This is a genomic window from Paraburkholderia sp. HP33-1 (assembly GCF_021390595.1).
Lineage (GTDB): Bacteria > Pseudomonadota > Gammaproteobacteria > Burkholderiales > Burkholderiaceae > Paraburkholderia.
The window spans coordinates 2572901-2684707 of record NZ_JAJEJR010000001.1 but is presented as its reverse complement, the minus strand read 5'-3'; the positions used below and the strand labels follow the sequence as shown (position 1 = coordinate 2684707).

109 protein-coding genes, 6 tRNA genes, 1 pseudogene and 1 riboswitch (2 of these 117 only partly in view) are annotated in these 111807 nt (G+C 64.0%); of the genes and pseudogenes, 67 read left to right on the top strand and 49 right to left on the bottom strand.

Translation table 11 applies throughout. From position 1 onward, the window contains the following. The 4 genes from L0U81_RS12250 to nadC all read left to right on the top strand — a co-directional run. Window positions 1-1213 carry the 3' portion of a mechanosensitive ion channel family protein gene (locus L0U81_RS12250; RefSeq protein ID WP_233802983.1) on the top strand. It extends 152 nt beyond the left edge of the window, so 1213 of the gene's 1365 nt are visible here — the last part of the coding sequence; its start codon lies off the left edge, out of view; it ends in the stop codon at window positions 1211-1213. 182 nt (window positions 1214-1395) lie between these two features. Next, window positions 1396-2592, top strand: a complete 1197-nt coding sequence (locus tag L0U81_RS12245) for a DesA family fatty acid desaturase (protein WP_233802981.1) — start codon at window positions 1396-1398, stop codon at window positions 2590-2592. A gap of 130 nt (window positions 2593-2722) precedes the next feature. Continuing rightward, window positions 2723-3862 (top strand): quinolinate synthase NadA, encoded by a 1140-nt coding sequence (nadA, locus tag L0U81_RS12240; RefSeq protein WP_233804312.1) that lies wholly within the window; start codon window positions 2723-2725, stop codon window positions 3860-3862. Further along, window positions 3862-4785 (top strand): carboxylating nicotinate-nucleotide diphosphorylase, encoded by a 924-nt coding sequence (gene nadC, locus L0U81_RS12235; RefSeq protein ID WP_233802979.1) that lies wholly within the window; start codon window positions 3862-3864, stop codon window positions 4783-4785. The genes nadA and nadC overlap by 1 nt, the downstream gene beginning before the upstream one ends. A gap of 111 nt (window positions 4786-4896) precedes the next feature. On the opposite strand, the gene nadB is transcribed toward nadC, so the two are convergent. The 4 genes from nadB to radC form a co-directional block, all read right to left on the bottom strand. Further along, window positions 4897-6495: an L-aspartate oxidase gene (gene nadB, locus L0U81_RS12230; RefSeq protein WP_233802977.1), complete on the bottom strand. Its 1599-nt coding sequence runs from the start codon at window positions 6493-6495 to the stop codon at window positions 4897-4899. A 227-nt stretch (window positions 6496-6722) separates the two neighbouring features. Beyond that, window positions 6723-6890 (bottom strand): 50S ribosomal protein L33, encoded by a 168-nt coding sequence (gene rpmG, locus L0U81_RS12225; protein ID WP_008919555.1) that lies wholly within the window; start codon window positions 6888-6890, stop codon window positions 6723-6725. A 10-nt stretch (window positions 6891-6900) separates the two neighbouring features. Next, window positions 6901-7134 (bottom strand): 50S ribosomal protein L28, encoded by a 234-nt coding sequence (rpmB, locus tag L0U81_RS12220; protein ID WP_007180631.1) that lies wholly within the window; start codon window positions 7132-7134, stop codon window positions 6901-6903. A 198-nt stretch (window positions 7135-7332) separates the two neighbouring features. Next, the gene (gene radC, locus L0U81_RS12215; protein ID WP_233802975.1) at window positions 7333-8214 is read right to left on the bottom strand and encodes a RadC family protein; all 882 of its coding nucleotides are present in this window, start codon (window positions 8212-8214) and stop codon (window positions 7333-7335) included. 209 nt (window positions 8215-8423) lie between these two features. On the opposite strand from radC, the gene L0U81_RS12210 reads away from it, so the two are divergent. From L0U81_RS12210 to L0U81_RS12180, 7 genes are all read left to right on the top strand, one after another. Further along, a complete protein-coding gene (locus tag L0U81_RS12210; RefSeq protein ID WP_233802973.1) occupies window positions 8424-8879 on the top strand; it encodes an FKBP-type peptidyl-prolyl cis-trans isomerase in 456 nt (151 codons plus the stop codon). A 2-nt stretch (window positions 8880-8881) separates the two neighbouring features. After that, window positions 8882-9841, top strand: coding sequence for a 4-hydroxy-3-methylbut-2-enyl diphosphate reductase (gene ispH, locus L0U81_RS12205; RefSeq protein WP_233802971.1), 960 nt, complete (start codon window positions 8882-8884; stop codon window positions 9839-9841). A gap of 545 nt (window positions 9842-10386) precedes the next feature. Beyond that, window positions 10387-11589, top strand: coding sequence for a branched-chain amino acid ABC transporter substrate-binding protein (locus L0U81_RS12200; protein ID WP_233802969.1), 1203 nt, complete (start codon window positions 10387-10389; stop codon window positions 11587-11589). Between the two features lie 228 nt (window positions 11590-11817). Then, a complete protein-coding gene (locus L0U81_RS12195; protein WP_233802967.1) occupies window positions 11818-12768 on the top strand; it encodes a branched-chain amino acid ABC transporter permease in 951 nt (316 codons plus the stop codon). A 26-nt stretch (window positions 12769-12794) separates the two neighbouring features. Further along, window positions 12795-13964 (top strand): ABC transporter permease subunit, encoded by a 1170-nt coding sequence (locus L0U81_RS12190; protein ID WP_233802965.1) that lies wholly within the window; start codon window positions 12795-12797, stop codon window positions 13962-13964. Window positions 13965-13984: 20 nt separating this feature from the next. Continuing rightward, the gene (locus tag L0U81_RS12185; RefSeq protein ID WP_233802963.1) at window positions 13985-14776 is read left to right on the top strand and encodes an ABC transporter ATP-binding protein; all 792 of its coding nucleotides are present in this window, start codon (window positions 13985-13987) and stop codon (window positions 14774-14776) included. A 17-nt stretch (window positions 14777-14793) separates the two neighbouring features. After that, window positions 14794-15498: an ABC transporter ATP-binding protein gene (locus tag L0U81_RS12180; protein WP_442793404.1), complete on the top strand. Its 705-nt coding sequence runs from the start codon at window positions 14794-14796 to the stop codon at window positions 15496-15498. A gap of 120 nt (window positions 15499-15618) precedes the next feature. Here the strand turns inward: L0U81_RS12180 and L0U81_RS12175 are convergent, their stop codons facing one another. From L0U81_RS12175 to L0U81_RS12160, 4 genes are all read right to left on the bottom strand, one after another. Then, window positions 15619-15912 carry a GYD domain-containing protein gene (locus tag L0U81_RS12175; protein WP_233802959.1) on the bottom strand — a complete coding sequence of 98 codons (294 nt, stop codon included), beginning with the start codon at window positions 15910-15912 and terminating at the stop codon, window positions 15619-15621. A gap of 258 nt (window positions 15913-16170) precedes the next feature. Beyond that, a complete protein-coding gene (locus L0U81_RS12170; RefSeq protein ID WP_233802957.1) occupies window positions 16171-16644 on the bottom strand; it encodes a GNAT family acetyltransferase in 474 nt (157 codons plus the stop codon). Between the two features lie 19 nt (window positions 16645-16663). Beyond that, entirely contained in the window at window positions 16664-17848 is a 1185-nt protein-coding gene (locus L0U81_RS12165; protein WP_233802954.1) for an acetylornithine transaminase, read from the bottom strand. A gap of 394 nt (window positions 17849-18242) precedes the next feature. Continuing rightward, window positions 18243-19274 carry a CDP-6-deoxy-delta-3,4-glucoseen reductase gene (locus L0U81_RS12160; protein WP_233802952.1) on the bottom strand — a complete coding sequence of 344 codons (1032 nt, stop codon included), beginning with the start codon at window positions 19272-19274 and terminating at the stop codon, window positions 18243-18245. Window positions 19275-19368: 94 nt separating this feature from the next. Here L0U81_RS12160 and L0U81_RS12155 point away from each other — a divergent pair, with 94 nt between their 5' ends. Next, entirely contained in the window at window positions 19369-20409 is a 1041-nt protein-coding gene (locus L0U81_RS12155; protein WP_233802950.1) for an NAD-dependent epimerase/dehydratase family protein, read from the top strand. A gap of 21 nt (window positions 20410-20430) precedes the next feature. On the opposite strand, the gene L0U81_RS12150 is transcribed toward L0U81_RS12155, so the two are convergent. Beyond that, window positions 20431-20619 carry a hypothetical protein gene (locus L0U81_RS12150; RefSeq protein ID WP_233802948.1) on the bottom strand — a complete coding sequence of 63 codons (189 nt, stop codon included), beginning with the start codon at window positions 20617-20619 and terminating at the stop codon, window positions 20431-20433. 157 nt (window positions 20620-20776) lie between these two features. Further along, complete coding sequence (locus tag L0U81_RS12145; protein ID WP_233802946.1) at window positions 20777-21487, bottom strand: pseudouridine synthase; 711 nt, start codon at window positions 21485-21487, stop codon at window positions 20777-20779. Window positions 21488-21581: 94 nt separating this feature from the next. On the opposite strand from L0U81_RS12145, the pseudogene L0U81_RS12140 reads away from it, so the two are divergent. The 5 genes and pseudogenes from L0U81_RS12140 to L0U81_RS12125 all read left to right on the top strand — a co-directional run. Beyond that, window positions 21582-21734: pseudogene (locus tag L0U81_RS12140) on the top strand (MFS transporter); the annotation flags it as partial. Between the two features lie 187 nt (window positions 21735-21921). After that, window positions 21922-22968 carry a MurR/RpiR family transcriptional regulator gene (locus tag L0U81_RS12135; RefSeq protein WP_233802944.1) on the top strand — a complete coding sequence of 349 codons (1047 nt, stop codon included), beginning with the start codon at window positions 21922-21924 and terminating at the stop codon, window positions 22966-22968. 8 nt (window positions 22969-22976) lie between these two features. Beyond that, entirely contained in the window at window positions 22977-23966 is a 990-nt protein-coding gene (locus L0U81_RS12130) for an isoaspartyl peptidase/L-asparaginase family protein (protein WP_233802942.1), read from the top strand. A 73-nt stretch (window positions 23967-24039) separates the two neighbouring features. Further along, window positions 24040-24165, top strand: a complete 126-nt coding sequence (locus L0U81_RS33525; protein WP_267956997.1) for a hypothetical protein — start codon at window positions 24040-24042, stop codon at window positions 24163-24165. A gap of 8 nt (window positions 24166-24173) precedes the next feature. Beyond that, window positions 24174-25265, top strand: coding sequence for a DmpA family aminopeptidase (locus tag L0U81_RS12125; RefSeq protein ID WP_233802940.1), 1092 nt, complete (start codon window positions 24174-24176; stop codon window positions 25263-25265). 108 nt (window positions 25266-25373) lie between these two features. Here L0U81_RS12125 and L0U81_RS12115 read toward each other — a convergent pair whose 3' ends face one another. Next, a complete protein-coding gene (locus tag L0U81_RS12115) occupies window positions 25374-26213 on the bottom strand; it encodes an alpha/beta fold hydrolase (RefSeq protein ID WP_233802938.1) in 840 nt (279 codons plus the stop codon). A gap of 233 nt (window positions 26214-26446) precedes the next feature. Between L0U81_RS12115 and L0U81_RS12110 the strand changes: the two genes are divergently transcribed. The 4 genes from L0U81_RS12110 to L0U81_RS12095 all read left to right on the top strand — a co-directional run bounded on the left by L0U81_RS12110 (window position 26447) and on the right by L0U81_RS12095 (window position 32716). After that, window positions 26447-27832, top strand: coding sequence for an amino acid permease (locus L0U81_RS12110; RefSeq protein ID WP_233802936.1), 1386 nt, complete (start codon window positions 26447-26449; stop codon window positions 27830-27832). 165 nt (window positions 27833-27997) lie between these two features. After that, complete coding sequence (locus L0U81_RS12105; protein ID WP_233802934.1) at window positions 27998-28807, top strand: hypothetical protein; 810 nt, start codon at window positions 27998-28000, stop codon at window positions 28805-28807. Between the two features lie 825 nt (window positions 28808-29632). Next, the gene (locus L0U81_RS12100) at window positions 29633-32227 is read left to right on the top strand and encodes a glycoside hydrolase family 19 protein (protein WP_233802933.1); all 2595 of its coding nucleotides are present in this window, start codon (window positions 29633-29635) and stop codon (window positions 32225-32227) included. A gap of 3 nt (window positions 32228-32230) precedes the next feature. After that, window positions 32231-32716, top strand: coding sequence for a hypothetical protein (locus L0U81_RS12095; protein WP_233802931.1), 486 nt, complete (start codon window positions 32231-32233; stop codon window positions 32714-32716). Between the two features lie 194 nt (window positions 32717-32910). Here L0U81_RS12095 and L0U81_RS12090 read toward each other — a convergent pair. After that, window positions 32911-32995 (bottom strand) — tRNA-Leu (locus L0U81_RS12090). A gap of 123 nt (window positions 32996-33118) precedes the next feature. Beyond that, entirely contained in the window at window positions 33119-34504 is a 1386-nt protein-coding gene (gene hemN / locus L0U81_RS12085) for an oxygen-independent coproporphyrinogen III oxidase (RefSeq protein WP_233802929.1), read from the bottom strand. Between the two features lie 275 nt (window positions 34505-34779). On the opposite strand from hemN, the gene L0U81_RS12080 reads away from it, so the two are divergent. The 3 genes from L0U81_RS12080 (at window position 34780) to L0U81_RS12070 (ending at window position 36660) form a co-directional block, all read left to right on the top strand. Next, window positions 34780-35055, top strand: a complete 276-nt coding sequence (locus L0U81_RS12080) for a YkgJ family cysteine cluster protein (RefSeq protein WP_233804310.1) — start codon at window positions 34780-34782, stop codon at window positions 35053-35055. A gap of 84 nt (window positions 35056-35139) precedes the next feature. Beyond that, entirely contained in the window at window positions 35140-35733 is a 594-nt protein-coding gene (locus L0U81_RS12075; RefSeq protein ID WP_233802927.1) for a DUF1439 domain-containing protein, read from the top strand. A 90-nt stretch (window positions 35734-35823) separates the two neighbouring features. Next, complete coding sequence (locus tag L0U81_RS12070; protein ID WP_233802925.1) at window positions 35824-36660, top strand: undecaprenyl-diphosphate phosphatase; 837 nt, start codon at window positions 35824-35826, stop codon at window positions 36658-36660. 69 nt (window positions 36661-36729) lie between these two features. Here the strand turns inward: L0U81_RS12070 and trmB are convergent, their stop codons facing one another. Then, a complete protein-coding gene (trmB, locus tag L0U81_RS12065; protein ID WP_233802923.1) occupies window positions 36730-37503 on the bottom strand; it encodes a tRNA (guanosine(46)-N7)-methyltransferase TrmB in 774 nt (257 codons plus the stop codon). Between the two features lie 126 nt (window positions 37504-37629). Next, window positions 37630-37703: transfer RNA gene (locus L0U81_RS12060), tRNA-Gly, on the bottom strand. 238 nt (window positions 37704-37941) lie between these two features. Between L0U81_RS12060 and L0U81_RS12055 the strand changes: the two genes are divergently transcribed. Beyond that, on the top strand, window positions 37942-39642 hold the full coding sequence (locus L0U81_RS12055) for a methyl-accepting chemotaxis protein (protein ID WP_233802920.1): 1701 nt from the start codon (window positions 37942-37944) through the stop codon (window positions 39640-39642). An 88-nt stretch (window positions 39643-39730) separates the two neighbouring features. Here the strand turns inward: L0U81_RS12055 and L0U81_RS12050 are convergent, their stop codons facing one another. The 3 genes from L0U81_RS12050 to L0U81_RS12040 form a co-directional block, all read right to left on the bottom strand. Further along, the gene (locus tag L0U81_RS12050) at window positions 39731-40294 is read right to left on the bottom strand and encodes a YggT family protein (protein ID WP_018421532.1); all 564 of its coding nucleotides are present in this window, start codon (window positions 40292-40294) and stop codon (window positions 39731-39733) included. A 157-nt stretch (window positions 40295-40451) separates the two neighbouring features. After that, entirely contained in the window at window positions 40452-40772 is a 321-nt protein-coding gene (locus L0U81_RS12045; protein WP_233802918.1) for an EthD family reductase, read from the bottom strand. Between the two features lie 95 nt (window positions 40773-40867). Continuing rightward, a complete protein-coding gene (locus L0U81_RS12040; protein WP_233802916.1) occupies window positions 40868-41803 on the bottom strand; it encodes a Rossmann-like and DUF2520 domain-containing protein in 936 nt (311 codons plus the stop codon). A 275-nt stretch (window positions 41804-42078) separates the two neighbouring features. On the opposite strand from L0U81_RS12040, the gene L0U81_RS12035 reads away from it, so the two are divergent. From L0U81_RS12035 to L0U81_RS12025, 3 genes are all read left to right on the top strand, one after another. Then, window positions 42079-42240, top strand: coding sequence for a hypothetical protein (locus L0U81_RS12035; RefSeq protein ID WP_013090236.1), 162 nt, complete (start codon window positions 42079-42081; stop codon window positions 42238-42240). A 386-nt stretch (window positions 42241-42626) separates the two neighbouring features. Then, on the top strand, window positions 42627-42932 hold the full coding sequence (locus L0U81_RS12030) for a hypothetical protein (RefSeq protein ID WP_233802914.1): 306 nt from the start codon (window positions 42627-42629) through the stop codon (window positions 42930-42932). Between the two features lie 195 nt (window positions 42933-43127). Next, the gene (locus L0U81_RS12025; RefSeq protein WP_233802912.1) at window positions 43128-44093 is read left to right on the top strand and encodes a threo-3-hydroxy-L-aspartate ammonia-lyase; all 966 of its coding nucleotides are present in this window, start codon (window positions 43128-43130) and stop codon (window positions 44091-44093) included. Window positions 44094-44165: 72 nt separating this feature from the next. Here L0U81_RS12025 and L0U81_RS12020 read toward each other — a convergent pair whose 3' ends face one another. Beyond that, on the bottom strand, window positions 44166-44846 hold the full coding sequence (locus tag L0U81_RS12020; protein WP_233802910.1) for a LysE family translocator: 681 nt from the start codon (window positions 44844-44846) through the stop codon (window positions 44166-44168). 46 nt (window positions 44847-44892) lie between these two features. After that, the gene (locus L0U81_RS12015; RefSeq protein ID WP_233802894.1) at window positions 44893-46467 is read right to left on the bottom strand and encodes a UbiD family decarboxylase; all 1575 of its coding nucleotides are present in this window, start codon (window positions 46465-46467) and stop codon (window positions 44893-44895) included. 616 nt (window positions 46468-47083) lie between these two features. Between L0U81_RS12015 and L0U81_RS12010 the strand changes: the two genes are divergently transcribed. Beyond that, window positions 47084-48286 (top strand): transglycosylase SLT domain-containing protein, encoded by a 1203-nt coding sequence (locus L0U81_RS12010; RefSeq protein WP_233802892.1) that lies wholly within the window; start codon window positions 47084-47086, stop codon window positions 48284-48286. 97 nt (window positions 48287-48383) lie between these two features. On the opposite strand, the gene L0U81_RS12005 is transcribed toward L0U81_RS12010, so the two are convergent. From L0U81_RS12005 to ribBA, 4 genes are all read right to left on the bottom strand, one after another. After that, window positions 48384-49580, bottom strand: a complete 1197-nt coding sequence (locus L0U81_RS12005; RefSeq protein WP_233802891.1) for a pyridoxal phosphate-dependent aminotransferase — start codon at window positions 49578-49580, stop codon at window positions 48384-48386. A 175-nt stretch (window positions 49581-49755) separates the two neighbouring features. Next, window positions 49756-50190, bottom strand: coding sequence for a transcription antitermination factor NusB (nusB, locus tag L0U81_RS12000; RefSeq protein WP_233802890.1), 435 nt, complete (start codon window positions 50188-50190; stop codon window positions 49756-49758). Next, window positions 50187-50699 carry a 6,7-dimethyl-8-ribityllumazine synthase gene (gene ribH, locus L0U81_RS11995; protein WP_233802888.1) on the bottom strand — a complete coding sequence of 171 codons (513 nt, stop codon included), beginning with the start codon at window positions 50697-50699 and terminating at the stop codon, window positions 50187-50189. Before ribH ends, nusB begins: the two co-directional genes overlap by 4 nt. A 48-nt stretch (window positions 50700-50747) precedes the next feature. Beyond that, window positions 50748-51881: a bifunctional 3,4-dihydroxy-2-butanone-4-phosphate synthase/GTP cyclohydrolase II gene (gene ribBA / locus L0U81_RS11990; RefSeq protein WP_233802886.1), complete on the bottom strand. Its 1134-nt coding sequence runs from the start codon at window positions 51879-51881 to the stop codon at window positions 50748-50750. A gap of 387 nt (window positions 51882-52268) precedes the next feature. Between ribBA and L0U81_RS11985 the strand changes: the two genes are divergently transcribed. From L0U81_RS11985 to L0U81_RS11965, 5 genes are all read left to right on the top strand, one after another. Next, on the top strand, window positions 52269-53405 hold the full coding sequence (locus tag L0U81_RS11985; protein WP_233804308.1) for a muconate/chloromuconate family cycloisomerase: 1137 nt from the start codon (window positions 52269-52271) through the stop codon (window positions 53403-53405). 27 nt (window positions 53406-53432) lie between these two features. Then, window positions 53433-53723 carry a muconolactone Delta-isomerase gene (gene catC, locus L0U81_RS11980; protein ID WP_233802884.1) on the top strand — a complete coding sequence of 97 codons (291 nt, stop codon included), beginning with the start codon at window positions 53433-53435 and terminating at the stop codon, window positions 53721-53723. A 75-nt stretch (window positions 53724-53798) separates the two neighbouring features. After that, window positions 53799-54734 carry a catechol 1,2-dioxygenase gene (gene catA / locus L0U81_RS11975; protein WP_233802882.1) on the top strand — a complete coding sequence of 312 codons (936 nt, stop codon included), beginning with the start codon at window positions 53799-53801 and terminating at the stop codon, window positions 54732-54734. Window positions 54735-54832: 98 nt separating this feature from the next. Further along, complete coding sequence (locus L0U81_RS11970) at window positions 54833-56089, top strand: GTPase (protein ID WP_233802880.1); 1257 nt, start codon at window positions 54833-54835, stop codon at window positions 56087-56089. Next, complete coding sequence (locus L0U81_RS11965) at window positions 56086-57666, top strand: GTPase (RefSeq protein ID WP_233802878.1); 1581 nt, start codon at window positions 56086-56088, stop codon at window positions 57664-57666. Before L0U81_RS11970 ends, L0U81_RS11965 begins: the two co-directional genes overlap by 4 nt. Window positions 57667-57687: 21 nt before the next feature. Here the strand turns inward: L0U81_RS11965 and L0U81_RS11960 are convergent, their stop codons facing one another. From L0U81_RS11960 to L0U81_RS11940, 5 genes are all read right to left on the bottom strand, one after another. Continuing rightward, on the bottom strand, window positions 57688-60027 hold the full coding sequence (locus L0U81_RS11960) for a tetratricopeptide repeat protein (RefSeq protein ID WP_233802876.1): 2340 nt from the start codon (window positions 60025-60027) through the stop codon (window positions 57688-57690). Window positions 60028-60087: 60 nt separating this feature from the next. Then, window positions 60088-60723 (bottom strand): riboflavin synthase, encoded by a 636-nt coding sequence (locus L0U81_RS11955; protein WP_233802874.1) that lies wholly within the window; start codon window positions 60721-60723, stop codon window positions 60088-60090. Window positions 60724-60738: 15 nt separating this feature from the next. Next, complete coding sequence (ribD, locus tag L0U81_RS11950; RefSeq protein WP_233802872.1) at window positions 60739-61890, bottom strand: bifunctional diaminohydroxyphosphoribosylaminopyrimidine deaminase/5-amino-6-(5-phosphoribosylamino)uracil reductase RibD; 1152 nt, start codon at window positions 61888-61890, stop codon at window positions 60739-60741. Window positions 61891-61941: 51 nt separating this feature from the next. Continuing rightward, on the bottom strand, window positions 61942-63225 hold the full coding sequence (hemL, locus tag L0U81_RS11945) for a glutamate-1-semialdehyde 2,1-aminomutase (RefSeq protein WP_233802870.1): 1284 nt from the start codon (window positions 63223-63225) through the stop codon (window positions 61942-61944). A gap of 175 nt (window positions 63226-63400) precedes the next feature. Beyond that, window positions 63401-63943 (bottom strand): hypothetical protein, encoded by a 543-nt coding sequence (locus tag L0U81_RS11940; protein WP_442793403.1) that lies wholly within the window; start codon window positions 63941-63943, stop codon window positions 63401-63403. 132 nt (window positions 63944-64075) lie between these two features. Between L0U81_RS11940 and L0U81_RS11935 the strand changes: the two genes are divergently transcribed. From L0U81_RS11935 to L0U81_RS11925, 3 genes are all read left to right on the top strand, one after another. Then, window positions 64076-65296, top strand: coding sequence for a Bcr/CflA family multidrug efflux MFS transporter (locus tag L0U81_RS11935; RefSeq protein WP_233802867.1), 1221 nt, complete (start codon window positions 64076-64078; stop codon window positions 65294-65296). Between the two features lie 177 nt (window positions 65297-65473). Further along, a complete protein-coding gene (locus L0U81_RS11930; protein ID WP_233804304.1) occupies window positions 65474-65704 on the top strand; it encodes a hypothetical protein in 231 nt (76 codons plus the stop codon). An 82-nt stretch (window positions 65705-65786) separates the two neighbouring features. Continuing rightward, window positions 65787-66191 (top strand): RidA family protein, encoded by a 405-nt coding sequence (locus tag L0U81_RS11925; RefSeq protein WP_233802865.1) that lies wholly within the window; start codon window positions 65787-65789, stop codon window positions 66189-66191. Window positions 66192-66313: 122 nt separating this feature from the next. Here the strand turns inward: L0U81_RS11925 and L0U81_RS11920 are convergent. The 4 genes from L0U81_RS11920 to rph all read right to left on the bottom strand — a co-directional run bounded on the left by L0U81_RS11920 (window position 66314) and on the right by rph (window position 69081). Then, window positions 66314-66403: transfer RNA gene (locus L0U81_RS11920), tRNA-Ser, on the bottom strand. Between the two features lie 55 nt (window positions 66404-66458). Next, window positions 66459-67688 (bottom strand): radical SAM family heme chaperone HemW, encoded by a 1230-nt coding sequence (hemW, locus tag L0U81_RS11915; RefSeq protein WP_233802863.1) that lies wholly within the window; start codon window positions 67686-67688, stop codon window positions 66459-66461. After that, window positions 67685-68347 (bottom strand): RdgB/HAM1 family non-canonical purine NTP pyrophosphatase, encoded by a 663-nt coding sequence (rdgB, locus tag L0U81_RS11910; protein ID WP_442793402.1) that lies wholly within the window; start codon window positions 68345-68347, stop codon window positions 67685-67687. Before rdgB ends, hemW begins: the two co-directional genes overlap by 4 nt. Beyond that, complete coding sequence (rph, locus tag L0U81_RS11905; RefSeq protein WP_233802861.1) at window positions 68344-69081, bottom strand: ribonuclease PH; 738 nt, start codon at window positions 69079-69081, stop codon at window positions 68344-68346. The genes rdgB and rph overlap by 4 nt, the downstream gene beginning before the upstream one ends. 326 nt (window positions 69082-69407) lie before the next feature. On the opposite strand from rph, the gene L0U81_RS11900 reads away from it, so the two are divergent. The 5 genes from L0U81_RS11900 to L0U81_RS11880 all read left to right on the top strand — a co-directional run bounded on the left by L0U81_RS11900 (window position 69408) and on the right by L0U81_RS11880 (window position 74365). After that, window positions 69408-70331, top strand: a complete 924-nt coding sequence (locus L0U81_RS11900) for a YicC/YloC family endoribonuclease (RefSeq protein ID WP_233802859.1) — start codon at window positions 69408-69410, stop codon at window positions 70329-70331. A 19-nt stretch (window positions 70332-70350) separates the two neighbouring features. Beyond that, the gene (gene gmk / locus L0U81_RS11895; protein ID WP_233802857.1) at window positions 70351-71034 is read left to right on the top strand and encodes a guanylate kinase; all 684 of its coding nucleotides are present in this window, start codon (window positions 70351-70353) and stop codon (window positions 71032-71034) included. A gap of 60 nt (window positions 71035-71094) precedes the next feature. Continuing rightward, window positions 71095-71298 (top strand): DNA-directed RNA polymerase subunit omega, encoded by a 204-nt coding sequence (rpoZ, locus tag L0U81_RS11890; RefSeq protein WP_008921215.1) that lies wholly within the window; start codon window positions 71095-71097, stop codon window positions 71296-71298. 99 nt (window positions 71299-71397) lie between these two features. Continuing rightward, window positions 71398-73758, top strand: coding sequence for a RelA/SpoT family protein (locus L0U81_RS11885; RefSeq protein ID WP_233802855.1), 2361 nt, complete (start codon window positions 71398-71400; stop codon window positions 73756-73758). 121 nt (window positions 73759-73879) lie between these two features. Continuing rightward, window positions 73880-74365, top strand: coding sequence for a phage protein NinX family protein (locus tag L0U81_RS11880; protein WP_233802854.1), 486 nt, complete (start codon window positions 73880-73882; stop codon window positions 74363-74365). A gap of 74 nt (window positions 74366-74439) precedes the next feature. Here the strand turns inward: L0U81_RS11880 and L0U81_RS11875 are convergent. Both L0U81_RS11875 and L0U81_RS11870 read right to left on the bottom strand, forming a co-directional pair. Beyond that, a tRNA-Arg gene (locus tag L0U81_RS11875) sits at window positions 74440-74516 on the bottom strand. Window positions 74517-74590: 74 nt separating this feature from the next. Continuing rightward, window positions 74591-74667 (bottom strand) — tRNA-Arg (locus L0U81_RS11870). Window positions 74668-74790: 123 nt separating this feature from the next. On the opposite strand from L0U81_RS11870, the gene greB reads away from it, so the two are divergent. Next, a complete protein-coding gene (gene greB, locus L0U81_RS11865) occupies window positions 74791-75360 on the top strand; it encodes a transcription elongation factor GreB (RefSeq protein ID WP_233802852.1) in 570 nt (189 codons plus the stop codon). Window positions 75361-75488: 128 nt separating this feature from the next. Here greB and L0U81_RS11860 read toward each other — a convergent pair whose 3' ends face one another. Beyond that, window positions 75489-76652, bottom strand: a complete 1164-nt coding sequence (locus L0U81_RS11860; protein WP_233802850.1) for a porin — start codon at window positions 76650-76652, stop codon at window positions 75489-75491. A gap of 527 nt (window positions 76653-77179) precedes the next feature. Then, complete coding sequence (locus L0U81_RS11855; protein WP_233804301.1) at window positions 77180-77428, bottom strand: hypothetical protein; 249 nt, start codon at window positions 77426-77428, stop codon at window positions 77180-77182. Window positions 77429-77829: 401 nt separating this feature from the next. Between L0U81_RS11855 and L0U81_RS11850 the strand changes: the two genes are divergently transcribed. Together L0U81_RS11850 and L0U81_RS11845 are read left to right on the top strand one after the other, a co-directional pair. Then, window positions 77830-78033, top strand: coding sequence for a cold-shock protein (locus tag L0U81_RS11850; RefSeq protein ID WP_233802848.1), 204 nt, complete (start codon window positions 77830-77832; stop codon window positions 78031-78033). Between the two features lie 336 nt (window positions 78034-78369). After that, window positions 78370-79518 (top strand): exonuclease domain-containing protein, encoded by a 1149-nt coding sequence (locus tag L0U81_RS11845; RefSeq protein WP_233802846.1) that lies wholly within the window; start codon window positions 78370-78372, stop codon window positions 79516-79518. A 39-nt stretch (window positions 79519-79557) separates the two neighbouring features. Here L0U81_RS11845 and L0U81_RS11840 read toward each other — a convergent pair whose 3' ends face one another. Both L0U81_RS11840 and L0U81_RS11835 read right to left on the bottom strand, forming a co-directional pair. Continuing rightward, a complete protein-coding gene (locus L0U81_RS11840) occupies window positions 79558-80154 on the bottom strand; it encodes a chorismate mutase (protein ID WP_233802844.1) in 597 nt (198 codons plus the stop codon). Between the two features lie 286 nt (window positions 80155-80440). Next, window positions 80441-80590 (bottom strand): hypothetical protein, encoded by a 150-nt coding sequence (locus L0U81_RS11835; RefSeq protein WP_008921206.1) that lies wholly within the window; start codon window positions 80588-80590, stop codon window positions 80441-80443. Window positions 80591-81257: 667 nt separating this feature from the next. Here L0U81_RS11835 and L0U81_RS11830 point away from each other — a divergent pair. Both L0U81_RS11830 and L0U81_RS11825 read left to right on the top strand, forming a co-directional pair. Continuing rightward, the gene (locus L0U81_RS11830; RefSeq protein ID WP_233802842.1) at window positions 81258-81458 is read left to right on the top strand and encodes a hypothetical protein; all 201 of its coding nucleotides are present in this window, start codon (window positions 81258-81260) and stop codon (window positions 81456-81458) included. A gap of 12 nt (window positions 81459-81470) precedes the next feature. Continuing rightward, window positions 81471-81716, top strand: a complete 246-nt coding sequence (locus tag L0U81_RS11825) for a hypothetical protein (RefSeq protein WP_233802840.1) — start codon at window positions 81471-81473, stop codon at window positions 81714-81716. Window positions 81717-81985: 269 nt separating this feature from the next. On the opposite strand, the gene L0U81_RS11820 is transcribed toward L0U81_RS11825, so the two are convergent. The 5 genes from L0U81_RS11820 to pepN form a co-directional block, all read right to left on the bottom strand. Then, window positions 81986-82061: transfer RNA gene (locus tag L0U81_RS11820), tRNA-Thr, on the bottom strand. A 74-nt stretch (window positions 82062-82135) separates the two neighbouring features. Next, complete coding sequence (locus tag L0U81_RS11815) at window positions 82136-83152, bottom strand: class 1 fructose-bisphosphatase (protein ID WP_167046742.1); 1017 nt, start codon at window positions 83150-83152, stop codon at window positions 82136-82138. An 85-nt stretch (window positions 83153-83237) separates the two neighbouring features. Further along, entirely contained in the window at window positions 83238-83690 is a 453-nt protein-coding gene (locus L0U81_RS11810; RefSeq protein ID WP_233802838.1) for a HigA family addiction module antitoxin, read from the bottom strand. 16 nt (window positions 83691-83706) lie between these two features. Further along, on the bottom strand, window positions 83707-83988 hold the full coding sequence (locus tag L0U81_RS11805; protein WP_233802836.1) for a type II toxin-antitoxin system RelE/ParE family toxin: 282 nt from the start codon (window positions 83986-83988) through the stop codon (window positions 83707-83709). 192 nt (window positions 83989-84180) lie between these two features. Further along, on the bottom strand, window positions 84181-86877 hold the full coding sequence (pepN, locus tag L0U81_RS11800; protein WP_233802834.1) for an aminopeptidase N: 2697 nt from the start codon (window positions 86875-86877) through the stop codon (window positions 84181-84183). 194 nt (window positions 86878-87071) lie between these two features. Between pepN and L0U81_RS11795 the strand changes: the two genes are divergently transcribed. Then, a complete protein-coding gene (locus L0U81_RS11795) occupies window positions 87072-87761 on the top strand; it encodes a DUF4136 domain-containing protein (RefSeq protein ID WP_233802832.1) in 690 nt (229 codons plus the stop codon). A gap of 1 nt (window position 87762) precedes the next feature. On the opposite strand, the gene L0U81_RS11790 is transcribed toward L0U81_RS11795, so the two are convergent. Then, window positions 87763-88335: a TMEM165/GDT1 family protein gene (locus L0U81_RS11790; RefSeq protein ID WP_233802829.1), complete on the bottom strand. Its 573-nt coding sequence runs from the start codon at window positions 88333-88335 to the stop codon at window positions 87763-87765. A gap of 10 nt (window positions 88336-88345) precedes the next feature. Next, window positions 88346-88559: riboswitch (yybP-ykoY riboswitch) on the bottom strand. 475 nt (window positions 88560-89034) lie between these two features. Between L0U81_RS11790 and L0U81_RS11785 the strand changes: the two genes are divergently transcribed. The 19 genes from L0U81_RS11785 (at window position 89035) to L0U81_RS11695 (ending at window position 107746) form a co-directional block, all read left to right on the top strand. Beyond that, complete coding sequence (locus tag L0U81_RS11785; RefSeq protein WP_233802827.1) at window positions 89035-89760, top strand: beta-ketoacyl synthase chain length factor; 726 nt, start codon at window positions 89035-89037, stop codon at window positions 89758-89760. Continuing rightward, on the top strand, window positions 89744-90538 hold the full coding sequence (locus tag L0U81_RS11780) for a lysophospholipid acyltransferase family protein (RefSeq protein ID WP_233802825.1): 795 nt from the start codon (window positions 89744-89746) through the stop codon (window positions 90536-90538). Before L0U81_RS11785 ends, L0U81_RS11780 begins: the two co-directional genes overlap by 17 nt. Beyond that, a complete protein-coding gene (locus L0U81_RS11775; RefSeq protein WP_233802823.1) occupies window positions 90513-90803 on the top strand; it encodes a phosphopantetheine-binding protein in 291 nt (96 codons plus the stop codon). The genes L0U81_RS11780 and L0U81_RS11775 overlap by 26 nt, the downstream gene beginning before the upstream one ends. A gap of 2 nt (window positions 90804-90805) precedes the next feature. Beyond that, a complete protein-coding gene (locus L0U81_RS11770) occupies window positions 90806-91057 on the top strand; it encodes an acyl carrier protein (RefSeq protein ID WP_233802819.1) in 252 nt (83 codons plus the stop codon). A 26-nt stretch (window positions 91058-91083) separates the two neighbouring features. Next, window positions 91084-91728 carry a hypothetical protein gene (locus tag L0U81_RS11765; RefSeq protein ID WP_233802817.1) on the top strand — a complete coding sequence of 215 codons (645 nt, stop codon included), beginning with the start codon at window positions 91084-91086 and terminating at the stop codon, window positions 91726-91728. Beyond that, a complete protein-coding gene (locus tag L0U81_RS11760) occupies window positions 91725-93425 on the top strand; it encodes an AMP-binding protein (protein ID WP_233802815.1) in 1701 nt (566 codons plus the stop codon). Before L0U81_RS11765 ends, L0U81_RS11760 begins: the two co-directional genes overlap by 4 nt. After that, window positions 93425-95155, top strand: a complete 1731-nt coding sequence (locus tag L0U81_RS11755; RefSeq protein WP_233802813.1) for a glycosyltransferase family 2 protein — start codon at window positions 93425-93427, stop codon at window positions 95153-95155. Before L0U81_RS11760 ends, L0U81_RS11755 begins: the two co-directional genes overlap by 1 nt. Beyond that, window positions 95142-96767, top strand: coding sequence for an HAL/PAL/TAL family ammonia-lyase (locus L0U81_RS11750; RefSeq protein ID WP_233802811.1), 1626 nt, complete (start codon window positions 95142-95144; stop codon window positions 96765-96767). Before L0U81_RS11755 ends, L0U81_RS11750 begins: the two co-directional genes overlap by 14 nt. Beyond that, window positions 96764-97204 carry an acyl-CoA thioesterase gene (locus L0U81_RS11745; protein ID WP_233802809.1) on the top strand — a complete coding sequence of 147 codons (441 nt, stop codon included), beginning with the start codon at window positions 96764-96766 and terminating at the stop codon, window positions 97202-97204. The genes L0U81_RS11750 and L0U81_RS11745 overlap by 4 nt, the downstream gene beginning before the upstream one ends. Then, entirely contained in the window at window positions 97192-97881 is a 690-nt protein-coding gene (locus tag L0U81_RS11740; protein ID WP_233802807.1) for a LolA family protein, read from the top strand. The genes L0U81_RS11745 and L0U81_RS11740 overlap by 13 nt, the downstream gene beginning before the upstream one ends. After that, window positions 97881-100328: an MMPL family transporter gene (locus L0U81_RS11735; RefSeq protein WP_233802805.1), complete on the top strand. Its 2448-nt coding sequence runs from the start codon at window positions 97881-97883 to the stop codon at window positions 100326-100328. The genes L0U81_RS11740 and L0U81_RS11735 overlap by 1 nt, the downstream gene beginning before the upstream one ends. Continuing rightward, the gene (locus L0U81_RS11730) at window positions 100325-101509 is read left to right on the top strand and encodes a beta-ketoacyl-[acyl-carrier-protein] synthase family protein (protein WP_233802802.1); all 1185 of its coding nucleotides are present in this window, start codon (window positions 100325-100327) and stop codon (window positions 101507-101509) included. The genes L0U81_RS11735 and L0U81_RS11730 overlap by 4 nt, the downstream gene beginning before the upstream one ends. Beyond that, window positions 101509-102003, top strand: a complete 495-nt coding sequence (locus L0U81_RS11725) for a hotdog family protein (protein WP_233802800.1) — start codon at window positions 101509-101511, stop codon at window positions 102001-102003. Before L0U81_RS11730 ends, L0U81_RS11725 begins: the two co-directional genes overlap by 1 nt. Further along, the gene (locus L0U81_RS11720; protein ID WP_233802798.1) at window positions 102000-102725 is read left to right on the top strand and encodes a 3-ketoacyl-ACP reductase FabG2; all 726 of its coding nucleotides are present in this window, start codon (window positions 102000-102002) and stop codon (window positions 102723-102725) included. Before L0U81_RS11725 ends, L0U81_RS11720 begins: the two co-directional genes overlap by 4 nt. After that, window positions 102725-103951, top strand: coding sequence for a beta-ketoacyl-ACP synthase (locus L0U81_RS11715; protein WP_233802796.1), 1227 nt, complete (start codon window positions 102725-102727; stop codon window positions 103949-103951). Before L0U81_RS11720 ends, L0U81_RS11715 begins: the two co-directional genes overlap by 1 nt. Further along, on the top strand, window positions 103948-105186 hold the full coding sequence (locus L0U81_RS11710; RefSeq protein ID WP_233802794.1) for a beta-ketoacyl-[acyl-carrier-protein] synthase family protein: 1239 nt from the start codon (window positions 103948-103950) through the stop codon (window positions 105184-105186). Before L0U81_RS11715 ends, L0U81_RS11710 begins: the two co-directional genes overlap by 4 nt. Window positions 105187-105224: 38 nt before the next feature. Further along, a complete protein-coding gene (locus L0U81_RS11705; protein WP_233802792.1) occupies window positions 105225-106469 on the top strand; it encodes an NAD(P)/FAD-dependent oxidoreductase in 1245 nt (414 codons plus the stop codon). 151 nt (window positions 106470-106620) lie between these two features. Next, window positions 106621-107316, top strand: coding sequence for a hypothetical protein (locus L0U81_RS11700; protein ID WP_233802790.1), 696 nt, complete (start codon window positions 106621-106623; stop codon window positions 107314-107316). Between the two features lie 13 nt (window positions 107317-107329). Continuing rightward, window positions 107330-107746 carry a DUF4279 domain-containing protein gene (locus L0U81_RS11695; protein ID WP_233802788.1) on the top strand — a complete coding sequence of 139 codons (417 nt, stop codon included), beginning with the start codon at window positions 107330-107332 and terminating at the stop codon, window positions 107744-107746. A 69-nt stretch (window positions 107747-107815) separates the two neighbouring features. Here the strand turns inward: L0U81_RS11695 and guaD are convergent, their stop codons facing one another. From guaD to xdhB, 4 genes are all read right to left on the bottom strand, one after another. Next, the gene (gene guaD, locus L0U81_RS11690) at window positions 107816-109180 is read right to left on the bottom strand and encodes a guanine deaminase (protein ID WP_233802786.1); all 1365 of its coding nucleotides are present in this window, start codon (window positions 109178-109180) and stop codon (window positions 107816-107818) included. Window positions 109181-109276: 96 nt separating this feature from the next. After that, window positions 109277-110317, bottom strand: coding sequence for an adenosine deaminase (locus L0U81_RS11685; protein WP_233802784.1), 1041 nt, complete (start codon window positions 110315-110317; stop codon window positions 109277-109279). A 48-nt stretch (window positions 110318-110365) separates the two neighbouring features. Then, window positions 110366-111382: a xanthine dehydrogenase accessory protein XdhC gene (gene xdhC, locus L0U81_RS11680; RefSeq protein WP_233802782.1), complete on the bottom strand. Its 1017-nt coding sequence runs from the start codon at window positions 111380-111382 to the stop codon at window positions 110366-110368. Continuing rightward, window positions 111363-111807 carry the 3' end of a xanthine dehydrogenase molybdopterin binding subunit gene (xdhB, locus tag L0U81_RS11675; protein ID WP_233802780.1) on the bottom strand. 1994 nt of this gene lie beyond the right edge of the window, so the window shows 445 of its 2439 coding nt (coding positions 1995-2439); its start codon lies off the right edge, out of view; it ends in the stop codon at window positions 111363-111365. Before xdhB ends, xdhC begins: the two co-directional genes overlap by 20 nt.

Genomic DNA, 111807 nt, shown 5'->3' with positions numbered 1-111807 from the left:
GCCGGTCTACCAGAGCCTGCGCTTCGGCATGGAGAGCCTCGACCGTGCGGCTTTTCCGCTGATCGGTGCGGCGCTCGTGTGGCTCGCGCGGGCGATCGCCGACCGGTTCATGGACACTGCGCTGCTCGATCTGGCACTGGTGCCGCTCGTCGGCATCGGGCTTATCTTCATCGTGTTTTTCTTTGCACGGCGGGTGTTCAACCGCGATGGCGGCGAGCATCCGTGGCTGTTCCTCGTCGAGAAGGCCGTGTCGGTGGTCGTCTGGATCGGCATGGTGCTCACGCTGCTGGGCGTTCAGAACGCCGTGATCGCGTGGATGGACAGCGTGCGCTTTCGCGTCGGCAATGCGCACATGACGCTGCTGTCGCTGATCACGGGGTTGCTGTGGGTCGGCGTCACGATGATCGTTGCGATGTGGCTCGGCTCGACGTTCGAAGACCGCCTGATGCGCTCGAAAACACTCGACGCGAACCTGAAAGTGGTGGTTGCACGCGTCGGCCGCGCGGCCTTCGTGCTCGCGGCGGTGCTGATCAGCCTGTCGATCGTCGGCATCGACATCACGGTGCTCGGCGTGTTCGGCGGCGCGCTGGGCGTCGGCCTCGGCTTCGGGATGCAGAAGATCGCGAGCAACTACGTGTCTGGTTTCATCATCCTGCTCGACCGCTCGTTGCGGATCGGCGACACGATCAACGTGAGCGGCCTGCAGGGCCGTGTCACGCAGATCCGCACGCGCTATACCGTGGTGCGTGGGCTCGACGGCATCGAGACGCTGATTCCGAACGAAAAGCTGATCACCGACGTCGTACAGAACCAGTCGTCATTTCTGACCCGGGGTTACGCGAAGGCGTCGGTGCAGATCGCCAACACGTCCGACGTCGAGCAGGCGATGACGCTACTCGCTCAGGCCGCCGCCGACGTGCCGCGCGTGCTGCGCGAGCCGGCGCCGACGCCATTTCTGGTCGGCTTCGGCCCGGATGGCATCAATCTCGAGCTGGGCTTCTGGATCGAGGACGCGGCGACCGGCACGATGGGCGTGCGCTCGGCGGTCAATCGCAACATCTGGCGTATCTTTTCCGAGCACGGCATCACGATTCCGCTCGCGCAGCGCGAGGTGCGCATTGTCGGTCCGACGAGCGGCGCAATGCCGCATCCGGTAACAATGACCGATTTGGCGCTCGGGCCCGCCGACGGAGCGGCCAGCCACATGCGCTAAGGCTCGTTTAGCGCCGCGCCGCGGCAATCGCTATCCGCTTGATACCGCACAAAAAATCCCTATTTGTTACAAACACTTGGGACGCTTCAAGTAGAATGTCGTGCGATCCCGCTGTATGCTTTCACTTTCTTGACACACGCGGCGCGTGTGGTCCGTATCTCTCGTTCTGCAGGTAACTTACCTTGTTGAATTCTTTGCTCGATTTCCTTGCCCACGGCCTGTTGCATTTCTCGTGGTGGCAACTCGTCGTGTATACGCTGATCGTGACGCATATCACGATCATCGGCGTGACCGTCTATCTGCATCGCTGCCAGGCGCATCGCGCGCTGGATCTGCACCCGATCGCCAGTCATTTTTTCCGCTTCTGGCTGTGGATGACCACCGGCATGCTGACCGGCCAATGGGCCGCGATTCACCGCAAGCACCACGCGAAGTGCGAGACCGAAGAGGATCCGCACAGCCCGCAGACGCGCGGCATCTGGAAGGTGCTGCTCGAAGGCGCTGAGCTTTATCGCGCTGAAGCGAAAAACGAAGAAACGATGCGCAAGTTCAGCCACGGCACGCCGAACGACTGGATGGAGCGCAACGTCTACACGAAGTACCCGATTCTCGGCGTGAGCCTGATGATGGTGATCAACGTCGCGCTGTTCGGCGTCGTCGGCCTGACCATCTGGGCCGTGCAGATGGTGTGGATTCCGTTCTGGGCCGCGGGCGTGGTCAATGGTCTCGGGCACTTCTGGGGCTATCGCAACTTCAATTCGTCGGACGCAAGCACCAACCTCTTCCCGTGGGGCATCATCATCGGCGGCGAGGAACTGCATAACAATCACCACACGTACGCGACGTCGGCGAAGCTGTCGAACAAGTGGTACGAGTTCGACATCGGCTGGATGTACATCCGCATCATGCAGGCGTTTCGTCTGGCCAAGGTGAAGAAGATCGCGCCGACACCGCGTCTCACCACCGGCAAGCTCGTGCTCGATCAGGACACGCTGCAGGCCGTGCTCGCGAACCGCTACGAAGTGATGGCGCGTTACGCGAAGGCGATCAAGCGTGCGTATCGCCAGGAGCTTGCGCATCTGAAGGAAGTCGGTGCGCGCGAAAAGTATCAGGTGATGCGTGGCGCGCGTACCTGGTTCCACAAGGAAGAGGCGGGCCTGAACGAGCCGCAGAAGCTCCAGCTGCCGCAGATTTTCGCGAACAGCCAGAAATTGAAGACCTACATCGACATGCGCAACGAACTTGCGGCGATGTGGGAGCGCTCCAACGCGTCGCGCGAGCAACTGCTGGCGCAGCTGCAGGACTGGTGCCATCGTGCAGAGCAGAGCGGGATCAAGGCGTTGCAAGACTTCGCGCTGCGACTGCGTCGCTATGCCTGAAATCCATTAAAATTTAAGAACGTCACAAAACCCCGCGTTGGCGGGGTTTTGCATTTTTGGGCCGTGGAAAACCATCGCATCGGTAGCGCGAGTGGCAAGCCGCGGCGACCAGGTGAGGGCAGAGGAGATGATGGAGCAGCAAGCGATCAGGACCGTCGAATACGATCGGCCTCAGGCGCAGGGCACGACCTGCGGGATCGGACAGGCGTGGGCGAAGGTGCCCCAGACGCCGTCGGCGGAAGAGAAGCGCGCGCTGAAGGCGCGCATTCGCGCGTTGCTCAAGCGCGAGAAGGCGGTGCTCGTCGCGCACTATTATGTCGACGCAGAATTGCAGGAACTCGCCGACGAAACCGGCGGCTGCGTGGCCGATTCGCTGGAAATGGCGCGTTTCGGGCGAGATCACGACGCGCAGACGTTGGTGGTCGCGGGCGTGCGCTTCATGGGTGAGACCGCGAAAATTCTCAGTCCCGACAAGCGCATCCTGATGCCGGATCTGGATGCGACCTGTTCGCTCGACCTTGGCTGTCCGGTCGACGAGTTCTCAGCGTTCTGCGACGCTCACCCAGACCGCACGGTGGTCGTGTACGCGAATACGAGCGCGGCCGTGAAGGCGCGTGCAGACTGGATGGTGACGTCGTCGATCGGGCTGGAGATCGTTGCCGATCTGCATGCGCGCGGCGAGAAGATCATCTGGGCGCCGGACCGCCATCTCGGCCGCTACATCCAGGACAAGACCGGCGCGGACATGCTGCTGTGGCAGGGCTCATGCCTCGTGCACGACGAATTCAAGGGCATCGAGCTCGACCTGCTGCGCGCCGAGTATCCCGGCGCGAAGGTGCTCGTGCATCCGGAGTCGCCGGCCAACGTGGTCGCGCAGGCAGACGTGGTCGGCTCGACCACGCAACTGATCGACGCCGCGCAGAAGCTCGATGCGACGCATTTCATCGTCGCGACCGACCTCGGCATCCTGCACAAGATGCAGCTCGCCGCGCCCGGCAAGACGCTGATCGCCGCGCCGACGGCCGGCAACAGCGCGACCTGCAAGAGCTGCGCGCATTGCCCGTGGATGGCGATGAACGGCCTCGCGAATCTGGCTGACGTGCTCGAGCGCGGCCACAACGAGATTTTCGTCGATCGCGCGATCGGCGCGCGCGCGCGTCTGCCGATCGATCGCATGCTCGACTTCGCGGCACGTCACAAGAAGCGCGTGCAGGCAAGCGGCGATCTTGCGCGTGACACGCAACTGTATTCGAACGTGGGGGCAGCGTAATGACGGTGGTGGAGAAGGCGCCCGAGCAGGCAGTGGCTCGCGAAGGGTCCGACGCAGTGTCGCCGCTTTTCGCGGAGATTCGCACGCAATACGGCGCGGCGTTCGATGCGGCGCTCGCGCGCAACGTCGCCGATACGCTCGCCGAAGACATTGGCAGCGGCGATCAGACGGGCCGTCTCGTGCCTGCCGATGACGTGCGCAACGCGCGCATCATCGTGCGCGAGGACGCGGTGCTGTGCGGCGTGCCGTGGTTCGATGCAGTGATGCGCTCGGTCGATCCGCGCATCGAAGTTCAATGGCGTTACCGCGAGGGCGAGCGCATGGGCGCCGATACGACGGTCTGCGATCTGCGCGGGCCGGTGCGCGCGCTGCTCACTGCGGAGCGCAACGCGATGAATTTCCTGCAGTTGCTGTCCGGCGTGGCGAGCGCGACGCGCCGCTATGTCGACGCAATCGCTCACACGCGCACGCGCGTTCTCGATACGCGCAAGACGCTGCCGGGGTTGCGGCTCGCGCAGAAGTACGCGGTGCGCGTCGGCGGCGGTGCGAATCAGCGGCTCGCGCTGTACGACGGCATTCTGATCAAGGAAAACCACATTGCCGCTGCCGGCGGCGTGGGTGCGGCAATGGACGCGGCGCTCGCGTTGAATGCGGGCGTGCCGATCCAGATCGAGGTCGAAACGCTCGAGCAATTGGAAACCGCGCTCGCGCATCGCGCGCAGTCGATTTTGCTCGACAACTTCTCGTTCGACATGATGCGCGACGCGGTCCGGATCACGGCGGGGCGCGCGGTGCTTGAGGTGTCCGGGGGCGTGAACTTCGAGACCGTGCGTACGATCGCGGAGACGGGCGTGGACCGCGTGTCCATCGGCGCGCTGACCAAGGACGTGCGCGCGACTGACTACTCGATGCGGATCGTTTGAGCCTCGCGCGATTAGCGCATCGGCCAACGCTCGTGACGACTGAACAAGGCCATTGCCGGAGTTTTCCGGCAATGGCCTTGTCGTTTGCGGTGCCGTTTCAGCGCAAGGTCGTCAGGCATTTGGCCTGCGCACATACTTCGGCGACAGCACTGTCGGCAGCGCTTTGGGCAATGTAGCGGGCCAGTCGCGGCTGAAATGCAGGCCGCGGCTTTCGCGCCGCGAACGCGCGCCCTCGACGATCAGCGACGCCACGTCGACCAGATTGCGCAGCTCCAGCAAATCGCGGCTCACCTTGAAGTTCGCGTAGTACTCGTGGATCTCGTCGCGCAGCAGCGCGAGCCGATGCTTCGCGCGCTCGAGCCGCTTGTCGGTGCGCACGATGCCAACGTAGTTCCACATCAGCCGGCGCAGTTCATCCCAGTTGTGCGCGACCACGACTTCCTCGTCCGGATCGGACACGCGGCTTTCGTCCCAGGCCGGCAACGGCGCGTGGACAGCGGTGGTGAAGCCCTCCGCTTCGATCGCCTCGGCGGCCGAGCGGCCGATCACGAGGCATTCGAGCAGCGAATTGCTGGCGAGCCGGTTCGCGCCGTGCAGTCCCGTGCAGGACGTCTCGCCGACCGCGTAGAGGCCCGCGAGATCGGTGCGGCCCGCCAGATCGGTGACGACGCCGCCGCACGTGTAATGCGCGGCCGGCACGACTGGAATCGGCTCTTTCGTGATGTCGATGCCGAACTCGAGGCAGCGGGCGAGGATCGTCGGGAAATGCTCCTGCAGGAATGCAGCCGGCTGGTGGCTGATGTCGAGATACACGCAATCGATGCCGCGTTTTTTGATCTCGAAGTCGATTGCCCGCGCGACGATATCGCGCGGCGCGAGCTCCGCGCGCTCGTCGTGATTGGGCATGAAGCGCGTGCCGTCGGGCAGCTTCAGGATGCCGCCTTCGCCGCGTACGGCTTCCGAAATCAGGAACGACTTCGCGTACGGGTGGAACAGGCAGGTCGGATGGAACTGGATGAATTCCATGTTCGACACGCGGCATCCGGCGCGCCATGCCATCGCGATGCCGTCGCCGGTCGCGGTGTCGGGGTTCGTCGTGTACAGATAGACCTTGCCGGCGCCGCCCGTCGCGAGCACCGTATGCGGCGCTTCGATTGTGATGGTGCGGCCGCTTTGCAGATCGAGCGCATATAGGCCGTGGCAGCGACGCCCGGGCAGGCCGAGGCGCTCGGACGTGATCAGGTCGATCGCGTGATGGTCTTCGAACAGCGTGATGTTCGGATGAAGGCGCACCTGGTCGCTGAGCGTCGCGACGACCGCGTGGCCAGTCGCATCGGCCGCGTGAATGATCCGGCGATGACTATGACCGCCTTCGCGCGTCAGATGAAAACCCAGTTCGGCGGCGTCGTCCTTCGTGAACGGCACGCCCTGTGCGATTAGCCATTCGATCGCGGCGCGTCCGTGCTCGACGATGAAGCGTGTTGCCGCCTCGTCGCACAGGCCCCCTCCCGCGATCAGCGTGTCGCGCACGTGATTCTCGACGCTGTCCGCGGAATCGAGCACCGCAGCGATGCCGCCTTGTGCCCAGTCGCTCGCGCCCTCGGTCATGGACCGTTTGGCGATCACAGCAACCCGCCGCGTCTGCGCGAGATTGAGCGCGACGCTCAAGCCAGCCAGACCGCTACCGACGATTGCCACATCGAATTCCATTGCCCACATCTCCCTCTTTAGTTTATGCGATGACGGCGCGCGAGCCGCGCGCCGCGAAAACGATAAAGGATACGCGCCGCGGCGCCCTGGCGAAAGCTGGCCAAACGGAATAGGGCGATTCGCGCGCACATGGCAGCGCTATCGCGAGGTCCGCGCAATAACAAAAAAGCCTCGCACGGATGCGAGGCTTTTCATGTTTTTGCCTTCGTCAGGCTGGAGAGCCAAGATTACTTGATCTTGGTTTCCTTGTAGTCAACGTGCTTGCGGATGACCGGATCAAATTTCTTGATCAGCATCTTTTCCGGCATGTTGCGTTTGTTCTTCGTGGTCGTGTAGAAGTGACCCGTACCAGCGGTCGATTCCAGCTTGATCTTGTCGCGTGCGCCTTTCGCCATGATTTACTCCTTAGGCTTCACCGCGTGCGCGCAGGTCTGCGAGCACAGCGTCGATACCGTTCTTGTCGATCAGGCGCAGGCCGGCGTTCGAAACGCGCAGACGCACCCAACGGTTTTCGCTTTCCACCCAGATACGGCGGTTTTGCAGGTTCGGCAGGAACCGGCGCTTGGTCTTGTTGTTCGCGTGGGAAACGTTGTTGCCGCTCATCGGCGCTTTCCCAGTTACTTGGCATACGCGTGCCATGAGAGCACTCCTAATACGCTAATTCTGAGTTCGAACGCCGTGAAAGTTTCCCGAAAAGAGCTGCGCTGGGGGTGTGCGAAGTTGCGTAGAGGCACTCGCTACCACAGCCGCCTGACCTTTGCGGAACGCCTTGGTGGCTTCGGAACAGGGGGTTGGAAATAGGCAAACCGGAATTCTAGCAGAAAAAAAGCCGCAAAATCAAACCTTATTTGCGATGCCGGGGCCGGGCACGGCGTCGTTCGGCGGGCCTTCCACTTCCCACGCCCGATCGGGCTTGCGCGCGAGCCTTGGCCAACCGGCGCGGGCGAACGAGTATACGCTGTCCGCGCCGATCACCAGATGATCGATCAACTGCACGTCGACGAGCGCGAGCGCGTCGCGCAGCGTCTGCGTGAGGTGACAGTCGCTCGCGCTCGGCTCTACAGCGCCGGACGGATGGTTGTGCGCGACGATCAGGCTGGCCGCGTTCGCGGCGAGCGCCCGCCGTACGATCTCGCGCGGATAGACAGCCATGCGCGTGAGTGAGCCGCGCGCGCTTTCCTCGCAGCGGATCAGCCGATGCCGCGCGTCGAGAAACAGCGACACGAACACCTCCTGCGGCTGTCCGCCGATCAGAAGGCGCAGATAGCTTTCGACCGCTTCAGGCGAATTCATCAGCGGGCGCTTGCGCATCTTGTCGACGAGCGACCGGCGCGCCATTTCCATGATCGCGAGCAACTGCGCCCTTTTCGCGGGGCCGATGCCGCGGACGCCGTCGAAGTCCGCATAAGTTGCGTCGAGCATCGCGCGCAGCGAGCCGAAGCGCTCGAGCAGCGCCCGCGCGACGCTGAACACGTCGTGGCCAGGCAGGCCGGAGCCGAGCACGAGCGCGATCATTTCGGTGTCCGACAAGACGTCGGGCCCCTGGTTGATTAACCGCTCGCGCGGCATGTCGCGCCGCAGCCATTTGCCGCGGAACAGTTGCGGCCGGCTGCGGGCGTTTGAACCGGCGGCTTTTGCGCCGTTCCTTGCGCGTGCCCTTGATTTCGGTCGCACCGTTGCCGCAGGTGCTTCGTCGATTGTGCTGGCGAAATCAGCCATATATATAGAGTCCTCCGCGTAAGGTTGACGGCGCGCCCGGCGCAACGCGCCGCCGAGCCGTGCCGCTCTCGCGCGCGACGGACTCAAGCCGGCGCCCGCTAGGTGGCTTACAATAGACGCTTTGCGCACGGCACCCCGACGGTTTGCCACACGCGTCGACTGCGCCCGCGGCGCACGCGTGCAGCGCGCTTCGACTGAGCGAGCATTGCATGAGCATCATCGATATTTCCGAGGTGAAACCCGGTTCACACGTCACGCTGCATTACCGGCTTTCCCTTGCCGATGGCGCCGAAGTGATCAACACGTTTAACGAAAAGCCGGCCACGCTGCTACTCGGCGCCGGTCAACTGGCGCCGCCGCTGGAAGATATTTTGCTGGGTTTGAAGGTGGGCCACCATTCGACCTTTCAGCTACCGCCGGGGCAGGCGTTCGGTCCGCGCAATCCGGACCTGATCCAGCGCGTGTCCCTCGCCACGCTGCGGGAGAACAGCATGATCGGCGAGGATTTTTCGCCGGGTGATCTGGTCGAATTCAACGCGCCGGGCGGCGGGCGCTATGCCGGCGTATTGAAGGAAGTCGGCGAGACGTCGGCCCTGTTCGACTTCAATCACCCGCTTGCCGGCCAGGCGCTGGCGTTTGAAGTGAAAATCATCGGGATTCTGTAAACATGAGCATCACGGATACGACTCTCGCCGAAGCGGAGATCCTGCTGGCCCAGCCACGCGGGTTCTGCGCCGGCGTCGACCGGGCGATCGAGATCGTCGAGCGGGCCATCAAGCTTTATGGCTCGCCGATCTACGTGCGTCACGAAATCGTCCATAACGCCTATGTGGTCGAAGACCTGCGCAAGAAGGGGGCGATCTTCATCGAGAACCTGGACGAAGTGCCGGCGGGCAACACGGTAATCTTCAGCGCGCACGGCGTGTCGAAGGCCGTGCGCTCGGAGGCGGAGTCGCGAGGTCTGCGGGTGTACGACGCCACCTGCCCGCTCGTGACCAAGGTGCATATCGAAGTCGCGAAGATGCGCCAGGACGGTTTCGACATCGTGATGATCGGCCACAAGGGTCACCCGGAAGTCGAAGGCACGATGGGTCAGGCGGCCGAGGGCATGCATTTGGTCGAGGACATCGAAGACGTGCAGGCGTTGCAGCTCGACGATCCCGAGCGGATCGCGTTCGTCACCCAAACCACGCTGTCGGTCGACGACGCCGCCGAGATCATAGGTGCGCTGAAGGCCAAGTACCCGTCTATCCGTGAGCCGAAGAAGCAGGACATCTGCTATGCCACGCAGAATCGACAGGACGCCGTGAAGTTCATGGCGCCGAAGTGCGACGTAGTGGTCGTCGTCGGCAGTCCGAACAGTTCGAATTCGAACCGCTTGCGCGAGCTCGCCGAAAAGCTCGGCGTGCCGGCCTATATGGTCGATTCGCCCGATCAGATCGATCCGGTCTGGGTCGAGGGCAAGCGTCGCATCGGTGTGACGGCTGGCGCGTCGGCGCCGGAAGTGCTGGCGCAGGCGGTGATTGCGCGCCTGCGCGAACTGGGCGTGCGCAATGTGCGCGCGCTCGAGGGCATCGAGGAAAACATCGCGTTTCCGCTGCCGCGCGGGCTCGGTTTGCCAGCCTGACAATCCGTTAGCTGTGTTGAAAGGAAAGCGCGCCCGAGGGCGCGCTTTTTTTATGCCGCGAGTCCGATGAATCTCTGGTTAAATTAAGTGCCAGAACAACGGAATTCCTCAAATTCCGCTGCTCCTGCGCACAAATTATTTTGAATTGTGATCGGGTTCTTTATTGATTTTCTCGTGATGCGTCCCCGTTTTAAGCTGACAAAAGCTTTAAGACGAATTAATCATGCGCTGAATTGGTGCGAATTGGCGAGCTCGCGCTAAAAGGTCATACCGGACGCAAAGCCCGGCCTATCCGGCATTCGGGCTGATCGCCCGCAACACTTGATGCCATCGGGCTCTGCGTCGGTGCAACTGGCGCACGGAAAGGGATCGCAACCGGGTTGCGCTTTTTAGCGGTTTTTGCTCTCAAAATCAGGTTGCAATGCAGGAAAACCCCACCGGTTCAACAATATTGCCACCCGCATAATTGGAGTTACAATGCGCGCGTTCTCAAGGCCTTGAGGTCCTGAACAGTGGATTTTGCAAGGCGCAGGAGACCTTACTTGATGCGAGTCAAATTTGCTTACGCCGTGTCCATCGCGGCCGCGGTTGCGATGCTGACCGCGTGCGGCAAGAAACAGGATGGCGAAGCGGGAGCGGTCGCATCGGCGGCTTCGGCCTCGGCGGTCGCCGCGCCGAGCGAAGCGACTATCGTGAAGATCGGTCATGCGGCTCCGTTGACGGGCGGCATCGCGCATCTGGGCAAGGACAACGAAAATGGGGCGCGCCTCGCGGTCGAGGAAATCAATGCGCAGGGTCTGACGATCGACGCTCGCAAGATACAGCTGCAGCTCGACGCGCAGGACGATGCAGCGGACCCGAAAACCGGCACTGCCGTTGCGCAGAAGCTGGTCGACGATCACGTAGTCGCGGTGATCGGGCATCTGAACTCCGGAGTCTCGATTCCGGCGTCGAAGATCTATAGCGACGCGAGCATCGTGGAGATCTCGCCGTCGTCGACCAATCCGGCGTATACGCAGCAAGGGTTCAAGACAACCTATCGGGTGGTCGCCACCGACGCGCAGCAGGGTCCGGCGCTCGCCAATTACGCGACCAAGGCGCTGGGCGCCAGACGCATCGCGGTCGTGGACGATGCGACCGCCTACGGCAAGGGTCTCGCGGACGAGTTCGCGAAGACCGCCGAGGCGAGCGGCGCGAAGATCGTCGCGCGGGAGGCGACGAACGACAAGGCCACGGATTTCCGGGCCATTCTCACGAAGATCAAGAGTGTTCAGCCGGACGCCATCATGTTCGGCGGCATGGACGCGACGGGCGGGCCGTTTACGAAGCAGGCGGCGGCGCTCGGTATCAGGGCAAAAATCCTTGGCGGCGACGGTGTGTGTACCGACAAGGTAGGTGAGCTGGCGGGTACCGCCGTGCAAAACCTGGTCTGTTCGGAAGCGGGACTCGCGCTTTCGAAGATGGACAAGGGAGCGGACTTCGAAAAGAAGTACGAGGACCGCTTCCACACGCCGGTGCAGATTTACGCGCCGTTCACGTATGACGCTGTGTACGTGATCGTCGATGCAATGAAGCGCGCTAATTCGATCGAGGCGCCCAAGGTGCTGGCTGCGATGCCTTCGACCGATTACAACGGGGTAATCGGCCACATCGCGTTCGACGACAAGGGTGATTTGAAAGAGGGCGCCATCACGCTTTACGACTTCAAGGACGGCAAGAAAGCAGTGCTCGACGTCGTGAAGATGTGATGACGGGATGTTCGGCCTGACGGCACCGACACCATCCAACGGTGCCGTTTTTGCATCCGTCCAAGGGGAGCCTGCGACCGCATCACGGTCGTCAGGGCAAGCCGGCGGCGGATAACCCTTACCGGTCTTTTACATCAGTACCCGCAGTGCCGTTGAGATTCGTAGCCCATCACCGCCTACCGGCAGATGAAAAACGCGAATCCAGTCGCACGGGCTAAGGAGCAATAAATGGATATCTTCATCCAGCAGATCCTGAATGGACTGGTGCTTGGCAGTGTCTACGCCATCATCGCACTAGGCTATACGATGGTTTACGGCATTCTGGGCATCATCAACTTCGCTCACGGCGATGTGTTGATGGTGGGCGCGATGGTTGCGCTCTCCGCCATAGGTGTGCTGCAGAACCACTTTCCCGGCCTCGGCAATGTGCTGACGCTGGTCATAGCGTTGATCATCGCAGCGGCGGTCTGCTCGGTGGTCGGCTACACGATCGAGCGGGTGGCCTACCGGCCGTTGCGCCGCGCACCGCGTCTCGCGCCGCTGATCACCGCGATCGGTGTATCGATCCTGCTGCAGACGCTCGCGATGATGATCTGGTCGCGCAATCCGCTGCCGTTCCCGCAGCTGTTGCCCACCGACCCGATCAACGTGATCAAGGCCACCGACACGACGCCCGGCGCCGTGATCTCGATGACTGAAATCGTGATCATCGTGGTGGCGTTCATCGTGATGGGCGGCCTCCTGCTGCTCGTGCACAAGACCCGGCTCGGCCGCGCCATGCGCGCAATCGCCGAGAACCCGAACGTCGCGAGCCTGATGGGTGTGAGCCCGAACTTCGTGATTTCGGCGACCTTCATGATCGGTTCGGCGCTTGCGGCGCTGGCCGGCGTGATGATCGCGTCCGAATACGGCAACGCGCACTTCTACATGGGCTTCATCCCTGGCCTGAAGGCCTTTACCGCGGCGGTGCTCGGCGGTATCGGCAATCTCGGCGGCGCGATGGTCGGCGGCGTGCTCCTCGGCCTGATCGAGCAGTTGGGCGCCGGCTATATCGGCAACCTCACGGGCGGCGTGTTCGGTAGTAACTACCAGGACGTGTTCGCGTTCATCGTGCTGATCGTCGTGCTGGTGTTCCGTCCGTCGGGCCTGCTCGGCGAACGTGTCGCGGATCGCGCCTGATCCCGGGCCACAAGGAGTCAACAATCATGACCTCAATTCAACCGATCGAGCCTTCCACGACGCTCATCCCCGAAAAAAACCGCACGAAGACGCTGACCATCGGCGTGATCACGACGATCTTCGTGATCGCTGCGCCGATGATTATCGGCGCGCTGGGCGGCAACTACTGGGTCCGCGTGCTCGACTTCGCGATGCTGTACGTGATGCTCGCGCTGGGCCTGAACGTGGTGGTCGGCTTCGCCGGCCTGCTGGATTTGGGCTACATCGCGTTCTACGCGATCGGCGCCTACACGGCCGCGTTGCTGAGCTCGCCGCACCTCACGACGCAATTCGAGTGGATTGCGCATCTCGCGCCGGGCGGCCTGCACGTGCCGATCTGGATCATCGTGCCGATCGCGATGTCGCTCGCCGCGATGTTCGGGATTCTGCTCGGCGCGCCGACGCTGCGTCTGCGTGGCGACTACCTCGCGATCGTGACCCTCGGCTTCGGGGAAATCGTGCGGATTTTCATGAACAACCTCGACCGTCCGGTGAACATCACCAATGGGCCGAAGGGGATCACCGGGATCAATCCGGTCCAGATCGGCGGCTTCAGCCTCTCGCAGTCGCACTCGCTGTTCGGCTTCCAGATACCGTCGGTGTCCCTGTACTACTACCTGTTCGTGCTGTGCGCACTGTTCGTGATCTGGACCTGTACGCGTCTGCAGCATTCGCGGATCGGCCGCGCGTGGGCCGCGATCCGCGAGGACGAAATCGCCGCCAAGGCGATGGGTATCAACACCCGTAACGTGAAGCTGCTCGCCTTCGCGATGGGCGCGTCGTTCGGCGGCCTGTCGGGCGCGATGTTCGGCGCGTTCCAGGGTTTCGTGTCGCCGGAATCGTTCACGTTCTGGGAATCGGTCGTGGTGCTCGCCTGCGTGGTGCTCGGCGGCATGGGCCACATTCCGGGCGTGATTCTCGGCGCGGTGCTGCTCGCGGTGTTCCCCGAGTTCCTGCGTTCGACGATGGGTCCGTTGCAGAACATGGTCTTCGGCCATGAAATCGTCGATACCGAAGTGATCCGTCAGTTGCTGTACGGTCTCGCGATGGTCGTGATCATGCTGTATCGCTCGGAAGGCCTGTGGCCCGCGCCGAAGCACGAAGACAAGATTGCGAAGCTGGCCAAGCGCACCGGCAAGAAACCGGTGCGCGCATAAGGCGCCGTGGAGAAAATGACATGAGCGATAACGTAAGCAACAACTCGACGATCCGTCTGTCGGTGAAGGGCGTCAACAAGCGCTTCGGCGGCCTGCAGGCGCTTTCCGAAGTCGGCCTGCAGATCCGCGCGGGCGAGATCTACGGTTTGATCGGCCCGAACGGCGCCGGCAAGACGACCTTCTTCAACGTGATCACGGGTCTGTACACACCGGATTCGGGCGAGTTCAAGCTCGATGGCGAGAACTACACGCCGACCGCGGTCTACCAGGTCGCGAAGGCCGGCATCGCGCGCACGTTCCAGAACATCCGGCTGTTCGGCGGCATGACCGCTCTCGAAAACGTGATGGTCGGGCGGCACGTGCGCACCAAGCACGGCCTGCTCGGCGCGGTGTTCCAGACGCCGGCCGAGCGTAAGGAAGAGCGCGAGATCAAGGAGCGCGCGCTCGAACTGCTCGACTACGTCGGTATCACGCAATACGCGGACTACACGTCGCGCAACCTGTCGTATGGTCACCAGCGTCGGCTGGAAATCGCACGTGCGTTGGCGACCGATCCGAAGTTGCTCGCACTCGACGAACCGGCGGCCGGCATGAATGCCACCGAGAAGGTCGAGCTGACCAAGCTGCTCGACAAGATCCGCACGGACGGCAAGACAATTCTGCTGATCGAACACGACGTGAAGCTCGTGATGGGCCTGTGCAACCAGATGACGGTGCTCGACTACGGCAAGGTGATTGCGCAGGGTCTGCCGCAGGACGTGCAGAAGGATGCGAAGGTGATCGAAGCTTATCTGGGTGCGGGGGTCCACTGATGTCCACGACGCAAGCAATGTTGAAAATCAAGGGCCTGCAGGTCAACTACGGCGGCATCCAGGCGGTCAAGGGTGTCGACCTCGAGGTCGGGCAGGGCGAACTCGTCACGCTGATCGGCGCGAACGGCGCGGGCAAGACCACGACGATGAAGGCGATCACGGGGCTGAAGGCGTATGCGGCCGGCGACATCGAGTACATGGGTCAGTCCATCAAAGGGCTGCCCGCGCATGAGCTGCTCAAGCGCGGTCTCGCGATGGTGCCGGAAGGGCGTGGCATCTTCGCGCGCATGTCGATCGTCGAGAACATGCAGATGGGCGCCTATCTGCGCAACGATACCGAGGCCATCAAGTCGGATGTCGAGCGCATGTTTGGCTACTTCCCGCGTCTGAAGGAGCGTGCATCGCAATATGCGGGCACGCTGTCAGGCGGCGAGCAGCAGATGCTCGCGATGGCGCGCGCGATCATCTCGCGCCCCAAACTGTTGTTGCTCGATGAACCGTCGATGGGTCTGTCGCCGATCATGGTCGAGAAGATCTTCGAAGTGGTGCGCTCGATTTCCGCCGAAGGCATGACCGTTCTGCTCGTCGAGCAGAACGCGCGTCTTGCGCTGCAGGCGGCGAATCGCGGCTACGTGATGGACTCCGGTCTGATCACGATGTCGGGCGACGCGAAGCAGATGCTCGACGATCCGAAGGTTCGGGCCGCGTACCTGGGTGAATGAGTGGGCGAATAAGGTAGGTGATCAGCTGGGCGTGTGCCGTTCGCGTACACGTCCGGCTCGCAACGCGCCTCACGATGCAACGTCGTGGGGCGCGTTTTATTTTGCTGGCTAGGGCGTGAATTATGGGAGTCGCCCGATAACCGCGCTGATTTCGTCTTTTGTGAACGCACGCAGCGTTTGCGAGCGGACATTGCCGGCCGAGCTGAGCGCCAGGCCGAAGGCGAGGAAGCTCTGCTCGTCTGCCGCTTCGATGACCGAGACAATGTCGTATTCCCCTAAGGTCCAGTAGATCTGCTTCATTTCGCAGCCGAAAGTTTTTGCCATCTCTGCCGCCTGCCCGGCTCGCTGGGCGGTGTTCTTGATTGCGCGAACACCTTGATCCGTGAATTGCATGAGCACCACATAAGTCGCCATGAAGATTCCCCTTAGGATTCAAACGTTTTGGGACTCGGACGCATGAGCCGAACCGCGGAGCATCGCGAACCGCCGAAAACCTGTTTTCCCAGCCGCGGGGTGGTCTCGTGCGTAAACGATTCTAGGCAATTCACCTGCCCGCCATCCGCTGTTTGTCCGAATCCGCCGATATGTACGCCCTTCCTTGGGGAATCATAGAAAAGGCCGCATGTGCTAACCAACGCATGCGGCCTTGATCAATCAGGTGTGCGGCGCGAATCAACCCGCCGGTGCCGCGTCCGCGTATTTGCCGAGCCGCTTGCCGAGGCTGATCACTGCGTCGGTGCGATAACCGAGCGCATCGTAGAACGCGTGCACTTCAGCCGTCGCCGACGATAGAACCTGCAGGTTCAGCTTCGGACATCCAAGCTTCGTCAACTCGCTCTCGACGTGCGAAACGAGTCGCGTACCGATGCCATGACGTCGCAGCGATGCGTCGACCGCGAGCGAATACAGCCAGCCGCGGTGGCCGTCATAGCCGCCCATCACGGTGCCGACGATGCGTCCATCGAGCACCGCGACGAAGAACAGCTCTGGTTGCGTAGCGAGCTTGTTCGTGATCGACAGACGCGGATTGCGCTGCGGTCTCGTCACGTCGCGATACTCGGGAAACACCGCCTGCCACAGTGCGATCACCGCCTCGGTATCGCTCGCGTCGAAGCGGCGGATCGAGAGCGTCGTGTTCGTCGTCATCGGTGCGCTCCTCTGTCGATTACAGCGAGTCGAGAACCGAGCGCAGCATCGCCAGCATCTGGTCGATCTCTTCGGTCGTCACGTTCAGCGCCGGCATGAAGCGCAGCAGGTTTGGACGGGCCGCGTTCAGCAGCACGCCGTCGGGCTGCATCTCGCGCGCCTTCTCGACGATCTGGTTGCCGATGTCCTTGCCGAGCAGCAGCGCGCGCAGCAGACCCTCGCCGCGCTCGCCCTTGAAGCCGCGCTCTTCGGACAGCTCGAGCAGCTTCGTGCGCAGATATTCGCCGCGCGAGCGCACGCCTTCGAGGAAGCCCGGTGCCGTCAGCTGCGAGATCACCGAGTAGCCGACCGCGGTCATCAGCGGATTGCCGTTGTAGGTGCCGCCCTGGTCGCCGGCTTCGAACACGGCGATTTCCGCCTTCGACAGCAGCGCCGCGAGCGGCACGCCGCCGCCGATGCCCTTGCCGAGCGTCATGATGTCCGGCTCGATGCCCGACAACTGATACGCGAACAGCGTGCCGGCGCGACCGCAGCCGCTTTGCACTTCATCGACGATCAGCAGCAGGTTGTGCTTTTTCGTCAGCTCGCGCAGCTGCTGCATGAATTCGCGAGTCGCGGGGATCACGCCGCCTTCGCCCTGGATCGGTTCGAGCATCACCGCGACGGTCTTCGCATTGATCAGCCTTTCCACCGATGCGATGTCGTTCAGGTCGGCCTTCGGGAAGCCCGGCACCTGCGGCGAGTAGATCGTGTCCCAGCCAGGCTTGCCGCTGGCCGACATCGTCGCGAGCGTGCGGCCGTGGAAGCTGTGATCGAACGTGATGATCTCGAACGCGCCGTCCTTGAACTTTCTGCCCCACTTGCGCGCGAGCTTGATCGCGCCTTCGTTCGCCTCGGCGCCGCTATTGGCGAAGAACACCTTGTCGAAGCAGCTGTGCTGCGTGAGCAGACCCGCGAGCTTTGCCATCGGTTCGTTGTAGAACGCCGGCGACGGGTTGATCAGCAGCTTGGCCTGGCTGTTCAGCGCTTCGATCATGCCGTCATTGCAGTGGCCGAGGCTGTTGACCGCCCAGCCCTGAATGAAATCCAGGTAGCGCTTGCCGTTGTTATCGTAAATCCACGAGCCTTTGCCGTGCGTGAAAACGATTTCGGGCCGGTTCGTGATGTACATCAGCGAATCGATTGGATACTCATTGAAATTCATGACGGCAGGCTCCAGGCAAATGGGTAAGAGCAGGGTGAAGAAACGGTGTCGGTTTGGCCAATCAAAACGGTGGCCTGAAAAACAGAAAAGCCACGGCATGCCGTGGCTTTCATGATTCGAACAGCTTGCGCCCAGGTTTGGGTGTGGCGCGAGTCCGTGACGAAGCCAGCGGCGTCCCTAGGGGAGCGGCGAGCGGCGACGTCGGAGTTCGGACTGGATGCGGTTCATGCGCGAAAGAATACGATAAGAAAAGCGCTGGTGTAAACCATGAAATTGCATCGGTGCTGCACTTCAGGCGAATTTGCCGGGTTGCCGCGAGGCTGACATGTTCGGCGCGAACGGCCCGCGCGAGCGCTTGTTCAAGCGTGCAGGCGGGCCGTTTGCGCCCGTGCAATCAGACCGCGTTGGCGAGATCGGCCGCGCTCGTAAACGAGTCCGCGTAGAACTCGTCTTCCGGCAGTTGGTGATGCTGCGTGAAGTCGCGCAGCGCCGATTCAACCATCACCGGCGCGCCGCACGCATACACCTGGTAGGCCGACAGATCGGGCAGATCCTCGATCACCGCGCGATGCACGAAGCCCGTGCGGCCCGTCCACGCGTCGCTCGCATCGGGTTCGGAGAGCACCGGCACGAACTTGAAGTTCGGAATCTCGCGCGCCCATTGTTCGGCGAGTTCGAGCAGATACAGGTCTTTCTTGCGGCGCGCGCCCCAGTAAAGCGTCATTGGGCGCGTGATGTTCTTGAACACCGCATGCTCGACGATCGCCTTCAGCGGCGCGAAGCCGGTGCCCGACGCGAGCAGCACGATCGGCTTGTCCGAGTCTTCGCGCAGGAAGAACGTGCCGAGCGGTGCTTCGAAGCGCAGGATGTCGCGCTCCTTCAATGTGTTGAACACGTGATCGGTGAAGGCACCGCCGGGCATGTGGCGAATGTGCAGCTCGATCGGGCCCTCGACGTGCGGCGCGTTCGCCATCGAATAGCTGCGGCGCTTGCCGTCCTTCAGGATGAATTCGAGGTACTGGCCGGCCATATATTGCAGACGCTCGTTGGCGGGCAGTTGCAGCTTCACGACGATCACGTCGTCGGCCTTGCGCTCGATCGCGTTCACGCGGCACGGCAGCTTCTTGACCTGCACGTCGCCCACGCCGGCCACTTCGCGGATGTCGACTTCGAGATCGGAGCAGGCGGTCGCGCAGCACAGGAGTGCCATGCCGCGCGTCTTTTCGTCGTTCGACAACGCCGACGACGAATGCGCGCGCTGTTCGACCTCGCCGCTCACGACCGTGCCCTTGCATGAACCGCACGCGCCGTTCTTGCAGCCGTACGGCAGGCCGATGCCTTGACGCAGGGCTGCGGAGAGCACCGGTTCGTCCTGTTCTACCTGAAACTGCCGGCAGCTTTGCCGGAGCGTGACGTTAAATGCCATAAAGTGTTCGAAATCGAAAAGTCGGAATCGTAATCGGACCCGTCGGAAGACCCGCACGGTACCTGTTGCGTGTGACCGCTACAATGCGTCCACCATGAATGCGACACGAAACTTCCGCCGGCCACGCGTGCTGATCGTAGGATGCGGCGACGTCGGCATGCGGTGTGTGCCTCTCTTGCGGCCGCGCGCGCATGTCTTCGCGTTGACGAGCCATGCCGAGCGCTGCGCCGAATTGCGCGCCGCGGGCGTGACGCCGCTCGTTGGCGATCTGGATGCGCGCCGCAGCCTCAAACGGCTCGCGCGCCTCGCGCCGACGGTGCTGCATCTCGCGCCACCGCAGAAGTCCGGCGAGGACGATCGACGCACTCGCGCGTTGCTGGCGACGTTAGGTACCGCGGGCCGCATGAGCGCTTGCGCGGCGAGGCCGTCGGTCGCGCCGATCGCGCCGATCGCGCGGCTGCGCCGCGCGCGCGCTTCAGGTCTGGACGCTGAAACAGCCGGTATTGTACCCGACGGGGTGCGCCGAACCGCCGCTTCGCGCGCACCGGTGCGCATCGTTTACGCAAGCACGACGGGCGTCTACGGCGATTGCGGCGGCGCGTGGATCGACGAAACACGCGCGGCGCGGCCCGCGAATGCGCGCGCAAAACGTCGCGTGTCGGCCGAGCGGCAGTTGCGCGCCGCAACGGCGCGCGGCAGCGTCGCTGCGAGCATCGCGCGGATTCCGGGCATCTATGCGCGCAACCGTCTGCCGCTCTCGCGGCTCGAAAAAGGCACGCCGGCGCTCATCGACGCCGACGACGTCTACACGAATCACATCCACGCTGATGACCTCGCCGCGATCCTCGTACGTCTCGCGACGCATGGCCGACCCGGGCGCGCGCTGCACGCGTCGGACGACTCGTCACTGAAAATGGGAGAGTATTTCGACGCGGTCGCCGACGCGTTCGGGCTCGCCCGTGCGCCGCGCATCACACGCGCGCAGGCGGAGCAGCACATCGATCCGATGCTGCTGTCGTTCATGCGCGAGTCGCGCCGACTGGTGAACCGGCGTCTGAAGAAAGAATTGCGAATGCGTCTGCGCTATCCGAGCGTGGACGATTTTTTGCGCGAAACGGCGGGCAAGGGCGGTTAGGTCGCACCCGTTCCCCCGGCATCAGGTGAGTGACGGCAGCACTTCCAGCAGCAGAAAGCACAGGATGCCGCCGATCAGCGCGCCGATCAGGTTCGGATGGTACTTGTGCCGCAGCCGCATGATGACCAGCGATCCGCCGATCAGCAGCAGAGCAAAACAGATAAACGCAATCATCGCCTGTGAAAACGCCATCGTGCTGTAAATATGCATGGCGCCCCTCCTTGAAACCTTTGTAGTCCTTTGTTTAGACGAGTATAGGGCGACATGTAAGCAACGGCATGCTGCAACGCAGCGCCGTATGTGCGATTCACCGCAATGCGCGCAGGCTTTCTCAGGCGCATCAAGGGCTTAGCTGCGCGGTAGCTGTTTACCCGGCCCGCAGCGCGGCGAGGCCGGTGTCGTCGAGCCATTGCCACGCGCCGGACGCGAGCGTCGCGGGGAGCGTGAGGCCGCCGATCCGCTCGCGATGCAGCGCTTCACACCGGTTGCCCGAGGCCGCGATCATCCGCTTGACCTGGTGGTATTTGCCTTCGAGCACGGTGAGCGCGAGCGTGTGGGTGTCGCGCGTCTGTGCGTCGAGCGCGGCGCTCGGCCTGGTCTCGCCGTGCAGCAGCACGCCGTCGCGCAAGGCGGTGAGCTGCGCGTCGTCGAGCGGATGCCGCGTGGTCGCGACGTAGAGTTTCGGCACCTTGCGTTTCGGCGACGTGAACTGATGGACGAACTTGCCGTCGTCGGAGAGCAGCAGGAGGCCCGTGGTGTCCTGATCGAGACGGCCGACGCACTGCACGCCGCGCTCGGCGAACTGCGGTGGCAGCAGGCTGAACACGCTCAGATGATGCTGCGGATCGCGCGAGCATTCGTACCCGACGGGCTTGTTGAGCAGCAGATACGCGTGCTCGCGATACGGCCATTCAACGCCGTCCACGCTAAAGCGCAACGCGCCGCTATCGACCGCGAAATCGGCGTCGGCATCGGTGCAGATCGCACCGTCGATGCTGACGCGCGCGTCGCCGATCAGCGCGCGGCATTGGCGGCGCGAACCGAAACCTTGAGTAAAGAGGATGCTTTCGAGATTCATGGCGAGCGAAGAATAACACCGCAAGAAGCGGAGCGCCCTGCAAGTCCTGTGCGACGACGATGAATACCTCGCTTCAAACCTCGGGAGTGCCTCGATGTCCGCCACGTCTTCCTCGTCGTCTTCATCTGCCAACGCTCAACGTCTGCCCCGCGCGTTCCAGCGCCTCGCCTGGTCGAACCTGTGCGCGCAATCGGCCGAGCAGATCAGCCTTGCCGCCGCGTCGCTCGTTAAGGTGTTCGCGCTCGGCTTCGTCGCCACGATGAAAATGGATTTTCATTGCGACGCAGCATGGCGTGGATGCTGAACCCCCCTTGCATGAAGGGCTTTGGTCGGTGAAAACCCTCGAAAGGTGAAAATCAATTTCTTTCATCGTTTCTTCCGTGTAAATTTACTTTCATCGAATTCGCCTGGAACAACTGCGCCCATCCGCTCGCATGATCCATCACCTGTCCGCAGTGTCGAACCCCGCCGAGCAGGCCGTCGCCGCGCGCATTGCCGCCGCGATGCCGACGCTCACACCGATCCATCAGCGCATGGGCGAGTACGTGCTGGCCAATCTGTTTCGCGCGGCGACGATGCGCATCGACGAACTCGCGAGAGTGGTCGGCGCGTCGGTCGCAAGCGCGAATCGCTTTGCGCGCGCGCTCGGCTTCGACGGTTATCCGCAGTTTCGCGAGGCGCTCGTGCGCGGCTTCGAGGCAACCCTCGCGCCGGTCGAGCGGCTGCGCAGCGCACAGGAAACCCTCGCGGCCGACGACGATCTGATCGACGCATCGCTCGAGCAGGCCACCAGCAATCTGCGCGCGACGCGTACGTCGATTGACCGCGCAACGGCCGACGCCGCCGTCGATGCGATCATCGCCGCGCGCCGCGTGTTCGTCATTGGCTTCGGTGCCAGCGCGTTTCTCGCGAGCCTGATGGAGCACGGCCTGTTGCCGTATCACGACAACGTGCATTCGCTCGCGTTGACCGGTGGACCGTCGCACGCAGCGCGCCATCTGGTGGGTTCGGGCGCGGGCGATCTGGTGATCGGCATCGCGTTTCCGCGCTATGTTCGGGACACGATCGAGCTCGCGCGCCGCGCGTCCGAACGCGGCGCGCGTGTGCTCGCGCTGACCGACGGTCCGCGCTCGCCGCTCGCGCAATTCGCGGACCTGTCGCTGTATATCCGCACTGACCGGCGTCTCGCGTCGAATGCCGATTCGGCCGTGCTCGCGGTCATCGAGGCGCTGTGCGACGCGGTAGCGTATCGCGCGCAACGCTCGGTCAAGGCGGCCGCCGAGGTCAGCGAGTTCGTGCTGCCGTGGCTCGTCGATCCGCAGGCCGGCGCGGTGCGCGCCGCGCAGGAGCCGGCGCGCACCGCGAGCAAAGCCGCGCGCGCGAAGGCCGACAACACCAAAGCCAAAGGCATCAAAGCCAGGGATACCGAAGCAAAATCCGTCACGGCAGCCCGCGCTCCCCGAACCACCCGTACTCCATAGTCCAAACGATGAACTCCAACGCAGTCATTGCCATTCATGGCGGAGCAGGGACGATCCTGCGCGCGTCGATGTCGGCCAGCGCCGAAACCGAATATCACGCGGCGCTCAACGCGGTGCTGCGCGCCGGCCAGCGCGTGCTCGGCGACGGCGGCAGCGCGCTCGACGCGGTCAGCGAAGCGGTGCGTCTGCTCGAAGACTGCGCGCTCTTCAACGCGGGGCACGGCGCGGTCTACACGGCGGCCGGCACGCACGAGCTCGACGCCGCGATCATGGACGGCCGCACGCTCGACGCCGGCGCGATCTGCTGTGTGAAGCGCGTGCGCAATCCGGTTCTCGCCGCGCGCCGCGTGCTCGAGCGCAGCGACCATGTGCTGTTCACCGGCGAAGGCGCGGAAGCATTCGCCGCCGCGCAGGGACTCGAGTTCGTCGATAACAGCTACTTCGATACCGACGCGCGCTATCGCCAATGGCAGCTCGCGCGCAAGCAGCAGCGCCCGATGCTCGATCACGACGCCGCGACGCTCGCGGTTGGGGCTTCGAGCGATAACGACCCGACGCCGCACGAGCCGATCGATCCGAACCGCAAGTTCGGCACCGTAGGCGCGGTCGCGCTCGACCGCCACGGGCATCTCGCCGCGGCGACTTCGACGGGCGGCGTGACCAACAAGCAGGTGGGCCGCGTCGGCGACACGCCGCTGATCGGCGCGGGCTGCTACGCGGACGACGCGACCTGCGCGGTGTCGACCACCGGCTCCGGCGAAATGTTCATGCGCATGGTCGCCGCCTACGACGTCGCCGCGCAGATGGCCTATCGGCAGGTCTCGCTCGAAGAAGCCGCGCACGACGTCGTGATGAACCGCCTGCCGAAGATTGACGGACGCGGTGGGCTCGTCGCCGTCGACGTGCACGGCAACGTGACGCTGCCGTTCAACACCGAAGGCATGTATCGCGGTTTCGCGCGGCTAGGCGAAGCGCCGGTGACGGCGATCTATCGCTAGCCGTTCGCCTCTGACGCCGGATTGCCGTCCGTCTGCAGCCCCGGTAGCCGCGTTCGATTTCAAAGGAATCACCGTGCCGACTTCCTCGCACACCACCAGCCCGCTCATCGAAACCCTGCTGCCGGAGCGGGTGCTCGCGTTCAACCTGCTCGGCGACGGTCTATGCGACGCGCTCGATCCAAAGCTCGACCGGCCGTGAGCATAAACATGAGCATGGCTAACTATTCGATCGAGCGTGCGCCGCATATTGGCACGTTGCCGGCCGGACCGCTCGGCACGATCGCCGACGTGGGCGGGGTGAGCGTCGGACATTGCACGCTTGCTGAAGGCGCGCTGCAAACCGGTGTAACCGTGATCCGGCCGCATCGCGGCGATCCATTCGCCGACAAGGTGCCCGCCGCCGCATCGGTGATCAACGGCTTCGGCAAGAGCATCGGGCTCGTGCAGGTTGACGAACTCGGCACGCTCGAGACGCCGATCGCGCTGACCAACACGTTCGGTGTCGGCGCGCTCGCGCAGGCGCAGATCCGTGCGGCGATCCGGGCGAATTCGCGCATCGGTCGCGAATGGTCGACGGTCAATCCGCTCGTGTTCGAATGCAACGACGGCTTCCTGAACGACATTCAGGCGCTCGCTGTTACCGAGCAGCATTTCAACGACGCATTCGACGCGGCGGGTAGCGAGGTCGCGAGCGGTGCGGTCGGCGCGGGGCGCGGCATGTCGTGCTTCGATCTGAAGGGGGGCATCGGCACCGCGTCGCGCGTGGTGAGTGCGGCGGGCCGTGGCTTCACCATCGGCGCGCTCGTGCTCGCGAACTTCGGCCGTCTGCTGATGCTGACGATTGACGGCACGCCGCTTGGCCGCATGCTGGCCGAACGCGAGGTCACGGCTGCGGCTAGTGCTGCTGATGCAACCACAGACAAGCCCGAGCAAGGCTCGATCATCATGATCGTCGCGACCGATGCGCCGCTTGACGCACGTCAGTTGAAACGGTTGTCGTTGCGCGCGGCGGCTGGTCTCGCGCGGACCGGTTCGGCGTACGGCCACGGCAGTGGCGATATCGCGCTGGCGTTCTCGACGGCCTATACGTTGCCGCACGGCGCCGACTTCGTCGCATCGCCGCCGCTCGTTGCGGATCACTGCATGGACCCGCTGTTTCGCGCGTGCGCTGACAGCGTGGAACAGTCGATCCTCGACGCGTTGTGGAGCGCCGAATCCGTCACCGGTCGCGATGGTCATCGGCGGCTGTCGTTGCGCGACAGCGTGCCGGATCTTGCCGAACTGCTGTCGATGGCGTGACGCTGCGCTTCAATGCGGCGTCGGCCGAACACGTGCTGCAGAGGGTGAACTGCCTGTCGGCGATGTCGCTCATGCTGCGCTGAGCCAAGCACCGTCGGGCGCCCCGACCTACTGCTGCCGGCTCAACTCGCGCGCCGCGTGATCGATCGCCTCCGCCACGGCCCCGGCGTGCGACACCGGGGCGAGATGGCTCGACGCGATCGGCACAATCTTTGCGCCGATCCGCCCGGCGATCATTTTCTGCAGATCGGGCGACACCGCCCGGTCTTTCGTCGTCAGCACATACCACGACGGTTTGTCTTTCCAGCCGACCTGATCGACCGGTTCGTCGAATGCACTAGCGGCGATCGGCACCTGCGCGGCGGCGAGCACGCGCGCGACGGTCTCGGGCACGTCGGCGGCGAGATCGGCGTGGTAGCGCGCCCGGTCCATCCACAGAAAACCGTTCGCGTCCTTGATGAGGCCCTGGTCCGCCGGCATCGGACCGCCGCCCTTCATGACGTCCATCGCCGATTCGTGCAGTTGCGGCGCGATTGCGGCGACATACACGAGACCGACGACGTTCGGCGCATTCGCGGCGACCTCGGTGATCACGACGCCCCCCCACGAGTGGCCGACAAGCAGCACCGGACCGATCTCGCGCGCGAGCACGCGGCGGGTCGCGGCGACGTCGTCGGCGAGCGAGGTCAGCGGATTCTGCACCGAGCTCACGTGATAACCCTTCTGCTGAAGCTTGGCGACCACGCCGTTCCAGCTCGATCCGTCGACGAGCGCGCCATGCACGAGCACGATGTTGCGCACCGGGCCGCCGGGCGCAGGGGCCGGCGCTTCGGACGACGGCGCTTCCATGGAAGGCGCGGCGGGCGCCGTCTGCGCGAGCGCGGACGCACTGACGCCCGCGAAACAGAGGCACAACACGGCGGCGCAACTCAGACGTTTGGGCAACATGTTGAAACTCCGCAGGCGGAAAGTTCACTTCGGCAACATACCCAGGCGCCATCCCCGTGACAATCACAATCCGCGCGTTTGAGTGCGGCGCAGAACGAAGGCGGGTGGCCTCGAAGGTCGGAGGAATAGCGGCCGGGGTAAAATTAACGGTTTTGCCGGGTCAGACCATGCCGTCCAGCCGGGCCATCTGCCGCAGCGGTCCACACGCAGCGATCTTCACACAGCAGGGCGTAATGAATAGTGCACAGCAGCAAGAGGGCCTGAAGCGCGGGCTCAAGAATCGCCACATCCAGTTGATCGCGCTGGGCGGCGCGATCGGCACGGGTCTTTTTCTCGGCTCCGCCAGCGTTCTGCAGGCCGCCGGTCCGTCGATGATCCTCGGCTACGCGATCGGTGGCGTGATCGCGTTCATGATCATGCGCCAGCTCGGCGAAATGGTCGCGCAGGAGCCGGTCGCCGGCTCGTTCAGCCACTTCGCGTACAAGTACTGGGGCGACTTCCCGGGCTTTCTGTCGGGCTGGAACTACTGGGTGCTCTATGTGCTCGTCAGTATGGCCGAGCTGACCGCGGTCGGCACCTACGTGCATTTCTGGTGGCCGGGTGTGCCGACCTGGGTGTCGGCGCTGGTGTGCTTCGCGATCATCAACGCGATCAATCTCACCAACGTGAAGGCCTACGGCGAAACCGAGTTCTGGTTCGCGATCATCAAGGTCGCGGCGGTGATCGGCATGATCGTGTTCGGCGGCTATCTGCTCGTGAGCGGTCACGGCGGCCCGCAGGCGACGGTCGCGAACCTGTGGAGCCACGGCGGCTTTTTCCCGCACGGCTTTCACGGGCTCTTCATGATGCTTGCCGTGATCGTGTTCTCGTTCGGCGGGCTGGAGCTGATCGGCATCACGGCGGCCGAGGCCGCCGAGCCGCAGAAAAGCATTCCGAAGGCCGTGAATCAGGTGATCCTGCGGATCCTGATTTTCTATATCTGCTCGCTCGCGGTGCTGTTGTCGCTCTATCCGTGGAACGAGGTGGCGGCGGGCGGCAGCCCGTTCGTGATGATCTTCTCGCAGATCGGCTCGACGCTGACCGCCAACGTGCTGAACGTGGTGGTGGTGACCGCGGCGCTGTCGGTGTACAACAGCGGCGTCTATGCGAATAGCCGCATGCTCTACGGTCTCGCCGAGCAGGGTAATGCGCCGCGCGCACTGCTGAAGGTCGACCGGCGCGGCGTGCCGTATCTGGCGATCGGCCTGTCGGCGCTCGCGACGTTCGCGTGCGTGATCATCAACTACGTGATCCCGGCCGAAGCGCTCGGCCTGCTGATGTCGCTCGTGGTCGCGGCGCTGGTGTTGAACTGGGCGCTGATCAGCCTCACGCATCTGAAGTCGCGCAAGGCGATGGTGGCCGCGGGCGAAACGCTGGTGTTCCGGTCGTTCTGGTTCCCGGTCAGCAACTGGATCTGCCTCGCGTTCATGGCGCTGATCCTCGTGATTCTGGCGCTGACGCCGGGCTTGTCGGTATCGGTGTGGCTGGTGCCGGCGTGGCTCGTGCTGATGTGGGCCGGCTACGTGATCAAGCGGCGGCGCGAGGTTGCGCGCGCTGGCGTGGGGGCTGCGAGCAGATAAACGCCGATCTGTTCGGGGCGCGTGAAGTCCTGCCTCACGCGCCGCGGTTCCTGACATGAGGCGCGCGCGCTGGTCACTGCGAAACCTATATCTGTTGCAGTGCGACGGAAAATCCGGCGCGGCGAACCGTTTATAGTTCATTGAGTTCCGTTCCGGGGGACAAGCATGAATTGGGATCGCGCTCTGGCAGTCGCAAACCTCGTGATCGTGGGGGTTACGTTGGTCGGGGGGGGCTATGAGTGGGTGACCTTCAAACGCACCTTCGAAGACCAGACGCTCAAACAGCTTGCCTACCAGAACGAACAACTGAAAATCGCACTCGGCACAGACGAACAGAAGCCAATCGAATATGCCGCCGACCTGGCCGTAACCCAGATCAAGAAGTATCCAGACGGCACGGCCCTGTATGACGTAAGTTTCGACGTTACGGACAAAAACACGTCCAACTCACTTATTCACGTTACGTACACCAGCGCCGAGCTGTATCTGGGCGATCCATCCACAAAGGTACCCGCTTTCGGGGCTGCTATTCCCATTAATGAGGCCCCCGACCCGTGGCACCCGCAGGATCGCGGGCTGATTTCGTGGCGGCGGATTGCTTACGAGGCGAACGTTGACGACGGGCCGACGAATCCCACCGTAATGAAGTGGATGCGCGACCACGAATACACGTCGATTTCGCACGGCGGACTTACCGGCACCCTTTCTAGTGGCACGTCGAACGAGTACATGCCGGAATTCCTGATTCGGGCAAAGCCTAGTCAATATGTTGAGGTGGTAGTCAGTTTCGGCGTGGACGATTCGCTGGACGTGGCTTCCCCAAATGTCGGACTCGTTTCTGACTCGCTGATACTGGTTGATGCCGAGGTTAGCAAGCATGAGGGTACGGCAGCTACGAGCCACTCCCACACGCATGGCAGCCCCAACTCTCACAATCGGGCCTTGCTGAAGGAGAAGCGGCGCACGCCGGAGTGATAGAGGACACGGGACAACTTGACGAAGATGGCGACGCGGAAGGTGGCCGGGGCTATCCTTGGTCGTGCCACTACGGCAGACATCTACGTGGGTAGATACTGGCTCGTTGGGGTTAATCCGGGCGTGTTGTGACGTGCTTCCATGCGAGAAATCGTGAGAGTTTCTACGCGTTTCCAACAGGGGATTGACTTAAGGTCAGCCATGATCGGGCTCAGCGCAGCATTGATCTTTGCTGGCTGTGACAAAGAGCCCTCGCCGGAACAAAAAATGGAGCAGGCTGTTTCGGCGGCGGGGACTAGTGCCTCGATTGCCGCCTCATTTTTGGTCTCGGCAGCTAGGCGATGCAGCGTCATCGGAGTAGATAACATAGACGCCTGCTCCAAGGTCAGTGGTTCGTGTTGTTAGACGAGCAGTCAGCTAGAGTTGCAGCGCAATTGGCAGTCGATCAAAGGGACGCGTATTGGGCAAGTTGCCTCAAATCCTTTTCACAAGCGTACTGCGCTCAATTACTTCAACGCGCTGTCGTCATTGAATTTAGAAAGCGGCTGCTAAATCTGAGTAGTGGCAGAACATAAGTTGTCCACGCGCGCAAACCGTAGTGGATCAGGTGCAGGGCTGAAACTCGGGTTTTGAGCTGAAGTACCGCAACTTAAGCCGGCGCGCTAGGGCGGCGGAAAGTCATTTCTTGTGCTAGCCCAGTGCAGTTAGCGAGGGAGAGTCAATTTTTGACAATTGTTGGCATAAGTTCAGAGTTTGGCTAATTGACGCTGCTTGTCCGTCGGTCATAGTGGTGCGGCCCTATTCATCCAGGAGCGCACCGGATCCATGACGAGCAATTCCGCACCGAATACCCTCCAGACACCGCAACCGCCCCGGACACGCCTCAAGCAACTGGCATTTGCGTTTCCCTTTCTGCGCAAGGCGCAAGGCAATCCCGGGGCGTCAGCCCCATTCATCGATGACCACGACATCTACCGGCTGCTCTCCGCAAGCGAGCCGACCGGTTCGTATCTCGTCAGCCGCAAGGGCATGTGGCACGGCGGAATTCACGTTGCGGAGGCTGGCGCCGGGCAATCACTGGACCTTGAAGCCGGCTTGCGCTGCATTGCGGACGGCGTGCTGATGGCCTGGCGCGCGAACCGGGACTACCCGCTCAGCGAACTGGCAGTGGACGGTGGTAACACGCCGTTTCAGGCTCCCTACAGTACCGGCTTCGCCCTCGTGCGCCACGAGATGGAGTTTCCGCGTGGCACGAAGCTGACGTTCTACAGCCTGTACATGCATCTGATGTCCAACGCGGACTACGACAGCAATTTCCCGAAGCGGCAGAAGCCGGCGTACTGGTCGCGGCAGTGGACGATCACGAACTACGCGCAGGACCGGCCCTCACCGCGTGCCGGACAGACTGCCGATGGACAGCTTGGCCTGCATGTGCGGAAGGCGCCCAACGGCCAGATCATCGGCATCGTGCCGCAGGGCGCGAGCGTCACCATCGGCAACAGGAAAAAGGAGCCAGGCGGCACGTGGGGCCAGCTAACGGATCTGAACGGAGCAACGCTGTATCCGCCTGTGGCGGGGGGCTATGTTGCGCCCTCCGCCGCTATCCACGGCTGGATTTACCTGGGCGTGCGGAACGGCGGCCCGGTTGCCGAAGAGAGCATCCCGGATTCGATCTTCGACCGGGTAATCGTCACAACGGACCAGACGTGCAGCCCGGGTGATCCACAGGGCACAGGTGGCGGCATTCCCGTCAGGGCGGGCGATCTGATCGGCCACCTTGGGCGCTATGACTCGCTGGACCAGTGCACGTCCGGAACCCGAATGGCGCATATCGAGGTGTTCTGTGACGAGGGTATCAGGCAGTTCATCAAGGCCGGACGCGCCTGGGTCAAAACCAACGGTGCGCACGCGACCCAGCGGAGTCAACTTGGCTTGCCCGCAGACCCGACGATTCTGCGCGTGGAGCGTGGAACGACCCTGTATCGTGCTCATGGGCAACCCGGACCGGATCCGAAACAGACCGACGTGATCCAGGTTCGCGCGTTTGCCACGCTGCCGCAGGATCCCGGTCACCTGTTCATCGAAAAAGACGCCGGCGCCGACGGGTACAAGCGGCGCTGGTGGAAAGTGGACGCAGCGGACGCGCAACGCAATCCGATCTCAGGGTGGGTGCGTGAGCAGAGTTTTGCCGGCGGTCGCGTGACCCATGAATTTGCGCAAAGCTGGATCGATTTCGAGTGCCACGACGAGGACCACGATCCGACGCACACCATTTTCGCGACCACTGGCGACTATGTGGACTATGCGCTCGGCAGTGCTGCGCTTGGTGCGGGGTCTATTGGCAAGCTGAGTCCGCTCATGGCCGCAATCTACCGCGTCCTGTCTCCGACCGGTGACGGTGCTCAAGCGGCGGACGACCTTTGCAGCATAGGACAAAGCCCCCTGGGTTCCGGATTTCCGTGGGCCGCCTTCAGGGCATCTCGTCTCATTCCACAGCACGAAAGCGAATGGGCGAATCCGGCGAAGTGGCAGGCGCTGGTCAGCGCAATCGAGCAGCGCACCGGGCCGAAGCCGGAGCACGAAGAGGAAAAGAAACGCATCGCGAAGCTCGCGTGGTGGGACGAGGTGCAGGCTGGGGTCGCGGGCTTTCCGGGGCCGAAGGTCTACCACATCAATCCGGTTGGATTGGTGGGGAATTTCCTAGCCAAAAATCAACTAATAACACTGGAAATGCTAGTAGCAGTGGAGCCATCAAACTTGCCTAATTATTATGAAAGCATTTTGCCATGCTTGAATAAGTACGCAGCAATCTATCTGGTCAATCAGCCAAAAAGAATTGCGCACTTTCTTTCGCAGGCAGCGCACGAAAGCCAACTGCGCGCGTCTGAGGAAGAGTTAAACTATAATCCGCAAAATATGAGAAAAACCTTTGGCTGCAAAGGCGGACCAAAGAATTATGACTCGCATTGTGACGATTGTACGCATGGCAGATTGCGAGATAAACTTTGGAGTCAATCGCAATATTATGCCCATAATTCAGAGCATCTTGCAGATTATGTATATGCGAATCGAATGGGAAATGGCGTCGAAGATAGTGGTGATGGGTATAAGTATCGTGGACGCGGGTTTATTCAGGTAACGGGGAAGGACGGTTACTTGTCGTTTCAAGATGAACATAATCGGAGATCGCCGGATGATCGACAGAATTTCATCGCAAATCCTGATCTCGTCTTCTCAAATTCCGAGTATGCCGTCGAATCAGCGTTTGTTTTCTGGGTGCATACTAATCTGAATTCCGTTGCTGATTCTGGAACGGTCAGAGATGTGAATCAAGTGGTGAACGGAGGGCAAACAGGGTATTCGGATCGTTTGCATCGTTTCAACATGGTTGCACCCATTTTAGGTTTGGCGACGGAGTGATCTATGAAAACAATAAATACCTTAATAATATTGATGTTTAATTTGATCGCCGTGACGGTCGCTTATGCAGAGGGGATGTGTAAATCCGGAGAAAAGGCAATCTTCAACTGCGAGCTGTCCAAATCAACTTCATCGCTGTGCCAATCCATGGATAGCGGCGCTCTAACGTATCGCAATGGGGTTGACGGGAAAATTCGTTTCGAGCTATCAAACCATGATGTTGAAAATGGACCGGTTTTCTATTTTTCAAATATTCCATACGCAGGCGGCGGGGAGGCTCATATTCGATTCTCAAGCCAAGAATACACCTACTATCTGTATGACAAAACAGTTAAAACTGACGAGGGCCCTACATTTTCTGCCGGCATTGTTATCTACAAAAAGCAGAACAAGATTTCGAATCTTGTATGCAGCAATGATGCCTCCATTCACGAGAGTGCCTATCAATCCATCACAAAGGAACCTTATCGCCCTATTGCCGCAAAGTAATAGCCTCCGAAACTCCCATAGAGGTCTGCACCTTTATAGCGTGTGCAGAGTGTGTGCAATCGTCAACGCACGTACCGAAACCCAATGCACTTTGATGCACAGTCGTTTGACGCTGGGAGGCTTGCTGGATAAGGCTTGGAGCCCGAAAGTACCGTATTTCTTGACTTTCGGAAGGGTTGGTGCAGTTGTTGTGTTGGTGCCCAGGGCCGGAATCGAACCGGCACGCCTTGCGGCGGGGGATTTTGAGTCCCCTGCGTCTACCAATTTCACCACCTGGGCAGATACTGCAGCGCGCGCATCGGGAGTTCAGCGCGCGACGAAGACGTAGATTATGGCCGAAAATCGATCGACGGGCAAGCCGATTGCTTTCACCCACCGCGGCGCGTTCGCGGCGAGCGGTGCTCAGACCGTGCGCGAGAACCGTTCGAGTGTCTGCTGGCCGAGATAGCGGTCAAATACCATCGCGAGATTGCGCACGAGCATCCGCCCGGCCATCCGCACTTCGAGCTTGCGTGCACTGAGCGAGATCAGCCCGTCGTCCTCGTATGCGCGCAGACGCGCGAGTTCGGGCGCGAACGTGTCCGCGAAGCGGATGCCGTACGCTGCTTCGAATTCTTCGAAGCGCAATTCGAGGTTGCACATGAGCTGTGTGATCACGTCGCGCCGCAGACGGTCGTCGGCGGACAGACGAATGCCGCGCGCGATCGCGAGACGGCCCGCGTCGATCGCGTCGGTGTAAGCGGGCAGTTCCTTCGCGTTTTGCGCGTATACGTCGCCGACCTTGCCGATCGACGATGCGCCAAAGCCGATCAGATCGCACTCGGCCCGCGTGCTATAGCCCTGGAAATTACGATGCAGCGTGCGCTGCGCCTGGGCGCGCGCGAGTTCGTCGGTGGGCAGCGCGAAGTGATCCATGCCGATGTACACATAGCCCGCCTCCGTCAGCTGTTCGACCACCCGTTGCAGAAGCGCGAGCCGCTGCTCGCTCGACGGCAGCGTCGAGGGATCCATCTGGCGCTGCATCTTGAAGAGCTGCGGCATGTGCGCATACGCGAACACCGACAGCCGGTCAGGCGCGAGCCCGAGCATCGTGTCGAGCGTGCGACTGAAACTCGCGACCGTTTGATTTGGCAGGCCATAAATCAGATCGACGCCGATCGAATGAAACCCGTGCGTGCGTGCGGCCTGCATCACCGACGCGGTCATCTCGAACGGTTGAATGCGATTGATCGCCTGTTGCACGCGCGGATCGAAGTCCTGCACGCCGAGGCTCAGACGGTTGAAACCGAGGCGGCGCAGAAGCGCGATCGTGTCGGGCGACGCCTCGCGCGGATCGACCTCGATCGAATATTCGGCTGCGTCGTCGGGCAGCAACCGGAAGTGCTCGCGCGTCGCGGCCATCAGCTCGGCCATCTCGTCATGCGACAGGAACGTCGGCGTGCCGCCGCCCCAATGCAGTTGCGAGACGGGCCGCTGCGTATCGAAACACGCTGCCTGCAAGCCGATTTCGCGTTTGAGCCGCTCAAGGTAGGGCCGCGCGTGCGCGCGATTTTTCGTCACGACCTTGTTGCAGCCGCAGTAGAAGCACACGGTGTCGCAAAACGGAATGTGGAAGTACAGCGACAGATCGGTCGACGCGGCGCCAGGGTCGGCGGCGGCGCGGCGGTAGTCGGCGGTATCGAATGTTTCGCGGAACTGCGGCGCGGTCGGATAGGACGTATACCGGGGACCGTTCGTGCTGTAGCGCGCGAGCAGGTCGGGGCGGAACAGGGAGTCGGCTAGGGACATGAGCGGTGTGGGATGGTGGGCGGCTCTCGCGGCGTGCCGCGGGTGCATCGCCGGTCGGGAGATCTGAGTTTAAGTGCGCGTGGGTGGACCCCGATTGTGTAAAAAGGTCGCACGGACAGGCAGTGGCACAATGCGGGTCTGGCAACGCGTTGCCAAGGTTTGAGTTCAGGAAAGATGACGTGGATCAAAGGTTGAACAGCGGAGCGCAAAGCAGCGCCAGGTCGAACGACGCACCGGTGAAAAACGGCGAGTTCAGGCGCGAATCGCCGTTTCGCGTGGACGGCCACGCGTGCCGTCCCGATTGCGGCGCGTGCTGTATCGCGCCTTCGATTTCGAGTCCGATTCCGGGCATGCCGGACGGCAAGCCGGCGGGCGTGCGCTGTGTGCAACTCGGCGACGATCTGCGCTGTGCGATCTTCGGCCGGCCGGAGCGGCCCGCGTGCTGCTCGGGTCTGCAACCGCAACTCGAGATGTGCGGCGCGAATCGCGGTGAAGCGCTCGCGTGGCTCACGCAGCTCGAAGCGCAAACACAACCTGCATTCCAGCCATGACGCGCGGCATGCGCCAGGCATCATCACGAATCACACCAGCCGCCTCAAGCCGATGTCCGCAAGGGCTTCCACAGGAGATTTCGCATGACTCGACCCGCAGCGCCCGCCCGGCGCCGCTTTCTGCGCGCGGCGCTGACCGGCGGCAGCGTACTTGGCATCACCGTGTCGCTCGCTGCTTGCGCGAGCCCGACGTTTCCGTTCATGCCGTCGCACTACACGTTCTCGCAGAAGCAGGTCCAGGAGGCCGTGCAGCGCAAGTTCCCGTATCAGCGCACGGTGTCGCAGGTGTTCGACGTCGCGCTGAGCAACCCGGTGGTGGGCATGCAGCCCGATGCGAACCGCGTGTCGGTGAAGCTCGACGCGCGTTTCGCGAGCCCGTTCCTGCAACAGCCTGTCGATGGCGTGTTCACGTTGTCGAGCGAACTCGCCTACGACGCGGCGAGCCGCTCGGTGATCCTCAAGTCGCCGAGTGTCGATAACGTCAGCGTGAACGGCCACGCTCAGGTCTATACGCAGCAGATCAACGCGGCCGCCGGGTTGCTCGCGACCCAATTACTGACCAACTATCCGATCTACACCTTCAAGCCCGAGCAACTGCAATTTGCCGGCGTCCATTACGAACCCGGTACAATCACCATTCTTACAAACGGCATACGCGTGCAGATCGTCGAAAAATGACACGCACGCGCGGCCACCAGGGCCGCGCATGCCAGTGATGACCGTGCCGGCCCTTTTCGTTGCGACAACCTACCGCGATAAGGGGCACGGATGGACTGGCTACTGGCTTGTAAGGCACTGATTCTCGGCGTGGTAGAGGGTTTGACGGAGTTCTTGCCAGTGTCGAGCACTGGGCATCTGATCGTCGTCGGCAGTCTGCTCGATTTCGCCGACGACCACGCGAAGACCTTCGATGTCGTGATCCAGCTCGGTGCGATCCTCGCCGTGTGCTGGGAGTTTCGCCGCCGCATCGGCGACGTGATCGTGGGTCTGCCGAGCCGGCCCGAAGCGCGGCGATTCGCGCTGAACGTGATCATCGCGACGATTCCGGCAGTCGTGCTCGGCCTGCTGTTCGAGAAGTCGATCAAGGAGGCGCTGTTTTCGCCGGTGCCAGTCGCGTTTGCGCTGGCCGCGGGCGGCGTCGTGATCCTGTGGGCGGAGGCGCGTCAGCGTGCGCGCGGCGACGCGGCGGTGCGGGTGCGAAGCATCGACGATCTGAGCCCGCTCGATGCACTCAAAGTCGGCCTCGCGCAGTGCTTTGCGCTGATTCCGGGGACCTCGCGCTCGGGCTCGACAATTATCGGCGGCATGCTGTTCGGCATCGAGCGCCGCGTCGCGACCGAGTTTTCATTCTTTCTCGCCATTCCGATCATCTTCGGCGCGACTGCCTACGAGTTGTACAAGGACTGGCATCTGTTCACCACCGATGCGCTCGGCAGCTTCGCGCTCGGCTTCGCGGCGGCGTTCGTCAGTGCGTTTATCTGCATACGCTGGCTCTTGCGCTACATCGCTTCGCACGACTTCACGGTGTTCGCGTGGTATCGGATCGGCTTTGGTCTGCTGATCCTGCTGATCGGTTATAGCGGCGGATTGAGCTGGGCCGATTGAGGTCTGCCGTGCGATGAAAAAAAGGTCCGCGGATGCGGACCTTTTTAGCTGGCTGGCTGTTTCGTCGCGTTACGCGGCGCCGCGCTTGCGGAACACGAGGTCCCACACGCCGTGGCCGAGCCGCAGGCCGCGTCGCTCGAACTTCGTCACTGGGCGATAGTCGGGGCGCGGCGCGTAGTTGTCGGCGGTGTTCTCGAGCAGCGGATCGGCGCCGAGGACTTCGAGCATCTGTTCGGCATAGTTCTGCCAGTCGGTCGCGCAATGCAGATACGCACCCGGCTTCAATCGCGACACGAGCAGCGCGACGAACTTCGGCTGGATCAGCCGGCGCTTGTGATGGCGCGCCTTGTGCCACGGGTCCGGGAAGAAAATGTGCACGCCGTCGAGGCTGTCGGGCGCGATCATCTGCTCGAGCACTTCCACCGCGTCGTGCTGGATGATGCGGATGTTCGTCAGCGACTGTTCGCCGATCAGCTTCAGCAATGCGCCGACGCCTGGCTCGTGGACTTCGACGCCGAGGAAGTCGTCGCCGGGACGGTGAGCGGCGATCTCTGCCGTGGTGGCGCCCATCCCGAAGCCGATCTCCAGCACGCGTGGGGCTTCGCGGCCGAACACAGCGGTCCAGTCGGGCTGCTGCGGCGCATAGGGCACGACGAAGCGCGGACCAAACTCGTCGAGCGCACGGCGCTGGCCGGTCGATACGCGACCCGCGCGCGTGACGAAGCTGCGGATGCGGCGGTGATACAGCGTGTTTGGCTCGTTGCCGGTGGGCTGGTCGGCGGCTGCGCTCGCAGACGTAGAGGAGTCGTCCGGCAGGCCGGAGTCGTTTGGATCGTGGATCATTGTCGATGCTGCTGCAAGGGTGAGGGCTGCGCGGCTTGCGCGCTGTGCCGGGCCGTTGCCACTACAAAAAAGCCGCCTTCAGGGAGGCGGCTCTTGCTGGATTCCGCTGAACACTCAGCCGGAAAGTGGAGCGGGCGATGGGAATCGAACCCACGGCTCTAGCTTGGGAAGCTAGGGTATTACCATTATACGACGCCCGCAGAACTCGCGATTTTACAGGCTTTTGGGTCGTTTGGGCAGGGGTATGGTCCAGATGCCGGCGTCGGAAGGCTATCTCTCCAGGTGAGCTTGTCGGAGCGCCTTGGCGGGTTCGCGAAGCCTCCAGATTCCGTGTTCACCTGCCGTTATCCCGACTGGTGCCAAACACCGTGCGCTTTCGCAACCGGAAGCCAGCGCGAACCCGGCGATCCCCCCTCCCGATCAAGAGAATTTCCCAAGATGCAGTGGTTTTCCAGTCTGAAGCTGAGCCAGAAGCTTGTCGGCTCGTTGATGCTGTGCGCGTTCGTGACGGCTATCGTCGGCACGGTCGGCGTGCTCAAGGTGCGCGAAGTCGCGACGATGCAAACCGAAATGTACGATCGCGAATTCGTGCCGGTGCGCGACGACGGCACCGCCGCGTGGCAGGCGGCCTCGCATTTCCGGCGCCTCTATTCGTACATCCTGAATCCGGAGCCGGCCGGCCGCGCCGATACGGTGCGCCTGAATCACGGCGGTGAAGCGGCGATCCTGTCGGCGTTCGACTACGAGCGCAAGCACGCGACCACCGATGCGCAGAGGCAGTTGCTAGGCGACTTCGACGCTGCCTATCCGGCCTATATGACTTCGGTCGCGAAGGTGATGGCGCTTGCCGACCAGGGCGATCAGACCGGCGCGCTCGCCGAACTCAAATCGACCACCGACCCGCTGCACGTCAAGCTGCGCACGCTGATGATCAAGCTGTCGGATGTACGCGACGAACTGGCCAGACAGCGCGTCGCCAACGGCGTCGAACTGGTTCGCTCGATGACGTGGTGGATCGGCAGCTGCGCGGTCGTCGGCGTCGCGATTGCGATCGGCCTCGGGCTGCTGGTGACGCGCGCGGTCGTGCGGCAGATCGGCGGCGAACCGGCAGAAGTCGCGAAAATCGTCGAGCAGATCGCGGGCGGCGACCTGTGCCAGCGCCTGCACACCGACAGCACCGACGAGCACAGCATCGTGCGCGCGGTCGCGAACATGCAGCGGCGTCTCGCGACGGCAATCGGCTCGATCCGCGAAAGCGCCGACTCGGTCAGCATCGCTTCCCAACAGATTGCGAGCGGCAACATCGATCTGTCCGCGCGAACCGAAGGGCAGGCCGCGTCGCTCGAACAGACTGCTGCGAGCATGTCGGAGTTGACACAGACCGTCAGCCGCAACAGCGACAACGCGCGCAACGCGAGCGCGCTCGCCACCCAGGCGGCGCAGGTCGCGAATGCGGGCAACACCGCCGTCGAAGGAATGGTGCGGACCATCGGCGAGATCAGCGGCAGCTCGACGAAGATCTCGGAGATCACCGGGGTGATCGAGGGCATCGCGTTCCAGACCAATATTCTTGCCTTGAACGCGGCGGTCGAGGCCGCGCGCGCGGGCGAGCAGGGGCGCGGCTTCGCGGTGGTCGCAAGCGAGGTGCGCAACCTCGCGCAGCGCTCGGCCAGCGCGGCCAAGGAAATCAAGGAGATGATCACGACATCGGTCGCGATCATCGAGGGCGGTACGCAGCAGGCGGCCGAAGTCAGCGCGACGATGGCGGATATCAAGGACGCGATCCATCGCGTGTCGGATATCGTCGGCGAGATCGCGACGGCCTCCGAGGAGCAGAACCGCAGCATCCATCAGGTGGGCCAGGCCGTCACGCAGATGGACGAGACCACGCAGCAGAACGCGGCGCTCGTCGAAGAGGCTGCGGCGGCCGCGCAATCGCTCGAAGCGCAGGCGCGCAAAATGAAGGAGACGGTGTCGGTGTTCCGGACGGGGGAGAGCCGCAGCTTTGCGATGGCCGCGCCGACGCAGGCGCCCGCGCGCGTACGTGTCGACAAGCCGGCGTTGCCTCAGCCGGCGGTGGCCGCGCCTGCGCGCGAGCGCGTGGCGGTGACTGCAGATAACGAATGGAGTACGTTCTGATCCGCCGCATGCTCTCGCAAACGGCGGCGCCCCAGGCGCGACGCGCGGCTCACCGCCGCGCGCCAGCCCAGCTACCCGCGCGATCAGTTCAGATCACAAAATAAGTCAGCTGAACCGCCGCGCGCGTGACGACCATCTGCAGCACCTGCACGATCACGAACAGCAGGATCGGCGACAGATCGATGCCGCCGAATTTCGGCAACACCCGGCGCAGCGGATTCAGGAACGGCGCGGTCAGCTGATAGAGAATCGGCATCGCCGGCGAACGCGGATTGAGCCACGACAGCAGCGCCATCAGGATCGTCATCCAGATGATCAGATTGAGCGCCCACTTGATCGCGGTCAGCACCGCGACGATCAGCAGCGTCGGCACGAGCGTCAGCGGATCGGCGCCGGTGAGCACGATCATCAGCACCACGTAAATAATCGCGGCGATCAGCGTCGCGACCACGCTCGCCCAGTCGATATTGCGCGTGCTCGGCAGGATGCGCCGCAGCGGCAGCACGATCCAGTTGGTGGCCTGCAGCACGGCGTTCGAGACCGGGTTGTACGGCGGCAGGCGCACGACCTGCAGCCATGCGCGCAACAGCAATGCCGCGCCGAACAGCGTGAAAACGGTATTGAGCAGAAAACGGGCGATATCGCCAAACATCTCGTGTCCTTATGCTTCTGATGACGGCCGCCGGCCGGCCGCGGGCTGCCGGCGTCGCCCGATCGGTGCGCGCCGGCGGTTTGCTGGGTTTACCCGGTTAGCCAGCCGGGGATGCGACGCCATTGCGCGCCGCCGCCCGATGGCTGTCTGTCCGGCATCACACGGAAATCCTGACCTCGCTGATCAGGATGGCGCCGTTGCCGCCGTCGGTGTAGTTCGGGATGTCAGCCAGCAGTTGCTCGGACGCGGGCTTGAACACTTTATAGAAGTCGTCCGCGCTATCGAACAGGAAGTGACCCGCGGCCACGTACGGCGGCGGCGTGCCCGGCGGCCCCCCGTTGAGGCCTGCGTCGACTGACCAACCCTTCAACGCCGGCCCGAACAGCTTCGCCGCGAGCGGCATGTGGGTCGCGCAGTAGTAGTCCATGTCGAAGCGGCCGTTTTCCCGATACGGATAGAGGATGCTGACCTTGATCATTGTGCGTTCTCGTCTGTTGATCCCGAAGCGCGGCGCGGGTGGTTGCGTGTTTCGCGAGTGGTTCGCTCACGCGCCGGACGTCACATTATCACGGCTTACTTGACGCTTGCACCTGCCGCGGCCTGATTGAGCGAGCGGCCCAGCGATTCTTCCACAGCTTCGGAGATCGCTTCAATCGCCGCAGGGGGCGTGGCGCGACGCCGGGCGAGGTTGACCGCTCGGCGCGTCAGCAGACCGTACAGCGTGGCATGGTCGCCGCCGAATCCTTCGAGCAGCGCGAGCTGCTTCTCCACGACGCCCGTATCACCGCGCGATACCGGGCCCGCGAGCGCGTCGGGCAGGCCCTTGTCGCGCGCGGTTTCGATCGTGCCGGAGAGCATCGGCAGCAGCGCGCGCAGCGCGTCGTCTTCGGCGAAGCCGAGCGTGCGCCACAGCGCGACGCATTCGGCGAGGCTGCATAGCGCGAAGCTCGCCGCGTAGTGAGCGGCGGCGTGATACAGCATACGGCCGCCCGGCGGAATGGACAGCGGATGGCAGCGCAGTGCGAGTGCGAGCGCGGTCAGCGTCTCTTTGAGCGCACCGTCGGCCTCGATCGTCACCGAGCAACCGGTGATCCGTTCGAGATCGGCAAGCTCGCCGCTAAACAGATAGAGTGGATGAAAGCCGCCGATCGCCGCGCCCTGATCGCGCGCCGGTGCGAGCAGTTCGACCGGCGATGCGCCGCTGCAGTGCACGAGCGCTTTGCCGTGGTGCCTCGCCGCGGCGCTTGCGAACCGAAGAGTGTGCGCTGTCGTACCGATGCTGTCGTCGGGAACGGCTAAAAAAACGATATCGGCGGCGTCGACGACTTGTTGCGGATCGTCGCAGGCCGCGCAGTGTTCGATCTGGGCGGCGAGCCGGCGCGCGGAATCGGCCGAGCGGCTCGCCACCGCGGCGACCGGATAGCCGGCGCGCGCAAACGCGAGCGCGAGGCAGCGCGCGAGCCGCCCCGCGCCGATGAAGCCGACGCGCGGCAAGGAAGACTGGGACATGGTCACCTGCTCCGGACGGATCGTATGAACGGGAAAGCAGCAGTATCGCGCATCCGGCGAAGCGCGGGCGCGATCCGGCCCTTGCATGGTCGGACAGCTGTCGTCGGATGAGTTTGCGGGCGATATGGCATCCGCGGTCGGTCATCGGGTGGCACGACGCCCGCGGGGCTGGAAACTGCTCACAATCGTGAGTGACAGGGATCAGCGGTCGATGAGCCGGTTTGGCAGTTGTAGTTCCGTACTTCGTTCGCAGTCAGAAATTCGGGAGGGTCGAGATGAGTATTTTTTCTTACCGAAAGCACTTGCGGTTCCTGACGCACGCCCAGCGCCGGCGCTGGTGGGATCAGAAGAAGCGCCTGACGCCGCGCGTGCGGATCAGCGGCGCCTACGTGCCACCGAACGTGTCCCGCGAATTCGTGTACGTGAAGGTCGGCTAGGCGCACGGTCTTCGCAGGTGAGAAATGCCCGGCTCAATCAATTAGCCGGGCATTTTTTATTGAGAAATTTCTTCCGGCTGTCAGGATTGAAGCGAATTTGTAATTAAACATTACCGATGCGCGAACTCAGACACGCGCGTTCGATCAGACCTGTAACGCGCGTTCCGTCAGTCGCGTGCAAACCCCTTGATTCCCGGCCCATTTCACCCTCATCGCGGCGGTGCGCAGGTGAACGCGCGCGGCGATCGACAAACCGCTTCCGGTCGCTCATTGCAATTTGCAACAAATGCGAACAGTTCGGCCGGGGCTTTTTAGATACATTGGTTCAACAGCATGCGAGGCATGCGTAGTGGGCGACCTTGGTAGGCCGCTCGAGGAGAGCAGAAGTGAAAAAGATCGTTCCGTTTGTCGTTGCAGCCGCACTCGGCCTTGGACTGGCCGGGGCCGCTGAGGCAGGTGTTTCCGTCGGTATCGGTGTTGGGGTGCCGATTGCGCCGGCTTATCCGGTTTATGCGGCGCCGCCGCCGGTCTACTACGCTCCGCCGCCGCCGGTCTACTACGCGCCGCCCGCGCCGGTTTATGCGCCGGTTCCGGTCGTGGTCGGCGGCTACTACGGGTATGGCCACCCTTATTATCGTGGCTACTACCACGGCTATCGCGGCTACTACGGGCATCCCTACTATCGCCGCTAAGCGCGGGCGCGCATGAGGCGCGCGAGAACCTCGACGGCGTAACGCCGGCTCATCTGCCGGGTTGCGCCGCTTTTCTTTTGCGTTGCCGGTTTTCGTTTTCCGCGACGGCGTTGACGCTTCGCGCAAGCGCCGTTCCAAAGCACCGGTGAAGCTGGGAGAATGGCTGTTCCGCCACCGCTCAGGAGAGTTTCGCCGATGCAAGCGCTTCCCGCTCCCACCTTCGACGACGTCCTCGACGCCGCCGCGCGTCTCGAAGGCGTCGCGCACCGTACCCCCGTTCTGACGTCGAGCACGTTCAACGAGCGCACTGGCGCGTCGGTCTTCGTCAAGTGCGAAAACTTCCAGCGCATGGGCGCGTTCAAGTTCCGCGGAGCGTACAACGCGATTTCGCATTTCGACGCGGAGCAGCGCAAAGCGGGCGTGTTGACCTATTCGTCGGGTAATCACGCACAGGCGATCGCGCTATCGGCGCGCCTCGCCGGCATTCACGCGACGATCGTGATGCCGCACGACGCGCCCGAGGCCAAGGTCGCCGCGACGAAAGGCTACGGCGGCGAAGTAATCACCTACGACCGCTACAAGGAAAACCGCGAGGAAATCGGCCGCCGGCTCGCCGAGGAGCGCGGCATGACGTTGATTCCGCCGTACGACCATCCGCATGTGATCGCCGGGCAGGGCACCGCGGTCAAGGAGCTGATCGACGAAACCGGTCCGCTCGACATGTTGTTCGTGTGCCTGGGCGGCGGCGGGTTGCTCAGCGGCAGCGCGTTGTCGGCGGCTGCGCTGAGCCCGGCTTGCACGGTGATCGGCATCGAGCCCGAGGCGGGCAACGACGGCCAGCAGTCGCTCGCGCGCGGTGAGATCGTCCATATCGACACCCCGCGCACGATCGCCGATGGCGCTGCCTCGACCCATCTGGGCGACTACACGTTCGCGATCATCCGCCAGCTGGTCGCGCGAATCGAAACGGTCAGCGACGTGCAGCTGATCGAGACGATGCGCTTTTTCGCGCAGCGCATGAAGATCGTCGTCGAACCGACCGGTTGCCTCGCCGCGGCGGCGGTGCTGAACGGCATCGTGCCAGTGAAGGGCAAGCGGGTCGGCGTGGTGGTGAGCGGTGGTAACGTCGACCTGCCGAAGCTCGCGCAATACCTCGCATGAGCGGCTCACGTCGAGTCGCCTGACGGAAGAACGGCTCGCCGATGCGAGCCGTTTTCTTTTCAGTGGGCCGCTTCAGCTTGCCACTTGCGCGGGGCGCTGCACGATCAGATCGTGATACCCGTTGACGATCACGCTGTACGAGAAATACGCGAACAGCAGCGCCGACAGAACGTGACACGCGCGCAGCAGACCGGCGCCGGCGCGCTTGCGGCCGTGGCTGCCGAGTCCGCAGATAAAAAGCGTCCAGCACAGGCCGCCGAGGAAAAAGCCGCCGAGGAAGATCAACGCGGTCGTCGGGCTCGTTGCGCCAGCTTTCGCGATCAGCGCGCCGCCGACTGCCGCGAACCATAGAATCGCCGACGGCGACGACACCGCGAGCAGCACGCCGCGCAGAAACCCGCGCCATGCGGATCGATGCGGCACTGGCGCAGTGCCGTCGCCAGCGACCGCGGGCGCCGTGGCTGGGACCATCGCTTCACGCGCCATCTTCCAGGTGAGAAACAGCAGGATCGCCGCACCGCCGATCCATACGACCCAGCGCACCGACTCGAACTGCAGCAGCGCGGCCATGCCCGCGAGCGCGAGCGCCGCGTAAATGAGGTCGCCGACGCATGAGCCGAGGCCGAGCCAGAAGCCCGGCCGGAAGCCGTGCGATAGCGTCAGCGAAATGATCGCGACGTTGACGAGACCGATATCGAGGCACAGCGACAGCGACAGAAAAAATCCGTCCGACATCATTGAAAAAGCGTGCATCCCCGCTAGCGCTCCATCCGTTATTGATTGTGTTGTCCGGCGAGCGTTACAGGCCGAGGCCCAACTCGTTCCACAAGCTATCGACACGCTGTTTGACCGCGTCGTCCATCACGATCGGGCGACCCCATTCGCGGTCGGTTTCGCCCGGCCACTTGTTGGTCGCGTCGAGTCCCATTTTCGAGCCGAGCCCGGCCACCGGCGACGCGAAATCGAGATAGTCGATCGGCGTGCGGTCGACCAGCACCGTGTCGCGCGTCGGGTCGACCCGCGTCGTGATCGCCCAGATCACTTCCTTCCAGTCGCGGATATTGACGTCCTCGTCGACGACGACGATGAACTTGGTATACATAAACTGCCGCAGAAAGCTCCACACGCCGAACATCACGCGTTTTGCGTGGCCGGGATAGCTCTTCTTCATCTGCACGATCGCCATGCGGTAGCTGCAGCCTTCGGGCGGCAGGTAGAAGTCCGTGATCTCGGTGAACTGCTTCTGCAGCAGCGGCACGAACACTTCGTTCAGCGCGACGCCGAGCACCGCGGGTTCGTCGGGCGGTTTACCAGTGTAGGTGGAGTGATAAATCGCGTCGCGACGCATCGTGATGCGCTCGACCGTGAAAACCGGGAACCATTCTTGTTCGTTGTAGTAGCCGGTGTGGTCGCCATACGGGCCTTCGAGCGCGTGTTCGTACGTGGCCGAGGCACCCTTCGTCGGACGCGGCGGCGCGCCAGCCGGAGCGGGCGAGGGCGCGCCTTCCTGCGGATAGATGAAGCCCTCGAGCACGATCTCGGCACGCGCAGGCACCTGCAGACCGTCGACACCCGGCGTGATGCACTTCGCGAGCTCGGTGCGCCCGCCGCGCAGCAGGCCGGCGAACTGATATTCGGACAGCGTGTCGGGCACCGGCGTGACCGCGCCGAGTATTGTCGCCGGGTCGGCGCCGAGCACGACGGCCACCGGATAGGGCTTGCCGGGATTTTTCAGCGCGAACTCACGGAAATCGAGCGCGCCGCCGCGATGCGCGAGCCAGCGCATGATCAGTTTGTTACGTCCGATCAGTTGCTGGCGATAGATACCTAAGTTTTGTCGGCTCTTATTTGGCCCTTTTGTGACGGTCAGGCCCCAGGTAATCAGGGGTCCGGCATCGCCGGGCCAGCAGGTCTGAATGGGCAGTTTGGCGAGGTCGACATCGTTGCCCTCCCAGACGATTTCCTGACAGGGTGGCGAGCTGACCGTCTTCGGCGCCATGTCCCACACCGCCTTCGCCAGCGACAGCAGCTTGCCCGCGTCCCTAAGCCCTTTCGGCGGTTCGGGTTCCTTCAGCGCGGAGAGCAGCCGGCCGACGTCGCGTAGTGATTCGAGCGCCGCCTGGTCGCCTTCGCCCGCTTCGGCATCGATGCCCATGCCGAGCGCGACGCGGCGCGGCGTGCCGAACAGATTGCCGAGCACCGGGAACGCATGCCGCTCCGTGTTCTCGAACAGCAGAGCCGGCCCTTGCGCGCGCAGCACGCGGTCGCACAGTTCGGTCATTTCGAGATTCGGCGATACCTGTTGCGAGATTCGGCGCAGTTCACCGATCGTCTCGAGGCGGCCGATGAAATCGCGCAGGTCTTTGTATTTCATCTGTGACGGTTCAGGCCGCATGCGCGGCGCATTGGACTGGGAGCGCAGGAGGAACGGCGGTGGTACCTGTCTGGCGCAAAAAAACGATTGTCGATTTTACATGCGTTAGCTAGCGCACGTAGATCAACCAAATCGCCTATCCCAAACAGCCAGGGTCGGATCGCTCAAAACGCGTGTAGAGCGCGGTTCTCGGCCGACTGAACACTGTTCATAATAACAAATAGTTATAATTGTTGCATTCTATAGTGTTGACGATCTATAAAACCGTGCATAGAATCCGTCCACATTGGTTGTAGTGGCGTTAACCTTTTTACCGTCGCCCCCGGTCCTAAGACGCAACGCGTCACCGTTTTACTTCCCTGCAGGGTGGAACGGCCTTATTGAAGTCCCTCACTAGCGTCCACCAACGCTGGTTTTTCGCGTGGGAGCCGAGCCCGGCATGCATCGAGTATGTGTGGGCTGTTTTGAAATGGTTCCCCAGACGGTATTTGTTGCCGTTTTCCCGGCATCGCTGCTGCCCAACCAGAGAGCACGCGATGTCTTGACTCTGCGAGCACGCTGTACCGCCTGATTTGTCCCGGCGGAGTTCGCGGATCATGCAAGATGGGAGATCTGAATGAACGCCTGGTTATCGTGGCGTCCCGATGAGCGTATTGCGCAGGTTGTGCGCGGTGCGCTGCGCCGCGGGACGCGACTGAGTCATCACCTGTTCAGCATTGTCGGCGGTATCGCCGTGGTGTTGGCTCTCGCACTGTGGCTGATGCCGACCTGGCGCGGCGCGCTCGCCGCGCGTCTGATGCCGGTCATTTCCGCCGCCGTGCAGGCGGGTCCCGCCCGCTTGCTGCAAGGCAATCCGCTGCCGGCCATCGGACCGGCCAGAAACGCCAGCCCATCGTCCGACGAATCGCTGTCGGCCAATCCGGTGACCATGCCGAACCCCGCCGACGGCACGAACGACGGCAGCATGACCCTCACGGCGGCCACCACCAGCTTCGACGGCGGGTTCGACAGCTCCGTCCCGTCTGGCATGAGCGCCGCGGCGCTCAGTGGCCTCAATCCGCGCACGATGCAGGGCGTCAGCGCGCTCGCGCGTCTGATTCCGCAGCAGCGCGTTTCCGCCGATGCGCGCGATGACCGCGTGCTGGTCTCAAGCCACGAGCAGGATCTCGTCGCGTCGTACCTGGCGCGGCGTTATCGCGTCGCTCAGGAGCCCGTCAGCGAGCTCGTGAAGGCCGCGTTCGACACCGGCCGCGAAGTCGGCCTCGATCCGCTGCTGTTGCTGTCCGTGATGGCGATCGAATCGGGCTTCAACCCGTACGCCGAGAGTGGTGTTGGCGCGCAGGGCCTGATGCAGGTGATGTCGAAGGTGCATTCGGACAAATTCCAGTATTTCGGCGGCCAGAGCGCGGCGCTCGAACCGCTCGCGAACATCAAGGTCGGCGCGCTCGTGCTGAAGGATTGCATCGCGCGCGGCGGCTCGCTGCCGGGCGGCCTGCGCCTCTACGTCGGCTCGAGCACTCCGGACGACGGCGGCTACGGTGCGAAGGTGATGGCCGAACGCGGTCGTCTGCGCGACGTCGCGCGTGGTCGCAAGGTGCCGATCAATGCGCCGCAGGCCCCGGTGCTGACCGCGTCGGCCACGCCGGCGTCGGCCGCTGTGACGAGCGGCGGCAACGGCAAGCGCGTGCAGGTCACGTTGCAGGGCGGTCATGCGCTGAACTCGGCAACGTCGGCGGTGCACACGCAGTCGGGCGATCAGGACGACTCGAGCGCCAGTTCGACGCCTCATGTGGCGTCGGCCTCGGAGATGGGAGCTTGAGTTAGGCTCTGCCGAGCGACCGCATGAAGAAAAAAGGACACTCGCGAGTGTCCTTTTTTTTGTGTCTGGCAGGTCAGCTGCCCGCCGACCCAAGGCCTCAGTGTCGCCCAAACAGTTTCGCCAGGCGCTCGACTGCCTCTTCGAGCTTCGGATACGCGGTCGCATACGACAGCCGGATGTAGTCCTTAGGCGCGTGCGTGCCGAAGTCCATCCCTGGCACCAGCACGACGCCGGCATCGTGCAACATCGCCCTCGTGAGCGCCGCACTGTCGCCGGCCGCCGGATGGGTGACGCCGCGACAGTCCGCATACACGTAGAACGCGCCGTCGGGCATCACCGGCACCGAGAAGCCGAGCGATTCGAGCGCCGGGGCGATGAAGTCGCGACGTCGCTTGAATTCGAGGCGCCGCGCTTCGTAGATCGCGATCGTCTCCGGCTCGAAGCAGGCAAGCGCCGCGTGCTGCGCGAGCGCCGATGCGCAGATGAACAGGTTCTGCGCGAGCTTTTCGAACGCGCTGACCATGGCGGGCGGTACGACCAGCCAGCCGAGGCGCCAGCCGGTCATGTTGAAGTACTTCGAGAAGCTGTTGACGGTGACCACGTCGTCGCCGAACGACAGCGCCGAGACCGGCTTCGCGTCGTAGCTCAGTCCCTGGTAGATCTCGTCGACGATCGTGAAGCCGCCGCGCGCGCGCACGGCCTTGACGATGCGTTCGAGCTCGGCCGGCTCGATCGACGTGCCGGTCGGATTCGACGGCGACGCGAGCAGCACGCCGCGGGTGCGCTCGCTCCACAGGCGCTCAACGTCGGCGGCGGTCAGCTGGAAGCGCTCGGCCGGGCCGCTTGGCACCATCACCGGCTTGCCTTCGGCGGCGATCACGAAATGGCGGTTGCACGGATAGCACGGGTCGGGCATCAGCACTTCGTCGTCGCGATCGACGAGCGCCGCGCACGCGAGCAGGAGCGCGGCCGACGCGCCCGCTGTGACCACGATCCGCGCCGGATCGACGTCGACGCCGTAGCACTCGGCGTAATGCGCGGAAATCGCGTCGCGCAGCGCGTGCACGCCGAGCGCGTTCGTGTACTGGGTGACGCGGCGGCGCAGTGCGCTCGCGGCTGCCTCGATGACCGGCTCGGGCGCGGTGAAATCCGGCTCGCCGATGCCCATGTGAATAATGTCGCGCCCCTCGCGTTCGAGCAGCGCGGCCTCCTTGGCCAGTTCCATCACGTAGAAAGGCTGGATGGCATCGACGCGCGCGGCAAGCCGCACGAGAGGTTCGGTCACGGAGTTCATACGGTCAAATCCAGTTCAGAAGCAGAAGCGGGACGGCGCCCGCACATCCCATGATGCGCTGATGCGTTCATTAGTGTGCGAGGCGGCGTCCTTGCGGGCGATTGAGGTTCTTCGCCCGGTGCAGTGCGGCGCGGCAGGGGCCCAATGCGCGGCATGGACCCCTCGCACGCTGCGCTCAGCCCTTGCGGGCTGCCTGCATTTCGGTGGCGCGCATTTGCGCCGCGAGCTTGTCAAGCACGCCGTTCACGTACTTGTAGCCGTCCGAACCGCCGAACGTCTTCGTCAGTTCGACCGCTTCGTTGATGACCACGCGGTACGGAATGTCGACATGATTCTTCAGTTCGAACGCGGCGACCAGCAGCACCGCTCGCTCGACCGGCGACAGCTGATCGATCGGACGGTCGAGGCACGGCGCGATCGCGGCCGAAAGCGCCTCGGAATCGCGCATCACGCCATGCAGGATCGCGTCCAGGTGCTCGTGATCGGCCTTGTCGTAACCTTGCGCGCCGCGCAGTTGCGCGTCGATCTCACCGCCGGGCGAGCCCGACAGCAGCCACTGGTAAAGCCCCTGCGTGGCCAGTTCGCGGGAGCGTCGGCGTGCGCTCTTCATGCTTCTTCCTCGTCGTCTTCGTCTTCTTCTTCGTCGTCATCGCCACCGAGCTGCTCGAGCGCGACCGCGAGGTTCGCCATTTCGACAGCCACGCGGGCGGCGTCGCGACCCTTCTCGGTCATGCGCGCGACGGCCTGCTCGTCGTTCTCGGTGGTCAGCACTGCGTTCGCGACCGGAATGCCGAAGTCGAGACCGATGCGCGTGATGCCCGCGCCGCTTTCGTTCGACACGAGCTCGAAGTGGTACGTCTCGCCGCGGATCACCGCGCCGAGCGCGATCAGTGCGTCGAATTGCGCGCTTTCCGCGAGCTTTTGCAGCGCAAGCGGGATTTCCAGAGCGCCCGGCACCGTGACGAGCAGCACGTCTTCGCCGGTCACGCCGAGGCGTTCGAGTTCTTCGATGCAGGCGTCCGCGAGGCCGTTGCAGACGGGTTCGTTAAAACGCGCCTGGACGATGCCGATGCGCAGTCCGTCGCCGTCGAGATTCGGTTGGTATTGTCCGATTTCCATGTGAATTCCGTAGTGTTTGAGTGGGCGCGAGGCGCGTGAGTGGCCGGATCAGCCGTGCGGGACTTGCGTGATGCTGCCGGGCATCGGAATGAAGCCCGTGACTTCGAGACCATAACCCGACATGCTGCCGAGCTTGCGCGGGTTCGACAGCACCTGCATCTTGCCGACGCCGAGTTCGCGCAGAATCTGCGCGCCGATGCCGTAGGTCTTGAAGTCGACCGGCCGGCGCTTCAGCGCGTCGGCTTTTTCCTTCGAGTCGAACGCCTTGAAGACGTCGATCAGATGGTCTTTCGAGTCGCCGCAGTTCAGCAGCACGACCACGCCGAGATCGCGCTCCGCGATCTCTTTCATGGCCGCATCCAGCGTCCATGAATGGGTGGATTCGCCGACTTCGAGCAGATCCAGCACCGAAAGCGGCTCGTGCACGCGCACCGGCGTGTCGTGCTCGGGCGTCGGTGTGCCGCGCACCAGCGCGATATGCGGCTGGCCGCTCGGCTGGTCGAGATACATGACCGCGCGGAACGCGCCGTGCGCGGTTTGCATGGTGCGTTCGCAGATACGCTCGACGATCGATTCGGTGCGGCTGCGATAGTGAATCAGATCGGCGATCGTGCCGGTCTTCAGACCATGCTCCTTGCCGAACTCGAGCAGGTCGGGCAGGCGCGCCATCGTGCCGTCGTCCTTGATCACTTCGCAGATCACCGCAGCCGGCGTGAGACCGGCGAGCCTCGTGAAGTCGCAGCCGGCCTCCGTATGGCCTGCTCGCACCAGCACGCCGCCCGGCTGGGCCATGATCGGGAAGATATGGCCCGGCTGCACGATGTGCTCCGCTTTTGCGTCGGGCGCGACGGCGGCGGCGATCGTGCGAGCGCGGTCGGCTGCCGAGATGCCGGTCGTCACGCCTTCGGCCGCTTCGATGCTGATCGTGAACGCGGTACCGTACTGCGTGCCGTTGCGGTAGGTCATCAGCGGCAGATTGAGCTGCTTGCAGCGTTCCTGGGTCAGCGTCAGGCAGATCAGGCCGCGACCGTAGCGAGCCATGAAATTGATCGCTTCCGGCGTGACAAACTCGGCGGCGATCACGAGGTCGCCCTCGTTTTCGCGGTCTTCTTCGTCGACGAGAATCACCATCCGGCCGGCTTTCAGTTCGGCAATGATCTCTTGGGTGGAGGCGAGCGTCATGTTGGCGAGATTTTCGGGAAAGCGCGTATTTTACGCCACGCGCGTGTCCAAGTCGCCTCCGCCAGATGACCTAGGCCGTTTGGCCGACTGCTGATGAGCCTGGCAAGGTTGCTACGCTCGTCGAAACCGTGGGCGAGGGGGTCGGTGCGGCTCACACAACATGCTCTGCATGCATCGAAGGTTGACGCAGATCATGTTTGGCGCGCGAAAATGACCTGTTTTTCAATGCATGTCGTGCATGGTGCAATGCAAAATCCATAGAAAGACCGGCCTTCCTGGTCCAACCATACCTTGCAGGTATGAAAAAGGACAGGAAAAGTATTGGACTGGCCAAACGGGCGAGGGGTATAAAAACATGCAATGAACTCACCTCTCGCCGCACCCGCCATGACACTCGCGACCATCGAACGCATCGAAACCCGCCTCGTCGATCTGCCGACGATCCGCCCTCACAAGTTGTCGGTCGCCACGATGTACGGGCAGACGCTGATGCTGGTCAAGGTGTACTGCAGCGACGGCATCGTCGGCATCGGCGAAGGCACCACGATCGCCGGCATGGCCTACGGCCCGGAAAGCCCCGAAGCGATGAAACTCGCAATCGACGCCTACTTCGCTCCGGCGATGATCGGCAAGGATGCGACTCAAATCCAGGCGCTGATGGCGCACCTCGGCAAGCTGGTCAAGGTCAATCATTTCTCGAAGAGCGCGCTCGAAACTGCGCTGCTCGACGCGCAGGGCAAGCGCCTCGGGGTGCCGGTGAGCGAGCTGCTCGGCGGCCGTCGTCGTGAGCGTCTGCCGGTCGCGTGGACGCTCGCGTCGGGTGACACCGCGAAGGACATCGCCGAAGCCGAGCATATGCTCGACGTGCGTCGCCACAAGGTCTTCAAGCTGAAGATCGGCGCGAAGGAACTGAAGACCGACATCAAGCACGTCGCCGACATCAAGAAGGCTGTGGGCGAGCGCGCCGCGGTGCGCGTCGACGTCAACATGGCGTGGAGCGAGACGCAGGCCGCGTGGGCGATTCCGGCGCTGGCCGACGCGGGTTGCGATCTGGTCGAGCAGCCGGTCGCGTCCGCCGCGGCGCTTGCGCGGCTGATGCGTCGCTTCCCGGTTGCGCTGATGGCCGACGAAATCCTGCAAGGCCCGGAAAGCGCGTTCGAGATCGCGAAGAATGGCGGCGCCGACGTGTTCGCGATCAAGATCGAACAGAGCGGTGGCCTGTTCGCCGCGCAGCGCGTGGCCGCGATCGCCGATGCCGCCGGCATCGAGCTGTACGGCGGCACGATGCTTGAAGGCGCGTTCAGCACGGTGGCGTCGGCGCATCTGTTCGCGAGCTTCGCGAATCTGCAATGGGGCACCGAGCTGTTCGGGCCATTGCTCATCACCGAAGAGATTCTGACCACGCCGCTCGACTACAGCGACTTCGAGCTGACTGTGCCGAACGGCCCGGGTCTTGGCATCGAACTAGACGAAGAGAAAGTCAGGCGATTCACCCGGGACGGGCTGATGAAGGTCACCCGCTAAACGGATTCCGATCAGGAGGATTCAACCATGCTTTTCCATGTACGAATGGACGTGAACCTGCCGGTTGACATGCCGGCCGACGTGGCCAACGAAATCAAAACGCGCGAGAAGGCTTACTCGCAGGACCTCCAGCGTAGCGGCAAGTGGCGTCATATCTGGCGCCTCGTTGGCGAGTACGCGAATTACAGCATCTTCGATGTAGAGAGCAACGCCGAACTGCATGACATTCTGTCCGGCTTGCCTTTGTTCCCGTACATGAAGATTTCGGTGACGCCTCTGTGTCGTCACCTGTCGTCGATTCGGGACGACGACATCTGAGCCCAGCGGCCAGGCGCATTTAAGGCGAGCGCATCTATCGCCATTTTTCCCCAATACAAACTGGAGACAGTCATCGTGAGCGTCAAAGTTTTTGAAACCAAAGAAGTGCAGGACCTGCTGAAAGCCGCTTCCAACGTCGATGCCGGCAACGGCGACGCACGTTTCCAGCAGATCGTTTTCCGTCTGGTGAGCGACCTGTTCAAGGCGATCGATGACCTCGATATCACGCCGGACGAAGTCTGGGCCGGTATCAACTATCTGAACAAGCTGGGTCAGGACGGCGAAGCGGCGCTGCTCGCGGCCGGCCTCGGCCTCGAAAAGTACCTCGACGTCCGCATGGACGCCGCCGACAGGCAGATCGGACTCGAAGGCGGCACGCCGCGCACGATCGAAGGCCCGCTGTATGTGGCCGGCGCGACGGTGCGCGATGGCGCGTCGAAGATCGACATCAACGCTGACGAAGACGCGGGCCCGCTGGTGATCCACGGCACGGTCAAGGATATGGACGGCAAGCCGGTCGCAGGCGCGCTCGTCGAATGCTGGCACGCGAACTCGAAGGGTTTCTACTCGCACTTCGATCCGACCGGCGCGCAGAGCGAATTCAACCTGCGCGGCGCGGTGAAGACCGGCGCCGACGGCAAGTACGAATTCCGCACGTTGATGCCGGTGGGTTACGGCTGCCCGCCGCAAGGCGCGACGCAGCAACTGCTGAACGTGTTGGGCCGTCACGGCAACCGTCCGGCGCACGTGCACTTCTTCGTCACGAGCGACAACCATCGCAAGCTGACTACGCAGTTCAACATCGAAGGCGATCCGCTGATCTGGGACGACTTCGCGTATGCCACGCGCGAAGAGCTGATTCCGCCGGTCGTCGAGAAAACCGGTGGCGCGGCGCTGGGCCTGAAGGCCGATGCGTACAAGGACATCGAGTTCAACTTCACGATCACGCCGCTGGTCCAGGGTAAGGACAACCAGCTCGTCTATCGTCTGCGCGCTTCGGCCGAAGCGTAATCGCACGAGGCGGCGCCGTGGCGACACGGCCGCCGCCTTTCGATGCCAACGGCCGGCAATTCTGCTGGCCGAATCCCTGAAGCGTTGAGGAGTCGACGGTGTCGAGCAAAATTCGTGAGCAGGCAGCCCACGATGTTGCATCCGTGCTGCCGGATCGGGCTCACGATCTGGCGCGCCTGCTGATTCTGATCGACGACAGCGAACCCGTCGTCACCGTCGTCGGCAAGTACAACCACGGCAAGAGCAGCCTGCTCAACGAGCTGCTGGGCCGCGATGCGTTCGCGGTGTCTGACCGGCGCGAAACGGTGTGCCTGTCCGATAGCGTGCATCAGGGAGTACGCTGGCTCGACGCACCGGGACTCGACGCCGACGTCGGCAGCGGCGACGACCGCGAAGCGTTGCGCGCCGCGTGGCTCAAGTCCGACATTCGCCTGTTCGTGCACGCCGCGAAAGAGGGCGAACTCGATGCGAAGGAACTGACGCTGTTGACCGAGCTCGACGCCGATCGCATCAGGACCGGACGGCAAACGCTGTTCGTCCTGTCGCAAGTCGACCAGCTTGCCGACGATACCGCGTTGCAGAAAATCGGCGACGCGATCGAGCGGCAGATGCCCAACATCGCATTGAATGCGGTGTCGTCGATGCGGCATCGCAAAGGGCTCGACGGCGGCAAGAAACTGCTGCTGGAAAAGAGCGGCATCCCCGCGTTGCAGGCGGCGCTGCACGTGGAACTCGCGCGCGTGCCGGATGCGCGCGCGCGCGAAACCGCGCTGCTGTCCGGTGAAATCCGCGATGAGCTGCAACAGCTGCGTGCGGCACGGCAGACGTCGCTGGACATTCTGCGCAAAACTCAGCAACAACAAAGGCAGGACTTCGATCGGAGTCTCGCGACCGTCATCGGCAAGGTCAGCGGCGACATCGACGCGATGTTGAATGCGCTTGGCACCGATCACGCGATCGTGCCGGATACCGCGAAGGATGCCTACGCGATCACCGCGGGCAAACTGGAGCGCGCGCACATCCAGATCGCGTACTCGCGCGCGTGCATCGAGATCGATGCGATGCTGGCCGGCTATGGCGTCATCGGTCTGCCTACGGAGCAGCACACCGCGGCGAGAAGCCTGAACTCGGTGATGATCGCGGTGATGGGCGTGTCGGTGAAGTTCCGCAAGGATCTGCGCCGGATGTTCTGCGAAGCGACGGGACGCGAGCGCATGCAACGCGAGTTCACGCACTACTACGAGCTGTCCGCTGAGCGCAAGGCGCTGGCCGCGCAAATCGCGGATACGCAAGCGGCAATCGCCGCATCGGACCACGCTGCGGCCGCGATGCGGATCCTCGAGGCGCGAGCATGAAAGCCGACGCGAGCCATGAGCAACGCTTCATCGCCGAAGTCGATGCATTCGACTTCATCGCTCAGGATATCGACGCGCTGCTGCATGCACTGAACGACTGGCTCGCGAAGCTGAATGCCGATCTGCAAACAGACGGGTTGACGTGGGGCGGCCTGCACGCAAACAGCGCGCTGGCCATCCAGGCCGACACGATCAACACGCTCGTGCGCGACAGCGTGCGCGCGTGGACGCAACAGTGGTCCAGCCTCGAAGCGGCCCAGCACCTCGCCGACCATTTCAACGATCAGGCATTGCTGCTCGTATTCGGCAAGTTCAATGCGGGCAAAAGCTCGTTCTGCAATTTCCTCGCCGAGCGCTTCGCCGCGCACGACCGGAGCGTGCAGTATTTCCACGTCGACGCGGGCCGCGTCGACGAAACGCCGGAGCCCTTCACGGAAGGCGCGACCGAAACGACGTCGCGGCTGCAAGGTATCCGTCTCGGCGCAAAGCTCGTGCTGCTCGACACACCGGGATTGCATTCTGTGACGCCGGAAAACGCCGCATTGACGCAGCGCTTCACCGATAGCGCCGACGGTGTGTTGTGGCTGACCAGTTCCACCTCGCCGGGCCAGGTGCAGGAGCTCGACGAGCTCGGCCGCGAGTTGCACAGGAACAAGCCGCTGCTGCCGGTCGTCACTCGCAGCGACGAGTACGAGGAAGACGAAGTCGACGGCGAGCTCGTCAAATGTCTGCGCAACAAGAGCGCGCCGCGTCGCGCGCTGCAGGAGCACGACGTCAAGGTGCGTGCCGAAGACAAGCTTGTGGCGATGAGCGTCGACAAGGCGCTGCTGAAACCGCCGGTGTCGATCTCCGCGTATGTGGCGCGCGAGGCAGGGCAGACGGCGGCGGCCATGACCGACGCGGGCTTCGAGCGGCTCTATGCCGCGTTGCTCGACATCACCGGACCGGCGCTCGCCTATAAGCGGCGCAAGCGGGCTGAGGTGCTTCTGCATCATCTGGAAGAGAACGTGCTCGGCCGCTTGCAAAGCCACGTGCTGCCGTTGCTTGCCGAACTGGGCGAGTCGTCGCGAGCCGAGCTCGCGAAGCTCGAACAACAGCAGGAGCAGCTCGCCAACGCGGTATGGCGCGGCATCGTGCCGACGCTGCCCGCGTTGCTCGATACGCATGCGGCAACGCAAGACGTGATGGGGCTGTGCAACGCGCTGTCGCAATCGATATTCGAGCTGTTTGGTCGCGAGGCAGACCGGCTGTTGGGCGATTATGTGATCAAGCCCGACGCTTCGCTTGCGCGAATCAAGCTCGATGACGATGTCGGTTTCGACGATATCGTCATCGAGCGCGCGGGTCCGAATGGGCCAATGTGCGAGGTTGCGGGTATCGACTACGGACGCCTTCACGCCGCGCTCAGCCACGCGATTCGCGAGTGCGTACTGAGTCTTTCCGGCAATGCCGCGCAACGGTGCCGTGCGTCGATCGCGCAGTTGATGAAACTCGCGCGGCGTCTCGAGGAGTCGTTAGCGACGCATGAAGAAGGCTTGCTCGATCTGAAGTCGCAGGTGCGGGCGGAATCTTTCTGAAGCGCCCTTCAAACCCCTGGTCTATACGTCGCGCCACATGCGTCGGTAGGCTGCTTCGAGCTGTCGTGCGAAGCGCGCGCCGTCCATCAGTGGGGAGCGCTCGATCCGGCCGCGCAGTTCCTTGTGCAACGTCTGGAGACGGGGCAGGTCGCGCGCGAGCGCGACGGCCGTTTCGACGAACGCCGCGTCGCTGTCGGCCGCGAGCGCATGCAGATCGAGATTCGCGAGCTGGCACAGTCCTCCGCGGCCCGCCGCCGTTTGTCCGACGCGCGTGACGACCGGCACGCCCATCCACAGCGCGTCGAGTGTCGTCGTGTGGCCGTTGTACGGGAACGTGTCGAGCGCGATGTCGATCGCGTGATAGGAGGCGAGATAGTCGGCGCGGCGCCGGAACGGCACGCAATCGACTCGCGTAATGTCGATACCGTTCGCGCGCATCCGCTCGACAAGCTGGGCGCGCCCTGAACCCTGCGGCGCCAGGGCGATCAGGCGCGCGTTGGGTAGTCGCGCGAACACGCCGGCCCAAAGCCGCAGTGTGCGGTCGGTCAGCTTGCATGGATTGTTCAGGCAGCCGAACGTGACGTGGCCCGCGGCAAGCGCCGGCGGCACTGTCACCGCCGGTTCGTCGGCGAGCGGGTCGTAGCACCAGAACGAGTCGGCGAGCCGGATCGAGCGCTCGCGATAAAAATGGTCGTGTGAGGGTGGATCGAGATACGGGTCGGTCAGGCGGAAATCGATCGACGCCAGTCCCGTGGTACCGGGATACGCGAGCCATGTTGCCTGTACCGGCGCGGGTCGGCGCCCGAATAACGCGGGTCTTCCGTCTGCCATGTGCATCGTCAGGTCCACGAGGATGTCGATTTCGTCGTCGCGGATTTGCTGCGCGAGTTGCGCGTCGTCGATGCCATGCACGTCGCGCCAGCGCTCGGCGTAGCCGGCGAGGCGCTGCGTCAGGGCGTCGGGCCGCGCGACGCTCGCATAGCAGGTGATCTCGAACGCCGTGCGATCGTGGTGCGCGAGGAGCGGCACGAGAAAGAGCGCCTGGCAATGGTCGCGGAAGTCCGCGCCGATATAGCCGACGCGCAGGCGCTCCCGGGCCGCGCGCGGGCGCGCAGGCCGAGCGTGGTCGCGCGGCTCGTGTCGGGCCGACCAGTCGAGGGCTTCCGCGAGCACGATGTCGGCGCTTTCGGCCTGGAAATTCAGCGCGTAGACGAGATTGCTGTGAGCGAGCGCATTGTGCGGATCGCAGGCGATCGCTTGCCGGTAGCAGTCGATTGCGTCGTCGAGGGCGCCGCTGTCCTTCAGCACGTTGCCGAGATTGTTGTGCGTGGCGGAGTGCCGTGCGTCGCTCGCGAGCGCGAGGCGCAGATGGGCGATCGCTTCGTCGTAGAGGCCGAGCGAGCGCCGCAGATTCGCGGCGTTGTTATGAGCGGCGACGAAGCCGGGACGCACGCGTAGCGCGGCGTCGTAGGCATCGGCGGCCGCGCCCGTTTCGCCGAGCAGCACGCACACGTTGCCGAGATTGTTGAACGCATCGGCATGATCGGGGGATAGCGTGGTGGCGCGACGGAGCTGTGTCACCGCGTCCGCGGGCCGGCCCAGGCCTTGTAGCGCGTTGCCGAGGTTGTACGCGGCGTCGGCGTTCAATGGCGCGTGCGTGACCGCTTGCGCGAGCACGTCTGCGGCCTCACCGAACGCGCGCCGGCCGCACAGCGCGACGCCGAGGTTGATCAGTGCTGCCGGCGCGCGTGGATCGACGCGCACGGCTTCGCGCAGCAACGCGAGCGCTTCGTCGTGCTGACCCTGTTCGTCGAGCAGTGTGCCAAGTTGCGTGAGCGCGAGCGCATGTGCGGGCTGTACGGCGAGGGCGGCCCGGTAAGCGCGCCCGGCTGCGTCGAACGCGCCCAGTTGCCGGTGGCTGTTGCCGAGATTGCTGGCGGCATCGGCGTTGGCTGGATCGCGCGCGAGCGCCGACGTGTACGCATCGATCGCAGCGTGGTGATCGGCCTGCGCCTGGAGCGCATTGCCGAGCGCCGCATGCAGCTCGGCGTCCGCCGGATCGAGCGTGATCGCTTCGCGCAGCGTCGCGGCGGCCTGCGCGAAGCGGCCGAGCGAGTGAAGCACGTGAGCGCGCATCCCACGATGACGCACGTCGTATGGAGCAAGCGCGATCGCGCGGTCGAGCTGTGCCAGCGCGCGTTCGCCGTCGCCGCACTGTAGTTCGAGTATGCCGAGGCGTAGCCGGATGTCGGCGTTCTCGGGTTGTTCAGCCAGTGCGGTTTCGTAGAGCGCGCGAGCGGCGGGCAGGTCGCCCGCGAGATGGCGCGCTTTGGCGTGGGCGAGTGACGAGTCGGGTGTCATGGCTGATGCGTCGGAGTAGGCGTAGCGGCGGGCGGCGCGTAGACGATCGCCGGAACGGAGTTACCTTGCCGATTGATCGCCATCGCGCGGCGCATTGAGCATCCGCTCCACATACCGCGCAATCAGATCGATCTCCAGATTCACCCGCACGCCATCGCGCAGATGCTTGAGCGCCGTCACTTGCACGGTGTGCGGGATCAGATTGATCGAAAACTCGCAGCCATCGTCGCGATCCTGGACGGAATTCACGGTCAGGCTCACACCATTGACCGTAATCGACCCCTTGTAAGCGAGATAACGGCCAATCTCGCGCGGCGCCAGAATCCGCAGCTCGTGCGATTCACCAACCGGCGCAAAACGTGTGACGGTGCCGAGCCCGTCGACGTGTCCGGACACGATATGCCCGCCGAGCCGGTCATGCGCGCGCAGCGCTTTCTCGAGATTGACCTCTCCGGTTTCGCCGAGACCGGCCGTACGGTTCAGGCTTTCGCGCGACACGTCGACTTCGAACGAATGAGCGGTCTTCGCGACCACCGTCATGCAGGCGCCCTGGATCGTGATGCTGTCGCCGAGCTGTACATCGGCGAGGTCGAGGTCGCCCGCATCGACGTTCAGGCGCACGCCCGCGTCGCCGCCCGTGCCAAGCGGCTTGACTGATTCGATGCGGCCCACTGCCGCGACGATTCCTGTAAACATCGTTCTAGTCCTTGATCATTTCGAAACGGTGGGGGACACGGCGTCGGTCCCGGGTGCGGCTGTCGGCGCGAAGCGCGCGAGGATGCGCAGATCGTCGCCGATCCGCTCGATCGTGTGGAAATTCAGCCTCACGCGGTCTTCGAGCAGGTCGGGCGCGGCCAGATTGAACATGCTCATCGAGTCCATGCCGAGCAGGCTCGGTGCGAGATAAACGAGCAGTTCGTCGACGCAGCCTTCGCGCAGCAATGAGCCGTTCAGCTTGTAGCCGGCCTCGACGTGCAATTCGTTCACGTTGCGCTCGCCCAGCACGCTCAGCATTCGCGGCAGATCCACCTTGCCCGCGGCGTTCGGCAGCGGCACGATTTCGGCGCCGCGTTCGCGCAGCGCACTCGCGCGTTCTTCGAGACGCGCATCGAGATGGCCGCAGAAGATCAGCGTCGGCGCGCCGGCGAGGATCTGCGCGTCGAGCGGCACGTCGAGCTGACTGTCGATCAATACGCGGTGAGGCTGGCGCGGCGTATCGACCGCGCGCACGGTCATGCGCGGATCGTCCTCGCGCACGGTGCCGATGCCGGTCAGGATCGCCGATGCGCGTGCGCGCCACGCATGGCCGTCGGCGCGCGCGGCTGCGCCCGTGATCCACTGGCTTTCGCCCGACGGCAAGCCGGTGCGGCCATCGAGCGATGCCGCCACTTTCATGCGCACCCACGGACGGCCGCGCGTCATGCGCGTCACGAAGCCGATGTTCAGCTCCCGCGCTTCGTTTGCGAGCAGCCCGCAGCGCACTTCGATACCGGCCTCGCGCAGCATCGCGAGACCACGGCCGGAGACTTGCGGATTGGGGTCTTCCATCGCCGCGATCACGCGGCCGATCTGCGCTTCGATCAGGGCGTTCGCACACGGCGGCGTGCGGCCGAAATGGCTGCACGGTTCGAGCGTCACGTAAGCGGTCGCGCCGCGCAGATCGTGGCCGCGCGAGCGCGCGTCCTTCAGCGCGCGAATCTCGGCATGATCCTGGCCGGCCGGCTGCGTGTAGCCTTCGCCGATCACCTCGCCGTTTCTGACGAGCACGCAACCGACGCGCGGATTCGGGTCGGTCGTGTACATGCCGCGCTTCGCGAGCGCGAGCGCGCGTTCCATGTGGACGAAATCGGTTTGCGAGAACATCGGTGTCCGTTGGGGTGCGGTGTCTGGGTCGTGCGGGTTGCGGCCTTTGCTTCAGCCCTTCAGCGATGCGAACGCGCCGCGCGCGGCGTCGATCGTCGCGTCGATCACCGCGTCGTCGTGCGCGCTCGACACGAAGCCCGCCTCATAGGCGGACGGCGCGAAGTACACACCCGCGTCGAGCATCTTGTGGAAGAACGCGTTGAACCGCGGCACGTCGCTCTGCGTGACCTCGGCGAAGCTGGTCGGGATCGATTCGCGGAAGTAGAGGCCGAACATGCCGCCGAGCGCATCGGCCGCGAACGGCACGCCGGCTTCACGGGCCGCCTGCGCGAGCCCTTGCGCGAGACGCGTGGTGCGCGCGGCGAGCGTGTCGTAGAAGCCGGGCGCCTGGATCAGTCGCAACGTCTTCAGGCCGGCCGCGACTGCGATCGGATTGCCGGACAGTGTGCCCGCCTGATAGACGCCGCCGAGCGGCGCGAGATGAGCCATGATGTCGCGCCGGCCGCCGAAGGCCGCCGCCGGCATGCCGCCGCCGATCACCTTGCCAAGACACGTGAGGTCCGGCGTGATGCCGTAAAGCTGCTGTGCTCCGCCGAGCGCGACGCGGAAGCCGCACATGACTTCGTCGAAAATCAGCACCGCGCCGTACTCGGTGCACAGGCGGCGCATCGCCTGCAGGAATTCGGGCGTCGCGCGCACGAGGTTCATGTTGCCCGCGACCGGCTCGACGATCACCGATGCGATCTCGTTGCCGAACGCCTTGAACGCCTCTTCGAGCTCGGCGACGTTGTTGTATTCGAGTACGGTGGTGTGCTTGGCGATATCGGCCGGCACACCCGCCGAGGTCGGATTGCCGAAGGTCAGCAGACCCGAGCCGGCCTTCACGAGCAGGCTGTCCGCGTGGCCGTGATAGCAGCCCTCGAACTTGACGATGCGGCTGCGGTTCGTGAAGCCGCGCGCGAGACGCAGCGCGCTCATCGTCGCCTCGGTGCCGCTCGACACCATGCGCACCTGTTCGATCGACGGCACCAGCTTGCAGATTTCCTCGGCGATCTCGACTTCCGACTCGGTCGGCGCGCCGAACGAGAAGCCATTGGTGAGCACGCGCTGTACGGCTTCGAGCACCTCGGGATGAACGTGGCCAAGGATCATCGGCCCCCACGAGCCGATGTAGTCGGTATAGCGCTGGCCGTCCGCGTCCCAGAAGTACGGACCTTGCGCGCGCTCGATGAAGCGCGGCGTGCCGCCGACGGAACGGAAAGCGCGCACCGGCGAATTCACGCCACCGGGGATCGTGCGTTGCGCGCGTTCGAAGAGGATTTCGTTTCTGGACATGGCGATGGCTGGGATAGCTTGAATAGGGGTTGCGCAGCGGCGCAAAGGGCCTTGGACGTTTCCCGCGGGCACTTCGCGCGATGCCGGGTTGGATCCGGAAATTGTACCGGAGTCGGCGGCGGCGGGCTGTGCGGGCGGGCGGTTGCGGCGGCGCGTGTTTTGCCTGGCTGCTCGGTCAGGTTATCGCCGGCGGCTTGCGCTTGCCGGTCAATTCGGCCCAGCGCTTCTCCAGCGCGCCTTCGGCGATCGGTTTGATGCTCGTGCCCGAACTTTGCGCATCCCAGGTCTGCACCGAGAAGGGATGCACCCGCAACTGATCGCGCGTGATGACCGGCGCCTCGCGCGCATCGACGAGCCAGTCGTAGACGAAGTCGATGCACAGCCGGTAGCCGCGTTTGGTCGACGCGTCGGGGACTTCGTAGGGGGCGCGCGTCACGTAGCCTGAACCGAAGATACCTTTCGGCTCCTGCGCGACGCGATGCAGGAATACGCGATCGCCGGGCAGGATGCCGCGCGCGAAGCCGCAGCCCCAGGCGTCGGCCACCGCTTCGCCGGCGGCCACGCGTTTCGCGATGTCGGGCAACTCAGGCCACGGCCATTTCTTGGGGCTCCAGATCAGCAGGAAGGCGGTCATCGCGGGGTCGAACGGGATCAGGGGAAGGGCAGGCGGCAGCTTAACCGATCGGCGGCGGATGCGTCGCGCGGCGCTGTCGCGCAACGTCCGCGCAGCGCATTAGGAGCGCAACCGGCCGGTTAACCGTCGCGTACAATCGAGCCCGTCAGCTGCTGGCCGTTACCGTTTCGCCCGTTGCGCAGCCGTTGCCGGCGCGGCGTTCCATCCGGATTATCCATGTCTCAAGTCGTCAAACGCCGGCCAGATGGCCGGCTGATCCTGTTGCTCGGCGCGCTGGCCGCGTGCGGGCCGATTTCCATCGACATGTATCTGCCGAGCCTGCCGACCATCGCGCAGGCCTTCGCGGTCAGCACGGGCGCCGCGCAATCCACGCTCACGAGCTTCATGTTCGGCTTCTCGATCGGCATGCTGCTCTATGGTCCACTGTCCGACACGTATGGCCGTCGGCCGATCCTGCTTGGCGGCATCGTCATGTATGCGCTCGCGAGCATCGCGTGCGCGCTGTCGTTTTCGATCGGCTCACTGGTCGGTTTCCGCTTTCTGCAGGCGTTGGGCGCGGGCGCCGCATCGGTGCTCGCGCGTGCGATCGCCCGCGACGCGCACGAGCCGGGCGACGCGGCGCGCGTGCTGTCGATGATCGCGATCGTCACGTCGATCGGCCCGCTGCTCGCGCCGCTGATCGGCGGACAGTTGCTGTTGCTGGGCGGTTGGCGCGCCGTGTTCGTCGCGCTGACGCTGTTCGGTTCCGTGTGCGCGGTGACCGCATTCCTGAAAGTGCCGGAGACGTGGCCGCGCGAGATGCGCGCGCAGTCGGCGCTGCTGAAGTCGTTCGGCGCGTATGGGGCTCTGCTGCGCGATCCGGTCACATGGGGGCACATGCTGTGCGGCGGCATGGCGTTCGCGTCGATGTTCGCGTACATCACGGCGACGCCGTTCGTGTACATCGAGTATTTCCATGTGTCCGCGCAGCACTATGGCTTCCTGTTCGCGTTGAACATCGTCGGCATCATGTTGGGCAACTATCTGAATACACGGCTCGTCGGCCGGCTCGGGCCGGTGCCGATTATCTCGTTCGCGGCGACCGTGAGCTTTGTCGCGTCGCTGTTTGTATGCGTCGTGTCGCTGACCGGGTGGGGCGGCTTGTGGTCGATCGTGTTTGGACTGTTCTTCGTCGTCAGCGTCGTGGGCGTGTTGTCCGCCAACTGCACGACCGATCTGATGCATCGCTACCCGGTCAATGCGGGCGCTGCGGCGGCCGTGTTCGGCGCGGTGCAGCTCGCGCTCGGCGCGTTGTCGAGTCTCGCGGTCGGACTGTGGCAGGACGGCACGCCGAAGGGCATGGGTATCGTGGTCGGCGCCGCCGGCTGCCTGTGCTTTGTCGGACGCAAGCTCGTGATGCGCTGGCACGCGACGAAGTCGCCGGTTGCGGCTGCGTGAGCGCTGTGAAAACGGCGTGAAAACCGTATGACGCTTGTGCTATCCCGGCTGCGCGCATCGGCCAACGCGTGAGTTCACCGGGCGCCTCTGCGGAAAACACCAGGTGTTGCGCGCGCACCACCGTGCTTCGCGGTTTGCATTGCTATGATGAAGTCACTGTTCCTCGGAGCGGCAATCATGGCGATCAAAGACTTGATGAATGGCGAACGGCAACCTGCCGCATTCGCCGAAGCGCAACGGCTGGCCGACAGCGGCGCTTATTACGATTACACCGACATCGAATACGTCTTGCGCTTTGATTACGGTTTGACGGATGTTTCGGCTTTGCTCGATAGCCAGTTGATGCATCGCGATCTGAATCGTCGTTGTGCGGATGCGCGCGAGAAGCTCGAGATGGCGGACGCGTGATGCACGCTGCTCCGTGCCCGGGCTTGTGCTGAATGAGGCACGGTGATAAACCGCTGCGAGGTTTTCACTTCTGGAGCGGTTCATGACCGATAGCACGCACGCCCCACGTTTGCCGCACACGGACAACCCTGCCGCGCTTGCGCAACCCGGCGGTCACTACAGTCATGTCGCGGTTGCGAATGGCTTCGTCTTCGTGTCAGGGCAATTGCCGATCAATGCGCAAGGCGAGAAGCTCGCCGATGCGTCATTCGACGCGCAGGCTGAACAGGTTCTGGCCAATGTGAAGGCGGCGCTCGAAAGCGTCGGCAGCAGCGTCGCGCAACTGGTGCAGGTGCGCGTGTATGTCGTCGATGTCGAGCATTGGGCGAGCTTCAACCAGATCTATGCGCGCTGGGCTGGCGATGCAAAACCGGCGCGCGCGGTCGTGCCGGTGCCGCAACTGCACTATGGGTTCAAGATCGAGGTTGAGGCGGTGGCAGTGGTTTAGCTCGTGATGGCGGAGACGAAATACCTCAATCCATCGCGGACGTCTGCGGCGCTTTTCAAAGCCGCAAATACAAAACCCCGTCGTTCATGAGAATCGACGGGGTTTTGCAGTGTCAGAGAATCTGGCGGAGGCGGTGAGATTCGAACTCACGGAAGGATTGCTCCTTCGCCGGTTTTCAAGACCGGTGCCTTAAACCACTCGGCCACACCTCCAAGCTGTGAATTGTAACCTGAAAAGACCTCGCTGCCGAGTAGAGGCCGCTCGCCATCACTGCGAATCCTTCAGGAATAGCGCCTGCAGGTCGTTCAGGAACGCCTGGCCGAGCGGTGTCGGCGCGATCCGTTCATGGTCGCGGGTGATCAGCTTGCGCCGCTCCGCTTCCTGCAATGCCGGTTCGATCGTCGTGATCGACAAACCCGTGCGTTCGATGAACCGATGCACCGGAAATCCCTCCACCAGGCGCAGTGCGTTCAGCATGAACTCGAACGGCAGATCGCGTGGGCCGACCTCATGCTCTTCCTGCACGCCTGCACCGGCCCTGGCCTGCTCGATGAAGGTTGTCGGATGTTTGTAGCGCGCCTGGCGCACGATGCGATTCGGAAACGACAGCTTCGTATGCGCGCCCGCGCCGATGCCGAGATAGTCGCCGAAACGCCAGTAGTTCAGATTGTGCTTGCTCTGCCGATGCGGCCGCGCATAGGCGGACACCTCATAGCGCTCGTAGCCGGCTTCGGCGGTGCGCTGATGGATCCAATCCTGCATGTCGGCGGACGCGTCGTCGTCGGGCAACGCCGGCGGGAACTTCGCGAACAACGTGTTCGGTTCGAGCGTCAGGTGATACAGCGACAGATGCGGCGGTGCGAACGACAACGCCGTTTCCACGTCGGCCTGGCATTCGGCGAGCGTTTGCCCGGGCAGCGCGAACATGAGGTCGAGGTTGAAGTTGTCGAACGTGGTCGCGGCGACTTCGACCGCGTGGCGCGCCTGCGCCGCATCGTGAATGCGGCCGAGCGCCTTCAGATGCGATTCGTTGAAACTCTGAATGCCCACCGACAAGCGGTTCACACCGCTCGCGCGAAACTGCGCGAATTTGTCGGCTTCGAACGTGCCGGGGTTCGCTTCGAGCGTGATTTCCGCGTCGGCGTCGAGCGGTAGCAACGCGCGAATATCCGACAGCATGCGATCGAGCCCAGCCGCCGACAGCAGACTCGGCGTGCCCCCGCCGATGAACACCGTATGCACCTGGCGGCCCCAGATTTGTGGCAACGCCATTTCCAGGTCGGCGCGCAAAGCGTCGAGGTAGTCGTTCTCGGGGAATGTTTCGCCTTTCCACTCGTGCGAATTGAAATCGCAATACGGGCATTTGCGCACACACCAGGGAAAATGCACGTATAGCGCAAGCGGCGGCAGCGAGGTCAAACGGATGCTGCCCGGCGACGTGAACGCCTTGACGACACCCGTGCCGATGTCCGCCGGCGTCGGTCGGATCGGAATCACGCTTCCTCCGAAAGACGCGCGAGCAGTTGTCGCAGCGCGATCGCGCGGTGGCTGCTCGCGTTCTTGACCGCCGGTTCGAGTTCGGCGGCGCTCGCGTTCAGCGACGGCAGATAGAAGTACGGGTCGTAGCCGAAACCATGCTCGCCGCGCGGCGCGTCGAGGATTTCGCCATGCCAGCGGCCTTCGGCGATCAGCGGTTCGGGATCGTCCGCGTGACGCACGAGCGCGAGCACGCAGCAGTAATAGCCGCGGCGATCGCTCGCGCCATGCAGTTCGGCGACAAGGCGCGCGTTGTTCGCCGCGTCGCTTTTCTCGCCGCCGGCGAGTTGCGCGAAGCGCGCCGAATAGACGCCCGGCGCGCCGCGCAGCGCGCGCACGCAAAGGCCCGAATCGTCGGCGAGCGCGGGCAGGCCGGTGAGCTTTGCCGCGTGACGCGCCTTGGTCAGCGCGTTTTCGACGAAGGTGGGATGCGGCTCTTCCGCTTCCGGCACATTGAGCTCGCCTTGTGCGATCAACTCGATACCGGCCGAGCCGAGCAGCGCCGCAAATTCGCGCAGCTTGCCCGCGTTGTTCGACGCGAGCACGACTTTTTTCAACGGCATGCCCGACGTCGCACCGTGCGCGTCGCCCACACCGCCGTACTGACGAACCTCATTCACTGCTGCACTCCCAGCGCCGCTTTCTGCTTCGCGATCAGCGTGCTGATGCCGTCGCTCGCGAGATCGAGCAGCGCACTCATTTCGCCGCGCGAGAACGGCACGCCTTCCGCGGTGCCCTGAATCTCGACGAAGCCGCCCGCGCCCGTCATCACGACGTTCATGTCGGTGTCGCACTGCGAGTCTTCGTCGTAATCGAGGTCAAGCACCGGCACACCGTCGTACACGCCAACCGAAATCGCGGCGACGTAGTCGTTGATTGGCGAGCTTTCGATGCGGCCCGTCGCGAGCAATCTGGCGACCGCATCGTGCGCGGCGACGAACGCGCCGGTGATGCTCGCGGTGCGCGTGCCGCCGTCGGCCTGGATCACGTCGCAGTCGAGATTGAGCGTGCGCGCGCCGAGCTTCTCGAGATCGAACACCGAGCGTAGCGCGCGGCCGATGAGTCGCTGGATTTCCTGCGTGCGGCCGGTCTGCTTGCCGCGCGCGGCTTCGCGGTCGCTGCGCGTATGCGTGGCGCGCGGCAGCATGCCGTATTCCGCGGTGAGCCAGCCCTGCCCCCGGTCGCGCAGAAAAGGCGGCACGCTCTCGCTGATGCTCGCGGTGCAGATGACCTTGGTGTCGCCGAACTCGACCAGCACCGAGCCCTCCGCATGCTTCGTGTAGTGACGCGTGATGCGCACGTCGCGCAACTGGTTGGGCTGGCGGCCGCTGGGGCGTTGGGTGTCGTTGCTCATGTCGGAATGGGTCGGGATGGGCCGGAAGACGGCGGAGGAAAAACTGTAATTTTACCGCCGATCGGATGGGGCGGTTGCCCATAGGGGTGACCCGCAAAGTTGCGGGCGACGAGTGCGGCATCAATACGTGAAGCGTATCGCAGCGGCGAGCGGCATCAGAAGGCGAGCATGCAACTGCGAGCCGGGCCGCATCCCTGCTCGCTCGCGAGCGGATGGCTCCGCCAAAAATGGGATAATGCCGGTTCTCCGCCCCGCGTCTCGTACACGCCGGGCGACCCGCTTCTTAGGCCATCGTCGAACGCATGGCCGCAATCGCGAGAAATACGATGATCTACAGCATGACTGGCTATGCGAGCGCCACGCGCGAACTCGTGGCGGCCTCGGGCACTGGCGGCGTGAGCGTGTCGGTCGAATTGCGCACGGTGAATTCGCGCTTTCTCGACCTGAATTTCCGCATGCCGGAAGACGTGCGCGTGGTCGAACCGACGCTGCGCGAGATGCTGATGAACAAGCTGTCGCGCGGCAAGGTCGACATTCGCGTGAATCTGCAGCGCAGCGAGCAGTCGGCGAACGCGGGCGCGATCAATCGCGACGCGCTCTCGCAACTCGCGCAGCTCGAACGTACGGTGCTCGCCGCGTTCCCTGAAGCAGGCCGTCTGCGCACCGGCGAAATCCTGCGTTGGCCGGGCGTGCTCGCCGAAAGCGGGATCGCGCCAGAGACGCTGCGCGACGCGGTGCTCGGATGCGGCAAGCAGGCGATCGCGGACCTGATCGACGTGCGCGCACGCGAAGGCGCGCAACTCGCGACGATGCTGCTCGCCAACGTCACCGAAATGGAAGCCATCGTCACGAAGATCACGCCGCTCGTGCCCGAGCTGATCGCGCGGCATCAGCAGAAGATCGTCGAGCGTTTGCAGGAAGCGCTCGGCATCGCCGCGCCGGATGCGGCCGCGACGATCGTGTCGCGCGAAGAAATCAACGAGCGGATCCGCCAGGAAGTGACGATGTACGGCATTCGCATCGACATCGCCGAAGAGCTGTCGCGCCTCACCGCGCATCTGAATGAAACGCGTCACGTGATCGAGAAGGGCGGCAAGGTCGGCAAGCGACTCGACTTCATGATGCAGGAGCTGAACCGCGAAGCGAACACGCTCGGTTCGAAGGCGGCGGCGAAGGAACTCGCGGATTCGTCGATGACGCTGAAGCTGCTGATCGAACAGATGCGCGAGCAGGTACAGAATCTCGAATAAGGCTGGAGCACTACACATCATGACCGACCACCATCCACGCGAAACCGGCGCGCCGCGCAATCCCTACGCCGGCGCTTATCCCGGCAATCTGTTCATGGTCGTCGCGCCGTCGGGCGCGGGCAAGTCGACGCTAGTGAACGCGCTGCTCGCGGGCGACGACGCGATCCGTCTGTCGATTTCGTACACGACGCGCCCGCCGCGTCCGAAGGAGCAGGACGGCGAGCACTATCACTTCACGACCGTCGAAGATTTCATGCGCCGCCACGACGAGGGCGAGTTCCTCGAAAGCGCGGAAGTGCACGGCAACTACTACGGCACGTCGCGCGTGTGGATCGAAGAGCAGATGAAAAGCGGCCATGACGTGCTGCTCGAAATCGACTGGCAGGGTGCGCAGCAGGTGAAAAAGCAGTTCCACAATGCGGTGGAAATTTTTATTTTGCCGCCGTCGCTCGAAGCGCTCGAAGAGCGTCTGAAAAAGCGCGGCCAGGACGAGCCGAACGTGATCACGCGACGCCTGCTCGCGGCGGGTGGCGAGATGGCGCACGCGGCCGAAGCGGAGTACGTCGTGATCAACGAAAACTTCGATCGCGCGCTCGCAGAACTGCAGTGCCTCGTCGGCGCGACGCGTTCGCGCTTCGCGTCGCAGTACGCGCGTCACACGCAGCTTTTCATGCAGCTCGGCATCCACCTGCCGCACGCTTGAGCGCGGTGTGCCGTCAGGCACATAAGGTAGAATAAGCAACATACTGAGAAGGAACCCAACATGGCCCGCATTACCGTCGAAGACTGCCTCAAACAGATCCCGAACCGTTTCGAACTCGCGCTTGCCGCAACCTATCGCGCGCGTCAGCTCGCTCAAGGCCACACGCCGAAGATCGAAAGCCGCGACAAGCCCACCGTCCTCGCACTGCGTGAAATCGCGTCGGGTCAGGTCGGCGTCGAAATGCTGAAGAAGGTGCCGGTCTAAGGCGCACGTTTTTTCGTTTTCGACTTACCCGGTATTCGCCACACCGGTTTGCTCAACGTGCAGAACCGCGTCCAACCCTGACCGCTACCGGAGGCGACCATGAGTGCTACCCCGCCCACCGCCACGGAAGTGGACCACGACGCCGACTTGCCCTCGTCTGCACGCAGGTACATCGACGCGGTCCTCGAGCAATCGTTTCGCCATCTGTTCGGGCCGACTGCCACGCCGGTGCAGCCGCGCCGGCATGATGTCGTCTCCATCGCCAACCTGACGTCCGCGCTGTCCGGCTATCTGCCGCCGGAAGAGATCAAGGACATCAAGGCGGCGTTCCACTTCAGCGACGAAGCCCACCTCGGCCAGTATCGCCAGAGCGGCGAACCCTACATCACGCATCCGGTCGCCGTCGCGGAAATCTGCGCGGGCTGGAATCTTGACGCCCAGGCGATCATGGCGGCGCTCCTGCACGACGTGATGGAAGACCAGGGCGTGACCAAGGCGGAGCTCGCCGAGCGCTTCGGCGCGAAGGTCGCGGAACTGGTCGACGGGTTGTCCAAGCTGGACAAGATGGAGTTTCGCAATCGCGAGGAAGCGCAGGCGGAGAACTTCCGCAAGATGCTGCTCGCGATGGCGCGCGACGTGCGCGTGATTCTCGTGAAGCTCGCCGACCGGCTGCACAACATGCGCACGCTCGGCGCGGTGCCACCGGAAAAACGTCGCCGCGTCGCGCGCGAAACGCTCGACATTTACGCACCCATCGCTCACCGGCTCGGCCTGAACAATACCTATCGCGAGCTGCAGGACCTGAGCTTCGCGAACTTCAACCCGCACCGTTACGCGACGCTCGAAAAAGCCGTCAAGGCCGCGCGCGGCAATCGTCGCGAGGTGGTCGGCAAGATTCTCGAATCGGTGCAGCGCGCAATCGCAGACGCGAAGATCGACGCCGAAGTCACCGGACGCGAGAAAACCATCTTCAGCATCTACAAGAAGATGCGCGACAAGCAGCTGTCGTTCTCGCAGGTGCTCGACGTGTACGGGTTTCGCGTAGTCGTCGAGAGTGCGCTCGAGTGCTATACCTGCATCGGCGCGCTACATGCGCTCTTCAAACCGGTGCCGGGCAAGTTCAAGGACTACATCGCGATCCCGAAGGTGAACGGCTATCAGTCGCTGCACACCACGCTCGTCGGCCCGTTCGGCGCGCCGATCGAGTTTCAGGTGCGCACGCGCAAGATGCATGAGATCGCCGAGGCGGGCGTCGCCGCGCACTGGCTGTACAAGAACGGCAGCGCGGATCTGAACGACGTGCAGAAGCGTGCGCACCAGTGGCTGAAGTCGCTGCTCGACATTCAGAGCGAAGCGGGCGACTCGAGCGAATTCCTCGAACACGTGAAGATCGATCTGTTCCCGGACGCGGTCTACGTGTTCACGCCAAAGTCGAAGATCATGGCGCTGCCGCGCGGCGCCACCGCGCTCGACTTCGCCTATTCGATCCACAGCGACCTTGGCAACCAGTGCGTCGCGGTGAAGATCAACAATGAGCTGTTGCCGTTGCGTACCGAGCTGAAGAGCGGGGACATCGTCGAGGTCATCACGGCGCCGTATTCGAAGCCGAACCCCGCATGGCTCGGGTTCGTGCGCAGCGGCAAGGCACGCTCGGCGATCCGTCATTATCTGAAGACGATGCGCCTGAACGAGTCGGTGCAGCTCGGCGAGCGTCTCGTCGATCAGGCCTTGAAGGGCTACGGCCTCGCGCTGGCGGACGTGACGCCGGAAGCGTGGGAAAAGCTCGTGCAGTGGACGGGCAACAAGAACCGTCAGGAGATTTTTGCGGACATCGGCCTCGGCCGGCGCGTCGCCGCGGTGATGGCCAAGCGCATCGAGGTGCTGATGAGCGGGCGCGCCGACGACGACGACGGTTCGCGCTCCGAGCACGGTTCGACGCCGCATGCGCCGCCGGTCGTCATCACTGGCACCGAAGGCATGTCGGTGCAGCTGTCCGCATGCTGCCGTCCGATTCCGGGCGACGACATCATGGGCTATATCGGCATCGGCCTCGGCATGGCGATCCACACTACCGACTGCCGGGTCGCGCAGCGTATTCACCGGCGCGATCCGGGCCGCTGGATCGACGTCGCATGGGCGCCGCAGCCGGGGCGTCTGTTCGATGTCGCGGTAAAGGTGCTGGTCAAGAACACCAAGGGCGTGTTTGCTCGCGTGGCGGCCGACATCACGTCGGCGGACGCGAACATCGTCCATATCGCGATGGACGAAGATCTGTCGCAGGAATCCACGATTCTGCGCTTCGTGATTCAGGTTAGCGACCGCGTGCATCTGGCCAACGTGATGCGCCGCGTGCGCACGAACCTCGATGTGATGCGCATCGCGCGTGAGCGGCCGAGCGAAGAGGGGCATCACCGCCACGAAGGCGGCATGCGCATCGATCGCGAGCGGGCGGATTACTGAGCGCTTCCGACTGGGCGCTGGCGCGGCTTTGACCGGCGCGTCGCGCGCCAGTCAGGCATCTTACGTGCGGCTCAGGATACAACTGAAGGCAAGTCTCGCCTGAACCCCGGGGAGAAAGCAGATGAACGTATCCGACCTCGCTGGAGTGGCGCTCGATTACTGGGTGGCGCGCAGCCTGCACGACTTCGTGCGCGAAATCTACTTTACCGATAGCGGCGAGACCGTTGCGATCCGCGGCAATGATCGCGGCCGCCCGTGGGACGGCCGTTTTACGCCGTCGATGTCGTGGGAGACGGCTGCGGTCGTGCTTGAGCGTGCGCGGCGGCTCGACGTGCGTGAGCAGAGCGAGCGGGACGCGGTATGCGTCGCGGAGTTCGTCGGTGGGCATGGTGCCGTGGAGGGGCGGGGCGAGTCGCTGCGGACCGCCGTGCTGCGAGCATTCGTCGCGAGTCATTTCGGCGATAGCGTCGATGACGTACTGCGCGAGCGCCAGGCACTGACCGGCATGCGGGCGGAGACGATCAGCGAGCAAACGGTGGGCGGCGTTGTCGAGGACTTGCCGCACCCGGATGGGCAGATTGGGGATATTCAGTCGCCGCCGCGCTGAGTGGTTCGCGCGCGGGCAGGGCATAGTGCGCCCGAAAAGACAAAGGGCCTTCCGATTGGAAGGCCCTTCATGGGTGGTGCGGCTGGCAGGATTCGAACCCACGACCCCTTGGTTCGTAGCCAAGTACTCTATCCAACTGAGCTACAGCCGCACGCAAAACGGTGATGCCTACTGCAAAAACCGGTGAAACCTGAGAATTCCCGCTAGGGAAGCCCTCGAATAAGATGGCGCGGCTGGCAGGATTCGAACCCACGACCCCTTGGTTCGTAGCCAAGTACTCTATCCAACTGAGCTACAGCCGCACACAGAAACGAGATTATAGCCAACAGATTTCAAAAATGGAAGCCCGTCACGGCGATTTGTGTCGCGGTCCCGATCGTGTAACCTTTTAAGAGGTTGTTGCTAGCTGCTGTTACTGGATCATTATGAACAAGGCCTTTGTCAAAGAGTCGAGCGAAGAAAGCGATGACGATCTCGACGTCGCCCAACCCGAAGTGCCCGCGGGCACCAAAAACTACATGACTCCCGCCGGTCATCGGCGTATGCGCGATGAGTTGCTGCATCTGATCGATGTCGAGCGGCCTGAGGTGGTCAAGCTCGTCTCGTGGGCGGCGTCGAACGGCGACCGCTCGGAGAATGGCGACTACATCTACGGCAAACGCCGTCTGCGCGAAATCGACCGGCGTATCCGCTTTCTGACCAAGCGGCTCGATCTGGCTGAGGTCGTCGATAGCAGCCGGCAGGAGCGCATCGATCAGGTGTTCTTCGGTGCGACCGTCGACTATGCGACCGAGGATGGCGAAGAGCACAAGGTGACGATCGTCGGTATCGACGAGGTTGATCTGGACGTTGGGCACGTCAGCTGGATCTCGCCGATTGCGCGCGCGCTGCTGAAGGCTAAGGTCGGCGATACGGTCACGCTATTCACGCCGGCCGGTCCGCAGCCGATCGATATTCTCGACGTCAGGTATCCGCCTCCCGACAGCGGCCGCTAGGCCATAGGCGAGGGCGTAGGCGGACGCACACAAAGTCGCGCAAGGCGAGGCAAACACCCCCTTCGGCACGAACATAAAAAAAGGCGCCGCGAACGGCGCCTTCTCTACCGCCAGTCCTTGCGCAGTGCTTAGAAGCGGTGACGCAGACCAGCCGTCACGGCGACTTGCTTGTTGTTGCCCGAAGCGTTGCCCACGCCATTGATGTAGGCGTTGACGAGCGAGTCTTCGTTTGCTGCCTGATAGACGCCTTGCAGGTACACGTCGGTACGCTTGGACAATGCGTACGCGGTTTGCAGGTTGACCTGGTTCCAGTGCACGTGCGAGCTGGACAGGTTAGCGCGGGTGTACGTGTACGCGCCGGCAATGCTGATCGCCGGCGTCAGAGCGTAACGAGCGTTGGCCTCGAAGTTCTGGAACTGAGCGCTGTTGGACGGGAAGCTGAGGCCGCCCGAGACACCCGATCCGGCTGCACTGATGCCGGCGAGGCCATGCAGGTTCGTCTGCGAGTACACGAGGCCAACCGTTGCCGGGCCGAACGCGTAGTTGGCGCCTGCGCCCCACGTTTGCTGACGCTGCGCGAAGAACGTGGCGTCGCCCGATACTGCACCACCCGTATTAGACGTTAAGGCCGCGCTGGTTGAGCCGCTTGCGTTCAGTTGCATGTAAGCGGCGGCGACGTTCAGGCCGCCCCAGTCGTACGATGCGCCCGCGCTGTATGCACGGTTGTTCGCGAAGCCGCTAGCCTGGTTCGAAAAGCCGTACAACGCGCCGAACTTGAAGCCGCCGAAGTTCGCGCTCTGGTACTTGGCCGAGTTGTCGATACGGAACGAGTTGTTCAGGTTGTCGTTGTCGAACGGGTGCGCGAACTGCGTTCCGCCGTATTGCGTGCCGGTCAGCGCCAGCGGGGCGACGTAGTCGACCATGCTGTCATATTGACGTCCGAGCGTGACAGCGCCGAACTGGTCGCTCGACAGACCGACGAACGCCTGCCGGCCGAACAGACGGCTGTTCTGCTTGAGCGTGCCGTCGTTGATGCCAAAGCCGTTTTCCAACGTGAAGATGGCCTTCAGACCTCCGCCGAGATCTTCAGCTCCACGCAGGCCCCAGCGGCTGCCGTTCACCGAGCCGCTCGTCATCGCCACGTTGGCGCCGTGCTGGGTGGCACTCACGCGCTGGTTATTCGTATAGGTGATGCCGGCGTCGATCAGGCCATACAGGGTAACGCTGCTTTGCGCGTGCGCTGCCGTGACGAAAACGCCCGACAGGGCAGCGACCATGAGTGTCTTCTTCATTGATATAACTCCGAGAGCGAGAGAGGTATAAAACCCTGGCTTAGGAGACCTTCACGCGAGCGCTGCGAGAAACGGAATTCGCGTGAGAAGCGCGCTGACCAGATTCGCGCCGGTTTCCGATTAGGCAGAGTGTAGAGAGACACTTCCAGGAGTTGATGTTCCGATTCGCGCAATAAAGTATTACCCAACGAGAAACGATCGGCGATTGCCATTCGAGCCTTATGTATAAAGGCTTTGCGTCCGACTCGACGGATCAGGCGGCGGAATTTTCCTAAAGCGCGTTGCTGATTCGCGACACCGAACGATGCGGAAAAACAACGGAGAAAAATGCGAAAAAGCGATTGTTGTTATTGCTGCAATAGACGATTGTTAATAGTGTTAATAATAGAAATTGCATACGACCGCTATACTGTAATTTCTGCTTTTCGAAGCAGACTTTTTCTTGACGAAAAAGATCTCCAAACCTTTGCCAGCGCGACCCTCCAGTCGCGCTTTTTTTTATCTGCGGGTGACCTTCGGAGATCCGTTCAGTGAGCGGGCGCGGCGCCTTCCGCCTCGTTCCAGTCCGCCGGTGCGGACACGCACCAGTCTTCCATCACATAGCGGCGCGCATCCATCGGCGAGGAGAGCAGGTTTTGCCAGTGGTCTCCGTGCCACATCGGGTCGAAATTGAAAATGATGGATGAATCCAAGGTTCGTGTGGGCTGATCGGGTATGACCTTTGCATGCGAATTGGTGAGCAAGGCGAAGAGACGGCGAATTTCACTGAACAGCATGGCAACCTCCGAAAGCGCATCGCTACTACCGATTTCCATCATGCGAGTGGGGCTGCGCCGCAACAACTCGGACAAACACTTACGCAAAGAGCGATTTTGTTACATTTATATTGCATTTCGTCGGAAAATTTTCCACTGATTGAGCTGAATTAAGTTCATTCAGGTAAATTTGACGGGCCAGCCCGTATCCGATGCGATTTGAAGCCTTTTCTTTTTATACGCTAAATGCATATGAAAAGTTTACTTGACGGCCATTCTCTCTTCCCCGTATAACGGCAAAGCCGTATTTTATTTGCTGATTCTGGTTTTCTTCGCTATCAGATATAGGCGACTGAATTCGGGGTTAGATCGATTCAAGGGCAGCGCCCGGTTTTTTTGTAAATCACTGAGGGAAACAGGAAATGGAAACTGGTATCGTCAAATGGTTCAACGATGCTAAGGGTTTTGGCTTCATCACGTCGGACGCGGGCGGCGAGGATCTGTTCGCGCACTTTTCGGAAATCCGCAGCGACGGCTTCAAGTCGCTGAAGGAAAACCAGCGCGTGTCATTTGAAGTCAAGACCAGCCCGAAGGGCAAGCAAGCGGCCAACATTCAGCCGCTGTAAAAGCGCTTGCCGGGCATGCCGCCCGCACACGCTGGAAGGCAAAACCCCCCTCGCCTTGCGCGAGGGTTTTTTATTTCTGTGTGATATTCGCTGTCAGATTAAATTTGGGTAACCGCGTGGTTCAAAAACACGCACTATTGTCAGAAGATAATGCATCCAGAGCGCATTGACTGGCCTCTGAATTAATCGTCTGCTTTAAGCGTTGGCGGGATGTCGGCATAAAAACCAGAGCCTACGGCGGCAAGATTCCCGCCTGCGCACGCGGCGCATCCTGGATGCGCAACGGCCAACTGGTGCATACTTGCCGAAAATTCACGCGTCCGTCTCCCTTGTCCCATGTCTGAACTGCTTTCGCCGGAACTGCCCCTCGATGCACCGATCGTTTTCGTCGACCTTGAAACGACCGGTGGCACCACGAGCGAGCACCGCATTACCGAGGTTGGTGTCGTCGAAGTTGGGCCGAACGGCGTCACGCGCTGGAGCAGTCTGATCGACCCGCAGCAGCCGATTCCCTCGTTCATCCAGCAGCTGACGGGCATCACGAACGACATGGTGCGCGGCGCGCCGACGTTCGAGTCGATTGCGCCCGAGCTGTTCGAGCGCCTGAACGGCAAGCTGTTCATCGCGCACAATGCAAGTTTCGATCGCGGATTTCTGCGCAGCGAATTCCGCCGCGCCGGTCTCGCGTTCGATCCGGACGTGCTGTGCACGGTGCGGCTGTCGCGCGCGCTGTTTCACGGCGAAAAGCGTCACGGTCTCGACGCGCTTGTCGAACGCCATGCGCTGGTGCCGTCCGACCGCCACCGCGCGCTCGCCGACGCCGATCTGATCTGGCAGTTCTGGCAGCGCCTGCCGACACTCGTGCCGCTGGACGCGCTGCGCGCGCACATCGAGCGCACGACGCGGCGCTACCGGCTCGCAGGCGACATCACCGAGGATCTGCTCGACACCGCGCCGGCGGGGTGTGGCGTGTACGCGTTCTATGGCGAAGGCGATGCTCCGCTGTATGTCGGACGAAGCGTGCGTGTGCGTCAGCGGTTGCGCTCGCATCTGACCGGCGAGCGGCGTTCGTCGAAGGATATGCGGCTTGCGCAGCTGGTGCGGCGCGTTGAATGGCGCGCGACTGGTGGCGAACTCGGCGCGATGCTCGCGGAGGCACAGTGGATCGCAACGCTGCGGCCGGGCCAAAACCGGCTGCCCCGCGTGACGAAGAGTGATCCCGCGGACGCGCCGTGGCCATTCCAGGGGCCCATCGTTTTCGAGGAGCGCGAGGAAGCGCAGCGCATCTTCCACGTCGTCGACCGCTGGCGCTACCTCGGGCACGCGCCGTCGCTCGAGCAGGCGGCGCAGCTGCATGCATCGACGATGGCGGGACCGTTCGAGCTTTCGACGTACCGTATCCTGCAAACCCATCTGGCGCGTGGTCTGCGCGTGATGCCGTTGAGCGTATCGAGCGACACGTCCAGGTCGAGCATTGTCGTGTGACCCTTGTGGAGGCGTGCATGCGCCGTGGCGCTGCGGAAATCAGCCGGTCGCGCCGACGCCACCCGTCTCGCACACGTGACCGAGCGCGCGCGTCAACGCGCTCGAATGCGCAGAGTCATAGCGCGTCAGCGCCTTCCAGTTAGCCAGCGATTGCGCGACGCGCGACGGACAATCGTCCGCCGCGCGCAGCGGCTGCACGCGCGCGAGACCCGTCACCAGCGATTGCGTCAGCCTGTCGAGCTGCGGTCGCGTGCTTGTCGCGAGATCGGGTGCGGGTCCCTGCGGTGGCTGGGTGCGGCGCCAGTTCTCGAAGAGTGCGTTCTGCACGTCCTTGCTTGCATCGATCTGATCCCGGAAGAACGCACGGGCGAAAGCCGGGTCGACGTTTGCCGCCGCGGCGCGCTTTTCCACGTCGGCAAGCAGCGCGTTTTCTCGCGGCGTATCGGTGATCGCCTGGTGGTTCGCCCACTTCCAGCGCGCGACTGGCTCCGCGAGCGCAAGGCGCTGGGAAACCAGGGCGATCAGGTTGGTGAGCGCGGTGTCGTCGCCATCGGCGAGCGCTGGTGCGGGCGCGAGGGCGAACGCGGCGGCTATGGTGAGTGCGCATGACGCGCCAAAGCGATGCAAACGATTCATGAGGCGAACATGGCCGGGCGGCCGCTGATGGAAAAACCAGAAGAATAAATGATGCCCGGCAAACGGCGCGTATTGGGCCGATTAACGCGGGTTGTCAGGAGGGGGAAGGTCGGAGCGAGAGAGGTGCGCGCATTCGCACGTTCGAGCCGCATGGCCCAGCGTTGCTGCCTTGATCAGGCGAACTGATCCGCCATCAAGACGAAAGCGTCCGGCGTGTAATGTGGGCGCGAGCATGCGCTGCGCGTGAACTTAACGAGCGCGAATGCTGCGCCGCGCCAGTGCCCCGTTATTTCGGATCGCACGACTTGCGTTGTTCGTCGAAGAAAGCGCGAACATGCTCGGGCAGCTCGGCTCCCAGAAACTCGACGGCCACAGGTTCCGGATCCGGGTAAAAAACCTTGTCCGGGGTCGGAATCTTCGGTGGTTTGGCGTCCATGATCTTTCTCCTTTGCGAACCAATTATCGACCTCGTTCCCCGCATCGCACCAGTGTCCGATGAGAGTCATACACACTCTGTTGCTTTAACGGCACAAGCCGACACATCAGCAGAGGGATTGAATAAAATTTATCGTCTGACTATCGCCTCGGCTTCGTGATCCGCCTTGATCCTCTTAATTGCCGGCGCGAAATCATCTCTGTCCCGCTCCTTCCACCGTTGCCTCCGCGCCTTGCCCCGACTGGGTTTGAGCACGATCGGTCGTTGTTGTCGTTGCGTCGCACTTAACGCCTTTACATGAATAAAGCGTGACAATCTTGTGCGTCGCCGCATCGGCACGATTTTCTATTTTTTGAACTGAACGTTCGTAATTTGCTGATTGCATTAGCTCGGGCCTGATTCTTTGTAAACGGCGTATTTCGCGTCGCGTTGACCGCGATAAACACTATTTAAAGAATTTGGTCGTTAATTAACGGACTGACCGTTGTCTGGCAAACTCATTGCGGCATTGCTATGACAGGACGACGTCGTTCTGTGCCAGAAACAGGTGCCGCGCGCCGGACCACCTATGATTGAAGCGGTTATCGATCGCCCGGCGTGCGCTGGCAGACGGACGTGCAGTGGACGGCGCGGATGATGGCAGTCTTCGTGTTCAGGGGAGGTCGCGATGGAAAACGCTGTCTACTGGGGTGGACGTCAGGTTGGCATCGAATGCGCCGGCAGGATCTTGTGGTTCGCGTCGGCGCCTGCGCAAGCGATCGCCGCCTTCGGCGTGCCGCACCAACAGCCGACCGCGCAGGCCGATGATGTCATCGCACGCAATCTCGCAACGCCACGGCCGTACGACCCGCTTCGCTTTCCCGACTAGGCTGGACATGCATTGAATTTCGACGTCGCGCCGGTTCGGGTGCGACGTTGGTCGCAAACGGCTCTTACTGGCGCGAAGCAACCGCGCGGCCGAACCTGTTTTTCATGGCGCCGCGTCGTGCTCACGTCGATGAACGCCTCGGGGAATTCAATGAGAACGATCGACAGCCTGACTGGACTACGTGCGTTCGCGGCGTTGCTCGCGATCGTTCATCACTTAGCCGACAACGACGGGGTGCTCCCACTCATGGCAACGTGATCGATAAAGCGCTGTTCGGCAATCGTGTCGCGGTGTTTCTCGGCGAGATTTCGTTTTCGATCTGTCTGATTCCCCCGATTCTGCAGATCGCCTGCAATCAGTTCGTCAGAAAGCTGCATGTTCCGCAGAGCCCAATCGTCGCGAAGGCACAGACATGGTGCGACAGGGCGGCGGAGGCGCAGGCGACACCTGCGGCGCCGCACTTCCGGATCGGCGCTGCAAAGCAAAAAGCCCAGTCACGAGGACTGGGCTTTTTGCTTGAAACTTGTTGGTGCCGGAAAGAGGAATCGAACCCCCGACCTTCGCATTACGAATGCGCTGCTCTACCGTCTGAGCTATTCCGGCATCAGGAGAAACGAGATTATAGGGATTACTTCAGTGGCTTGGCAAGTCCCTCGGTGCATTTTTTTATTTCGAGATCACTTTTTCGCTTCGAGGTGATAGCGGGTCACGCGATCGACCTCGTTCTTCGAGCCGAGGAACACCGCGACGCGCTCGTGCAGACTCTTCGGCTGGATGTCGAGAATGCGCTTCTCGCCGTTGGTCGCGGCGCCGCCCGCCTGCTCGACGATGAACGCCATCGGATTGGCTTCGTACATCAAACGCAGTTTGCCCGGCTTGTCCGGCGTGCGTTTGTCGGCCGGGTACATGAAGACGCCGCCGCGATTCAGGATGCGATGCACGTCGGCGACCATCGACGCGATCCAGCGCATGTTGAAGTCGGCCTGACGCGAACCTTCCTTGCCCGCCTTCAGTTCGCCAATGTATTGCTGAACCGGCGGATACCAGTGGCGCTCGTTCGAGGCGTTGATTGCGTACTCGCGCGTTTCGACGGGAATGCGCATGTCGCTTTGCGTAAGCACCCACGAGCCGAGCTCGCGGTCGAGCGTGAAGCAGTTCACGCCGTTACCGGTGGTCAGCACGAGCACCGTTTGCGGGCCGTACACCGCATAGCCCGCCGCGACCTGCTGCGTGCCCGGCTGCAGGAACGACTGCTCGGTGGCCTGGTGGCCGTCCGGGCAACGCAGCACCGAGAAGATCGTGCCGATCGACACGTTGACGTCGATGTTCGACGAGCCGTCGAGCGGATCGAACACGAGCAGGTATTCGCCCTTCGGATAGTTGGCCGGAATCGGGAAGAACTGTTCCATTTCCTCGGAGGCCATGCCCGCGAGGTTGCCGCCCCATTCGTTCGCTTCGAGCAGGATTTCGTTCGACAGGATGTCGAGCTTCTTCTGCACTTCGCCCTGGACGTTTTCGCTGCCCGCCGAGCCGAGCGCATCGCCGAGCGCGCCCTTGCTGACGTGGTAGCTGATCGCCTTGCACGCGCGCGCGACGACTTCGATCAACAGGCGCAGGTCGGCGGGCAGGTTGTTCGTTTCGCGCTGCTGCTCGATCAGGTACTTCGTGAGAGTGGTACGACGTTGCAAAGACATTGTTGTACTCCGGGAAGGCTAGAAGAATGCCGAGATTTTACCCGCTCGTTGTGTCGGCTCCGTGCTTTTGGTGGTGCGGCCGCGTTCAGGTCTTGCGGCTCGCCTTGGCCGAGACGGTGCCGCTGACACTGGCTGCGAGCGCCGCGGCCCGAGCGTGCCCGGCGGGCACGCTCGGCAGTTTCGGGCGCTCGGCGCGAGGCATCGGCTCGATTTCCCGTTCGATCTGCTCGCCGGCGGCGGCAACCGCGACGCGCAGGTCGTAGGCAATTTGCAGGTTGAGCCAGAACTGCGCACTGGCGCCGAAGTAGCGCTCGAGCCGCAGCGCAGTGTCGGCGGAGATCGCGCGGCGGCCGCGCACGACGTCGTTGATGCGCGGCGCCGGCACCCGCAGCGCAAGCGCGAGTGCGTTGACGGACATGCCGAGCGGCTCGAGAAACTCGCTGCGCAGAACTTCGCCCGGATGGATCTCGGCAATGGCCTCGCCGGTGTCGATGTCCGAGTAATCGACGCTCTTCAGCGCGGAGCGTTTGATGACCATGTCGGTCTCCCAATAGTCAGTGATAGTCGACGATCTCGACATTCAACGCGTCCTCGCCGACGAAATGAAAACAGATGCGCCACTGCGCATTGATGCGGATACTCCATTGCCCGCTGCGCTGGCCCTGCAAGGCTTCGAGCCGGTTGCCGGCCGGCGCGTGCAAATTCGCAATGGAGCGTGCGGCGTCGATCATCAGAAACTTGCGATGCGCAATCGCCTGGATTGCGTGCGGTAACGTATGCACGAACCTGCCCTGGAAAATTCTTGCGGTGGCCTTGTCTGCGAATGTCGTGATCACCGAATAGTATAACGTGATGCGTTAAATGTAAACCGTTAAGCATGTGCGTATACTTTCTTCCCGGCGACGTCCGATGAACAGTCGGCCAAATGGCTAACGGCACGACGCGACCACGCGAACGCAGCCTGTAAACGAAAAAAAGCCGGCAACGCGTGCCGGCTTTCCGATGCGACTCGAGAACTCAGCGAGGCATCACGCCAACGCCTTCTCGACGATTTCGCGCACGTCGCGAGACTTGACCTGTGCGGCCACTTTCTCGAGCGCCGCGCGCATGCTGTCGCGCAGCGCCGGCGTAAAGCGGCGCCACAGTTCGAGCGAGCGCGCGAGGCGCGCCGCGACCTGCGGATTGAGCGCGTCGAGCGCGATCACCTGTTCGGCCCAGAACGCGTAACCGGAGCCGTCTTCCGCGTGGAACTGCGCGGGGTTCGCCGCGCAGAAGCTGAAAATCAGCGAACGCGCGCGGTTCGGGTTCTTCAGGTTGAAGGCCGGATGCCTCATCAGCATGCGTACCGTGTCGATCACCGGATGCTGCGCGCTGCCGCGCTGCATCGCCTGCAACGCGAACCACTTGTCGATGACGAGCGGCTCCTTCTCGAAGCGCCGATAGAAGTCGTCGAGCGCGTGCTGCGCCTCGGGGCTGCCGCCTTGCGGCGCGGCCGCGCTGAGCAGCGCCGACAGCGCGGCCGCACGGTCGGTCATGTTGTCCGCGGCTTCATATTGCGCGGCCGCGAGACGCACGGCGTCCGCGGCATCGTCGAGCTCGGTCAGATACGACAGCGCGAGATTCTTCAACGCGCGATGACCGGCGGCCTCGGGCGTCGCCTCATAGGCGCCCGGTGTGCGATGCTGCTCGTAGACCCTGAGCCAGTCGTCACGCAGCGCATTGGCGAGGCGCTTGCGCACGAACTGCCGTGCCGTGTGGACCGCCGCCGGATTCGACTCGGCCATCTGCTCGGCCAGATAGGCCTCGGACGGCAGCATCAGCGCGAGTTCGCGGAATGCCGGCGACAGCGTCTCGTCGGTCAGTACGCGCGCGAACGCGGCGACCACCGAGTCGTCGAACTGCAGCGCCGCGCCCGTGGCCGCGCGCGCGGCGAGCGCGAGCAGTTCGCGCGTCGCCAGCCGCTGGCCGGCTTCCCAGCGGTTGAACGGATCGCTGTCGTGCGCGAGCAGGAACGCAAGCTGTTCGGCCGTGTAGTCGTACTCGACGATCACCGGCGCCGAGAAATTGCGCAGCAGCGACGGCAGGGGTTCCTGCGCGACATTGACGAACGTGAAGGTCTGCTCGGTCTGCGTGAACTCGAGCACGCGCGTGGTCGACTCCGACGCCTTCGCCTCGCCATCGAGTTGCAGCGGCAGATCTCGGCCGTCCTTGCCGATCAGGCCGATCGCGAACGGAATCAGCAGCGGTCCCTTCTGCGTTTCGCGCGCCGCTGGCGCGGTCTCGCCGTAGCCCTGGCGCAGCGTCACGCTGTAGCGCCGCTGCGCGGCGTCGTAGCGGGTGCGCACCGACACGCGCGGCGTGCCGGCCTGGCTGTACCAGCGCTCGAACTGCGCGAGGTCGCGGCCGTTCGCGTCGGCGAGCGCGTGACGGAAGTCGTCGCAGGTCACTGCCTGGCCGTCGTGACGCTTGAAGTACAGGTCCATGCCCTTGCGGAAGCCGTCGCGGCCGAACAGCGTCTGGTACATCCGCACGACTTCCGAGCCTTTCTCGTAGACGGTCATCGTGTAAAAGTTGTTGATCTCGACGTAACTCTCAGGGCGCACCGGATGCGCCATCGGACCGGCGTCCTCGGCGAACTGCATCTGGCGCAGCACGCGCACGTCCTCGATGCGCTTGGTGGCGCGCGCGGCTTCGTCGGTGGCGCCCCCCGTCATGTCGGCCGAAAACTCCTGGTCGCGGAACACCGTCAGGCCTTCCTTCAGGCTCAGCTGGAACCAGTCGCGGCAGGTCACGCGGTTGCCGGTCCAGTTGTGGAAGTACTCGTGGCCGACCACTGCCTCGATGTTCGCGAAGTCCGTGTCGGTGGCCGTTTCGGGGTTCGCGAGCACGTACTTCGTGTTGAAGATGTTGAGCCCCTTGTTCTCCATCGCGCCCATGTTGAAGTCGCTGACCGCGACGATCATGAAGCGGTCCAGATCGAGCTCGAGCCCGAAGCGCTCTTCGTCCCAGCGGATCGAGTGGATCAGCGAATCCATCGCGTGACGGGTCTTGTCGAGATCGTGCGGCTCGACCCATACTTGCAGCAGTTTCTCCTTGCCCGAGCCGGTCTTCACGCGTTCTTCGAGCGCGACGAGCTTGCCCGCGACGAGCGCGAACAGATAGCTCGGCTTCCTGAACGGATCTTCCCAGCGCGCGAAATGGCGCCCGTCGGGCAAGTCGCCTTCTTCGAGCAGATTGCCATTCGACAGCAGCACGGGATAGTCGGCCTTGCTCGCGCGCAGCGTGACCGTGAAGCTCGCCATCACGTCGGGGCGGTCGAGGAAGTAGGTGATGCGGCGAAAGCCCTCGGCCTCGCACTGCGTGAAGAAGTTGCCGCTCGATACATACAGCCCGGACAGCGTGGTGTTTTCCGCGGGATTGCAGATGCTCGTGAGCGTGAGCTCGAAGCTGTCCGGCACGTCGTCGAGCAGCAGGCCGTGCTCGTGAGGGTGCGCGTTCGGAAACGGCTTGCCGTCGATGCCGGCGCTGACGAACTCGAGCTGCTCGCCCATCAGTTCGAGATGCGCGGCGTGCGACGCATCCGGGTTGCGGCGCACACGCATCGTATTCCTGACGACCGTGCGTTCGGGGACCAGATCGAACTCCAAAGCGACGGTGTCGATCAGGAAGGCGGGCGGCGCGTAATCGGCGCGGCGGATCACATTGGGCGTTGCGGTATCGGCCATGGCGTTCTGTGGTGGTGTATTCGAGCGGTCAGGCGCGCAAATGGCGCATGAGCCGGGCTTGGTCGACTCATTGTACAAAGCCTCGGGCAATCGTGCGGCAGGAAGCCGGGGCGAGTTTCGGCCAAAAGCACGGAATAGTCGCGCCCCATCCACGGTTTTAACTACAGTACTAGAGAGGCAACACGAGGCAGACCATGAACATCGATCGATGGACCCGCCGCGTCGCGCTGTTGTTCGCCGCGCTGAGCGTGCTGCTGTCCGGCTGCACGACCTACGTGACGACCCAGGTCACGGCGTTCTCGGACTGGACCGGCAGCGACGCCACCCGCACCTACGCGTTCACGCGGCACGAAGATCAGAAGAACAATCTCGAACTGAGCGCGTACGAGCGGATCGTCGCGAACGAGCTCGCCGTGCACTCGTTCCGCGAAGTTGCTCACTATGACGCGCGCTATCTGATCGAGCTCGCGTACGGCATCAGCTCGGACATTGTGACCGTCGCGCAGCCGGTCTATTACAACCCGTGGCCCGGTCCTTACTGGGGGCGGCCGTTCGATCCGTGGGGACCGTGGGGGCCGTACCCGGCGACCTATGTGAACGAGAGTTACCCGGTGTTCACGCATCTGCTCGGCATCCGGATCACCGAGCGTGCGAGCGGCCGGGAGGTCTACAACGTGACGGCGCGCAATTTTGGCGAAGAGTCGTCGCTGGTGCGGGCGATGCCTTATCTGGCGCGTAGCGCGCTCGCTGACTTCCCGCTTGCCAACGGCGCCGTGCATACCGTCAAGATCCCGGCGGGCGGTGGTGCGGCCGTGAACGAAGTGTCGTTGCCGGCGGCTGTGCCGCCCGCGGCCGCGGCGTCGGCGCCGAAAGCCGCGCAGTAGGTCAGACCCCGGCCCCGAACAACGCCATCGCGCCGAGCACGACGAACATCACCGCGGCAATGCCGTGCACGAGCTTCGTCGGCAGACGATGCGCGAAGCGGTCGCCGAGCAGGATCGCCGGCACGTTCGCGATCATCATGCCGAGCGTCGTGCCGGCCACCACGCCGAAGAAATCGTGAAAGCGCGCGGCGAGGGCGACCGTCGCGATCTGCGTCTTGTCGCCCATCTCCGCGAGGAAGAACGTCACGACCGTCGTGCCGAACACGCCGAAGTGCGTGCGGTTCGTGTTGGCTTCCTCGTCGTCGAGCTTGTCGGGCACGAGAATCCACAGACCCATGCCGATGAAGGACACCGGCAGAGCCCAGCGCATGATGGTCGGCGTCAGCATCGAGCCGAGCCACGCGCCGAGCGCGCCGGCGCCCGCGTGATTGACCAGCGTCGCGACGAGCACGCCGAGAATGATCGGCACGGGCTTGCGATAGCGCGCGGCCAACACGAGCGACAGCAGTTGCGTCTTGTCGCCGATCTCGGCGAGCGCGACCGCGCCGGTCGAAATGAGAAAAGCTTGATTCACGTTGAATGGATTCCTCGGGCCGAAGATGAACGAGCGACGACCCACGACGCGCCGGGCCCTGTTGCGGCGCGTGTGGATCATCGGTCTCGCCAGGCCAGAGGCTGCGGCTGCCATGGCCGTGACGGCCAAGTCTGTTGACAGGCGCCCCCGCGAGCCACACGTGCGACGCACCGGCGAAGCGGTGCGGACGTGCCGCGGGGCGGCTACTCCCCAATGAGGGCCGGAGTATAACAGGCGCGGGCGACGCGGTGTCGGCCGTATCGCTCTGTATCTTTTTCGGAGAAAGAAAAATGAAAGCGTGTCTGGCCGATTATGGCGATGCGATGCCGCGCGATTCCGACGCTCGGAACCGCCTTCCAGCGCCTCGGCGCGGCAGGCCTGGTCGAATTGGCGGGTCTTCCGTTCCTGAGCAAGCGCGGATACAGATGGATACGTCTTTTCTGGCCGATTTGATTCAGAATACGCAGCACTATTTTGGCCACGAAAGGAGCCCGAGCCGCAGTCCGCTATACCGATTGTCAGGTATTGTCAGTGGCACCTGAATAATCGGGGCCGAATGCCAATAATGCTGCATTCCCAAACCGAAGACTGGTCGATCCCGGCTGGAACTTCCCGATCCGCGCGGCGCTGCACGCTGTCACGGCTGTGTACTGCGTCGGGCGTTTGAGCTTTTCCTCGTTTCTACGCGCGAACACCGATATGTCCGATCTGCACTGGACCATTCCGGTCGGTCGCTGGTCTAGCTGGCCGGCTACCGCATCTGCCGCGCCCGACATCGGCTTTATCGAGCCGATCGTGCGGCGGCGTCTCAGCACGCTGTCCAAGGTCGCGCTCAAGGTCGCGCACGACTGTGTCGCGCAGAATCCCGCGCGCGTGGTGTTCGCCTCGCGGCATGGGGAATTGCGGCGTACCACCGACATCCTGCGCAGCATCAGCGCGGGCGAGCCGGTGTCGCCTACCGCCTTCAGCCTGTCGGTGTTGAACGCGATGACGGGCGTGTTCGGGATCGCGCGCGGCGACCGCTCGGCTGCGAGCGCGGTATCGGCGGGCGCACAAACGCTCGGCTATGCGCTGCTCGAGGCGTACGCGCAATACGCGACGCAACCGGATGCGCCGGTGCTGCTCGTGTATGCCGACGAACCGGCCGATCTCGCCTACGGCACGATCGAAGACGAAGTGCAGGGCGGGGCGATCGCGGTACTGCTCGATAGCGAGGCGTCGGCCGGGCACATCGTCTGCTCGCTGACCCGCGCGGACGGTGTGGCGGACGGCACCCGGGACGGCCCGCGGCCCGCCTCGAGCGACGCCGCCCGCTTCCCGACCCAGAGCCAGGCGCTGCTGCACTGCCTCGAAACCGGCGCGCCGGCGCGCTGGGAGTGCGCCGGCGCGGTCTGGCATTGGAGGTGGGATGACCGCGCGGCTTGATTACGCATGGCGTTTTTGCGCGACCGGCTTCGCCTTTGTCGTGTTCGGCGTGTGCGGCGTGCTGTTTTCGGTGCTCGTGTTTCCGTTCGCGTGGCTGTGGCCGCATCGCGCGTCGCGGCAGCGAGTGGTGACCGTGGTGATCCACCGGTTTTTCCGCACGCTCGTCGCGGTGCTGCGCGGTCTCGGCGTGATGGAGCTCGAGGTGTCCGGTGCGCAGGCGTTGCGCGCGGGGGAGCCCGCGATCGTCGTCGCGAATCACCCGACTTACCTCGACGTGATGGTTCTGCTGTCGCTGACGCCGCGCGCGTGCTGCGTCGTGAAGAACGCGCACTGGCGCAACCCGTGTTTCTGGGGGATCGTGCGCGCGGCCGAATACGTGAGCAACGCGGACGCGACCGCCCTCATCGACGCAGGCGCGAAGCACCTCGCGGCCGGCTATTCGATGATTATTTTTCCGGAGGGCACGCGCAGCCCCGCGCCGAACCGGCTGCACGCGTTTTCGCGCGGTTTCGCGCATATGGCGCTGAAGGCCGGTGCGCCGATCGTGCCGGTGTTGATGGATTGCGATCCGCCCGCGTTCACGCGGCAGATGCGCTGGTACAACGTGCCGTCGCGCGCTTTCCGGATGCGCGTGAACGTGCTCGCACCGCTTGGCGTCGCCGAACTGGCCGCGCACGACACCACCGCGGCCATTGCGGCGCGCAGCGTGACGAATGCCGTCGAAGCCCACATTACCCAGCACCTGTTTGACTATGGATTCTTTAAAACTGGAAATTAAAAAGCTTCTGATCGAAGCCCTCGATCTCGAAGACCTGAGCCCCGCCGATATCGATGACGACGCCCCGTTGTTCGGTTCCGACGGCATCGGTCTCGATTCAATCGACGCGCTCGAGATCGGCATCGTGCTGCGCAAACAATACCAACTGACCATCGCGGCGAACGACGAACGCACGCGCGAGCACTTTCGCTCGATCAACACGCTCGCCGCGTTGGTCGGGAGTCAGCGCGAAGTGCCGCACGCAACCACGAGGAAGGGGGATTGACCGTGTCTGAGGCTGAGATTCTCGAGCGCATCCGCGCGATCTTCAAGGACAACTTCGCGATCGAGCCGGAGCGCGTGACGCCCGATGCCAACCTGTTTGAAGACCTCGATCTCGACAGCATCGACGCAGTCGATCTCGCGATCAAGCTGCAGGAAATGACCGGCCGTCGCATCAAGCCGGACGACTTCAAGTCCGTACGCACGGTCGGTGACGTGATCGGCGCGGTCGAATCGCTGCTCGCGGCGCAAGGCTGATGCCGGCCGCGCGCCCGTGCCCCGGGATGTCAGAGCCAGGTTCCGTCGCAAACGAATCCGGCACGCGGCCTCACCCGGGCAGGACCGTCGTGCAGGTGCTGCTGAAACTCGCTTACCCCGCGCTGATTCTGTGTGCATGGCACTGGGACGCGCCGCGTCTCGTCGGCTGCCTGCTGTTCGCAAATTTGTGGCTGCAGCGCTGGGCCGGCGGCGGTCCGGCCGCGATCTCGTTGGGACAGCTGTCCGCGCTCGACTGGGGCGTGGCGATCCTGCTGAGTTGCGCTTCGGCGGCGATCGTCGTCACCGATAGCGAGCTGCTGCTGCGCTTCTATCCGTCGCTCGTCAATCTCGGTTTGCTGATCGCGTTCGGTGCGACGCTCGCGCGCGGGCCGTCGATGATCGAAAAATTCGCGCGCCTCGGCAGCCCCGATTTGCCGCCGGGCGCGGTGCGCTATACGCGGCGCGTGACTCAGGTCTGGTGCGGGTTCTTTGTGCTGAACGGCGCGTTTTCCGCCTATACCGCGCTCTCTTGGAGTCGCGCGAGCTGGTCGCTGTACAACGGCCTCATTGCGTATGGGCTGATCGGCGTGCTGCTTGCTGGCGAGTACGTGTGGCGGCGCCTCGTCGTGCGGCCGCGCGCCGCACGGGCGGGGTCGGAGGCGGTCCAATGATCGCGTTGCATGATCTGTTGTCGGCCGAAGCGGCGCTCGCCACGGCTTCTGCGCCGGTGTGCCGCGACGGCGCCGTGTTGCTCGATCGCGCGGCGTTTCGCGCACGTGTCGCGGGCTTGATCGAACTCGTGCGAACGCACGGCGCGCCGCGTTGCGCGCTTTGTATCGACGATCCGTTCGAGTTCGCCTGCGCGTTGTTCGCGCTGTTTGCGTGCGGCAAGGAGCCGGTGATCCCGGCCAATGCAACGCCGGGCTATCTCGCCGATCTCGCGGGCGCTTACGACTTCATGATGACGGATGCGGATCTGCCGCCATTCGCCGCATCGGCACAGGCGCATGCCGCCGCTCACACCGCGCACCCGATCGATCCGCACGCGCCGCTCACGCTCTATACGTCCGGCAGCAGCGGCACGCCGAAGCCGATCCGCAAGACGCTCGCGCAATTCAACGCCGAAGTTCACACGCTGGAACAGCAGTGGGGCGCGTTGATCGGCGACGCGACGATGCTCTCGAGCGTGCCGCATCACCACATCTACGGTCTGCTGTTTCGCGTGCTGTGGCCGCTCGCGGCTGGCCGCGCGTTCGATCGCGCGATCGGCATGGAGCCGCTGCAGCTACAGGCGCGCATCGCGCAATGCGGCGCGACGGCGATTGTGTCGACGCCCGCGCAACTATCGCGCTGGCCCGCGTTGCCGGGCTTCGCCGCGCTCACGCCCGCGCCGCGCGCGTTCTTTTCGTCGGGCGGTCCGCTCGCGGCCGACGCCGCGCAGCCCTATGCGGCGACCTACGGCGCGGCGCCGTTCGAAATCTACGGCAGCACGGAGACCGGCGGCATCGCGTGGCGGCGCCATGACGAGGGCGACGCGTGGCAGCCGGTCGCCGGCGTCGAGGTGCGCGGCGACGACGACGGCGCGCTGTGCGTGCGCTCGCCGCATCTCGATCACGACGGCTGGCATCGCACGGGCGACCGCATTGCCTTCGATGCTGACGGGCGCTTCCGTTTGCAGGGGCGCCTTGACCGCGTGCTGAAGCTCGGCGGCAAGCGCGTATCGCTGCCGGAACTCGAGGCGCGTCTCGCGCTGCATCCGTATGTCGCGCAGGCGGCGCTGGTGCCGCTCGAAGGCGCGTCGCGCGAACGGGTCGGCGCGGTGGTCGCGCTGACCGAAGCGGGCGGTGCGGTGTTGCGCGACGAAGGCCGCGTCGCGCTCGCGAAAACGCTGCGCCGGCATCTGGCTGATTACTTCGATGCAGTCGTGCTGCCGCGCCACTGGCGTTTTCGCGTGAGCCTGCCGTTCGATGTGCGCGGCAAGCTGCCCGCGAGCGCGGTCGCGGCCGCGTTCGCGCCGCGCGCCGAGGGCATGGAAGTGCTCGCCGAAACGCGCGGAGGCCACACGCTGCACTACGTGCTGCGCGTGCCGCCGACGCTCGTGCATTTCGCCGGCCACTTTCCGGGCCTGCCGATTCTGCCGGGCGTCGTGCAGGTCGACTGGGCGGCGCGGCTCGCGGCTGGGCATTGGCCGCGGGTGCGTGAAGTGGCTTCGGTCGAGCGGTTGAAGTTCATGGCGCCGGTGCCGCCCGGTGCGGTGCTCGAACTCACGCTCGCCTGCGACGTCGCGCGCCGTCGCGTGCAGTTCACGTACCGGCTCGACGGACGCGAATGCGCGTCGGGCCTCCTCGTGCATCGGGAGGACGCGTGATGAAGTTCGCGCCTTGCATCGTCATCCCGATCTACAACCACAAGGACGCGATCGGCGCGACCGTCGCGGATCTCGCGGTGCACGGCCTGCCGATTTTCGTTGTCGACGACGGCAGCGACGAGCCTACTCAGCAGGTACTCGCCGCGCTCGCACGGCAGTACGCGCAGCAGATGACGCTGCTGCGTCTGCCCGAAAACGGCGGCAAGGGCGCGGCGGTGATGGCGGGCCTGCGGGCGGCGCGCGCCGCAGGCTACACGCACGCGCTGCAGATCGACGCCGACGGCCAGCACGACGCGACCGACGTGCCGCGCTTCATCGATGCCGCGCGCGCCGAACTGGGCGCGGTGATTCTCGGCCGCCCGGTCTATGACGACAGCGTGCCGAAGGCGCGTCTCTATGGCCGCTATCTGACCCACGTATGGGTATGGATCGAGACGCTCTCGCTGACGATCCGCGACTCGATGTGCGGCTTCCGTCTGTATCCGCTCGCGCTCGCGTGCGAGCTGATCGACAGCGTGCAGCTGCCGACGCGCATGGACTTCGACATCGAGATCCTCGTGCGTCTGTACTGGCGGCGCGCCGCGTTTCGCTCGATCCCGACGCGCGTGACCTACGCGGCCGACGGCGTGTCGCATTTCGACGTGCTGTGGGACAACGTGCGCATCAGCCGAAGCCATACGCGGCTCGTGTTCGGGATGCTGTGGCGCCTGCCGGTGCTGCTCGCCCACAAGTTCATGCCGCGCCGTGGCGTGGCGCCCGACGACACGCTCACCGATGAACCGCAGTCCGAAGCCTGGTGGCGCATCGCCGAACGCGGCAGCCACCTCGGCATGAGCCTGCTCGCGCTGAGCTGCAAACTGTTCGGCCGCCGCTTCACCGCGTTGTGGCTGCATCCGGTCGTGGCGTATTTTCTGCTGACGGGCCGCGCCGCGCGCGCCGCGTCGGACAACTACTTTACGCATCTGAACGCGGTCGCGGCGTCGGCGAATACGCCGCGTCCGGGCTGGCTGTCCGCGTATCGCCATATGCTCGCGTTCGCGCAGTCGGGCTTCGACAAGCTCGCCGCGTGGAGTGGCCGCGTGGACGAAACCGACGTCACGTTCGACGATCCTTCGGCCTTCGAAGCATTGATCGCGAGCGGAAAGGGCGCGCTCGTGATCGGCGCGCACCTCGGCAATCTGGAGATGATGCGCGCGCTCGCCGTGCGCGGCGAGCACGCGAAGGTCACGGCGGTCGTCTACACCGAGCACGCGCGCCGCTTCAATCAGGTGCTCGCGTCGTCGAACCGCGACTTCGCGCGGGATCTGCTCGAAGTCGGCGACTTCGGTCCCGAGACCGCGGTGCTGATGCAGCAGCGCATCGATGCGGGCGAACTGCTGGTGATCGTCGGCGATCGGGTGCCGGCGGCCGAGGCGGGGCGCACCACCGACGCGCAATTTCTCGGTGCGAGCGCGCCGTTCGCGCAAGGGCCGTACGTGCTCGCGCATGCGCTCGGTTGTCCGGTCTATCTGTTCTTCTGCCTGAAGGAACGTGACGGCTATCGGATGTACTTCGAACCGTTCGCCGAGCGCATCGAGCTGCCGCGCCGCGAACGCGCGCAGCATCTGGCCGCGTGGGCGCAACGCTACGCGCTGCGCCTCGAACACTATTGCCGCAAGGCCCCTTATCAATGGTTCAACTTCTTCGATTTCTGGGCCAGCCCCAGGCGAGGCGCGAATGGCCGAACATGATCTGAGCGAGGCGCGGCGCGCGCACGCCGTGGCGAGTACCCCCGCGAATGCCGATACCGGTTGCGCACCGGTTGTCGTTGGGGCACGCCGGCTGACGATTGAAGAGGTCGTCGCGATCGCGCGCCAGCGTGCGTGGGTCGCGCTGAGCGACGATCCCGCATGGCGCGCGCGCATCGAGCGCGGCGCAGCGTTCCTGCGCCGGCAGTTGGCTGCCGGCGCGACCGTGTACGGCGTCAACACCGGTTACGGCGACGCCTGCGTGGTCGACGTGCCGATGGCGCTCGTCGAGGCGTTGCCGATGCAACTGACGCGTTATCACGGCTGCGGCATGGGCGCGTACCTCGACGACGCGCAAACCCTCGCGGTGATCGCCGCGCGTCTCAATTCGCTCGCGTATGGCTTTTCGGGCGTGCGTACGGTGCTGCTCGAACGCCTCGCGGCCTTGATCAATCATCGCGTGTTGCCGCGCATTCCGTCGGAGGGTTCGGTCGGCGCGAGCGGCGATCTGACGCCGCTGTCGTACGTGGCGGCCGCGCTCGCGGGCGAGCGCGACGTGCAGTACGCCGGTGCGTTGCGCGCGGCGCGCGACGTGTGGATCGAGCTGGGGGTCGAGCCGCTGACGCTCGCGCCGAAGGAAGGCCTCGCGCTGATGAACGGCACGGCCGTGATGACCGGCCTCGCGTGTCTCGCAGTGGCGCGCGCGGAGCACCTGACCCGGCTTGCCGCGCGGTTGACCGCGCTGTCGACCGTCGCGCTCGATGGCCGCGCCGCGCACTTCGACGCGACGCTGTTCGACGTGAAGCCGCACGCGGGTCAGGCTGAGGCAGCCGCGTGGATCCGCGCCGATCTCGCCGGGCGGGCCGACACGCCGGGGCATCGCTTGCAGGATCGCTATTCGATCCGTTGCGCACCGCACGTGATCGGCGTTGCGCGCGATGCGCTTGGCTGGGTGCGCCGCGACGTCGAAAACGAGCTGAACAGCGCGAACGACAATCCGCTCGTCGATCCCGAGAACGAACGCATTTTGCACGGCGGTAACTTTTACGGCGGCCATATCGCGTTCGCGATGGATGCGCTGAAGGTCGCCGTCGCCAATCTGGCGGATCTGATGGACCGGCAGCTCGCGTTGCTCGTCGATGTCAACTTCAACAACGGCTTGCCGCGCAATCTGTCGGGTGCGGTCCCCGAACGCGCCGCGATCAACCATGGATTCAAGGCCGTGCAGATTTCATCGTCCGCATGGACCGCCGAGGCGCTGAAGAACACGATGCCCGCGAGCGTGTTTTCGCGCTCGACCGAGTCGCACAATCAGGACAAGGTCAGCATGGGCACGATCGCCGCGCGCGACTGCCTGCGCGTGCTCGAATTGACGGAGCAGGTCGCCGCCGCGCACACGCTCGCGACGGTGCAGGCCGTGCATCTGCGGTTGCGCATCGACAGCGCGACGCCAGTGCCCGCGCCGCTGCGCGCGTTCGTCGATGACGTGGGCGCGCACTCGCCCTTCGTCGCCGAGGACCGCGCGCTCGAAGGCGAGCTGCGCGCGTTGAGCGCACGGATTGCCGCGTGCGAACTGCTGGACATGGACGACGATCGCCAGGGAGCCGACGCATGAGCGAGCCCGCGAAAACGCAGCACGTGCTCGCCGCGAGCGCGACCGTCGAAGTGCCGTTTCACGACGTCGACGCAATGAACGTGTGTTGGCACGGCAATTATCTGAAGTACTTCGAGATGGGCCGCGCGGCGCTCCTGCGCGCGTTCGACTACGACTATCGCGAGATGCGTGCGTCGGGCTATCTGTGGCCGATCGTCGAGGCGCATCTGAAGTACGTGCGGCCCGCCGTGTACGGACAGACGCTCGAAGTGCGCGCGCAACTGCTCGAATACGAAAACCGCCTGAAAATAGGCTATGAAATCGTCGATGCCGCGTCGGGGACGCGGCTCACCAAGGGCTATACGATTCAGGTCGCCGTCGATGCCGCCACCGAGGAATTGCAGTTCGTGTCGCCGCCGGTCGTATTCGAAAAGCTGGAGCGCGTATGGGGACGATGACCCGGCGTGCAGCCGTGTCGCGGGTAGCGGGCGCGATCGGCGTGACGTGCATGCTCGCGTGGTCCGCGGCGCCGGCGCATGCGGCAACAGCCAACCCGGCGAATGCCGCCGCGCCCGCCAACCCTGCACTGGTCTCGCAGATCGCCGCGCACCTCGCGCAGGCGAGAGGCGTGCGCGCGCAATTCACGCAGACGCAGACGCTCGCCGCGATGAAACAGCCGCTCGTCAGCAACGGCAGCTTGCTGTTCTTTCGTGAGCGCGGCGTGATCTGGCGGGTCGACGCGCCGTACAAGGCCACCTACGTGATCGCCGATGCCGGCGTCGCACAGGTCGATGCAAGCGGCCATCGCGTGAGCACACATGGCGCGCAAGGCACCCGCGGTGTCGCGCAGGTGTCGAAGATGATGCGCGCGATGTTGGGCGGCGACCTGTCCGCGCTCTACTCGCAGTTCGACGTGAGCGCCGAAGGCAGCACCGCGCAATGGCGCATGCGGCTCACGCCGAACCAGCCGCAGCTCGCGCAATCGATCAAGGGCCTCGACATGAGCGGCGGCGATTATCTGCAAAGCCTGCGCATCACGCTCGCGAACGGCGACGTAACAAAACTCGAGTTCGCGAACAGCACGATCGTCGCCGAGCCGACGCCGGACGAGCGCGGCCTGTTCGGAGCGCCGTGATGGACATGCTGCAGCAGCGATCCGCGAAACACGCATGGGGCGTGCGCGCCGCATGGCTCGTGCTTGCGCTGCTGGCGGCGCTCTATTGCGGCTGGCGCTTCGCGGGAGCGTCGCCGCTCGAAACCAATCTGCTCGCGCTGCTGCCCGCGACCGAAGCGGACCCGGTCGCCGAAACAGCGGTCGACACGCTCGCGAGCGCGCTCGGCGATCGCACCGTGCTGCTCGTCACGAGCCACGACGATGCGCACGCGAAAGCGGCGGCGAAGCAACTGGGCGCGTCGTTGCAAAAGAGCGGGGCGTTCGCTTCGGTGACAGCCGAGTTGCCGCCGTTCGACCTGTCGCAGATCGCGGCGCTGTATGTGCCGTATCGCTTCGGTCTGCTCACGCCGGACGATCGCACCGCACTCGCGAACGCAAGCACGACGACGCTGCACGACCTGCTCGCGCAACGCATCTACAGTCCGCTGCAAGGCGGTCTCAGCACACCACTCGCCGACGATCCGTTCGGTTGGCTCGAACGCTGGCTCGGCGATCTGCCGCTCGCGACGGCGAATCTCGAAGTCGAGGACAACCTGCTGGTGTCGCATCGTCACGACGCGCAGGGTGACACGACCAGCGTGCTGATCGTCGCGACGCTGCCGGGCTCCGCCTACGAAACGAGCACGCAGCGCGCGGTGCACTTAGCGTTAGCCGACGCGCAAAGCACGTTGCGTCAGGCGTTCCCCGACGTATCGATTGCACGGACCGGCGCCGTGTTCTACGCGGAGGCCGCGCGCAGCGCGTCCGAACGCGAGGTGCATGTGATCGGCATCGCGTCGCTGTGCGGCATCGCTCTGCTGATGATGTGGGTGTTCCGCTCGCCGCATCTTTTGCTGCTCGGCTTCGTATCGACCGCGCTCGGCATCGTCTGCGCGCTCGCGGCGACGCTGCTGGTGTTCGGCAAGCTGCATCTGCTGACGCTCGTGTTCGGTGCGAGCCTGATTGGCGAGGCGGTCGACTATTCGATCCAGTATTTCGTCGTCTATCTCGGCGCGGGCCGCGACTGGGATGCGCGGCGCGGCGCGCGCATGGTGCGGCCCGCGCTGGGCGTTGCACTCGCCACGAGTCTGCTCGGTTACGCGATCCTGATGTGGGTGCCGTTCCCCGCGTTGAAGCAGATCGCGTGTTTCGCGATGGTGGGCATCACGACTGCGTTTGCGTCGGTGCTGTCGCTGCTGCCCGCGCTGCTCACGCGGCCGCCGAAGCGCAGCCCGCAACGCGTGTTCGCGGGCGCGGCGTGGCTGCTCGTGCGCTGGCACCGTGCGCTCGGCGGCCAGCGCGCGTGGCTGATCGCGACGCTGCTGGTGATCGCCGCGGTGCCCGGCTGGCTGCGTCTGACCAGCGACGACGACATCCATCTGCTGATCCAGCGCGACGCGTCGCTGGTCGCGCAGGAAGACGCGGTGCGCGCGGCGGTCGGCGTCGATAACAGCGCGCAGTTTTTTGTCGTGCGCGGCGCGACGCAAGAGGCGGTGCTGCAACGCGCCGAAGCGCTCGGCGCGAAGCTCGATGCGCTGAACGGCACCGCGGATAGCGTCGGCGGCTATCAGTCGGTCGCGCAGTTCGTGCCGTCCGCGCAGCGTCAGAACGACGATCGCGCGTTGCTCGCGCGTCATGTGTTCATCGATTCCGCCGCCTTGCGCGCGACGCTGCTGCAAGCGGGCTTCAAGGACGAAGTCGCCGATGCGTGGCTCGCCGCTTTCGCGAAGCAAGCAGCGCCGCTCACCGTCGAGCGCTGGCTCGCGGCGCCTTGGTCGCAGCCGTACCGGTATCTGTGGCTCGGCGCGGAGGCATCAAATGGCGCGAACGAAGCGCGTGCAACTGGCTACGCGGCCGTCGTGATCCCTCAAGGCGTGACCCCGCGCAACGAGCCCGCGCTGATCGCGCTCGCGCACGGTCTGCCCGGCGTCGTGTTCGTCGACAAGGCCGCGAGCGTGTCGAAGCTGTTCGGCGCGTATCGCGTGAATACCGGCTGGTGGTTGGGCGGCGCGCTCGCGCTCGTGTGCGTGCTGCTGATGCTGCGCTACGGAGCGCGCGGAGGTATCGCCACGACCTTGCCCGTGCTGCTCGCGGTCGGGCTCGCGCTGTCGGTATTCGGCTATGCGGACGTGCCGCTCAATCTGTTCAACTGGCTCGCGCTGATGCTCGTGCTCGGCGTCGGCGCCAACTATGCGGTGTTTCTGCGTGAAGGCTGTTCGCGCGCGGAGGCGAATTCTGGCGCGGTGTGGACCGGCGTGCTGCTGTCGGCGGCCACCGCGTTGTTGTCGTTCGGCATGCTCGGCATCAGCGCGATGCCCGCGCTGAAAAGCTTCGGCACGACGCTCGCGCTCGGCATCGCGGTCGCGGTGCTGCTCGCGCCTATCGGGATGCCCTCGGGCAAGTCATCGGAATCACGGAGGGCGGCATGAAAGCGCCATCAGTTTATTTGCACGCGCTCGGCATGATCAACGCGCTCGGCGGCGACGTCGACGAGATCGTGCCGGCGCTCGCCGCCGCGCGCTCGCCCGGGATGCGCAACGTGCATACCGGCATCGGCGAGGCGTTCGTCGGCAGCGTGCTGACGCCGCTCGATCTCGCGCCGCGCGCCGATCTCGCGCGCTACGACTGTCGCAACAACCGGCTGCTGCTCGCCGCGCTCGCGCAGATCGCGCCCGCGATCGAAGCCGCGCGCGAGCGCTACGGTTCACAGCGCATCGGCGTCGTGCTCGGTACCAGCACGTCGGGCATCGAGGCGGCCGAAACCGCGTTCGTCTATCACGCACAAGCGGGCGAGTTGCCGACGAGCTTCAACTACCGGCAGATGGAAATCGGCACCGCCGCACCATTCGCTGCCGCCGCGCTCGGCGTGCATGGCCCGGCGTTCACGATTTCGACCGCCTGCACGTCGAGCGCGAAGGCGTTCGCGTCGGCGCGTCGGCTGCTGCAATTGCACCTGTGCGATGCGGTCGTCGTCGGTGGCGTCGATTCGCTGTGCGAATTGACGGTGCAGGGCTTCGCGTCGCTCGAATCGACCAGCCGCGTACGCACCAATCCGATGAGCCGCAATCGCTGCGGTATCAACGTCGGGGAGGGTGCGGCCGTGTTCCTGATGAGCCGCGACGAAGCGGCGCTGCGGCTAGCGGGTCTCGGCGAATCGAGCGACGCGCACCATATTTCGGCGCCGGACCCGCGCGGCGTCGGCGGCGAAATGGCTTTGCGCGAGGCGCTCGCGGACGCAGGCATCGCGGCGTCGGCGGTTGGCTATGTGAATCTGCACGCGACCGCCACGCAGAAGAACGACGAAATGGAAGCGCATCTGATGGCGCGCGTGTTCCCCGGCGGCGTCGCCGCGAGCGGCACCAAGCCGCTGACCGGCCATCAGCTCGGCGCGGCCGGCGCGACTGAACTCGGCTTCGCGTGGCTCACGCTCGCGCGCGACGATGCGACGCTGCCGCCGCACCTGTGGGACGGCGAGGCCGACCCCGCGCTGCCCGCGCTCGACCTCGTCGACGGCGCGCGCCATCTGCCGCGCGGCACCGGCACGCAGTACGCGATGAGCAATTCGTTCGCATTCGGCGGCAGCAATGTCAGTCTGATTCTCGCCCGGTGATGCGCATGACGACTCCGCTACTCTCGGTCGAGCAACTCGTGCGGCAGCCGATCGAGGCGATCATCCCGCATCGCGGCACCATGCTGCTGATCGATGCGATCGATGCGTTCGCCGACACCACGTTGAGCGCCTTTGCCAACGTCGACCCGCACGCCTGGTACGCCGACGCCGCCGGCGCGATGCCCGCGTGGATCGGCATCGAGCTGATGGCGCAGGCGATCGCCGCGCACATCGCGCTCGTCGCGATGCGCGGCGGCGGCCACGCGCGTCCCGGCGTGCTGCTCGGCTCGCGCAGCTGTCAGGCGCTGCAGCCGGCGTTCCGAAGCGGCGCGCGTTTGCACGTTCAGGTGAGCGAGCTGCTGCGCAGCGACGCAGGCCACGCCGCCTACGAATGCACGATCGACGATGGCGCCATGCGTTGCGCCGAAGCCGTGATCAAGGTGTTTCAACCGCCCGATTTCCAGTCATTCATCGAAGGGAGTGTCAGTTCATGAGCCGGCGAGTTCTTGTTACCGGCGCAAGCCGGGGCATCGGCCGCGCGATTGCGTACAGGTTGGCCGCCGACGGTTTTGCCGTGACCGTGCATTGCCGCACAGGACGCAGCGAAGCCGACGCGGTCGCGACGGGAATCGCCGCGCAGGGCGGCACGGCGCGGGTGCTGCAATTCGACGTGCGTGAGCGCGCAGCGTGCCGCGAGGCGCTCGAAGCGGACGTCGCCGCGCACGGTCCGTACTACGGCATCGTCTGCAGCGCAGGTGTCACGCGCGACGCCGCTTTTCCCGCGCTGACGGAAGAAGACTGGGACGTCGTGATCGAAACCGGCCTCGACGCGTTCTACAACGTCGTGCATCCGTTGACGATGCCGATGGTGCGCGCGCGTGAGGGCGGCCGCATCGTCACGATCGCATCGGTGTCGGGCGTGGTGGGCAATCGCGGCCAGGTCAACTACAGCGCGGCGAAGGCGGGACTCATCGGCGCGACCAAGGCGCTCGCGGTCGAGCTCGCGTCGCGCAACATCACCGTCAATTGCGTCGCGCCGGGGCTGATCGAAACCGGCATGCTCGAACAGATGACGATCGATCACGCACTGAAGACCGTGCCGATGAACCGCGTCGGCCAGCCGGCCGAGGTCGCGGCGGTGGTGAGCTTTCTGATGTCGGATTGCGCGTCGTACGTGACGCGTCAGGTGATCGGCGTCAACGGCGGGATGGTCTGATGAAGCGCGTCGTCATTACCGGCATGGGCGGCGTGAGCGCGTTCGGCGACAGCTGGGAAGCGGTTCAGGCGCGCCTCGAACGCGCTGAGAACGCGGTGCGGCGCATGCCCGAGTGGGACTTCTTCGAGTCGTTGCATACGCGGCTCGCGTGTCCGTTGCCCGGGTTCGCGACCCCAGCGCATTACCCGCGCAAGAAGGTGCGCTCGATGGGACCGGTGTCGCTGTATGCGGTGCGCGCGAGCGAACTCGCGCTCGCCGATGCGGGGCTCGCTGACGACACGAGCATCGGCGACGGCCGCATGGGCGTCGCGTACGGTTCGTCGTCGGGCTCGGTGCAGCCCATCCGTGCGTTCGGCACGATGCTTGAAACCGGCTCGATGAGCAACGTCACGTCGAACAGCTACGTGCAGATGATGCCGCACACGACGGCGGTCAACGTGAGCCTGTTCTGGGATCTCAAAGGCCGCATCATCCCGACCTCGTGCGCGTGCGCGTCGGGTAGCCAGGCGATCGGCTACGCGTACGAGGCGATCCAGTCGGGCAAGCAGACGCTGATGCTCGCGGGTGGCGCTGAAGAGTTGTCGGGCCCGGCGGTCGCCGTGTTCGACACGCTCTACGCGACCAGCACGCGCAACGACGAGCCGCATCTGACGCCGCGTCCGTTCGATGCCGCGCGCGATGGCCTCGTGGTCGGCGAGGGCGCGGCAACGCTGGTGCTCGAAGAATACGGGCACGCATTGGCGCGCGGTGCGCGGATTCATGCGGAGGTGGTCGGTTTCGGCTGTAACTCGGACGGCGCGCACATGACGCAACCGACCGCCGACACCATGACGCTCGCGATGCAACTCGCCCTGCGCGACGCGCAATTGCCGCCCGAAGCGATTGCCTACGTGAACGCGCACGGCACGTCGACAGATCGCGGTGACATCGCCGAAAGCCATGCGACCGCGCGGAGCTTCGGCGCGCGCATGCCGATCAGCTCGCTGAAGAGTTATGTCGGCCACACGCTCGGCGCGTGCGGCGCGATCGAGGCGTGGTGGACGATCGAGATGATGAAGCGCAACTGGTACGTGCCGACGCTGAATCTCGACACCGTCGATCCGGCCTGCGCGGCGCTCGATTACATCGTCGGCGGCGCGCGCGAGATCGACGCCGAGTACGTGATGAGCAACAACTTCGCGTTCGGCGGCATCAACACGTCGCTGATTTTCCGGCGGGTTCGATGAGCGTGAGCCTGCAACGCGTGGTCGTGACCGGGATGGGGATCGTGTCGTGTCTCGGCAATACGCTCGACGAAGTCTCCTCTGCGTTGCGCGCGGGGCGCTCGCGCGTCGAGCGTATCGATGCGTGGCGCGAGCGAGGGTTTGCGTCGCAGGTCGCCGGCGTCGCGTCGGTCGCGCACGAGGCGCCATTCGAGCGCAAGCACGAACGCTTCATGGGCGACACCGCGCGCTTCGCGTGCCACGCGGCGCAATGCGCGATCGACGATGCGGGGCTTGCCCGCACGGACTTGCAATCGCCGCGCACGGGCGTCGTGATCGGCTCGGGCGTTGGCACGCTGGCGAGCTACGACGCGGCGCTCGCGATTGCGCAAACGCGCGGCGTCGACAAGGTGCCGCCGTACACGGTGCCGCAAGCGATGAGCAGCACCGCGTCGGCGAACGTCGCGCAAATGTTCGGGCTCGAAGGCGTCAGCTATTCGCCGTCGTCGGCCTGCACGACGTCGGCGCTCGCGATCGGTCAGGCGATGCAGCTGATTCAAACCGGCCGACAGCAGGTCGTGCTGGCGGGCGGCAGCGAAGCGCTGCACGACAACACCACGCTGTTGTTCGACGCGATGGGCGCGCTGTCGCGCCGCTTCAACGACACGCCGCAGAGCGCATCACGGCCGTACGACACGCAGCGCGGCGGTTTCGTGATCGCATCGGGTGGCGGTGTGCTCGTGCTCGAAGCGCTCGATCATGCGCTCGAGCGCGGCGCGCGCATCTACGCGGAGCTGACGGGCTTCGGCGATTGCACGGATCACGCGGGCATGGTCGCGCCGAGTGCGGCCGGCATCGCGCGCGCGATGCGCGGTGCGCTGGAGCAGGCGGGCCGCCGTCCCGACTACGTGAACACCCACGCGCCGTCGACGCCGCTTGGCGATCTCGAAGAGCTGCACGCGTTGCGCGACGTGTTCGGCGGATCGGCTCAAGGTGTGCCCGCGTTTTCGTCGACCAAGGGGATGACCGGGCATTCGCTCGGCGCGTGCGGCGTGCACGAAGCGATCTATACGCTGTTGATGATGCGCGACGCTTTTATCGCGGGGACGGCGCTGGTCGATACGCCGGAGCCGCAACTGCGGGACATGCCGCTCGTGTGCGTGACGCGCGAGGCGCGCATCGACACGGCGATGTCAGTTTCGTTCGGGTTCGGCGGTAGCTGCGCGAGCCTGATGTTCGAAGCGTGGCGAGGCCGGTAGACGGCGCAGCAACGCATGCAAACCGTTGGAGCAATGAATTGAATAGCGATTCTTCAAAGCGGACCGTGGCCGACGTCGCGATCATCGGCGCGGGTCCGGCCGGCGCGGTGGCCGCCGCGCTGTTGCGCCGGGCGGGCCACTCGGTACTGGTGCTGGAGCGTCAGCACTTTCCGCGTTTCTCGATCGGCGAGAGCCTGCTGCCGCAAAGCATGGCCTACCTCGAAGAGGCCGGCATGTTGCAGGCCGTCGTCGAGGCGGGTTTCCAGTACAAGAACGGCGCGTATTTCGTGTATCGCGACCAGCGCTCGTCGTTCGACTTCCGCGACAAGCATTCGCCCGGCTGGGGCACCACGTACCAGGTCGAGCGTGCGCTGTTCGACGACGTGCTGATTCGCTGCGCGGCCGGGCAGGGCGCCGACGTGCGGTTCGGTCACACGGTCAACGCGGTGCAGACGGGCGCGGCGCCGGTGCTCGACGTCGCCGATGAAGCGGGGCACGCGTATCAGGTCGAAGCGCGCTTCGTGCTCGATGCGAGCGGCTTCGGGCGCGTGCTGCCGCGCCTGCTGAACCTGGAAGCGCCGACTCGCATGCCGACGCGCGCCGCGCTCTTCACGCACGTGCGCGACGGCCTCGCGCTCGACGACATCGATCGCAACAAGATCTGCATCGCGACCCATCCCGAGCGTCGCGACGTGTGGTTCTGGATGATTCCGCTCGCGGGCGGCCGTTCGTCGGTGGGGTGTGTCGCCGAAGCGAGCTTTCTCGACGCGCCGGAGGCGCAGCGCGAGGCGACGCTGCGTGCACTGATCCAGCAGGAGCCGACGCTGAACCGGCTGATCGGGCAGGAGTCGTTCCTGATGCCGGTGCGGCAGATCGGCGGTTACGCGGCGAACGTCGCGAGTCTGCATGGGCCGGGCTACGCGCTGCTCGGCAACGCGGGCGAGTTTCTCGATCCGGTGTTTTCGTCGGGCGTGACCATTGCGCTGCGCTCCGCGCATCTGGCGGCGCCCGCGCTGAACCGGCAGCTCGACGGCGAGATGGTCGACTGGTCAGCCGATTACGACGTGCCGCTGCGCAAGGGGATCGATACGTTCCGTGCGTTCGTCGAACGCTGGTACACGGGCGAGCTCCAGGACATCATCTACTACCCGGGGCAGACACCCACGATCCGTCGCATGATCTGCGCGGTCCTCGCCGGTTACGCGTGGGACGAGTCGAATCCGTATGTCGCGGACCCAGTACGGCGGCTGAACGCATTGCACGAGGTGTGCAAGCCGAGCTGAGGCGCCGTTAGACAGCGCTGGACAGTACTCGCACCACCTTTAACGTCAGAATCATCCGCCGCCCATTTCCTATCCCGTCGCCGGCTGCTAGCTTGGCGGTTGGTCTAACAGTGGATAGTGGGGAATCGGGATGCGGTTCAGCCGGAATTTCATGGACATCAAGGAGGCGTGGGGTTTCCACATTGCCTCATGGTGGCGCGGAGTGGGCGGGCAGCTTTCGCGCGAGGAGCACAACGAACTAAAGGAGGCCTTTCAGGCCGCTCGCGATGACTTCCTGAGGTGGGCGAGACCGGAGTCGTGGGTCTCAGACGTCGTGGAAATGGATAACCTGCGCAGACTCCTTGGGCACACGACAGGCCATCCCCCCATCAACAGGATGAACGATCTGCAGGTCGCACAGGCAATCTGCCGCGCGATCGAACGGGGTAGTCTGCTTTTCGTGCCGTCGCGCAAGGAGGTTGAGCGATACATCGAGGAAGAGCGGAAACGGCGCAGGTACACTGCGGCGGCGGATGACGCTCCTACGCTGGACACACTGGGAAGCGCGGCGAAGTCTACTCAATCCACGTCGTCAGTGCCTGTTTCCCCTGCAACGCCGTTGAGCAATGCGCAGCCGTTCGTCTATCAACCTGATATACCGGATAGCAACGCGGAAGAACTGGCGGCGAGTACCAACAACCCCGACTACGCCGCCAAAATGCTTGGCTATGACCGCGACACGTTCGGAAAGATGATCCACGTCATGAAGGCTGCTAACGACCTACGAGGGAATCACAACGTTGTCTGGCACGACAACGGGGACGTTTTCTTCCGCGGGAACTGGCTCGACAACATGCACAACTATTGAGAGGGGCTGTCCCGTGATACAGCGTCAATTGGCATTCGCTTCATTCACAATATCGGGCGACAAGGTTCAGCCTGCTTTCTGGACGAAATACTTCGGTGTCTCGCCCGATATCGCCATTACCAAAGGCGACCCAGTTAGGGATCCCACGGGTCAGAACCGCGCACTGACGCGTCGAACTGGTGTATGGGGCATCGATAGCACACAACATATTCAAAGCGATTTCCTTGAGCCTCACCTTCGCCATCTGGTCGAGCGCTTGGCCTTACCTCGTGCGGATCTTCGCGAGCTTGTAGAACAAGCCGGCGCAGGTATGCGCTTCTTTTGTTATTGGGACAATGAGAAGGGCGATCGCGTGCCCGATGTTCCCGACGATATTCGTGCCATGATGGAGGCGATGGGCGGCACGGTCGAGATTGATGAGTACCGCTAGGACTGCGCGCTAAACGGAAAAGCCGACCGTCGCGAGTCGGCTACCGGGGCGTCTCAACCGAAGCTAGTGTCAAGCCGCGATCTTCGCGCGGCCCGGCACGTGCTGGCGCGCGTCGTCGCGCCGATGCACACGCTTGCCGGCCGCATACGTTTCGTACACTGCACGATCGTCGCCGAGCAGCGCAAACGCGAACAGCAATTCCTCGAGCGATTCGCGCCGCGCGGTGCGGCGCGCGAGCAGCGGCGTCGCCTGCGGATCGAGCACGACGAAGTCCGCTTCCGAGCCGTCCCTCAGCGTTCCGACCTTGTCGGCGAGATCGAGCGCTTCGGCCGCGCCCGCGGTCGCGAGATAAAACATCCGCGTCGCCGTCAGATGATGACCGCCGAGGCGCGCGACCTTGTGCGCCTCGTTCATCGTCTGCAGCATCGAGAACGACGTGCCGCCGCCGACGTCGGTCGCGAGCGCGATCGGCATGCCGGCCGAGTCGGCCTTCTCGAAGTCGAACAGGCCGCTGCCGAGGAACAGGTTCGAAGTCGGGCAGTGCGACGCGAGCGCGCCGGTTTGTGCCATGCGCTTGCGGTCCTCATCGTCGAGGTAGATGCAATGGCCGTACACCGCGCGACGCCGCAGCAAGCCATAGTGATCGTAGATGTCGAGATAGCTGCGGTGGCCGGGGAACAGATCGGCGACCCATTTCACTTCGTCGGTGTTCTCTGCGACGTGACTCTGGATGAACACGTCCGGATGCAGTTGCGCGAGCGCACCGCACGCTTCGAGCTGCGCCTCGGTCGAGGTCGGCGCGAAGCGCGGCGTCAGCGCGTACATCTGCCGGCCGCGATTGTGCCAGCGGCCGATCAGCTCGGCGCTGTCGTCGTAGCCCGATTGCGCGGTGTCGCGCAGGAATTCGGGACAGTGGCGATCCATCAGCACCTTGCCCGCGACCATGCGCAGATTGCGCGCTTCGCTCTCGGCGAAGAGCGCATCGGCTGATTCCTTGTGCACCGTGCAGTACACGAGCGCGGTCGTGGTGCCGCACGCGAGCAGTTCGTCGACGAAGAAGCTCGCGGTGTCGCGCGCGTGCGCGGGATCGGCGAAGCGGCGCTCGGTCGGGAATGTGTAGGTATCGAGCCACGGCAGCAGACCCGGCGCCGGCGACGCGATCATGTCGGTCTGCGGATAGTGGATGTGCGTATCGATGAAGCCCGGCACGATCAGCTTGTCGCGCCGCTCCACGACCTGCGTGCTGGGCGCGAGCCGCGACGCGAGCGCCGCATACCCGTCCGCCGCGACGACGCGCCCATCTTCGACGATCAGCAGACCGTCCTCGTGGAAGACCGCGGCGTTCGGCGCGTGCGCCGGATCGCCGTTGAAGGTCAGCAAAGGCGCGCGGAATGCCGATTGAGCGGCTGGCGCGTGATGAGCCGGTTCAGTCATGGAAAAGCGGTCTCCGAATGTTGAAGGCTGGGCGACGACGGCAGCGGCCACCGACGTCAGTCGAGGCCCGTCAGTTGAAATCCGTCAGCGCGCGGCTTACTGCCGCCAATGCGCGTCGAGCTTGCCGATCAGCATCGCGCGCTCCTCGGGCGTCACGAACGACGCCTCGAAGCCGTTGCGGATGATCGTGTAGACCTCGGCGTCGTCGAGCTTCAGCGCGTCGATCGTCGCCAGATAGTTCGCGTTCACGTAGCCGCCGAAATAGGCCGGATCGTCGGAATTGACGGTCACCGCGACGCCGCCATCGAGCAGGTCTTTCAGTGTGTGTTTGGTCAGGTCGTCGAACACGCACAGCTTCAGGTTCGATAGGGGGCACACGGTCAGCGCGACGCGCGTGTCGGCGAGGCGCGTGACGAGCGCCGGGTCCTCGATGCTGCGCACGCCATGATCGACGCGGTCGACCTTTAGCACGTCGAGCGCTTCATAGATATACGACGGCGGGCCTTCCTCGCCTGCATGCGCGACGAGTTTCAGACCGAGCGCGCGCGCCTTCGCGAACACGCGCTCGAACTTCGACGGCGGATGGCCGCGCTCCGACGAATCGAGACCGACACCGATCAGCCGATGCTTGTACTGCTCGAACAGCGGCAGCGCTTCGTCGAACGTGGCGAGCGCATCGTCCTCGGACAGATGGCGCAGGAAGCACAGGATCAGCTTGCTCGACATGCCACGCTTTTCGGCGTCGGCGAGCGCGCGTTCGATGCCGGCCACCACGGTCGCGATCCGCACGCCACGCTCGGTGTGCGTCTGCGGATCGAAGAAGATTTCGCTATGCACGACGTTGTCGGCGAGACAGCGCTCGACGTACGCCATCGTCATGTCGTAGAAGTCCTGCTCGTGCAGCAGCACGCTCGCGCCGGCGTAGTAGATGTCGAGAAACGATTGCAGGTCGGTGAACGCATAGGCGGCGCGCAATGCTTCCACGGAGTCGTAGGCGAGCTTGACGCCGTTGCGCTGCGCGAGCGCGAAAATCAGCTCGGGTTCGAGCGAGCCCTCGATGTGGATATGCAGCTCTGCCTTCGGGGCGCGCGCGGTTTTGTCTGCGAGTGATAGCGGGGTAGCGGTTGTCGTATTCATGATGATTTGGAATTGTGTGTTGTGGTAATGAGCGGCGCGGGTCGCGGATCAAACCGCCTGCGTCGCGTGGCGCTTGCCCGCGTGTGCCTCCACGGCCTGCAGCACTTGCGCGGCCGCTGAAATCGCGATGACTTCGGGCGATTTGTCGACGATGCCGTCGACGCCGAGCGGACACTTCATCCGCGCGATCCGCGCCGGATCGATGCCGCGCGCCGCGAGCCGGTGCTCGAACTGCTTGCGCTTGGTGTGCGAGCCGATCATGCCGAAGAACGCGAAGTCGCCGCGCCGCAAGATGCGCTCGGCCAGTTCGAGATCGCGCGCGTGGTTGTGCGTCATCACGATGAAGTACGTTTTCGGCGCGGCCTGATCGATCGCTTCGTCGGGCGCGTCGTTCGCGTCGATCGTGACGTTCGGCGCGTGCAGCGTATCGAGCGGGGGAAACTGCGCGTCGCGCTCATCGACCCAGCGCACCGTGCACGTCAGCGTCGCGAGCACGCGCACGAGCGCCGCGCCAACGTGGCCGGCGCCGAACAGCACGACGGCGAACTCGCCCGGTGCGATGGTTTCGGTCAGGAGCGCGCTGCTGTCGTCGAAACCGGCGCCGTCCCACAGCAGGCAATCGGCGGCGTCGATGCCGGGCTCGGGCTCCGACAGCATCACCGCATCCGGCGCGGGTCCGAATGATACGCTACGCACCGTCGATTGACCCGCCGCAAGGCGCTTCGTGAGCGAGGTGACCCAGCCGAGGTCGCCGACGTCGAGCCGCTCGAACGCGAGAATCACGGCACCGCCGCAGCACTGACCCAAGCTCGGTCCCAACGCGAAGCGTTCGAGCCGCCGCATGTGCGGCGCGCGCATGCCGTCGCGCAGCACCTGGCGCGCCGTCTCGATCGCCTTCCATTCGAGGTGGCCGCCGCCAATCGTATGTTTGGCCGCCTCGCGCGTGACGATCATCTTCGTGCCGGCTTCGCGCGGCGCCGAACCTTCGACGCGCGCAACCGTCACCAGCACGGCGGCATCGCCATGCGCGAGCAGCTGTTGCAGGTCAGTGAGCCAGGCTTGCATCCGGCGATTCTCCTTGTGGGGCCGCGTGCGGTGCTTGCGCGGCGGGTTCGGCCCGGTTTGCGTCGTGCAGCGCGCTCAACGCATCGAGCGCATCGAGTATCGCTTCGGGCGTCGCCGGCGCGCGCAATGGCGGAGCATGTTGCGCGCCCGGCACCACGGCCGCGATCGCATCGCGAATCGCGAGAAACACCGAGAACGACAGCAACAACGGTGGCTCACCGACTGCTTTCGAGCGAAACACGGTCGGCTCGACGTTGCTGTTGTCGTAGATCCGTACGTGGAACGCGGCGGGTGTGTCGCTGACCGCGGGAATCTTGTACGTCGACGGCGCGTGTGTCATCAGGCGGCCGTCGCGGTTCCACCACAGCTCTTCGCTGGTGAGCCAGCCCATTCCTTGAATGAAGCCGCCTTCGATCTGACCGAGA

Excerpts from the sequence above, each read along its gene's own strand:
- nadA (WP_233804312.1), top strand. The coding sequence starts at position 2,723 with ATGGAGCAGCAAGCGATCAGGACCGTCGAATACGATCGGCCTCAGGCG.
- nadC (WP_233802979.1), top strand. The coding sequence starts at position 3,862 with ATGACGGTGGTGGAGAAGGCGCCCGAGCAGGCAGTGGCTCGCGAAGGG.
- nadB (WP_233802977.1), bottom strand. The coding sequence starts at position 6,495 with ATGGAATTCGATGTGGCAATCGTCGGTAGCGGTCTGGCTGGCTTGAGC.
- rpmG (WP_008919555.1), bottom strand. The coding sequence starts at position 6,890 with ATGGCGAAAGGCGCACGCGACAAGATCAAGCTGGAATCGACCGCTGGT.
- rpmB (WP_007180631.1), bottom strand. The coding sequence starts at position 7,134 with ATGGCACGCGTATGCCAAGTAACTGGGAAAGCGCCGATGAGCGGCAAC.
- radC (WP_233802975.1), bottom strand. The coding sequence starts at position 8,214 with ATGGCTGATTTCGCCAGCACAATCGACGAAGCACCTGCGGCAACGGTG.
- L0U81_RS12210 (WP_233802973.1), top strand. The coding sequence starts at position 8,424 with ATGAGCATCATCGATATTTCCGAGGTGAAACCCGGTTCACACGTCACG.
- ispH (WP_233802971.1), top strand. The coding sequence starts at position 8,882 with ATGAGCATCACGGATACGACTCTCGCCGAAGCGGAGATCCTGCTGGCC.
- L0U81_RS12200 (WP_233802969.1), top strand. The coding sequence starts at position 10,387 with ATGCGAGTCAAATTTGCTTACGCCGTGTCCATCGCGGCCGCGGTTGCG.
- L0U81_RS12195 (WP_233802967.1), top strand. The coding sequence starts at position 11,818 with ATGGATATCTTCATCCAGCAGATCCTGAATGGACTGGTGCTTGGCAGT.
- L0U81_RS12190 (WP_233802965.1), top strand. The coding sequence starts at position 12,795 with ATGACCTCAATTCAACCGATCGAGCCTTCCACGACGCTCATCCCCGAA.
- L0U81_RS12185 (WP_233802963.1), top strand. The coding sequence starts at position 13,985 with ATGAGCGATAACGTAAGCAACAACTCGACGATCCGTCTGTCGGTGAAG.
- L0U81_RS12180 (WP_442793404.1), top strand. The coding sequence starts at position 14,794 with ATGTTGAAAATCAAGGGCCTGCAGGTCAACTACGGCGGCATCCAGGCG.
- L0U81_RS12175 (WP_233802959.1), bottom strand. The coding sequence starts at position 15,912 with ATGGCGACTTATGTGGTGCTCATGCAATTCACGGATCAAGGTGTTCGC.
- L0U81_RS12170 (WP_233802957.1), bottom strand. The coding sequence starts at position 16,644 with ATGACGACGAACACGACGCTCTCGATCCGCCGCTTCGACGCGAGCGAT.
- L0U81_RS12165 (WP_233802954.1), bottom strand. The coding sequence starts at position 17,848 with ATGAATTTCAATGAGTATCCAATCGATTCGCTGATGTACATCACGAAC.
- L0U81_RS12160 (WP_233802952.1), bottom strand. The coding sequence starts at position 19,274 with ATGGCATTTAACGTCACGCTCCGGCAAAGCTGCCGGCAGTTTCAGGTA.
- L0U81_RS12155 (WP_233802950.1), top strand. The coding sequence starts at position 19,369 with ATGAATGCGACACGAAACTTCCGCCGGCCACGCGTGCTGATCGTAGGA.
- L0U81_RS12150 (WP_233802948.1), bottom strand. The coding sequence starts at position 20,619 with ATGCATATTTACAGCACGATGGCGTTTTCACAGGCGATGATTGCGTTT.
- L0U81_RS12145 (WP_233802946.1), bottom strand. The coding sequence starts at position 21,487 with ATGAATCTCGAAAGCATCCTCTTTACTCAAGGTTTCGGTTCGCGCCGC.
- L0U81_RS12135 (WP_233802944.1), top strand. The coding sequence starts at position 21,922 with ATGATCCATCACCTGTCCGCAGTGTCGAACCCCGCCGAGCAGGCCGTC.
- L0U81_RS12130 (WP_233802942.1), top strand. The coding sequence starts at position 22,977 with ATGAACTCCAACGCAGTCATTGCCATTCATGGCGGAGCAGGGACGATC.
- L0U81_RS12125 (WP_233802940.1), top strand. The coding sequence starts at position 24,174 with ATGAGCATGGCTAACTATTCGATCGAGCGTGCGCCGCATATTGGCACG.
- L0U81_RS12115 (WP_233802938.1), bottom strand. The coding sequence starts at position 26,213 with ATGTTGCCCAAACGTCTGAGTTGCGCCGCCGTGTTGTGCCTCTGTTTC.
- L0U81_RS12110 (WP_233802936.1), top strand. The coding sequence starts at position 26,447 with ATGAATAGTGCACAGCAGCAAGAGGGCCTGAAGCGCGGGCTCAAGAAT.
- L0U81_RS12105 (WP_233802934.1), top strand. The coding sequence starts at position 27,998 with ATGAATTGGGATCGCGCTCTGGCAGTCGCAAACCTCGTGATCGTGGGG.
- L0U81_RS12100 (WP_233802933.1), top strand. The coding sequence starts at position 29,633 with ATGACGAGCAATTCCGCACCGAATACCCTCCAGACACCGCAACCGCCC.
- L0U81_RS12095 (WP_233802931.1), top strand. The coding sequence starts at position 32,231 with ATGAAAACAATAAATACCTTAATAATATTGATGTTTAATTTGATCGCC.
- hemN (WP_233802929.1), bottom strand. The coding sequence starts at position 34,504 with ATGTCCCTAGCCGACTCCCTGTTCCGCCCCGACCTGCTCGCGCGCTAC.
- L0U81_RS12075 (WP_233802927.1), top strand. The coding sequence starts at position 35,140 with ATGACTCGACCCGCAGCGCCCGCCCGGCGCCGCTTTCTGCGCGCGGCG.
- L0U81_RS12070 (WP_233802925.1), top strand. The coding sequence starts at position 35,824 with ATGGACTGGCTACTGGCTTGTAAGGCACTGATTCTCGGCGTGGTAGAG.
- trmB (WP_233802923.1), bottom strand. The coding sequence starts at position 37,503 with ATGATCCACGATCCAAACGACTCCGGCCTGCCGGACGACTCCTCTACG.
- L0U81_RS12055 (WP_233802920.1), top strand. The coding sequence starts at position 37,942 with ATGCAGTGGTTTTCCAGTCTGAAGCTGAGCCAGAAGCTTGTCGGCTCG.
- L0U81_RS12050 (WP_018421532.1), bottom strand. The coding sequence starts at position 40,294 with ATGTTTGGCGATATCGCCCGTTTTCTGCTCAATACCGTTTTCACGCTG.
- L0U81_RS12045 (WP_233802918.1), bottom strand. The coding sequence starts at position 40,772 with ATGATCAAGGTCAGCATCCTCTATCCGTATCGGGAAAACGGCCGCTTC.
- L0U81_RS12040 (WP_233802916.1), bottom strand. The coding sequence starts at position 41,803 with ATGTCCCAGTCTTCCTTGCCGCGCGTCGGCTTCATCGGCGCGGGGCGG.
- L0U81_RS12035 (WP_013090236.1), top strand. The coding sequence starts at position 42,079 with ATGAGTATTTTTTCTTACCGAAAGCACTTGCGGTTCCTGACGCACGCC.
- L0U81_RS12025 (WP_233802912.1), top strand. The coding sequence starts at position 43,128 with ATGCAAGCGCTTCCCGCTCCCACCTTCGACGACGTCCTCGACGCCGCC.
- L0U81_RS12020 (WP_233802910.1), bottom strand. The coding sequence starts at position 44,846 with ATGCACGCTTTTTCAATGATGTCGGACGGATTTTTTCTGTCGCTGTCG.
- L0U81_RS12015 (WP_233802894.1), bottom strand. The coding sequence starts at position 46,467 with ATGAAATACAAAGACCTGCGCGATTTCATCGGCCGCCTCGAGACGATC.
- L0U81_RS12010 (WP_233802892.1), top strand. The coding sequence starts at position 47,084 with ATGAACGCCTGGTTATCGTGGCGTCCCGATGAGCGTATTGCGCAGGTT.
- L0U81_RS12005 (WP_233802891.1), bottom strand. The coding sequence starts at position 49,580 with ATGAACTCCGTGACCGAACCTCTCGTGCGGCTTGCCGCGCGCGTCGAT.
- nusB (WP_233802890.1), bottom strand. The coding sequence starts at position 50,190 with ATGAAGAGCGCACGCCGACGCTCCCGCGAACTGGCCACGCAGGGGCTT.
- ribH (WP_233802888.1), bottom strand. The coding sequence starts at position 50,699 with ATGGAAATCGGACAATACCAACCGAATCTCGACGGCGACGGACTGCGC.
- ribBA (WP_233802886.1), bottom strand. The coding sequence starts at position 51,881 with ATGACGCTCGCCTCCACCCAAGAGATCATTGCCGAACTGAAAGCCGGC.
- L0U81_RS11985 (WP_233804308.1), top strand. The coding sequence starts at position 52,269 with ATGACACTCGCGACCATCGAACGCATCGAAACCCGCCTCGTCGATCTG.
- catC (WP_233802884.1), top strand. The coding sequence starts at position 53,433 with ATGCTTTTCCATGTACGAATGGACGTGAACCTGCCGGTTGACATGCCG.
- L0U81_RS11965 (WP_233802878.1), top strand. The coding sequence starts at position 56,086 with ATGAAAGCCGACGCGAGCCATGAGCAACGCTTCATCGCCGAAGTCGAT.
- L0U81_RS11960 (WP_233802876.1), bottom strand. The coding sequence starts at position 60,027 with ATGACACCCGACTCGTCACTCGCCCACGCCAAAGCGCGCCATCTCGCG.
- L0U81_RS11955 (WP_233802874.1), bottom strand. The coding sequence starts at position 60,723 with ATGTTTACAGGAATCGTCGCGGCAGTGGGCCGCATCGAATCAGTCAAG.
- ribD (WP_233802872.1), bottom strand. The coding sequence starts at position 61,890 with ATGTTCTCGCAAACCGATTTCGTCCACATGGAACGCGCGCTCGCGCTC.
- hemL (WP_233802870.1), bottom strand. The coding sequence starts at position 63,225 with ATGTCCAGAAACGAAATCCTCTTCGAACGCGCGCAACGCACGATCCCC.
- L0U81_RS11935 (WP_233802867.1), top strand. The coding sequence starts at position 64,076 with ATGTCTCAAGTCGTCAAACGCCGGCCAGATGGCCGGCTGATCCTGTTG.
- L0U81_RS11930 (WP_233804304.1), top strand. The coding sequence starts at position 65,474 with ATGGCGATCAAAGACTTGATGAATGGCGAACGGCAACCTGCCGCATTC.
- L0U81_RS11925 (WP_233802865.1), top strand. The coding sequence starts at position 65,787 with ATGACCGATAGCACGCACGCCCCACGTTTGCCGCACACGGACAACCCT.
- rph (WP_233802861.1), bottom strand. The coding sequence starts at position 69,081 with ATGAGCAACGACACCCAACGCCCCAGCGGCCGCCAGCCCAACCAGTTG.
- L0U81_RS11900 (WP_233802859.1), top strand. The coding sequence starts at position 69,408 with ATGATCTACAGCATGACTGGCTATGCGAGCGCCACGCGCGAACTCGTG.
- gmk (WP_233802857.1), top strand. The coding sequence starts at position 70,351 with ATGACCGACCACCATCCACGCGAAACCGGCGCGCCGCGCAATCCCTAC.
- rpoZ (WP_008921215.1), top strand. The coding sequence starts at position 71,095 with ATGGCCCGCATTACCGTCGAAGACTGCCTCAAACAGATCCCGAACCGT.
- L0U81_RS11885 (WP_233802855.1), top strand. The coding sequence starts at position 71,398 with ATGAGTGCTACCCCGCCCACCGCCACGGAAGTGGACCACGACGCCGAC.
- L0U81_RS11880 (WP_233802854.1), top strand. The coding sequence starts at position 73,880 with ATGAACGTATCCGACCTCGCTGGAGTGGCGCTCGATTACTGGGTGGCG.
- greB (WP_233802852.1), top strand. The coding sequence starts at position 74,791 with ATGAACAAGGCCTTTGTCAAAGAGTCGAGCGAAGAAAGCGATGACGAT.
- L0U81_RS11860 (WP_233802850.1), bottom strand. The coding sequence starts at position 76,652 with ATGAAGAAGACACTCATGGTCGCTGCCCTGTCGGGCGTTTTCGTCACG.
- L0U81_RS11855 (WP_233804301.1), bottom strand. The coding sequence starts at position 77,428 with ATGCTGTTCAGTGAAATTCGCCGTCTCTTCGCCTTGCTCACCAATTCG.
- L0U81_RS11850 (WP_233802848.1), top strand. The coding sequence starts at position 77,830 with ATGGAAACTGGTATCGTCAAATGGTTCAACGATGCTAAGGGTTTTGGC.
- L0U81_RS11845 (WP_233802846.1), top strand. The coding sequence starts at position 78,370 with ATGTCTGAACTGCTTTCGCCGGAACTGCCCCTCGATGCACCGATCGTT.
- L0U81_RS11840 (WP_233802844.1), bottom strand. The coding sequence starts at position 80,154 with ATGAATCGTTTGCATCGCTTTGGCGCGTCATGCGCACTCACCATAGCC.
- L0U81_RS11835 (WP_008921206.1), bottom strand. The coding sequence starts at position 80,590 with ATGGACGCCAAACCACCGAAGATTCCGACCCCGGACAAGGTTTTTTAC.
- L0U81_RS11830 (WP_233802842.1), top strand. The coding sequence starts at position 81,258 with ATGGAAAACGCTGTCTACTGGGGTGGACGTCAGGTTGGCATCGAATGC.
- L0U81_RS11815 (WP_167046742.1), bottom strand. The coding sequence starts at position 83,152 with ATGTCTTTGCAACGTCGTACCACTCTCACGAAGTACCTGATCGAGCAG.
- L0U81_RS11810 (WP_233802838.1), bottom strand. The coding sequence starts at position 83,690 with ATGGTCATCAAACGCTCCGCGCTGAAGAGCGTCGATTACTCGGACATC.
- pepN (WP_233802834.1), bottom strand. The coding sequence starts at position 86,877 with ATGGCCGATACCGCAACGCCCAATGTGATCCGCCGCGCCGATTACGCG.
- L0U81_RS11795 (WP_233802832.1), top strand. The coding sequence starts at position 87,072 with ATGAACATCGATCGATGGACCCGCCGCGTCGCGCTGTTGTTCGCCGCG.
- L0U81_RS11785 (WP_233802827.1), top strand. The coding sequence starts at position 89,035 with ATGTCCGATCTGCACTGGACCATTCCGGTCGGTCGCTGGTCTAGCTGG.
- L0U81_RS11780 (WP_233802825.1), top strand. The coding sequence starts at position 89,744 with ATGACCGCGCGGCTTGATTACGCATGGCGTTTTTGCGCGACCGGCTTC.
- L0U81_RS11775 (WP_233802823.1), top strand. The coding sequence starts at position 90,513 with ATGGATTCTTTAAAACTGGAAATTAAAAAGCTTCTGATCGAAGCCCTC.
- L0U81_RS11765 (WP_233802817.1), top strand. The coding sequence starts at position 91,084 with ATGTCAGAGCCAGGTTCCGTCGCAAACGAATCCGGCACGCGGCCTCAC.
- L0U81_RS11760 (WP_233802815.1), top strand. The coding sequence starts at position 91,725 with ATGATCGCGTTGCATGATCTGTTGTCGGCCGAAGCGGCGCTCGCCACG.
- L0U81_RS11755 (WP_233802813.1), top strand. The coding sequence starts at position 93,425 with ATGAAGTTCGCGCCTTGCATCGTCATCCCGATCTACAACCACAAGGAC.
- L0U81_RS11750 (WP_233802811.1), top strand. The coding sequence starts at position 95,142 with ATGGCCGAACATGATCTGAGCGAGGCGCGGCGCGCGCACGCCGTGGCG.
- L0U81_RS11745 (WP_233802809.1), top strand. The coding sequence starts at position 96,764 with ATGAGCGAGCCCGCGAAAACGCAGCACGTGCTCGCCGCGAGCGCGACC.
- L0U81_RS11740 (WP_233802807.1), top strand. The coding sequence starts at position 97,192 with ATGGGGACGATGACCCGGCGTGCAGCCGTGTCGCGGGTAGCGGGCGCG.
- L0U81_RS11735 (WP_233802805.1), top strand. The coding sequence starts at position 97,881 with ATGGACATGCTGCAGCAGCGATCCGCGAAACACGCATGGGGCGTGCGC.
- L0U81_RS11730 (WP_233802802.1), top strand. The coding sequence starts at position 100,325 with ATGAAAGCGCCATCAGTTTATTTGCACGCGCTCGGCATGATCAACGCG.
- L0U81_RS11725 (WP_233802800.1), top strand. The coding sequence starts at position 101,509 with ATGCGCATGACGACTCCGCTACTCTCGGTCGAGCAACTCGTGCGGCAG.
- L0U81_RS11720 (WP_233802798.1), top strand. The coding sequence starts at position 102,000 with ATGAGCCGGCGAGTTCTTGTTACCGGCGCAAGCCGGGGCATCGGCCGC.
- L0U81_RS11715 (WP_233802796.1), top strand. The coding sequence starts at position 102,725 with ATGAAGCGCGTCGTCATTACCGGCATGGGCGGCGTGAGCGCGTTCGGC.
- L0U81_RS11710 (WP_233802794.1), top strand. The coding sequence starts at position 103,948 with ATGAGCGTGAGCCTGCAACGCGTGGTCGTGACCGGGATGGGGATCGTG.
- L0U81_RS11700 (WP_233802790.1), top strand. The coding sequence starts at position 106,621 with ATGGACATCAAGGAGGCGTGGGGTTTCCACATTGCCTCATGGTGGCGC.
- guaD (WP_233802786.1), bottom strand. The coding sequence starts at position 109,180 with ATGACTGAACCGGCTCATCACGCGCCAGCCGCTCAATCGGCATTCCGC.
- L0U81_RS11685 (WP_233802784.1), bottom strand. The coding sequence starts at position 110,317 with ATGAATACGACAACCGCTACCCCGCTATCACTCGCAGACAAAACCGCG.
- xdhC (WP_233802782.1), bottom strand. The coding sequence starts at position 111,382 with ATGCAAGCCTGGCTCACTGACCTGCAACAGCTGCTCGCGCATGGCGAT.